Origin of the sequence: Frigoribacterium sp. CFBP 8759 (assembly GCF_014841655.1) — a bacterium.
In the GTDB taxonomy this organism is placed as follows: Bacteria; Actinomycetota; Actinomycetes; order Actinomycetales; family Microbacteriaceae; genus Frigoribacterium.
On record NZ_JACYUH010000002.1, the window covers coordinates 803,354 to 914,762 of the forward strand.

General features: G+C 69.1%; 117 protein-coding genes and 1 pseudogene (2 of these 118 cut by a window edge). 51 read left to right on the forward strand and 67 right to left on the reverse strand.

Annotation, left to right across the window (positions count from 1 at the left end):
* The 3 genes from IFT79_RS09040 to hisD all read right to left on the reverse strand — a co-directional run.
* Positions 1-452, reverse strand: the beginning of a protein-coding gene (locus IFT79_RS09040; protein WP_192123689.1) for a quinone-dependent dihydroorotate dehydrogenase. Its footprint begins 601 nt before the window's first position; 452 of the gene's 1,053 nt are visible here — the first part of the coding sequence; it begins with the start codon at positions 450-452; the stop codon falls past the left edge of the window.
* Positions 449-931 carry a transcriptional regulator NrdR gene (gene nrdR, locus IFT79_RS09045; RefSeq protein ID WP_054146163.1) on the reverse strand — a complete coding sequence of 161 codons (483 nt, stop codon included), beginning with the start codon at positions 929-931 and terminating at the stop codon, positions 449-451. The genes IFT79_RS09040 and nrdR overlap by 4 nt, the downstream gene beginning before the upstream one ends.
* An 83-nt stretch (positions 932-1,014) precedes the next feature.
* On the reverse strand, positions 1,015-2,325 hold the full coding sequence (hisD, locus tag IFT79_RS09050) for a histidinol dehydrogenase (protein ID WP_056045050.1): 1,311 nt from the start codon (positions 2,323-2,325) through the stop codon (positions 1,015-1,017).
* Positions 2,326-2,358: 33 nt separating this feature from the next.
* On the opposite strand from hisD, the gene IFT79_RS09055 reads away from it, so the two are divergent.
* Positions 2,359-2,877 carry a flavin reductase family protein gene (locus IFT79_RS09055; protein ID WP_192123690.1) on the forward strand — a complete coding sequence of 173 codons (519 nt, stop codon included), beginning with the start codon at positions 2,359-2,361 and terminating at the stop codon, positions 2,875-2,877.
* Positions 2,878-2,942: 65 nt separating this feature from the next.
* On the opposite strand, the gene dnaE is transcribed toward IFT79_RS09055, so the two are convergent.
* The 21 genes from dnaE to IFT79_RS09160 form a co-directional block, all read right to left on the reverse strand.
* Positions 2,943-6,407, reverse strand: a complete 3,465-nt coding sequence (gene dnaE, locus IFT79_RS09060) for a DNA polymerase III subunit alpha (protein ID WP_056047386.1) — start codon at positions 6,405-6,407, stop codon at positions 2,943-2,945.
* A 98-nt stretch (positions 6,408-6,505) separates the two neighbouring features.
* Positions 6,506-7,429, reverse strand: coding sequence for an RluA family pseudouridine synthase (locus IFT79_RS09065; RefSeq protein ID WP_123570022.1), 924 nt, complete (start codon positions 7,427-7,429; stop codon positions 6,506-6,508).
* On the reverse strand, positions 7,426-8,097 hold the full coding sequence (gene lspA, locus IFT79_RS09070; protein ID WP_192123691.1) for a signal peptidase II: 672 nt from the start codon (positions 8,095-8,097) through the stop codon (positions 7,426-7,428). The genes IFT79_RS09065 and lspA overlap by 4 nt, the downstream gene beginning before the upstream one ends.
* Before the next feature lie 4 nt (positions 8,098-8,101).
* Positions 8,102-8,878, reverse strand: coding sequence for a DivIVA domain-containing protein (locus IFT79_RS09075; protein WP_056045044.1), 777 nt, complete (start codon positions 8,876-8,878; stop codon positions 8,102-8,104).
* A gap of 145 nt (positions 8,879-9,023) precedes the next feature.
* On the reverse strand, positions 9,024-9,326 hold the full coding sequence (locus IFT79_RS09080; protein ID WP_056045042.1) for a YggT family protein: 303 nt from the start codon (positions 9,324-9,326) through the stop codon (positions 9,024-9,026).
* 93 nt (positions 9,327-9,419) lie between these two features.
* Entirely contained in the window at positions 9,420-9,944 is a 525-nt protein-coding gene (locus tag IFT79_RS09085; RefSeq protein ID WP_123570020.1) for a cell division protein SepF, read from the reverse strand.
* Positions 9,945-9,981: 37 nt separating this feature from the next.
* On the reverse strand, positions 9,982-10,680 hold the full coding sequence (locus IFT79_RS09090; protein ID WP_192123692.1) for a YggS family pyridoxal phosphate-dependent enzyme: 699 nt from the start codon (positions 10,678-10,680) through the stop codon (positions 9,982-9,984).
* Between the two features lie 6 nt (positions 10,681-10,686).
* Positions 10,687-11,847 (reverse strand): cell division protein FtsZ, encoded by a 1,161-nt coding sequence (gene ftsZ / locus IFT79_RS09095; RefSeq protein WP_043594926.1) that lies wholly within the window; start codon positions 11,845-11,847, stop codon positions 10,687-10,689.
* Positions 11,848-11,985: 138 nt separating this feature from the next.
* Positions 11,986-12,807, reverse strand: coding sequence for an FtsQ-type POTRA domain-containing protein (locus IFT79_RS09100; protein WP_236556990.1), 822 nt, complete (start codon positions 12,805-12,807; stop codon positions 11,986-11,988).
* A 367-nt stretch (positions 12,808-13,174) separates the two neighbouring features.
* Entirely contained in the window at positions 13,175-14,605 is a 1,431-nt protein-coding gene (gene murC, locus IFT79_RS09105; RefSeq protein ID WP_056045036.1) for a UDP-N-acetylmuramate--L-alanine ligase, read from the reverse strand.
* A complete protein-coding gene (locus tag IFT79_RS09110) occupies positions 14,602-15,717 on the reverse strand; it encodes a UDP-N-acetylglucosamine--N-acetylmuramyl-(pentapeptide) pyrophosphoryl-undecaprenol N-acetylglucosamine transferase (RefSeq protein ID WP_192123696.1) in 1,116 nt (371 codons plus the stop codon). The genes murC and IFT79_RS09110 overlap by 4 nt, the downstream gene beginning before the upstream one ends.
* The gene (gene ftsW / locus IFT79_RS09115) at positions 15,714-17,021 is read right to left on the reverse strand and encodes a putative lipid II flippase FtsW (protein WP_192123985.1); all 1,308 of its coding nucleotides are present in this window, start codon (positions 17,019-17,021) and stop codon (positions 15,714-15,716) included. The genes IFT79_RS09110 and ftsW overlap by 4 nt, the downstream gene beginning before the upstream one ends.
* Positions 16,978-18,543, reverse strand: a complete 1,566-nt coding sequence (gene murD, locus IFT79_RS09120; RefSeq protein WP_192123698.1) for a UDP-N-acetylmuramoyl-L-alanine--D-glutamate ligase — start codon at positions 18,541-18,543, stop codon at positions 16,978-16,980. Before murD ends, ftsW begins: the two co-directional genes overlap by 44 nt.
* A complete protein-coding gene (mraY, locus tag IFT79_RS09125) occupies positions 18,540-19,643 on the reverse strand; it encodes a phospho-N-acetylmuramoyl-pentapeptide-transferase (RefSeq protein ID WP_043594922.1) in 1,104 nt (367 codons plus the stop codon). The genes murD and mraY overlap by 4 nt, the downstream gene beginning before the upstream one ends.
* Positions 19,640-21,046, reverse strand: a complete 1,407-nt coding sequence (locus IFT79_RS09130; protein WP_192123700.1) for a UDP-N-acetylmuramoyl-tripeptide--D-alanyl-D-alanine ligase — start codon at positions 21,044-21,046, stop codon at positions 19,640-19,642. The genes mraY and IFT79_RS09130 overlap by 4 nt, the downstream gene beginning before the upstream one ends.
* Positions 21,043-22,593 carry a Mur ligase family protein gene (locus tag IFT79_RS09135; RefSeq protein WP_192123702.1) on the reverse strand — a complete coding sequence of 517 codons (1,551 nt, stop codon included), beginning with the start codon at positions 22,591-22,593 and terminating at the stop codon, positions 21,043-21,045. Before IFT79_RS09135 ends, IFT79_RS09130 begins: the two co-directional genes overlap by 4 nt.
* Positions 22,594-22,607: 14 nt before the next feature.
* Positions 22,608-24,374 carry a peptidoglycan D,D-transpeptidase FtsI family protein gene (locus IFT79_RS09140; protein ID WP_342211807.1) on the reverse strand — a complete coding sequence of 589 codons (1,767 nt, stop codon included), beginning with the start codon at positions 24,372-24,374 and terminating at the stop codon, positions 22,608-22,610.
* Positions 24,375-24,448: 74 nt separating this feature from the next.
* Positions 24,449-25,102: a hypothetical protein gene (locus tag IFT79_RS09145; RefSeq protein WP_192123704.1), complete on the reverse strand. Its 654-nt coding sequence runs from the start codon at positions 25,100-25,102 to the stop codon at positions 24,449-24,451.
* Positions 25,099-26,049 carry a 16S rRNA (cytosine(1402)-N(4))-methyltransferase RsmH gene (rsmH, locus tag IFT79_RS09150; protein WP_192123706.1) on the reverse strand — a complete coding sequence of 317 codons (951 nt, stop codon included), beginning with the start codon at positions 26,047-26,049 and terminating at the stop codon, positions 25,099-25,101. Before rsmH ends, IFT79_RS09145 begins: the two co-directional genes overlap by 4 nt.
* Positions 26,050-26,150: 101 nt before the next feature.
* Positions 26,151-26,582, reverse strand: coding sequence for a division/cell wall cluster transcriptional repressor MraZ (gene mraZ, locus IFT79_RS09155; protein ID WP_055973040.1), 432 nt, complete (start codon positions 26,580-26,582; stop codon positions 26,151-26,153).
* A 273-nt stretch (positions 26,583-26,855) separates the two neighbouring features.
* Positions 26,856-27,254, reverse strand: coding sequence for a DUF3040 domain-containing protein (locus IFT79_RS09160; protein ID WP_123570752.1), 399 nt, complete (start codon positions 27,252-27,254; stop codon positions 26,856-26,858).
* 110 nt (positions 27,255-27,364) lie between these two features.
* On the opposite strand from IFT79_RS09160, the gene IFT79_RS09165 reads away from it, so the two are divergent.
* Positions 27,365-28,486 (forward strand): polyprenyl synthetase family protein, encoded by a 1,122-nt coding sequence (locus IFT79_RS09165; protein WP_173150808.1) that lies wholly within the window; start codon positions 27,365-27,367, stop codon positions 28,484-28,486.
* A 56-nt stretch (positions 28,487-28,542) separates the two neighbouring features.
* On the opposite strand, the gene IFT79_RS09170 is transcribed toward IFT79_RS09165, so the two are convergent.
* Positions 28,543-28,899 carry an Rv2175c family DNA-binding protein gene (locus tag IFT79_RS09170; protein WP_192123708.1) on the reverse strand — a complete coding sequence of 119 codons (357 nt, stop codon included), beginning with the start codon at positions 28,897-28,899 and terminating at the stop codon, positions 28,543-28,545.
* Positions 28,900-29,093: 194 nt separating this feature from the next.
* Between IFT79_RS09170 and IFT79_RS09175 the strand changes: the two genes are divergently transcribed.
* A complete protein-coding gene (locus tag IFT79_RS09175) occupies positions 29,094-30,440 on the forward strand; it encodes a muramidase family protein (protein ID WP_249407871.1) in 1,347 nt (448 codons plus the stop codon).
* An 86-nt stretch (positions 30,441-30,526) separates the two neighbouring features.
* Positions 30,527-32,485, forward strand: coding sequence for a Stk1 family PASTA domain-containing Ser/Thr kinase (pknB, locus tag IFT79_RS09180; protein ID WP_123570012.1), 1,959 nt, complete (start codon positions 30,527-30,529; stop codon positions 32,483-32,485).
* A 112-nt stretch (positions 32,486-32,597) separates the two neighbouring features.
* Here the strand turns inward: pknB and IFT79_RS09185 are convergent, their stop codons facing one another.
* The 3 genes from IFT79_RS09185 to IFT79_RS09195 form a co-directional block, all read right to left on the reverse strand.
* The gene (locus tag IFT79_RS09185) at positions 32,598-33,926 is read right to left on the reverse strand and encodes a class II 3-deoxy-7-phosphoheptulonate synthase (protein WP_056047376.1); all 1,329 of its coding nucleotides are present in this window, start codon (positions 33,924-33,926) and stop codon (positions 32,598-32,600) included.
* Between the two features lie 95 nt (positions 33,927-34,021).
* On the reverse strand, positions 34,022-34,711 hold the full coding sequence (locus IFT79_RS09190) for a lysophospholipid acyltransferase family protein (RefSeq protein WP_056045016.1): 690 nt from the start codon (positions 34,709-34,711) through the stop codon (positions 34,022-34,024).
* Positions 34,712-34,741: 30 nt separating this feature from the next.
* Positions 34,742-35,695 (reverse strand): ROK family glucokinase, encoded by a 954-nt coding sequence (locus tag IFT79_RS09195; protein WP_192123710.1) that lies wholly within the window; start codon positions 35,693-35,695, stop codon positions 34,742-34,744.
* A gap of 101 nt (positions 35,696-35,796) precedes the next feature.
* On the opposite strand from IFT79_RS09195, the gene IFT79_RS09200 reads away from it, so the two are divergent.
* A complete protein-coding gene (locus IFT79_RS09200) occupies positions 35,797-37,635 on the forward strand; it encodes an AMP-dependent synthetase/ligase (protein WP_173150805.1) in 1,839 nt (612 codons plus the stop codon).
* Here IFT79_RS09200 and def read toward each other — a convergent pair whose 3' ends face one another.
* Positions 37,636-38,133 (reverse strand): peptide deformylase, encoded by a 498-nt coding sequence (gene def / locus IFT79_RS09205; protein ID WP_192123712.1) that lies wholly within the window; start codon positions 38,131-38,133, stop codon positions 37,636-37,638.
* A gap of 160 nt (positions 38,134-38,293) precedes the next feature.
* Between def and IFT79_RS09210 the strand changes: the two genes are divergently transcribed.
* Positions 38,294-39,106 carry a ParA family protein gene (locus IFT79_RS09210; protein WP_054146774.1) on the forward strand — a complete coding sequence of 271 codons (813 nt, stop codon included), beginning with the start codon at positions 38,294-38,296 and terminating at the stop codon, positions 39,104-39,106.
* 93 nt (positions 39,107-39,199) lie between these two features.
* Here the strand turns inward: IFT79_RS09210 and IFT79_RS09215 are convergent, their stop codons facing one another.
* From IFT79_RS09215 to IFT79_RS09225, 3 genes are all read right to left on the reverse strand, one after another.
* The gene (locus tag IFT79_RS09215; protein ID WP_192123714.1) at positions 39,200-39,748 is read right to left on the reverse strand and encodes a MerR family transcriptional regulator; all 549 of its coding nucleotides are present in this window, start codon (positions 39,746-39,748) and stop codon (positions 39,200-39,202) included.
* 154 nt (positions 39,749-39,902) lie between these two features.
* Complete coding sequence (ftsR, locus tag IFT79_RS09220; RefSeq protein ID WP_056045008.1) at positions 39,903-40,601, reverse strand: transcriptional regulator FtsR; 699 nt, start codon at positions 40,599-40,601, stop codon at positions 39,903-39,905.
* A 2-nt stretch (positions 40,602-40,603) separates the two neighbouring features.
* Positions 40,604-41,092, reverse strand: coding sequence for an FHA domain-containing protein (locus IFT79_RS09225; protein ID WP_056045006.1), 489 nt, complete (start codon positions 41,090-41,092; stop codon positions 40,604-40,606).
* 233 nt (positions 41,093-41,325) lie between these two features.
* Between IFT79_RS09225 and IFT79_RS09230 the strand changes: the two genes are divergently transcribed.
* A complete protein-coding gene (locus IFT79_RS09230; protein WP_192123716.1) occupies positions 41,326-42,816 on the forward strand; it encodes a S1C family serine protease in 1,491 nt (496 codons plus the stop codon).
* 60 nt (positions 42,817-42,876) lie between these two features.
* On the opposite strand, the gene IFT79_RS09235 is transcribed toward IFT79_RS09230, so the two are convergent.
* The 4 genes from IFT79_RS09235 to IFT79_RS09250 form a co-directional block, all read right to left on the reverse strand.
* On the reverse strand, positions 42,877-43,854 hold the full coding sequence (locus IFT79_RS09235; RefSeq protein ID WP_192123718.1) for an NUDIX domain-containing protein: 978 nt from the start codon (positions 43,852-43,854) through the stop codon (positions 42,877-42,879).
* A 209-nt stretch (positions 43,855-44,063) separates the two neighbouring features.
* Complete coding sequence (locus IFT79_RS09240; protein ID WP_056045002.1) at positions 44,064-44,450, reverse strand: VOC family protein; 387 nt, start codon at positions 44,448-44,450, stop codon at positions 44,064-44,066.
* A gap of 89 nt (positions 44,451-44,539) precedes the next feature.
* A complete protein-coding gene (locus IFT79_RS09245; protein WP_192123720.1) occupies positions 44,540-45,487 on the reverse strand; it encodes a DnaJ domain-containing protein in 948 nt (315 codons plus the stop codon).
* A gap of 70 nt (positions 45,488-45,557) precedes the next feature.
* Positions 45,558-45,965, reverse strand: coding sequence for a TIGR02611 family protein (locus tag IFT79_RS09250; RefSeq protein WP_249407872.1), 408 nt, complete (start codon positions 45,963-45,965; stop codon positions 45,558-45,560).
* Positions 45,966-46,027: 62 nt separating this feature from the next.
* Here IFT79_RS09250 and IFT79_RS09255 point away from each other — a divergent pair, with 62 nt between their 5' ends.
* The 3 genes from IFT79_RS09255 to IFT79_RS09265 all read left to right on the forward strand — a co-directional run bounded on the left by IFT79_RS09255 (position 46,028) and on the right by IFT79_RS09265 (position 48,498).
* On the forward strand, positions 46,028-46,999 hold the full coding sequence (locus tag IFT79_RS09255) for an aldo/keto reductase (RefSeq protein ID WP_192123722.1): 972 nt from the start codon (positions 46,028-46,030) through the stop codon (positions 46,997-46,999).
* A gap of 13 nt (positions 47,000-47,012) precedes the next feature.
* The gene (locus IFT79_RS09260; RefSeq protein WP_056044995.1) at positions 47,013-47,876 is read left to right on the forward strand and encodes an aldo/keto reductase; all 864 of its coding nucleotides are present in this window, start codon (positions 47,013-47,015) and stop codon (positions 47,874-47,876) included.
* A 73-nt stretch (positions 47,877-47,949) separates the two neighbouring features.
* Positions 47,950-48,498 (forward strand): YbhB/YbcL family Raf kinase inhibitor-like protein, encoded by a 549-nt coding sequence (locus IFT79_RS09265; protein WP_192123723.1) that lies wholly within the window; start codon positions 47,950-47,952, stop codon positions 48,496-48,498.
* 94 nt (positions 48,499-48,592) lie between these two features.
* Here IFT79_RS09265 and IFT79_RS09270 read toward each other — a convergent pair whose 3' ends face one another.
* Positions 48,593-49,597 carry an aldo/keto reductase family protein gene (locus IFT79_RS09270; RefSeq protein WP_056044991.1) on the reverse strand — a complete coding sequence of 335 codons (1,005 nt, stop codon included), beginning with the start codon at positions 49,595-49,597 and terminating at the stop codon, positions 48,593-48,595.
* 121 nt (positions 49,598-49,718) lie between these two features.
* Here IFT79_RS09270 and IFT79_RS09275 point away from each other — a divergent pair, with 121 nt between their 5' ends.
* The 3 genes from IFT79_RS09275 to manD all read left to right on the forward strand — a co-directional run bounded on the left by IFT79_RS09275 (position 49,719) and on the right by manD (position 52,829).
* Positions 49,719-50,597 (forward strand): EI24 domain-containing protein, encoded by an 879-nt coding sequence (locus IFT79_RS09275; protein ID WP_199859525.1) that lies wholly within the window; start codon positions 49,719-49,721, stop codon positions 50,595-50,597.
* Positions 50,594-51,454 (forward strand): aldo/keto reductase, encoded by an 861-nt coding sequence (locus tag IFT79_RS09280; RefSeq protein WP_192123726.1) that lies wholly within the window; start codon positions 50,594-50,596, stop codon positions 51,452-51,454. The genes IFT79_RS09275 and IFT79_RS09280 overlap by 4 nt, the downstream gene beginning before the upstream one ends.
* 136 nt (positions 51,455-51,590) lie before the next feature.
* Positions 51,591-52,829 (forward strand): D-mannonate dehydratase ManD, encoded by a 1,239-nt coding sequence (manD, locus tag IFT79_RS09285; RefSeq protein ID WP_192123727.1) that lies wholly within the window; start codon positions 51,591-51,593, stop codon positions 52,827-52,829.
* 31 nt (positions 52,830-52,860) lie between these two features.
* Here manD and IFT79_RS09290 read toward each other — a convergent pair whose 3' ends face one another.
* The 4 genes from IFT79_RS09290 to IFT79_RS09305 form a co-directional block, all read right to left on the reverse strand.
* The gene (locus IFT79_RS09290; protein WP_056044983.1) at positions 52,861-53,343 is read right to left on the reverse strand and encodes a VOC family protein; all 483 of its coding nucleotides are present in this window, start codon (positions 53,341-53,343) and stop codon (positions 52,861-52,863) included.
* A 144-nt stretch (positions 53,344-53,487) separates the two neighbouring features.
* Positions 53,488-54,957: an NCS2 family permease gene (locus IFT79_RS09295; RefSeq protein WP_192123728.1), complete on the reverse strand. Its 1,470-nt coding sequence runs from the start codon at positions 54,955-54,957 to the stop codon at positions 53,488-53,490.
* 112 nt (positions 54,958-55,069) lie between these two features.
* Positions 55,070-55,474: a DoxX family protein gene (locus IFT79_RS09300; protein WP_192123729.1), complete on the reverse strand. Its 405-nt coding sequence runs from the start codon at positions 55,472-55,474 to the stop codon at positions 55,070-55,072.
* 82 nt (positions 55,475-55,556) lie between these two features.
* Positions 55,557-56,414: a LysR substrate-binding domain-containing protein gene (locus IFT79_RS09305; protein ID WP_192123730.1), complete on the reverse strand. Its 858-nt coding sequence runs from the start codon at positions 56,412-56,414 to the stop codon at positions 55,557-55,559.
* 141 nt (positions 56,415-56,555) lie between these two features.
* Between IFT79_RS09305 and IFT79_RS09310 the strand changes: the two genes are divergently transcribed.
* Entirely contained in the window at positions 56,556-57,878 is a 1,323-nt protein-coding gene (locus tag IFT79_RS09310; protein ID WP_123569994.1) for an MFS transporter, read from the forward strand.
* A gap of 12 nt (positions 57,879-57,890) precedes the next feature.
* On the opposite strand, the gene IFT79_RS09315 is transcribed toward IFT79_RS09310, so the two are convergent.
* Both IFT79_RS09315 and IFT79_RS09320 read right to left on the reverse strand, forming a co-directional pair.
* Positions 57,891-58,508: a TetR/AcrR family transcriptional regulator gene (locus IFT79_RS09315; protein WP_192123731.1), complete on the reverse strand. Its 618-nt coding sequence runs from the start codon at positions 58,506-58,508 to the stop codon at positions 57,891-57,893.
* Between the two features lie 256 nt (positions 58,509-58,764).
* Positions 58,765-59,166, reverse strand: coding sequence for a hypothetical protein (locus tag IFT79_RS09320; RefSeq protein WP_056044973.1), 402 nt, complete (start codon positions 59,164-59,166; stop codon positions 58,765-58,767).
* Between the two features lie 66 nt (positions 59,167-59,232).
* Here IFT79_RS09320 and IFT79_RS09325 point away from each other — a divergent pair, with 66 nt between their 5' ends.
* From IFT79_RS09325 to IFT79_RS09360, 8 genes are all read left to right on the forward strand, one after another.
* Positions 59,233-60,276, forward strand: coding sequence for an LLM class flavin-dependent oxidoreductase (locus IFT79_RS09325; protein WP_192123733.1), 1,044 nt, complete (start codon positions 59,233-59,235; stop codon positions 60,274-60,276).
* Between the two features lie 61 nt (positions 60,277-60,337).
* On the forward strand, positions 60,338-61,300 hold the full coding sequence (locus IFT79_RS09330) for an acetylxylan esterase (protein ID WP_192123735.1): 963 nt from the start codon (positions 60,338-60,340) through the stop codon (positions 61,298-61,300).
* Positions 61,301-61,424: 124 nt separating this feature from the next.
* Positions 61,425-62,456 (forward strand): NADPH:quinone reductase, encoded by a 1,032-nt coding sequence (locus IFT79_RS09335; RefSeq protein ID WP_192123737.1) that lies wholly within the window; start codon positions 61,425-61,427, stop codon positions 62,454-62,456.
* Positions 62,457-62,568: 112 nt separating this feature from the next.
* Positions 62,569-63,618, forward strand: coding sequence for an MBL fold metallo-hydrolase (locus IFT79_RS09340; RefSeq protein WP_192123739.1), 1,050 nt, complete (start codon positions 62,569-62,571; stop codon positions 63,616-63,618).
* 104 nt (positions 63,619-63,722) lie between these two features.
* The gene (locus IFT79_RS09345; protein WP_159828863.1) at positions 63,723-64,598 is read left to right on the forward strand and encodes a patatin-like phospholipase family protein; all 876 of its coding nucleotides are present in this window, start codon (positions 63,723-63,725) and stop codon (positions 64,596-64,598) included.
* A 47-nt stretch (positions 64,599-64,645) separates the two neighbouring features.
* Positions 64,646-65,869 (forward strand): glycosyltransferase, encoded by a 1,224-nt coding sequence (locus IFT79_RS09350; RefSeq protein WP_192123741.1) that lies wholly within the window; start codon positions 64,646-64,648, stop codon positions 65,867-65,869.
* A 124-nt stretch (positions 65,870-65,993) separates the two neighbouring features.
* Positions 65,994-66,473 carry a heme-degrading domain-containing protein gene (locus IFT79_RS09355; protein ID WP_123569985.1) on the forward strand — a complete coding sequence of 160 codons (480 nt, stop codon included), beginning with the start codon at positions 65,994-65,996 and terminating at the stop codon, positions 66,471-66,473.
* Between the two features lie 20 nt (positions 66,474-66,493).
* Positions 66,494-67,036, forward strand: coding sequence for a hypothetical protein (locus IFT79_RS09360; protein WP_192123742.1), 543 nt, complete (start codon positions 66,494-66,496; stop codon positions 67,034-67,036).
* Here IFT79_RS09360 and IFT79_RS09365 read toward each other — a convergent pair.
* Entirely contained in the window at positions 67,033-68,631 is a 1,599-nt protein-coding gene (locus IFT79_RS09365) for an MFS transporter (RefSeq protein ID WP_192123744.1), read from the reverse strand. The genes IFT79_RS09360 and IFT79_RS09365 overlap by 4 nt on opposite strands.
* Before the next feature lie 287 nt (positions 68,632-68,918).
* On the opposite strand from IFT79_RS09365, the gene IFT79_RS09370 reads away from it, so the two are divergent.
* Positions 68,919-69,509 (forward strand): hypothetical protein, encoded by a 591-nt coding sequence (locus tag IFT79_RS09370; protein ID WP_056044955.1) that lies wholly within the window; start codon positions 68,919-68,921, stop codon positions 69,507-69,509.
* A 47-nt stretch (positions 69,510-69,556) separates the two neighbouring features.
* Here IFT79_RS09370 and IFT79_RS09375 read toward each other — a convergent pair whose 3' ends face one another.
* The 4 genes and pseudogenes from IFT79_RS09375 to IFT79_RS09390 all read right to left on the reverse strand — a co-directional run bounded on the left by IFT79_RS09375 (position 69,557) and on the right by IFT79_RS09390 (position 71,627).
* On the reverse strand, positions 69,557-69,997 hold the full coding sequence (locus IFT79_RS09375; protein ID WP_043594883.1) for a DoxX family protein: 441 nt from the start codon (positions 69,995-69,997) through the stop codon (positions 69,557-69,559).
* 33 nt (positions 69,998-70,030) lie between these two features.
* Positions 70,031-70,555 (reverse strand): DUF427 domain-containing protein, encoded by a 525-nt coding sequence (locus IFT79_RS09380; RefSeq protein WP_192123746.1) that lies wholly within the window; start codon positions 70,553-70,555, stop codon positions 70,031-70,033.
* A gap of 131 nt (positions 70,556-70,686) precedes the next feature.
* A pseudogene (locus tag IFT79_RS09385) lies at positions 70,687-71,097 on the reverse strand (GNAT family N-acetyltransferase); the annotation flags it as partial.
* 32 nt (positions 71,098-71,129) lie between these two features.
* On the reverse strand, positions 71,130-71,627 hold the full coding sequence (locus IFT79_RS09390; RefSeq protein WP_056044948.1) for a helix-turn-helix transcriptional regulator: 498 nt from the start codon (positions 71,625-71,627) through the stop codon (positions 71,130-71,132).
* Between the two features lie 99 nt (positions 71,628-71,726).
* On the opposite strand from IFT79_RS09390, the gene IFT79_RS09395 reads away from it, so the two are divergent.
* Positions 71,727-72,194: a hypothetical protein gene (locus tag IFT79_RS09395; protein ID WP_199736176.1), complete on the forward strand. Its 468-nt coding sequence runs from the start codon at positions 71,727-71,729 to the stop codon at positions 72,192-72,194.
* 999 nt (positions 72,195-73,193) lie between these two features.
* On the opposite strand, the gene IFT79_RS09400 is transcribed toward IFT79_RS09395, so the two are convergent.
* The gene (locus IFT79_RS09400; protein ID WP_158612826.1) at positions 73,194-73,343 is read right to left on the reverse strand and encodes a hypothetical protein; all 150 of its coding nucleotides are present in this window, start codon (positions 73,341-73,343) and stop codon (positions 73,194-73,196) included.
* A gap of 234 nt (positions 73,344-73,577) precedes the next feature.
* Here IFT79_RS09400 and IFT79_RS09405 point away from each other — a divergent pair, with 234 nt between their 5' ends.
* On the forward strand, positions 73,578-74,276 hold the full coding sequence (locus IFT79_RS09405; RefSeq protein WP_192123748.1) for a hypothetical protein: 699 nt from the start codon (positions 73,578-73,580) through the stop codon (positions 74,274-74,276).
* A 43-nt stretch (positions 74,277-74,319) separates the two neighbouring features.
* Here IFT79_RS09405 and IFT79_RS09410 read toward each other — a convergent pair whose 3' ends face one another.
* Positions 74,320-75,381 carry a hypothetical protein gene (locus IFT79_RS09410; RefSeq protein WP_192123750.1) on the reverse strand — a complete coding sequence of 354 codons (1,062 nt, stop codon included), beginning with the start codon at positions 75,379-75,381 and terminating at the stop codon, positions 74,320-74,322.
* 188 nt (positions 75,382-75,569) lie between these two features.
* Between IFT79_RS09410 and IFT79_RS09415 the strand changes: the two genes are divergently transcribed.
* The gene (locus IFT79_RS09415; protein WP_192123752.1) at positions 75,570-75,968 is read left to right on the forward strand and encodes a hypothetical protein; all 399 of its coding nucleotides are present in this window, start codon (positions 75,570-75,572) and stop codon (positions 75,966-75,968) included.
* A gap of 63 nt (positions 75,969-76,031) precedes the next feature.
* Here IFT79_RS09415 and IFT79_RS09420 read toward each other — a convergent pair whose 3' ends face one another.
* The 3 genes from IFT79_RS09420 to IFT79_RS09430 all read right to left on the reverse strand — a co-directional run bounded on the left by IFT79_RS09420 (position 76,032) and on the right by IFT79_RS09430 (position 77,870).
* Complete coding sequence (locus tag IFT79_RS09420; protein ID WP_192123754.1) at positions 76,032-76,364, reverse strand: transcriptional regulator; 333 nt, start codon at positions 76,362-76,364, stop codon at positions 76,032-76,034.
* The gene (locus tag IFT79_RS09425) at positions 76,354-76,812 is read right to left on the reverse strand and encodes a hypothetical protein (protein WP_082460660.1); all 459 of its coding nucleotides are present in this window, start codon (positions 76,810-76,812) and stop codon (positions 76,354-76,356) included. Before IFT79_RS09425 ends, IFT79_RS09420 begins: the two co-directional genes overlap by 11 nt.
* Before the next feature lie 185 nt (positions 76,813-76,997).
* The gene (locus IFT79_RS09430; protein ID WP_249407873.1) at positions 76,998-77,870 is read right to left on the reverse strand and encodes an SDR family NAD(P)-dependent oxidoreductase; all 873 of its coding nucleotides are present in this window, start codon (positions 77,868-77,870) and stop codon (positions 76,998-77,000) included.
* Here IFT79_RS09430 and IFT79_RS09435 point away from each other — a divergent pair.
* Positions 77,869-78,726: a helix-turn-helix transcriptional regulator gene (locus IFT79_RS09435; protein WP_192123756.1), complete on the forward strand. Its 858-nt coding sequence runs from the start codon at positions 77,869-77,871 to the stop codon at positions 78,724-78,726. The two genes, IFT79_RS09430 and IFT79_RS09435, sit on opposite strands and share 2 nt — an antisense overlap.
* A gap of 245 nt (positions 78,727-78,971) precedes the next feature.
* Positions 78,972-79,547, forward strand: a complete 576-nt coding sequence (locus IFT79_RS09440; protein ID WP_192123758.1) for a VanZ family protein — start codon at positions 78,972-78,974, stop codon at positions 79,545-79,547.
* Positions 79,548-79,747: 200 nt separating this feature from the next.
* Here IFT79_RS09440 and IFT79_RS09445 read toward each other — a convergent pair whose 3' ends face one another.
* The gene (locus tag IFT79_RS09445; protein WP_192123760.1) at positions 79,748-80,161 is read right to left on the reverse strand and encodes a hypothetical protein; all 414 of its coding nucleotides are present in this window, start codon (positions 80,159-80,161) and stop codon (positions 79,748-79,750) included.
* Between the two features lie 179 nt (positions 80,162-80,340).
* Between IFT79_RS09445 and IFT79_RS09450 the strand changes: the two genes are divergently transcribed.
* The 5 genes from IFT79_RS09450 to IFT79_RS09470 all read left to right on the forward strand — a co-directional run bounded on the left by IFT79_RS09450 (position 80,341) and on the right by IFT79_RS09470 (position 83,151).
* Positions 80,341-80,529 carry a hypothetical protein gene (locus tag IFT79_RS09450; RefSeq protein ID WP_192123762.1) on the forward strand — a complete coding sequence of 63 codons (189 nt, stop codon included), beginning with the start codon at positions 80,341-80,343 and terminating at the stop codon, positions 80,527-80,529.
* Positions 80,530-80,611: 82 nt separating this feature from the next.
* On the forward strand, positions 80,612-80,875 hold the full coding sequence (locus IFT79_RS09455; RefSeq protein ID WP_192123764.1) for a hypothetical protein: 264 nt from the start codon (positions 80,612-80,614) through the stop codon (positions 80,873-80,875).
* Between the two features lie 104 nt (positions 80,876-80,979).
* A complete protein-coding gene (locus IFT79_RS09460) occupies positions 80,980-81,177 on the forward strand; it encodes a hypothetical protein (RefSeq protein ID WP_192123765.1) in 198 nt (65 codons plus the stop codon).
* Between the two features lie 328 nt (positions 81,178-81,505).
* Complete coding sequence (locus tag IFT79_RS09465; protein ID WP_192123767.1) at positions 81,506-82,543, forward strand: hypothetical protein; 1,038 nt, start codon at positions 81,506-81,508, stop codon at positions 82,541-82,543.
* A 182-nt stretch (positions 82,544-82,725) separates the two neighbouring features.
* Positions 82,726-83,151, forward strand: coding sequence for an ADP-ribosylation/crystallin J1 (locus IFT79_RS09470; protein WP_192123769.1), 426 nt, complete (start codon positions 82,726-82,728; stop codon positions 83,149-83,151).
* A 1,676-nt stretch (positions 83,152-84,827) separates the two neighbouring features.
* Here IFT79_RS09470 and IFT79_RS09475 read toward each other — a convergent pair.
* The 4 genes from IFT79_RS09475 to IFT79_RS09490 form a co-directional block, all read right to left on the reverse strand.
* Entirely contained in the window at positions 84,828-85,505 is a 678-nt protein-coding gene (locus IFT79_RS09475) for a hypothetical protein (protein WP_192123771.1), read from the reverse strand.
* A 500-nt stretch (positions 85,506-86,005) separates the two neighbouring features.
* Positions 86,006-86,338, reverse strand: coding sequence for a transcriptional regulator (locus IFT79_RS09480; protein WP_056049920.1), 333 nt, complete (start codon positions 86,336-86,338; stop codon positions 86,006-86,008).
* Positions 86,328-86,786 (reverse strand): hypothetical protein, encoded by a 459-nt coding sequence (locus tag IFT79_RS09485; protein ID WP_082460660.1) that lies wholly within the window; start codon positions 86,784-86,786, stop codon positions 86,328-86,330. Before IFT79_RS09485 ends, IFT79_RS09480 begins: the two co-directional genes overlap by 11 nt.
* Before the next feature lie 341 nt (positions 86,787-87,127).
* Positions 87,128-87,976, reverse strand: coding sequence for an SDR family oxidoreductase (locus IFT79_RS09490; RefSeq protein ID WP_043595604.1), 849 nt, complete (start codon positions 87,974-87,976; stop codon positions 87,128-87,130).
* A 65-nt stretch (positions 87,977-88,041) separates the two neighbouring features.
* Here IFT79_RS09490 and IFT79_RS09495 point away from each other — a divergent pair, with 65 nt between their 5' ends.
* From IFT79_RS09495 to IFT79_RS09510, 4 genes are all read left to right on the forward strand, one after another.
* A complete protein-coding gene (locus tag IFT79_RS09495; protein WP_043595645.1) occupies positions 88,042-88,395 on the forward strand; it encodes a winged helix-turn-helix transcriptional regulator in 354 nt (117 codons plus the stop codon).
* A gap of 84 nt (positions 88,396-88,479) precedes the next feature.
* A complete protein-coding gene (locus IFT79_RS09500) occupies positions 88,480-89,010 on the forward strand; it encodes a TetR/AcrR family transcriptional regulator (RefSeq protein ID WP_157485535.1) in 531 nt (176 codons plus the stop codon).
* The gene (locus IFT79_RS09505; protein WP_043595608.1) at positions 89,007-89,675 is read left to right on the forward strand and encodes a GAP family protein; all 669 of its coding nucleotides are present in this window, start codon (positions 89,007-89,009) and stop codon (positions 89,673-89,675) included. Before IFT79_RS09500 ends, IFT79_RS09505 begins: the two co-directional genes overlap by 4 nt.
* Before the next feature lie 34 nt (positions 89,676-89,709).
* The gene (locus tag IFT79_RS09510; RefSeq protein ID WP_255349709.1) at positions 89,710-90,351 is read left to right on the forward strand and encodes an MFS transporter; all 642 of its coding nucleotides are present in this window, start codon (positions 89,710-89,712) and stop codon (positions 90,349-90,351) included.
* Here IFT79_RS09510 and IFT79_RS16375 read toward each other — a convergent pair.
* Positions 90,338-90,937, reverse strand: coding sequence for an acyl-CoA-like ligand-binding transcription factor (locus IFT79_RS16375; protein ID WP_157485537.1), 600 nt, complete (start codon positions 90,935-90,937; stop codon positions 90,338-90,340). The two genes, IFT79_RS09510 and IFT79_RS16375, sit on opposite strands and share 14 nt — an antisense overlap.
* 103 nt (positions 90,938-91,040) lie before the next feature.
* Here IFT79_RS16375 and IFT79_RS09520 point away from each other — a divergent pair, with 103 nt between their 5' ends.
* Positions 91,041-91,955, forward strand: a complete 915-nt coding sequence (locus tag IFT79_RS09520) for an SDR family NAD(P)-dependent oxidoreductase (RefSeq protein ID WP_043595611.1) — start codon at positions 91,041-91,043, stop codon at positions 91,953-91,955.
* A gap of 982 nt (positions 91,956-92,937) precedes the next feature.
* The gene (lepB, locus tag IFT79_RS09525; RefSeq protein ID WP_043595612.1) at positions 92,938-93,657 is read left to right on the forward strand and encodes a signal peptidase I; all 720 of its coding nucleotides are present in this window, start codon (positions 92,938-92,940) and stop codon (positions 93,655-93,657) included.
* A 79-nt stretch (positions 93,658-93,736) separates the two neighbouring features.
* Here the strand turns inward: lepB and IFT79_RS09530 are convergent, their stop codons facing one another.
* Entirely contained in the window at positions 93,737-94,492 is a 756-nt protein-coding gene (locus IFT79_RS09530; RefSeq protein WP_157485572.1) for a hypothetical protein, read from the reverse strand.
* 268 nt (positions 94,493-94,760) lie between these two features.
* Positions 94,761-95,663: a hypothetical protein gene (locus IFT79_RS09535; RefSeq protein WP_157485576.1), complete on the reverse strand. Its 903-nt coding sequence runs from the start codon at positions 95,661-95,663 to the stop codon at positions 94,761-94,763.
* Between the two features lie 536 nt (positions 95,664-96,199).
* Between IFT79_RS09535 and IFT79_RS09540 the strand changes: the two genes are divergently transcribed.
* Positions 96,200-96,643: a hypothetical protein gene (locus IFT79_RS09540; protein WP_054145818.1), complete on the forward strand. Its 444-nt coding sequence runs from the start codon at positions 96,200-96,202 to the stop codon at positions 96,641-96,643.
* Positions 96,644-96,675: 32 nt separating this feature from the next.
* Here the strand turns inward: IFT79_RS09540 and IFT79_RS09545 are convergent, their stop codons facing one another.
* Positions 96,676-97,824: a TDT family transporter gene (locus IFT79_RS09545; RefSeq protein ID WP_043594582.1), complete on the reverse strand. Its 1,149-nt coding sequence runs from the start codon at positions 97,822-97,824 to the stop codon at positions 96,676-96,678.
* Here IFT79_RS09545 and IFT79_RS09550 point away from each other — a divergent pair.
* Complete coding sequence (locus IFT79_RS09550) at positions 97,756-98,802, forward strand: LysR substrate-binding domain-containing protein (RefSeq protein WP_192043261.1); 1,047 nt, start codon at positions 97,756-97,758, stop codon at positions 98,800-98,802. The two genes, IFT79_RS09545 and IFT79_RS09550, sit on opposite strands and share 69 nt — an antisense overlap.
* On the opposite strand, the gene IFT79_RS09555 is transcribed toward IFT79_RS09550, so the two are convergent.
* Complete coding sequence (locus IFT79_RS09555; RefSeq protein ID WP_043594580.1) at positions 98,803-99,348, reverse strand: uracil-DNA glycosylase; 546 nt, start codon at positions 99,346-99,348, stop codon at positions 98,803-98,805.
* A gap of 510 nt (positions 99,349-99,858) precedes the next feature.
* Positions 99,859-100,080: a hypothetical protein gene (locus IFT79_RS09560; protein WP_192123773.1), complete on the reverse strand. Its 222-nt coding sequence runs from the start codon at positions 100,078-100,080 to the stop codon at positions 99,859-99,861.
* Between the two features lie 158 nt (positions 100,081-100,238).
* Here IFT79_RS09560 and IFT79_RS09565 point away from each other — a divergent pair, with 158 nt between their 5' ends.
* The 7 genes from IFT79_RS09565 to IFT79_RS09595 all read left to right on the forward strand — a co-directional run bounded on the left by IFT79_RS09565 (position 100,239) and on the right by IFT79_RS09595 (position 105,258).
* A complete protein-coding gene (locus IFT79_RS09565; RefSeq protein ID WP_148053727.1) occupies positions 100,239-100,877 on the forward strand; it encodes a hypothetical protein in 639 nt (212 codons plus the stop codon).
* On the forward strand, positions 100,874-101,416 hold the full coding sequence (locus IFT79_RS09570) for a hypothetical protein (RefSeq protein WP_192123775.1): 543 nt from the start codon (positions 100,874-100,876) through the stop codon (positions 101,414-101,416). Before IFT79_RS09565 ends, IFT79_RS09570 begins: the two co-directional genes overlap by 4 nt.
* Positions 101,417-101,652: 236 nt before the next feature.
* Entirely contained in the window at positions 101,653-102,198 is a 546-nt protein-coding gene (locus IFT79_RS09575) for a sigma-70 family RNA polymerase sigma factor (RefSeq protein WP_192123777.1), read from the forward strand.
* Positions 102,195-102,767 carry a hypothetical protein gene (locus IFT79_RS09580; protein WP_192123779.1) on the forward strand — a complete coding sequence of 191 codons (573 nt, stop codon included), beginning with the start codon at positions 102,195-102,197 and terminating at the stop codon, positions 102,765-102,767. The genes IFT79_RS09575 and IFT79_RS09580 overlap by 4 nt, the downstream gene beginning before the upstream one ends.
* Positions 102,764-103,774 carry an ImmA/IrrE family metallo-endopeptidase gene (locus IFT79_RS09585; RefSeq protein WP_192123782.1) on the forward strand — a complete coding sequence of 337 codons (1,011 nt, stop codon included), beginning with the start codon at positions 102,764-102,766 and terminating at the stop codon, positions 103,772-103,774. The genes IFT79_RS09580 and IFT79_RS09585 overlap by 4 nt, the downstream gene beginning before the upstream one ends.
* 86 nt (positions 103,775-103,860) lie before the next feature.
* Positions 103,861-104,016, forward strand: coding sequence for a hypothetical protein (locus IFT79_RS09590; RefSeq protein WP_192123784.1), 156 nt, complete (start codon positions 103,861-103,863; stop codon positions 104,014-104,016).
* A gap of 597 nt (positions 104,017-104,613) precedes the next feature.
* Entirely contained in the window at positions 104,614-105,258 is a 645-nt protein-coding gene (locus IFT79_RS09595) for a DUF4145 domain-containing protein (RefSeq protein ID WP_192123786.1), read from the forward strand.
* A 36-nt stretch (positions 105,259-105,294) separates the two neighbouring features.
* Here the strand turns inward: IFT79_RS09595 and IFT79_RS09600 are convergent, their stop codons facing one another.
* Entirely contained in the window at positions 105,295-105,864 is a 570-nt protein-coding gene (locus IFT79_RS09600; RefSeq protein ID WP_192123788.1) for a recombinase family protein, read from the reverse strand.
* 196 nt (positions 105,865-106,060) lie between these two features.
* On the opposite strand from IFT79_RS09600, the gene IFT79_RS09605 reads away from it, so the two are divergent.
* The gene (locus tag IFT79_RS09605) at positions 106,061-106,525 is read left to right on the forward strand and encodes a DIP1984 family protein (RefSeq protein WP_192123790.1); all 465 of its coding nucleotides are present in this window, start codon (positions 106,061-106,063) and stop codon (positions 106,523-106,525) included.
* A 316-nt stretch (positions 106,526-106,841) separates the two neighbouring features.
* Entirely contained in the window at positions 106,842-107,498 is a 657-nt protein-coding gene (gene tmk / locus IFT79_RS09610) for a dTMP kinase (RefSeq protein ID WP_192123792.1), read from the forward strand.
* Positions 107,499-107,573: 75 nt separating this feature from the next.
* Here the strand turns inward: tmk and IFT79_RS09615 are convergent, their stop codons facing one another.
* Positions 107,574-107,873: a helix-turn-helix transcriptional regulator gene (locus IFT79_RS09615; protein WP_192123795.1), complete on the reverse strand. Its 300-nt coding sequence runs from the start codon at positions 107,871-107,873 to the stop codon at positions 107,574-107,576.
* 80 nt (positions 107,874-107,953) lie between these two features.
* Here IFT79_RS09615 and map point away from each other — a divergent pair, with 80 nt between their 5' ends.
* Entirely contained in the window at positions 107,954-108,730 is a 777-nt protein-coding gene (gene map, locus IFT79_RS09620) for a type I methionyl aminopeptidase (RefSeq protein ID WP_043594844.1), read from the forward strand.
* A gap of 19 nt (positions 108,731-108,749) precedes the next feature.
* Here the strand turns inward: map and IFT79_RS09625 are convergent, their stop codons facing one another.
* Positions 108,750-111,409: the 3' portion of a TM0106 family RecB-like putative nuclease gene (locus IFT79_RS09625; protein ID WP_192123796.1), read on the reverse strand. The gene runs 856 nt beyond the window's last position; only the last 2,660 of its 3,516 coding nucleotides appear in the window; the start codon falls outside the window, past its right edge; its stop codon occupies positions 108,750-108,752.

Genomic DNA, 111,409 nt, shown 5'->3' on the forward strand with positions numbered 1-111,409 from the left:
TTCCCGATGTTGACGCCGATCACCGGCCGCGACGGAGCCGACCGAGCCCGGCTGAGTTCGAGGGCCGCCGCGTGGGCCCCGGAGTTGTTGAACCCCATGCGGTTCACGACCGCGAGGTCGGGAACGAGTCGGAAGAGACGAGGTCGTTCGTTGCCGGGCTGCGGTCGAGCGGTCACCGTCCCCACCTCGACGTGCCCGAACCCGAGAGCGCCGAGGCCGCCGATGCCCTTGGCGTCCTTGTCGAAACCGGCTGCGACACCGAACGGCGAGGGGAAGTGGAGTCCGAGCGCGTCGACCGCCAGGGACGGGGCCGGGGCCGTGAAGCGCCCGACGAGGCCGGCGAGGCCCAGCTTGGGGATCGCCTTGATGACCCGGAAGGCGAGGTGGTGGGCGTCCTCGGGGTCCAACTTCGCGAAGACGACGTCGAAGAGGACGCGGTACGGGGTCCTCACTCGTCGACCGATCGGGTGGAGAGCGGCCGGGACGCGTGCTCTTCGCGCAGTTGTCCGATCGAGGCCTCGAAGTCCTCGAGCGAGTCGAAGGCCTGGTAGACGCTCGCGAACCGGAGGTAGGCCACCTCGTCGAGGTCGCGGAGCGGAGGGAGGATGGCCAGACCGATGTCGTTCGCCTCGATCTGCGACGCACCGCTCGCCCGGACGGCCTCTTCGACCTTCTGTGCCAGCACGGCGAGATCGCCATCCGTCACCGGACGCCCTTGGCAGGCCTTGCGGACACCCGAGATGATCTTGTCGCGACTGAACGGTTCGAGGACGCCGTTGCGCTTCACGACGTTGAGGCTCGCGGTCTCGGTCGTGCTGAACCGACGACCGCAGTTGGGGCATTGCCTCCGCCGTCGGATCGACGTGCCGTCGTCGCTGGTCCGGGAGTCGACGACTCGTGAGTCGGGGTGGCGGCAGAAGGGGCAGAACATGGTGCGGCCAGATTATCGGACGGCGGGCGCGCCGTCGGACGCCAGGGCCACCCGAGCACCGGATCACGGAGGCCCCGCCCGGCTCAGGGGCGCGACAACCGGGCCGCGACGGCCTCGCCGTGGGCGGGCAACAGCTCGGCGTTCGACAACGCCACGAGCCGCTCGGCCACGGCACCCAGGGCCTCGGCGTCGTATCGGACGATCTGCTGGGGTCGGAGGAACGTGAACGCCCCGAGCCCCGACGAGAAGCGCGACTGACCACTGGTGGGCAGGACGTGGTTCGACCCGGCGAGGTAGTCACCCAGGCTGACGGGCGTGTCGGGCCCCACGAAGATCGCTCCGGCGTCGGTGATGTCGGCCAGGACCGCGTCGTCGTCACGGGTCTGGACCTCGAGGTGCTCGGGGCCGTAGGCGTTGCTGAAGGCAGCAGCCTGCCGGAGGTCGTCGACGAGGACCACCGCCGACTGCCGACCGGAGAGGGCCGTCCGGACCCGGGCGGCGCTGAGGGTGCGGGGCACGAGCCTGGTCAGTTCGGCGACGACGGCCTCGGCGAAGGGGGCGGAGTCCGTCACGAGGACGGCCGAGGCCTCCTCGTCGTGCTCGGCCTGACTGATGAGGTCGACGGCGACCAACGTGGCGTCGGCCGAGTCGTCCGCGATGACGAGGATCTCGGTCGCACCGGCCACCGAATCGATGCCGACACGACCGCGCACGAGTTGCTTCGCCGCGGCGACGAAGTTGTTGCCGGGACCGGTGATGACCTGGACCGGCTCGAGCTCGAGCTCGGGAACGCCGTAGGCGAGCGCGCCGATCGCTCCGGCACCTCCGATCGCGTAGACCTCGTCGATGCCGAGCAGGCCGGCGGCACCGAGGATGACGGGGTGGACTCCCCCGCCGTGTTCGCGCTGCGCCGGAGAGACGAGGGCGATCGACGACACCCCCGCGACCTGCGCCGGGACGACGTTCATCACCACGCTGGAGGGGTACACGGCCTTGCCGCCGGGGACGTACACGCCGGCCCGCGTGACGGGCTGCCACCGCTGCTCGATGGTCGCCCCCGCCGCCGGGCGGGTCGTGGTCGGTGCCGGGACCTGGGCGCGGCTGGCCTGGGTGACGCGCGCGATCGACTCGACCAGCGCCTCCTTGACCAGCGGGTCGAGGGCCGCGACGGCCTCGTCGATGGTCTGCGTCGTGACGCGCAGGGCATCGGGACGGACACCGTCGAAGCGCGCGGCCTGGTCCCGCAGTGCGGCCGCGCCCCGCTCGCGGACGTCGTCGACGAGTCGCCGGGCGGCGTCCGTCGCGGCGCCCACGTCGGCGTGGGACCGGGGGACGAGGTCGAGCAGCTGGGCGTGGGTCGGCGCGAGACCGCGCAGATCTGTGGTCTGGATCATGGCTCGTCCAGCCTAGTCAGTAGGGTCGGGAGCATGACGGACGACAACGCGGCTGCTCCGCGGCCCGACGACTCTCTCGAGGTGTTCAAGGAGGCCTTCCGACGACACGCCGCGGGCGTGGCCATCGTCACGGCGCGTGACGGCGAGGGCACACCGGTCGGGTTCACGGCGACGTCGCTGGCGTCGCTGGCCGCCGTGCCGCCCCTCGCGACGTTCAACATGGCCAGGACGGCGAGCTCGTGGCCCGCCGTCTCGGAGACGGACCAGGTCATCGTGCACCTGCTCGGCCTGCGCAACCGCGACCTCGCCCGCCGCATGGCGGGACCCGCCGCCGCACGCTTCGCGGGCGACCACTGGACCGACGGTCCGAACGGGATACCGCTGCTCACGGGCGTGACCGCGTGGATGACCGGGACGATCGTCGAGCGGGTGCCCGTCCACGGCAACGCCGTCGTGGTCGTGCGCATCGGAACCGGCGGGGTGGGCGAGGACGACGACGCCCTGCTGTACCACGACCGTCGGTACCTGAGACCGGTCCACCTCGAGGACTGACGCCGAACGGGTGCCGGGCGCCGGAACCGGTCGGGGCACCAGGACGCGACGGAGCACCGGCCACCTCAGACGAGGCAGCCGGGGCCCAGCAGGCTCTTCAGTTCGCCGAACAGGTCGGCCGTGACGTCGACCGGCATGGGGATCTCGAAGACCCGTGCGGCTTCGCCCTTGACGAGTCGGAGACGGACCTCTGTGCCGCCGGCGTGACGCCCGAGCACCGCTGCCAACTCGGTGACCGTGTCGTGCGTCGCCCGGTGCTCGGGCATCTGCAGGAGCAGCGGCCCGTGGTTCACGCCGACACCGAGATCGGGCATGAACATGCTCGCGGCGTGCATGTTCATGCCGTCGTCGCGGACGCTGACCCGACCCTTCAGGACGATGATCGAGTCCCCGACGAGCGACGGCCCGAATTCTTGGTAGGTCTTGCCGAGGAACATGGCGGAGATCTCGCCCCCGAAGTCCTCGACGGTGATGATCCCGTAGGGGTTGCCCGAGTTGCGTGCGACCCGGTGCTGCACGCTGGTGATGAGCCCCGCGATCGTGACCGTCTCGCCGTCGATGGTCGCGGGGTCGCTCGCCAGGATGTCGGTGACCGTCGTCTGGGCATGCTTGGCCAAGGGGAGCTCGAGGCCCGCGAGCGGGTGGTCCGAGACGTAGAGGCCCAGCATGTCGCGCTCGAAGGCCAGCTTGTCGCGCTTGGACCACTCAGGACGTTCGGGCACGTGCTGGACGTCCTGCGGCTCGTCCCACAGGGAGTCGAAGTCGAAGCCGACCTGACCGTTCGCCTCGGCCCTCTTCTCGCTGACCGCCGCCTCGACGGCGGACTCGTGGATCTCGACGAGGGCACGCCGCGTCGACCCCAGGGAGTCGAATGCGCCGGCCTTGACGAGCGACTCGACGGTGCGCTTGTTCGCCACGGGGAGCGGCACCTTGCGCAGGAAGTCGTGGAACGAGGTGAACGCCCCCTCTTTCTTGCGCGCGGCGATGACATGGTCGACGACGTTGAAGCCGACGTTGCGCACGGCACCCATGCCGAAGCGGATGTCGTCGCCGACGGCCGCGAAGAAGCCGATGGATTCGTTGACGTCGGGCGGCAGCACCTTGATGCCCATGCGGCGACACTCGTTCAGGTAGAGACCCAGCTTGTCGCGGGAGTCCCCCGTGCTGGTGAGCAGGGCGGCCATGTACTCGGCCGGGTAGTGGGCCTTGAGGTAGGCCGTCCAGTACGAGACGACGCCGTACGCCGCGGAATGCGCCTTGTTGAAGGCGTAGTCCGAGAAGGGAAGCAGGATGTCCCAGAGCATCTTGACGGCATCCGGCGAGAAGCCGTTGTCGAACATGCCCTGCTCGAACCCGGCGTACTGCTTGTCGAGCTCGGACTTCTTCTTCTTGCCCATGGCCCGCCGGAGGATGTCGGCCTGACCGAGCGAGAAGCCGGCGACCTTCTGCGCGATGGCCATGACCTGCTCTTGGTAGATGATCAGGCCGTAGCTGGTCGACAGGATCTCTTTGAGCGGCTCTTCGAGCTCGGGGTGGATCGGGGTGATGTCTTGCGCGCCGTTCTTGCGGAGCGCGTAGTTCGTGTGCGAGTTCGCGCCCATGGGCCCCGGGCGGTACAGCGCGATGACGGCCGAGATGTCTTCGAAGTTATCGGGCTTCATCAGCCGGAGGAGCCCGCGCATGGGCCCGCCGTCGAGTTGGAACACCCCGAGCGTGTCGCCGCGACCCAGCAACTCGTAGGCCCCCCGGTCGTCGAGCTCGAGGTCTTCGAGCACGAGGTCGAAACCGCGGTTCGTCTTGATGTTGTCGAGGGCGTCGTTGATGATCGTGAGGTTGCGCAGCCCCAGGAAGTCCATCTTGATCAGGCCCAGCGACTCGCAGGCCGGATAGTCGAACTGCGTGACGATCTGCCCGTCCTGCTCGCGCTTCATGATCGGGATGATGTCGATGAGCGGATCGCTGGACATGATGACGCCTGCGGCGTGCACGCCCCACTGACGTTTCAGGCCCTCGAGCCCCAACGCCGTGTCGAAGACGGTCTTGGCCTCGGGGTCGGACTCGACGACCGTCCTGATGTCGCCGGCCTCTTTGTAGCGCTCGTGCTGCTTGTCGAAGATGCCGGTGAGCGGGATGTCCTTGCCCATCACGGCGGGGGGCATGGCCTTCGTGAGCTTCTCACCCATGCCGAAGGGGAACCCGAGCACCCGTGAACTGTCTTTCAGGGCCTGCTTGGCCTTGATGGTGCCGTACGTGACGATCTGGGCGACGCGTTCGTCTCCGTACTTCTCGGTGACGTACTGGATCACCTCGCCGCGACGACGGTCGTCGAAGTCGACGTCGAAGTCGGGCATGGACACGCGATCGGGGTTGAGGAACCGCTCGAAGATCAGACCGTGGCGCAGAGGATCGAGATCGGTGATGCGCATGGCGTAGGCGGCCATCGAGCCGGCCCCCGAACCACGGCCCGGACCGACCCGGATGCCGTTCTCCTTGGACCAGTTGATGAAGTCGGCGACCACGAGGAAGTAGCCGGGGAAGCCCATGCCGGTGATGACGCCGATCTCGTATTCGGCCTGCTTGCGCACGTCGTCCGGGATGCCCGCGGGATAGCGGTACACGAGCCCCTTCTCGACCTCTTTGATGAACCAGGTCTCTTCGGTCTCGCCCTCGGGCACCGGGTAACGCGGCATGTAGTTGGCCGAGGTGTTGAACTGCACGTCGCAGCGCTCGGCGATGAGGAGCGTGTTGTCGCAGGCCTCGGGGTGGTCGCGGAAGAGATGCCGCATCTGCTGGGCGGACTTGAGGTAGAACTCGTCGGCGTCGAACTTGAACCGGTTGGGGTCGTTCAGCGTCGAGCCGGACTGGACGCAGAGGAGAGCCGCGTGGCTGGTCGCGTCGTGCTCGTGCGTGTAGTGGAGGTCGTTCGTCGCGACGAGGGGCAGGTCGAGGTCTTTCGCTAGGCGCAACAGGTCGCCCATGATCTGCCGCTCGATGCCGAGCCCGTGGTCCATGATCTCGGCGAAGTAGTTCTCACGGCCGAAGATGTCGCGGAAGTCGGAGGCCGCCTTGAGTGCTTCGTCGTACTGGCCGAGCCGCAGGCGGGTCTGGACCTCGCCGCTCGGGCAGCCGGTCGTCGCGATGAGGCCCTCGGAGTACTGCGAGAGCAGCTCGCGGTCCATGCGCGGCTTGAAGTAGTAGCCCTCGAGGGAGGCCCGGGACGAGAGCCGGAACAGGTTGTGCATGCCCGTGGTGTTCTCGGACAACAGCGTCATGTGGGTGTAGGCACCGGAGCCCGACACGTCGTCGCGTCCACCGTCACCCCAGCGCACGCGAGTCTTGTCGCCCCGGTGCGTGCCCGGCGTGATGTAGGCCTCGGTGCCGATGATGGGTTTGACGCCCGCCTCGGTCGCCGTCTTCCAGAAGTCGTACGCACCGAACACGTTGCCGTGGTCGGTGACCGCCACCGCAGGCATGCCCTGTGCCGCGGCCTCGGTGACCAACGGTTTGACCCGGGCGGCGCCGTCGAGCATCGAGTACTCGCTGTGCACGTGCAGATGGACGAATGAGTCTTTGCTCGAGGCCACGGGGCTCCTCGTCTGGTGGTGGATCTGGCGACTAGGGGAACAGCCTAACCGTGACGGAGGACGTCGAGGGCGTGCTGCAGGTCGGTGGGGTAGGTCGAGCGGTAGACCACCGGCTCACCCGTGCCGGGGTGCCGGAAACCGAGCTGCACGGCGTGCAGCCACTGCCGCGTGAGACCGAGGGTCGCCGACAGCGTCGGGTCGGCGCCGTAGGTCGCGTCACCGACGCACGGGTGTCGCTGGGCGGCCATGTGGACGCGGATCTGGTGGGTCCGACCCGTCTCGAGGTGGATCTCGAGCAGCGACGCCGACGGGAACGCCTCGACGGTCTCGTAGTGGGTGACCGACGGCTTGCCGTCGACGACCACGGCGAACTTCCAGTCGGACGACGGATGCCGCCCGATGGGTGCGTCGATCGTCCCGGTCAACGGGTCGGGGTGGCCCTGGACGACCGCGTTGTAGATCTTCTCGACGGTGCGTTCGCGGAAGGCCTGTTTGAGCAGGGTGTAGGCCCGCTCGGTCTTGGCGACGACCATGAGGCCGCTCGTTCCGACGTCGAGGCGGTGCACGATGCCGGCACGCTCGGACGCCCCCGAGGTCGACACGGTGAAGCCCGCGGCGGCGAGTCCGCCGAGCACCGTCGGTCCCGTCCAGCCCACCGACGGGTGTGCTGCGACTCCGACCGGCTTGTCGACGACAACGATCTCGTCGTCGTCGTGGACGACCGCCATGCCGGGCACCTCGACGGCGACCACGGCCGGTGCCTCACGCGGTGACCATGTGACGTCGAGCCACGCACCGGCCTCGAGCCGGTCCGATTTGCCGACCGTGCGCCCGTCGACCGTCACCCCGCCCGAGGCGGCGACCTCGGCCGCGAAGGTCCGGCTGAAGCCGAGAAGCTTGGCCAGGGCGGCGTCGACACGTTCGCCGGCGAGCCCGTCGGGGACCGGGAGGGCGCGGGTCTCGCTCACGAGGCGCTCCGGTGATCGGCAGGAGGCGTCGTGTCGACGGGACCGCTGGGCTCGTCACCGGACGTGCCCGGGTCGCCGACGGCCGTGGAGCCGGCCACCTGAGGGTCGCCGTCGCGACCGTCGCCCGCCGGTCGAGCCGCCTTGCCGGCGCTCGGCGTGCGCGTGCCGTCGAGCCCGATGCCCAGCAGCGTGAGCAGGAGGAGCAATCCCATGCTGGACACGATGAAGACGTCGGCGACGTTGAAGATGGCCGGCAGCAGGGAGGGGAAGTAGATGAAGTCGACCACGTGCCCCTGGCCGAACGACGGCTCTCGGAGCAGGCGGTCCGTCAGGTTGCCGAGGGTGCCGCCGAGCAGCATGCCCAGCATGATCGACCAGGCCAGCGATCGGATGCGTCGGGCCACGACCAGGATCGCGACGGCGACGCCGGCGGCGGCGATCGAGAAGATCCACGTCGACCCGCTCGCGAACGAGAAGGCGGCACCGGGGTTCTTGACGAAGTGCAACTGGAAGAACTCGCCGACGACGTCGACGGAACCTCCTTCGACGAGAGTCCGGGTGACCAGCAGTTTGGTGCCCTGGTCGAGGCCGTAGGCCACGACAGCGACGAAGGCCAGCGTCGCGAGAACGCGGACGCTGGCCTTCGTGGCGGGCTTGTCGCTCGACAAGTCCTTAGTTCGAGCCGAAGCCCTGGGCGCTGGCCGGAGTGGGCCGACCGGCCTCGCCCGTGCCCTCGCCGTCGAGCTCGTGCAGCTGACCCTCGATGTAGCTCTTGAGCTTGGAGCGGTAGTCACGCTCGAACGAGCGCAGGTCGTCGATGCGACGCTCGACGCTCGACCGCTCGGTGTTGAGGCGGTCGAGGATCTCGCGCTGCTGGGTCTCGGCGGCACCGATGATGTCGCGGGACTTCGTCTCGGCCTCGGCGACGACCTCACGCTGGCGGGCCTCGCCCTCGGACACCAGACGAGCCGCGGTCGCGTGGCCTTCGGCGATGAGCTGGTCGCGCTTCTCGACGCCCTCGCGGACGTGTTCTTCGTGCAGACGGCGAGCGAGCTGCAGCAGGCTGTTGGTGCTGCTGGTCTCGTCGGCCTCGGACACCGCGGGGGCGGAGTAGGCCGGAGCGGACGCGACGGCGGCGGGGGCCGCGACGACGGGCTCGGACTCGACCACCGGCTCGGGCTCGACGGCCTCGGGGGCCGACGCGGGAGCCGGTGCCGACGCAGGAGCCGGCGCGCTGGCCACCGGAGCCGAGACGGGAGCGGCCTGCGCCACGGGAGCGGAGTCGCCGGACGAGAGGCGCTGACGCAGCTCGTCGTTCTCCTGGTTGAGACGTCGCAGCTCGGCGACGACCTCGTCGAGGAAGTCGTCGACCTCGTCTTGGTCGTATCCCTCGCGGAACTTCGTCGGCTGGAACCGCTTGTTGACTACGTCTTCCGGCGTCAAAGCCATTGCCGTCACCTCGTGCATCTGTTGGATCGTGTGATCGTGGTCTGGGTCGTTCTTCTACACCGTAGAGGAGCGGGGCCCGGTCGGGCCGGGATCGTGCCGTTCGGGCGCTGCAGTGAGCCTACCCTGTCGTCCACGGACGACGTGGTCAGCCGAAGGTGCGGAGCCCGGAGGCGACGCTCATCAGGATGATGACGGCCAGCATGATGATGCTCCAGCCGAAGTCGAGCGCGACCGATCCGAGGCGCACGGGGGGCAGGATCTTCCGCACGCGGCGGATGGGCGGGTCGGTCACCGTGTAGGCCACTTCGGCGATGACGAGCACCGGCCCCTTGGGGCGCCACCCGCGGCTGAACGACTGCGCGAGGTCGAGCACGAAGCGGGCCCACATGAGCAGGAAGAAGATCAGCAACGCGTAGTACGCGATCGTGGCGATCAGGTAAGTGATCATCGGGGGGTCATCAGCTCACACGAGTCGGCGCGAGGAGACTCGCGGACGGGCAGGTCGTCACGTCGACGCAGAGGAGCCGCGACGACGGACTCGTCACGACTGGGCGAAGAACGACGCTTCGATGTCGGATTCTACCTCAGCCTGATCACCGCTCACCGCGATGTGCGCCGGCGACAACAGGAAGACCTTGTTGGTCACGCGCTCGATCTTGCCGTACAACCCCTGCGAGAGACCGCTGGCGAAGTCGACCAGACGACGGGCGTCCGCCTCGGTCATCTGCGACAGGTTGATGATCACCGGGATGCCGTCACGGAAGCTCTCGGCGATCGCCTGGGCGTCCTTGTACTCGCGGGGGTGGACCGTCAGGATCTCGTTCATGTCGTGGGGCACCGTGTTCTTCGGGGTCGAGGAGCGACGCAGCGGCGTCACGGGGGCGCGGGTGGGCGCGGGGGCGGCGGGAGCCGAGTGGACCGGGGCGACGGGAGCCGGAGCCTGGGCGGCCGCCTGCGGTCGCGGCGACTGCTGGGGCTGCGCTCGTTCGTGAGGCTGCTCGTCGTACTCGAGCTCTTCGTCGGCGAGGCCCAGATAGACCATCGTCTTGCGCAGCGGGTTGGCCATGGTGTTCCTCCGAGTCAGTGGATCGTCAGGACCGACATTAACGAGCATCGGGGCGAGAACCCGTGATTGCCGTGCCGATCCGTAGGTGTGTCGCGCCCTCGGCGACAGCCTCGACGAAGTCGGGAGACATGCCGGCCGAGATGGCGACGGCCGTGGTCTCGAGGGACCGCACCCTCTCGGAGACCGCACGGAGGCGCGCGAAGGCCGGACGCGCCTCCTCACCCAGGGGGGCCACGGCCATGACGCCGCGCAGTCGCAGCCCCGGGGTCGAGAGCACCCGCTCGGCGAGCCGCTCGACCTCGTGCTCGGCCACTCCCCCGCGGCCGGGTTCGTCGGTCAGGTTGACCTGGACGAATCCGTCGACGAGGGACCCGGAGTCGTCCGAGAGCGCATCGACGACCGAGTCACGGTCGAGCGAGTGGACGGCGTTCGCGTAGCGCCGGGCCTGGCGCGCCTTCTTCGACTGCAACTGGCCCACGAAGTGCCACCGGAGTCCGTCGAGGTCGTCCAATTCGACGGCCTTGGTCTGCGCCTCTTGGTGACGGTTCTCGCCGACGTCGCGGACCCCGAGGGCGTACAACGCCCTGATGAGGCCGGGCGGATGGAATTTCGTGACGACGATCGTCGTGAGCTCGCCCGGAGAGCGTCCCACAGCGGTGCAGGCGTCGTCGACGGCCGCGGCGACCCGGGCGAGACGCTCGCCCAGGTCGCCGTCGACACTCGTCGGATCGGTCACTCGTCGTTACTTGAGGAAGTCCGGGACGTCGAGGTCGTCATCACCGTCGTCGAAGGCCGGGTCGACGGCCTGGGTCGCGGGCTCTTCGGGCCGCTTCCACGCCGCGGGCTCGTGCGTCGCACCGCTGTCGGCGATGGCCGAGACGCCGGCGACCGAGGTCGCCGTGGGGCCGTCGGAGTCGACGAAGCTCGACCGGCGATCCTTCACCTTCGTCGAGGGCTCACCACCGTCGAACCCCGCCGCGATGACCGTCACGCGGACCTCGTCACCGAGGGTGTCGTCGATCACGGCACCGAAGATGATGTTGGCCTCGGCGTGGACGGCCTCCTGCACCAGGCGCGCCGCGTCGTTGATCTCGAAGATGCCCAGGTTGGAACCGCCCTGGATGGACAGCAACACCCCGTGTGCGCCGTCGATGCTCGCCTCGAGGAGCGGGGACGCCACGGCCAGCTCGGCCGCCTTGATGGCGCGGTCCGCGCCCCGCGACGATCCGATGCCCATGAGGGCCGAACCGGCGCCCTGCATGACCGACTTGACGTCGGCGAAGTCGAGGTTGATGAGACCGGGCGTGGTGATCAGGTCGGTGATGCCCTGGACACCGGCGAGGAGCACCTGGTCGGCCGTGCCGAAGGCCTCCACCATGCTGATGCCGCGTTCGCTGATCTCGAGCAGGCGGTCGTTGGGGACGACGATGAGGGTGTCGACCTCGTCCTTCAGGGCGGCCACGCCGGCCTCGGCCTGGGCCTGACGGCGCTTGCCCTCGAAGCCGAAGGGCTTGGTGACCACACCGATGGTCAGTGCGCCGATCGACTTCGCGATGCGGGCGACGACCGGGGCCCCGCCCGTGCCGGTGCCGCCGCCCTCGCCTGCCGTGACGAAGACCATGTCGGCACCCGCGAGGGCTTCCTCGATCTCTTCGGCGTGGTCCTCCGCCGCGCGGCGTCCGACCTCGGGGTCGGCACCGGCGCCGAGGCCCCGGGTGAGTTCGCGACCGACGTCGAGCTTGACGTCGGCATCGCTCAACAGCAGCGCCTGGGCGTCCGTGTTGATGGCGATGAACTCCACGCCGCGGAGCCCGAGTTCGATCATGCGGTTGACGGCGTTGACGCCACCGCCGCCGACACCGACGACCTTGATCACGGCTAGGTAGTTATGGTTCGTTGTCACGTCCGGGCCTCCGCTTGAACCTTAACTCTGCAGTTGAAGGTTAAAGTTGTACATGGTATGCAAGTTCTGCAGTCACAAGGTATGGGTGTGCCGCAGGCGCTGTCGCCAGGGTGGCCAGCGTGTCGCGAACACACCCTCTCATCTCGTCCTGATGATCCCGTTGTCGGGCGCGGACACGTCGTACTCGACGCTCGCGCCCGGGTCGCGCCGGGCCTGGTCGGCGATGAGTCCGGTGAGCACCTGGGCCTTCTTCGCCGACTCGTCGGCGCTGCCCCACACGACCCGCTCACCCGAGGTGAGTTGCAGGGTCACGTCGTCGGCCGTCGACGCCGTCACGGTGTCGACGGTCGAACGCAACGTGACCGGCAAGGCCAGCAGCACCTCGGCCACCGAACGGTACGCGGGGCCGTCGAGGGCTGCTCCCCCGACGTCGACCAGGGGTACTCCCTCTTGCCGGGCGTCGAGCGTCTGGACCACGACGCCGGCCGGATCGACGAGGTCGAACCCCTCCCCCGCGGCGACCGTGGCGACGGGCTGCCGCTCCTGGATGCGCACGACGAGCGTGTGGGGCGGAGCGGTCTCGGTCACGTAGCTGGCGATCAGGGGGAACGCCCCGAGCTCGCGGGTGACCTCGTCGAAATCGATGAGGGCGAGGGGCGTGCCGAGCTGCCCGTCGAGGGCGGTCTGCACGGCCGCGGCGTCGACGCGGTCCGTCCCCTCGACACGGATGGTCTGCAACGACAGGAGCGGCGTGAACACGGCGACCGCGACGGACGCGACGAGGAGGAGCACGACGGCCCCGAGCGACACCAGGGTCGCCCGACGGTGTCGGCTGCGACGCGTGAAGCGACGGACCTCGACGCGCTCGACGCGCCTCCGTTCGCTCGATGCCCGACGCGCCTGCCGGCGTGCCGCGACGGCTCGTGCCTTGGCCTCGGCGGCCGTGCCGTCGGGTGCCACGATGCGCGGAGGCTCGGAGCCCCGAGGTGCGACCCGCCCGGGGTGATCGCTCGCGTCGGAGGTCGAGGGCTTCGTCAGGCGGTCACGCCAGGCCGCGGGGGCTCCGGTGATCGACTCGAGGCGGCCCTTGAGCGACGACGGGGACGACGGATCGGATGCGTCGGCGTCGGCCGCCCGCGAGTCACCGGCAGCACCTCGGGGAGGCCGCGAGGCACCGACGACGGGGACGGGCCCGGTGGCCTCCGGGTCCCGTCCCCGACGGCGTCGGTTGGGCGCCGCCGGAGGAGTCGGGGTGGGTTCTGGTTCGTCGAATCCGTCGGGCCGCTTCATCGGAGGGCCCCCGACACCACGGACCTGTCGTGACGAGTCACTCCGCGGAGTCCTCCGCGACGGCGACGACGGGTTCGTGGGCCGCGTCGAGTGAGCCGAGCAGTTGCGGCACGATGCGGTAGACGTCGCCACAGCCGAGCGTGATGACGAAGTCGCCCTCTCGAGCGACCTCGGCCGTCCGGTCCGCCGCGGCCTGCCAGTCGGACACGAAGTCGACGCGGTCGGGGTCGGCGAAGCGTTCGGACACCAGCGCGCCGGTGACGCCGGGCTCGGGGTCCTCGCGCGCGCCGTACACGTCGAGCACGATGGTGTGGTCCGCGAGTCGCTCGTAGGTCTCGGCGAACTCGCCGGCCATCATCCGCGTGCGGCTGTAGAGGTGGGGTTGGTGCACGGCGATGAGGCGCCCGTCGCCGACCACGGAACGCGCCGCCTGCAGCGCGGCGGCGACCTCGGTGGGGTGATGGGCGTAGTCGTCGTACACGCTGACGCCCCGCACGACGCCGTGCAGTTCGAACCGCCGCTCGGTGCCGCCGAAGGTCTCGAGACCCGCGATGGCGGCCTCCGCGTCGACGCCCAGGCCGACGAGGACCGCGAAGGCACCGGCGGCGTTGACGGCGTTGTGCCGCCCGGGCACGCGCAACTGCACGGGCCACGAACGACCCTCGGCGTGCAGGGTGAACGAGACCGGACCGGTCGTGGCGACGTCGCTCAGGCGGACGTCGGCGTCGGCGGCCTCGCCGAAGGTCACGACGCGCGGGTGGTCGAGGCGTTCGGTGACACGGACGGCACCGTCGTCGTCGCTCGAGACGACGACGAACTCCCGCGCTGCCGACGCGAACCGGACGAAGGCGTCGTCGAACGCCTCGTGCGAGCCGTAGTGGTCGAGGTGGTCGGCGTCGACGTTCGTGATCAGGGCGACCGAGGTGTCGTAGAGCAGGAACGAGCCGTCGGACTCGTCGGCCTCGACGACGAACAGGTCGTCGTCACCCCCACGGGCGCTGACGCCCAACGACTGGATGACCCCGCCGTTCACGAAGCTCGGGTCGTGCCCCGCGGCGAGCAGGGCGGTGACGATCATGCCGGTGGACGTGGTCTTCCCGTGCGCCCCGGCGACCGAGACGAGCCGCTGCTGCCCGACGAGCCAGGCGAGCGCCTGCGATCGGTGCAGGACGGGCAGTCCCTTCGACAGCGCGAGCTGGTACTCGGGGTTGTCCTGCCAGAGGGCGCCGGTCACCACGAGCGTGTCGGCGTCGCCGACGTTGGCCGCGTCGTGGCCGATCGCGATCTCGGCGCCTGCCGCCCGGAGCGACTCGACGGCCGCGCTGTCGCGGGCGTCCGACCCGGTGACACGGTGGCCGGCGGCGAGGAAGACCCGGGCGATGCCGCTCATCCCCGAACCGCCGATGCCGACGAAGTGGACGGCACCGAGTTCGGCGGGGATCGGCTGGTCGAGGTCGGGTTTGATCATGATGTCTCGCTGAGGTCGGGGTTCGGGGAGGACGAGGAGGCACGGCCCACGGCGTCGAGGACGAGGTCGACCGTGCGGTCGGTGCCGTCGCGCACCCCGACCGAGGCGGCGCGGACGGCCATGTCCGCCACGACGGCCCGGTCGAGCAGCAGGGGGACGAGCGTGCGCTCGACCCAGGCGGGCGTGAAGTCGGCGTCGGCGACGAGCAGTGCTCCCCCGGCACCGACGACGTCGGTGGCGTTGTGCCGCTGTTCGCCGTTGCCCACCGGGTACGGGACGAGCACCGAGGGCAACCCGAGCGCGGTGAGCTCGCTCACCGTGGCCGAGCCGGCCCGGGAGACGACGAAGTCCGCCGCCGAGAGCGCGAGGTCCATGCGGTCGCAGTACCGGAGGAGGTGGTGGCCGTCGAGGTCGGTCGAGGTGAGATCGGACTTCTCACCCGTGATGTGCAGGATCTGCCAGCCGGCGCCGAGCACGCCGACGGCCGCCCTCGACATCGTCTCGTTCAGCCGCCGCGCACCGGTCGAACCACCCGTGACGAGCAGGGTCGGCCGCGCCGGGTCGAGGCCGAAGGCCGCGACGGCCTCGTCGCGATGGGCCCGTCGGTCGAGGGACTCGATCTCGTCGCGCAACGGCATGCCGACCTGCCGTCCGCCCCGGAGTCGGGTGGAGCGGAAGACGACGCCGACGTGGGACGAGAGGAACGAGCCGAGGACGTTCGCCATGCCGGGTTTCGCGTTGGCCTCGTGGACGACCACGGGCACCTTCGACCGCCAGGCCGCGACGTAGGCCGGGGCGGCTGCGTAGCCGCCGAATCCGACGACGACGTCGACGTCGTGCTGTGCGAGCAAGGACCGGATGCCGTCGATCGCGCCGGCGAGTCGGCCGGGGAATCGCAGCGCCGCCGCGGAGGGCTTGCGGGGGAAGGGCAGCCGCGGCACGGTGAGCAGTTCGTACCCGCGTTGCGGGACGAGCCGTGCCTCGAGTCCCTCGGCGGTGCCGAGCACGAGGACGGTCGCGTCGGGTTCGCGCCGGCGGAGCCGATCGGCCACGGCGAGGAGGGGGTTCACGTGCCCGGCGGTGCCACCGCCGGCGAGGAGATACGTCGTCACCGCAGAGACCCTACCCGCTGACGCGGGAGCCCTTGCGGCGTCGCGGGCTCTTCGGGCACCCGGGCGAACGAGAGCACGACGCCGATGGCCACGAGCGTGACGATCAACGCCGATCCGCCGGCCGAGATGAGCGGCAAGGGGACGCCCAACACGGGCAGCAGCCCCAGGACGACCGCGATGTTGACGAGCGCCTGACCGATGATCCACGCCGTGATGGCCCCGGTCGTCACACGGACGAAGGGGTCGTTCGTCCGGCGGATGATCTTGACGAATCCGACGGCGAGGACGATGAAGAGGGCCAACACGACCATCGCTCCGATCAAGCCGAGCTCTTCGCCGATGATGGCGAAGATGAAGTCGTTGTCGGCCTCGGGCAGCCAGGACCACTTCGACTTCGAGTTGCCGAGACCGACGCCGAAGAGTCCCCCCGAGGCCAGCGCCCACGTTCCGTGCAGGGTCTGCCAGCACTCGGCCTGGTATTGGCTCGAGTCCGAGCAGCCCGACAGCCACGCGGCGATGCGTGAGTTGCGCGAACTCGACCCCTGGGCGATCAGGGGCACGACGACCGCGAGGAACGCGAGGGGCGCCAGCAGGTAGCGCAGCCGGACGCCGGCGAACCAGACGGCCGCGAAGACGAGCAGGAGCATGATCATGGTCGTCCCGAGGTCGCCACCGAGCACGACGAGGCCGATCGCGACGCCGGCCACGGGCACGAGCGGGATCGCCAGGTGCTTCCAGTCGTCGAGCAGGTCGCGCTTGACCGAGAGGATCATGCCGAGCCAGATCGCCAACGCGAGCTTGACGGCCTCGGAGGGCTGCGCCGTGAACGAGCCGAGGTCGATCCAGTTGCGGTTGCCGCCGATCTCGTAGCCGAGGGGCGAGAAGACGAGCAGTTGCAGGACGATGGTCGCCCCCAGGACGTGCCACGCCCAGCGCTTGAGGAACGACACCGGCAGCCGGGACACGATGAGCATGAGCGGGATGCCCACGGCCGCGTACGTGCCCTGTCGGATGAACGCGCCGAAGAACGACGTGTGTCGTGACGAGATGTACTGCTCGACCGAGGACGACGAGAGCACCATGACGAGCCCGAGCACGACCATGAACAACGTCGTGCCGAGGATGACGAAGTACGAGCCCGTCTCGGCGGCGAAGAGCTTCTTGACGCGGACGACGGCGCCGGCGGTGCGCTTCGAGGACCCCAGGCCGCTCGAGGCGTCCTCGGTCGGTCGGACGGGCCCGCGGCGCGTGCGGCTCGACTCAGTCGGCCGACGGCGCGGGAGGCTGGACGGCGGGTTGGCCATCGACGTCACCCCTCAAGTGTTCGTGTACGGCCTGGGCGAAGGATCGCCCTCGGGCCGTGTAGTCGGTGAACTGGTCCATGGACGCCGCCGCCGGGGCGAGGAGCACGGTGTCCCCGGGACGGGCCACGCTCGCGGCGAGGCGCACGGCCGTCGGCATCACCTGCCCAGTGTCGGTGGCGTCGACCTCGAAGACGGGGATGCCGGGCGCGTGTCGGGAGAAGGCCCGGCGGAGCGGCTCACGGTCGACGCCGACGAACACGGCCGCCCGGACGGCGTCCGTGGACTCGAGCACGAGCGGCTCGACGTCGACGCCCTTGAACAGGCCTCCGACGATCCAGACGACCGACGGGAAGGACGTCAGGGAGGCGCGCGCGGCGTGCGGGTTCGTCGCCTTGGAGTCGTCGACCCAGGTCACGCCGCCGGACTCGGCCACGACCTCGGTGCGGTGGTGGTCCACCGCGAAACCGGCGAGGGCGTCGCGGATCGAGACGGGAGCGACGCCCACCGCACGCACGAGCGCGGCGGCCGCGAGCACGTCCTCGACGAGGTGGTCGGCGCCGAGGCCGACGCCCTCGAGGGCCTCCCGGGTGGTCAGTTCGAGCGCTCGCGTGTGGCGCTCGGCGAGGAAGGCGCGGTCGGCCAGGACGGAGACCCCGTCGCCGGTCACGATGCCGACCTCGCTGGGCCCCGGGGCGTCGAGGCCGAAGCCCACGGCGCGGCAGCCCTCCTCGACGTCGGCTTCCTCGACCATGCGCAGGGTCGCCTCGTCCGCCTTGTTGTAGACGCACGCCACGACCGTGTTCTCGTACACCTTGGCCTTCGCGGCACGGTAGGCGTCCGCCCCGCCGTGCCACTCGAGGTGGTCCGCCTCGAGGTTGAGACACACGGAGGCCCGGGGCCTGAGGGCACCGGCTCCCCCGGTCGGCAGGTAGTGCAGTTGGTGGCTCGAGAGCTCGACGACGAACAGGTCGAAGCCGTCGGGGTCGCGCACCGCGTCGAGGACGGGGACGCCGATGTTGCCGCAGGCCGCCACGCGGCGACCGTCGGCGCCGGCCATCGCCGACGCCAGCTGCGTCGTCGTGGTCTTGCCGTTCGTCCCGGTGACGAGCACCCACTCGGCCACGCGCTCGACCTTGTCGCGTACGCGCCAGGCCAGCTCGACGTCACCCCACACTGCCCTCCCCGAGTCGACGGCCCAGCGGACCAGGGGGTGGTGCGGGGCGAAGCCCGGGCTGGCCACGACGAGGTGCGCGTCGAAGGCCGTGAGCGTGGCCGACGGTGTGTCGGTGGACTCGACCTCGTCGAGACGTGCCCCGATCAGCTGCAGCAGCTCGGCTTTGTCGGCGTCGACCGCGGGGGCCACGACGAGGACGTCGGCGCCCAGTTCGGCCAGGGTGTCGGCCACCGAGAAACCGGTCGCGCCGAGCCCGAGGACGGCCACGCGCAGGCCCGACCAGTCGGCGTGCCAGCTGTCGAGCCCGGCGAGCCGCTCGGCGAGGGGGGCGGTGCTGCCGTCGCTCATGAGGTGCGGAGGATCCATTCGAGGTAGAAGGTGCCGACGCCGGCGGCGACGAAGAGCCCGGCGATGATCCAGAAACGGACCACGACGGTCACCTCGGCCCAGCCCTTGAGTTCGAAGTGGTGGTGCAGGGGGCTCATCAGGAAGATCCGCTTGCCCTTCGTGATCTTGAAGTACGCCCGCTGCAGGATCACCGAGCCGGTGACCACGATGAAGAGACCACCGATCAGCACGAGCAGGAGTTCGGTGCGGCTGAGGATGGCCAGGGCGGCCAGCGCCCCGCCGAGGCCCAACGAACCGGTGTCGCCCAGGAAGATCTGTGCAGGCGAGGTGTTCCACCAGAGGAACCCGATGAGGCCTCCGCAGATGCAGGCGGCGACCACGGCCAGGTCGAGCGGGTCGGCCACCTGGTAGCAGGCCGCCCGCGTGGCCTCGTCGAGGCGCACGCTCGTGCAGAGCTGGTTGTTCTGCCAGAAGCCGATGAAGATGTACGACGCGATCGCGAGGATGGAGGCCCCCGTGGCGAGACCGTCCAGGCCGTCCGCGACGTTCACGCCGTTCGAGGTGCTGACGGTGATCAGGACGACCCAGATCAGGAACAGCCCGCCCCCGACGATGGTGCCGAAGAACATGAAGTCGAGCCAGGGGATGTCGCGCAGGCCCGAGATCATCGTCGACGCGGGGGCGAGCCCGCGATCGTTCGTGAACGAGAGTGCCAGGACGGCGAACACCGCCCCCACGACGACCTGCCCGGCGATCTTCGCCCACCCGCCGAGCCCGAGGCTGCGTTGGTTGCGCACCTTGAGGAAGTCGTCGAGGAACCCGACCACGCCGAGGCCGACCATCATGAACAGCACGAGCATGCCGCTGAGGGTGAGCTCGTCCCCGCCGACCAGGTGACCGATGAAGTAGCCGAGCACGGTGCCGATGATCAGGACGATGCCGCCCATGGTCGCCGTGCCGCGCTTGGTGTGGTGCGACTGCGGGCCGTCGTCACGGATGAACTGGCCCCACCCGAGACGGTGGAAGAGCTTGATGAACGCCGGCGTCATCAGCAGCGTGAAGGCGAGGGAGAACCCACCGCCGATCAGCAGCGCGATCATGCGGTCACCCCGGCCAGGCGGTCACCCAGGAGGCGCAGGCCGGCCGATTTGGACGACTTCACGAGGACGACGTCCCCGGCTCGCAGGGTGCCCTGCAAGAAGTCGTACGCCTCGTCGATCGTGTCGACCAGCACGCTTTCTCCGTCCCACGAGCCTTCGAGGCCCGCCGCCATGTGGATGTGTCGTGCCTCGTGGCCGACGACCACGAGTTGGCCCACGTTGAGCCGGACGACCAGGCGGCCGACGCGGTCGTGCTCGTCACGCGCGTACTCGCCGAGCTCGGCCATCTCGCCGAGCACGGCCACCGATCGGTGGTCGGGGCCGGTGATCTGGGCGAGGGTCTTCAACGCCGCGGCGACCGAGTCGGGACTCGCGTTGTAGGCGTCGTTCACGACCGTCACGCCGCCGGGGGCGTCCAGGACCTCCATGCGCCAGCGCTCGGCCCGTGTCACGCCCTCGAGGACCGTCACGGCCCGATCGAGGTCGACGCCCCATTCGCCGACGACGCTGAGGGCCGCCAAGGCGTTCATCACGTGGTGCTCGCCCAGGATGCGCAGCGACACCCGGCGGCTCGCGTCGCCGTGCTCGAAGGTGAAGGAGGTGCCCGACGACGAGACGTCGATGTCGGACGCCCGGTAGTCGGCCGAGGCACCCTGACCGAAGGTGACGATCCGTGCGGCCGTCACGGACGCCATGCCGGCGACGCGGTCGTCGTCGGCGTTGAGGACGGCCGTCCCCGTGGCGGGCAGGTCGGTCACCATCTCGGCCTTCGCCGCACGGGTGCCCTCGATGCCGCCGAAGCCGCCCGCGTGGGCGAGGCCGACCTTGAGCACGACCCCGGTGTCGGGACGGGCGATGTCGACGAGCCGGGCGATCTCGCCCGGGCCGCTCGCACCCATCTCGACGACGAGGTACTCGGTGGTCTCGTCGATGCGCAGCATCGAGATCGGGGCACCGACGTGGTTGTTGAACGACCCCTGGGGGGCGACGGTCGGCGCGACGTCGCCCAGTACCGCGCGGAGCATGTTCTTGGTGCTCGTCTTGCCGTTGGAACCCGTGACGCCGACGACCTTCAGGCGTCCGAGGCGCCGGACGAGCTCGACGACGGCGGCGGCGAGTCGGGACAGCGCGACGACCCCGTCGTCGACGACGACGAGCGGCGCGGTCGTCTCGAGTTCGCGCTCGGCGACCACGAGGGCGGCGCCGTTCGACGTGGCGGCCTCGACGAAGAGGTGCCCGTCGGTGACCTCGCCGCGCAGGGCGAAGAAGATCGACCCCGGGGTGACCAGACGCGAGTCGGTCTCGACCGTGCCGTCGACCGGGGTCGCGACCCGCGCCTCCTCGGGGTGGACCAGGCGCCCCCCGGTGATGTCGGCGATCTGGCGAGGCGTGAGCGCGATCACTCGGACCACCCGGCCTCGCGCAGGGCGGCACGGGCCTCGTCGCGAGCGGAGTACGGGGTGCGCTCACCACGGATGTCGCGGTAGTCCTGGTGGCCTGGACCGGCCCAGAGGATCGAGTCGCCTTCTCGGGCCAGGGCCACGGCCGCCCGGATGGCCGCCTCGGGCGGGCTCACCTCGTGGATCTCGTGCTCGGGGTACGCCTCGCGGGCGGCGTCGACGAGCGTCTTGCGGATGGAGGCCGGGTCTTCGAAACGGGGGTGGTGGTCGGTCACGACGAGGATGTCGGAACCGGCCGCGGCCACCCGGGCCATCTCGCCGCGTTTCGTCGTGTCGCGGTCGCCGTCCGCGCCGAACAGCATGATGACCTTGCCGGGTGTGAAGGTGCGCACCGCGGCCAGGGTGGTCAGGAACGCGTCGGGGCTGTGGCCGAAATCGACGTAGACGCTCGGGCCGGTGTCGCTGGACACCCGCTCGGTACGCCCGGGCAGGTACGCGACGATGCCGCCGTCGGCGTCGAGCGCCTGGCCGATGGCCTCGAGCTCGAAGCCCGCCTCGACCAGCATGACGATCGCCAGGGCCGCGTTCGCGACCATGTGCCACCCGATCAGCGGGACGCGCGTCACGAGCGAACGCTGCTCGGGGCCCGACAGACGGAACTCGGTGTAGGCGGCCTGCTCGTCCAGGATCTGGACCGTCCAGTCGGCCTCGACGTCGGGGAGGATCGTGATCGTCGTCAGGGGGATGCGCGCGTTGTCCACCACGCGCTGTCCGTAGGGAGAGTCGAGCGAGACCACGGCACGACGGGCACGGTCGGGCTGGAAGAGCGGCAACTTCGCCTGGAAGTACTCCTCCATGTCGGCGTAGTCGTCGAGGTGGTCGTGGCTCAGGTTCGTGAAGGCGGCGACGTCGAAGACGAGGCCGTCGACGCGGTTGCGGCTGAGTGCTTGGGCACTGACCTCGACGGCCACCGCGCGCACCTCGCTCTCGCGCATGCGGGCCAGCAGGGCGTGCATCTCGCTGGCCTCGGGGGTGGTGAGGCGGCTGACGACGGTGAGGTCGCCGATGTGGCGCTCGGCGGTGCTGCTGAGGCCGGTGACGAGGCCCAGCTGTCGCAGGACGCCTTCGAGCAGGTACGAGGTGCTGGTCTTGCCGTTGGTGCCGGTGACCGCGAGGAGGAGGGGTGCGTCGTCGCTGTCCGTGCGGTAGATCCATGCCGAGAGCTCGCCGAGGGCCGCCCGGGGCGAGTCGACGAGGACGACGGGGAGACCGCTGGACCGGGCCAGCTCGGCCCCCGCGGCGTCGGTCAGCAGCGCGACCGCGCCACCGTCACGTGCCTGGTCGGCGAACTCGGCTCCGTGCCGGTGCGCACCGGGCACGCCCACGTACAGGTCGCCGGGGTGGAGGTCCGCCGTGCTCAGCGTGATGCCGGTGATCTCGATGGCGTCGAGGGAACCCTCGTGCTCGAGTCCGAACTCGCTGACCAGTTGGGCGAGTGACCTCGCCGACGGATGTTCCGGTCGAAGGACCGGGGGGATCCGGGCGCTCAAAGAATCCTCTTCTCTCACCAGGTCTCGGGCAGGCTGGGTGCCGGCTCCGTCGACGGAGGGACCCGATACATCTCGAGGACCTGGGACATGATCTTGTTGAAGGTCGGCGCCGCAGCGGCCGACGTCTTGATGGTACTGGGCTTGGTGAAGGTCACGACGACGACGTACTGCGGGTTCTCGGCCGGAGCGATGCCCGCCACCGAGACGATGCGGTCAGAACCGTAGCCGGTTCCGTCGGACCGCGCGACCTCGGCGGTGCCGGTCTTGGCCGCGACGCGGTAGCCGGGGATCGACAGGACGTCCTTGAGGTCGCCGTCGCTGACGACCTTCTCGAGCATGTTGACGGTCGTGTCGGCGGCCCACGGCGAGACGACGCTCGTGCCCTCGGCGGAGGGCGCGTCGGTGACGGCGCCGTCGGGGGCGGTGCACCCGGCGACGAGGTTGACCGGCAACCGGGTGCCGTGGTTGGCCAGCGTCTGGTAGATGCTCGCGATGTGGATGGCGGTCGTCGAGACGCCCTGTCCGAACATCGTGTTGATGCTCGTCTGCTGGTCCCACTGGGAGGCCGGCCGGATGCCCGTCGTGGGTTCACCGAGGAAGGCCACGCCGGTCGGGTCGTTCAGACCGAACTTCACCATGTAGTCGTGACGTTGCTGGGCCGAGAGCGACTGGCCGAGCAGGGAGATGCCGACGTTCGACGAGTCGCGCAGGATGCCCGTCAGCGTGAGGTTCTCGGTCGGGTGGAAGGTGGCGTCGTGGATCTCGCCGCCCCAGGGGAACGTGCGGGAGTACGGCACCGTCGCCCGCGTCGCGGGATCGGCCTTGCCCGAGTCGAGCAGCATGGCGGCGGTCATCGCCTTGAAGGTCGAACCCGGCTCGTACGAGTAGGTGAAGGCCTTGCTGCCGAGGTCGTCGACGGCGGTGCCGTTGACGTCGTTGGGGTCGACGGCCGGGTAGTCGGCCACCGCGAGCAGCGAGGCGTCGCTCGCCTTCATGACGACGGCCGTCGCCGACTCGGCTCCGATGGCCTCGGCCTGTTCGCCCAGCGCCTGCTGGGTCATGTACTGGAGGTCGCTGTCGACCGTGAGACGGAGCGTGCCCCCGGCGACCGCCTTCTTGGTCGTGACGGTGCTGCCGGGCAACTGGACGCCGTCGGCTCCGCGCTCGTAGGTCTCCGAGCCGTCGGTGCCCGCCAGGCACGCGTCCTGGCTGAGTTCGAGTCCGGCCTGCGGCCCGTCGGTGCCGATGAAGCCCGTGAGGTTGCCCGCCACCGCGCCGTTGGGGTAGGTGCGCGCGGCCTGGCGCTGGAAGTACACCCACGACACGTCCATCTCGCGGACCTCGCGGAAGGCGTCGACGTCGACGCCCTTGACCAGGTACGCGAAGTTCGCCTCGGGGTCGGTGGTCAACGCCTTCGTCATGGTCGCGGCGTCACCCCCGGTGATCTCGGCGATGCGCTCGACCACCTGGTCGACCGTCAGCTCGGTGGTCGTGCCGTCGGCGCCCTTGACCTTGGCCGTCGTGGCGAAGGCCGGAGCGGCCGTGATGTTGTACCGGGTGACGCTGCCGGCGAGCACGGTGCCGTCGACGTCGGTGATGTCGCCACGATCGCCGTAGGTCGTCTGCACGATCTCGCGCTTGTTCTGGGACTGCTCGTTGAGCTCGGCCGCCTGCACGAGCTGGATGTCCGCCAGGCGCACCACGAACACGCCGACGAGCGCGATGATCAGCGCCATCGCCAGCGTCGCGCGGAGACGGCGGCTTCGGGGAGCTGCTTTCACGAGAGGTTCCTCACCGCGGCCGGGCGCCTGCCCGACCCGCTGTCGTCGTTCGATGTACCGGTGACGGCACGCCGCTAGCGGGTCTGCGGAGCCGCCAGCTCGTTCGCGCCCGACGCTACCGACTCGCCGGCCGATCCCCCGACCGCCGCGCCTGCGTCGGTCGGAACGGCCACCGCGCCCGCCGTGGTCGGAGCACCGACCGACGAGGCGGAGGGGTCGGTGGCCCCCGTGCCGTCGGCGGCGGTCGCGGGGGCCTTGGTCGTGAGCGGGACGCCCTCGAGCAGGGTGTTGGGGATCAGGTTGCCGGACGTCGCCTCGTCCGCCCCCGCCGCGGGGGCGGGCGAGCCGTGGACCGCGCCCGTGGCCAGATCGAGGTAGACGGGGTTCGAGTTGCGGACCATGCCGAGTTCGTCGGCGTTGGCGGCGAGGTTCTGCGGCGAGGACAGCACGTCGCGCTGCTCGCTGAACTTCTGCTGGTCGCGGACGAGCTCGGTCTTCGCGGCCTGCAGGTCGGAGATCTTGTAGGCGCCGTCGCTCAAGGCGATGCTGATCGCGAGCTGGGCCAGCAGGAGGACGAACAGCGCCGCCGTCGCGATGAGCGCGTAGGCGATCTTCGGACGGGCCCGTCGCTGCGACCGACTCGTGACGATCTCGACCGGGCGCGCCGTCGGGGTCGACGACGGCTGCGGACGGCTCGACGGCGTCGCGATGGCCAGGTTGCTGCTCATGCTTTTCTCCGGATTCGTTCGGCGGCGCGCAGTCTCACGGGCTTGGCTCGGGGGTTGAGGTCGCGTTCGGCGTCGGAAGCCAGCTCGGCCCCTCGGACGAGGAGGCGGAAGTCGGGACGGTGCTCCGGCAACTCCACCGGGAGGCCCTGCGGCGCCGTTGAGGTCGTCCGAGCGGCGAGTTCCCGCTTGACGAAACGGTCTTCGAGGGACTGATAGGCGAGGACGACGATCCGCCCGTCGACGGCGAGACGGTCGAGGGCGACCGGGACGGCCGCCTCGAGCGAGGTCAGCTCGCCGTTCACCTCGATGCGGAGCGCTTGGAACACGCGCTTGGCGGGGTGACCGGCACGTTGCAGGGCCATGGGCGTCGCCGCGATCAGGAGGTCGACCAACTCACCGCTGCGGGTGAGCGGCGAGTCGGCCCGGTGCTCGACGATCCGCCGGGCGTAGCGCGGAGCCAGCTTCTCTTCGCCGTACTGGTAGAAGATGCGCCGGAGCTCGCTCTCGGGGTACTCGGCGAGGACGCGCTCCGCCGTGACGGGCGAGGTGGGGTCCATGCGCATGTCGAGGGGCGCGTCCTTGGAGTACGAGAAACCGCGCTCGACCCGGTCCAGCTGCAGGGACGACACGCCGAGGTCGAAGAGCACCCCGTCGACGGTGTCGAGATCGAGGTCGTCGAGCGCGTCGGCGATGCCGTCGTACGTCGTGTGCACGAGGCGAGCCCGGTCGCCGAAGGGTGCGAGCCGCTCGCCGGCGAGGGCGAGTGCCTCCGTGTCGCGGTCGAGGCCGACGACGGTGAGCTCGGGAAAGGCCTGCAGCATCGCTTCGCTGTGGCCACCCATGCCGAGGGTGCAGTCGACGACGACGGCGCCGGGACGCGAGACGGTCGGGGCGAGGAGTTCGAGGGTCCGCTCGAGGAGGACGGGGGTGTGGATCTGATCGGCCATGACGACACGGGCTGTGCTCGTCGGCCCTGATCCCCATCCGTCGGGACCTGGCACCGGGGAAGGTGCGCCAGGGCTGACGGCTGAGGGTCGGGGCCCACGGGCTAGAAGAGCCCGGGGATCACCTCCTCGGTGGTGTTGGCGAACTCGGCCTCCTGGGCCTCGTAGTAGGTGTTCCAGGCGTCGGTGGCCCAGATCTCGGCACGGTTTCCCGCGCCGATGACGGTGAGGTCACGGCCGAGGCCGGCGTACTCGCGCAGTGTCGCCGGGATGGTGACCCGGTGCTGCTTGTCGGGGATCTCGTCGCTCGCGCCCGAGAGGAAGAGGCGCATGTAGTCGCGGGCCTGCTTGCTCGTGACGGGCGCCTGACGGATGCGCGAGTGCATGTCTTCGAACTCGCGCTGGCTGAAGACGTAGACGCACCGCTCTTGCCCACGGGTCATGACGAGGCCGGAAGCCAGTTCGTCACGGAATTTCGCGGGGAGGATGATGCGCCCTTTCTCGTCGAGCTTGGGCGAATAGGTGCCGAGGAACATGCGCCCGTCTCCCCTCGCCCCGCACCCCGTCTGTGGCACGTACCTCCACTTTACTCCACAACCCACCACCAGACAATGAAAAGGCGGGTCCTCCGCCGCGTGTCCGGCCTGCGATCCGCTCCAGTTCGGGGGCCACACGGGTGGAGGACGGTGGAGGGAAAGGACCACGAGGAGGCGCGTCCTGCGTGTCGCGCGCCTCCTGCAGGATGGATGGGCGCACGAAAAAGGGGCCGGCCCGAAGGCCGACCCCTGTGGTCGTGGTGCTGGTGGCGCCTAGGAGCGCTCGTCGCCGTCCTGGCGGCGGTCCCACCGGTCGTTGAGCCGATCCATCAGGCCCCCCTTGGCGGGATGCGCGGGGCGGGAGGTGGAGGAACGGGGAGCCGACGGCATCGAGGCCGTCGAGGACCCCTTCCGCTTGGGAGGCGCGATGGCGAACAGCACGCCGGCGAGCATGACCACGAACCCCGCCACGCCGATCAAGGGCTGGCGGAAGATGACGCCCGCGACGATCACGGCGATGCCGACGAGCGCCCCGAGGACCCCGACCACGACCAGCGTGTAGTTGGGTCTGGCGCCGCGGGTCCCGACCGTCGCCACGAAGTCGGAGTCGTTGTTGTAGAGACTCCGCTCCATCTCTTCGAGGAGCCGCTGCTCCTGTTCGGAAAGTGGCATCTTGGTGTTCCCTTCGAGCACGGGCTCTCAAGCGCGAGGCGGGAGCCTCGGGATCGACGCGATGAGTAGCTGCGAGTGTATGCCCGACAGCTATCGCTAGGCTAGGCAGCGTGGCTGAGAGTACGCGGTTAGTGGACGTCGTTCAAGAGCGCATCGATCGGTTCCTCGAGCGTCAGCGACCGGCCCTCATGGGCATCGCTCCCGACCTCGATTCCTTCTCCCTCTACTCGGGCGATCTGCTTCGCGGCGGGAAACGCTTCCGGGCTCTGTTCTGCTACTGGGGCTGGCAGTCCGTCGCCGGTCTCGACACCGGATTCGATCCCCTCGGGGAGCCCCGCGACGAACGCGAGATCGACGCCGTCATGACCGCTTCGGCGGGGCTCGAGTTCTTCCACGCCGCCGCGCTCGTGCACGACGACATCATGGACAACTCGGACACGCGCCGCGGACTCCCGGCAGCGCATCGGCGCTTCGAGTCCCTGCATCGCGAGGGGGCCTGGCTCGGGTCCCCCGAGGCGTTCGGTCGCTCGGGAGCCCTCCTCATGGGAGACCTCCTCCTGGCGTGGAGCGACGAACTCCTCAGCGAGGCCCTGGACTCCCTCCCGTCCCGTGACGCCGCCCGCGCGGCCCGCCTCGAGCTCAACCGGATGCGGACCGAGGTCACGGTGGGCCAGTACCTCGACATCCTCGAGGAGAACGCCTGGCGGACGGTCGACGAGGTGCAGCTGTTGCCGCGTGCCCAGCGCGTCATCGTCTACAAGTCGGCGAAGTACAGCGTCGAAGCCCCGCTGACCGTCGGCGCGGCCATGGCCGGGGCCGACCGGCCAGCCCTCGAGTCCCTGCGGCACTTCGGGCTGCCCCTCGGCATCGCCTACCAGCTGCGTGACGACCTCCTCGGTGTCTTCGGCGATCCCTCGGTCACGGGAAAGCCTGCGGGCGACGACCTCCGAGAGGGCAAGCGCACCGTCCTCGTGGCGACGGCCCGCCGAGCCCTGCCCCCCGGGGCCGTCCGCCTGCTGGACGAACTCCTCGGTGACCCCGAACTCGACGACGACCAGATCAGCATGCTCCAGGCGACGCTCCGCGACAGCGGTGCCGTCGACGCCGTCGAGCAGACGATCACCGATCAGGTGGAGCGTGCCGTCCACGCACTCGAGAGGTCGGGACTCGCGCCGTCGGCCCGGACGCAGTTGACGCGACTCGCCGAGACCGTCACGCGCCGCGCCTCCTGACGCCCTCTGCGCCAGGGCGGCCGAGGACCGGCAGCCGCCAGAGGCGCGGATCGGGACTAGAGGAGGCTCTGCGCGATGCGCCGGACCTCGGCTTTGCGTCCGGCCTGGAGGGCGGCGACGGGGCTCGCGCCGAGGGCCTCGTCGTGGGACAGCATCCAGTCGAGGGCCTCGTCGTCGTCGAACCCGTTGTCCGACAGGACCGTCAGGGTGCCCCGGAGGTCGTGCCTCGGCTCGGAGCCGTCGAGGAAGACGGCCGGCACCTTCGTGACGCCGTCCACGCGGGTCCCGACGAGGACGTGCTCCTCGAGGAGGCGCCGGACGCGGCTGACGCCGAGGCCGAGCCGCTCGACGAGGTCGGGCACGGTGAGCCATTCGGTGTCGGCGAACCAGGGGCGTTGAGAGAGATCGGTCACGCCACAACCTTGCCACGGGTTCGTGGCCCTCGCTGCGCCTCCTCGTCTCCCTCTCGGGGGGTCGAGTCACATGCGCAACATCCGTCACGCTGATTGACTTGGATATTCACGTGTGCCAACTTTGGACGACGTGGCACCGCGGCTCACCGATCACCCAGCGACCGTGTCCCCGCCCCCGAACCGAGGATCAGCCCATGAACGACGTCAGTTCCGCCCGCCCCGACTCCGAGTCCGTGACCACCCAGGACGCCCGGTCGACCAGCGCCTTCGGCCCCCTCGGTGGCGGAGACGAGCGCAAGCCCCTCTCCCGCATGGCCCGGTCGATGCTCAACACCGTCCCGATCGTCCTGGCGGGCTCGATGGCCCTCAGCATGGGCGTCACGGGCCCCGTGTTCGCCCTCGACCAGAACCCGACGAAGAAGCCCGACGCGTCACCGCGTCCCGTGCTGCCTCCTCGACTGTCCGCGCCCGAGCAGAAGACCGCGGCCACGGTCGAGACGGCCGCGACCTCTGCCACGGTCTTCGGCGCGGCCCCCGCCACGTACACCGTCAAGTCGGGCGACACGGTCGCGAGCATCGCCGGCTCGTTCGGTCTGAGCACCGCGTCGGTGCTCGCCCTCAACGGCCTCAGCTGGAAGTCCACCATCTTCCCGGGCCAGACCCTGAGCCTGAGCGCCGCCACGAGCGCCTCAGCCAAGCCGTCCACCGCGCCCGCCCCGGCCAAGGCGACGGGCGGCCGGTACGTCATCGTCCGTGGGGACACGCTGAGTTCCATCGCGCGTGCGCACGGCGTCACGACCAGCGCGCTCATCCAGGCGAACGGGCTGGGACTGTCGAGCATCATCTACCCGGGCCAGACCCTGACCGTCCCGACGGGCGCCTCCGCCGCCGCCCCGACACCGGCCCCCGCCGGGGGGCCCGCGGTGGGCAGCTACGTCATCCAGCGGGGTGACACCATCGCCTCGATCGCCTCGAAGTCGGGGACGAGCGTCAAGGCCCTCCTCGCCGCGAACGGCCTCTCGTTCACCAGCACCATCTACGCCGGCAAGACGCTCACCCTCCCCGGCGCCTCCGCGCCGACCGCCACGACCGTCGTCGCGTCGACGTCGGCCGCACCGCTGGGCGTCAGCGCGACGTTGACCGCCGAGCAGGCCGCCAACGCCCGGATCATCATCTCGGTCGGACGCCAGCTCGGGGTCGGAGACCGTGCGATCGTGATCGCCCTGGCCGCGGCCGCCCAGGAGAGCAGCCTGCGCAACCTCGACCACGGCGACCGTGACTCCCTCGGCCTCTTCCAACAGCGTCCGAGCACGGGGTGGGGCACCCCGGCCCAGCTGCGCGACCCGGTGCACGCGACCAAGCTCTTCTTCGGTGGCGCGAGCAACCCCAACACCGGCAAGACGCGCGGCCTCCTGGACGTCAAGGGGTGGCAGTCGATGTCCCTGACGAAGGCGGCCCAGGCCGTCCAGTACTCGGCGTTCCCGGATGCCTACGCCAAGTGGGAAGCTCCGGCCACCACCTGGCTCGCGACCCTGCGCTGAACCCCGGACGACCACCTGCCGGGCGGTTTCCCGCCGTGCGGTGAGTTGGGACACCCGCACGGCTCTCGGTCCGTAAAATCACGAAGGTGAGCGTGAACCAGACTGACCCGATGATCGGCCGTCTCATCGAGGGCCGGTACGAGGTCCGTTCGCGCATCGCCCGAGGTGGCATGGCCACCGTGTACCTGGCCACCGACCTGCGACTCGAACGTCGCGTCGCGATCAAGATCATGCACGGCCACCTGGCCGACGACGCGTCGTTCAAGGAGCGCTTCATCCAGGAGGCGCGCTCGGCCGCCCGCCTGGCCCACCCCAACGTCGTCAACGTCTTCGACCAGGGCCAGGACGACGAGTCGGCCTACCTGGTGATGGAGTACCTGCCCGGCATCACGTTGCGCGAACTCCTGCAGGACCACAAGGTGCTGACGCCCGAGCAGGCGATGGACATCCTCGAAGCCGTCCTCGCCGGTCTCGCCGCCGCCCACCGCGCCGGCATCGTGCACCGCGACCTCAAGCCCGAGAACGTCCTCCTCGCCGACGACGGACGCATCAAGATCGGCGACTTCGGCCTGGCGCGGGCCGCGACGGCCAACACCGCCACGGGCGCCGCCCTTCTGGGGACGATCGCGTACCTCTCCCCCGAGCTCGTGACCCGCGGCATCGCCGACACCCGCAGCGACATCTACGCGCTCGGCATCATGATGTACGAGATGCTCACGGGCGAGCAGCCCTACAAGGGCGACCAGCCCATGCAGATCGCCTACCAGCACGCCAACGACACGGTCCCCACCCCCAGCTCCGCCAACCCCCGCGTGCCGGTCGAGCTGGACGAGCTCGTCCTCTGGGCGACCGCTCGCGACCCCGAACAGCGACCGAGGGACGCCCGGGCCCTGCTCGACCAACTCCTCGACGTGCAACGGGTCCTGGCCGATCCCTCGGGACCACCCGCGAACCGGACGATGGTGCTCCCTGCCGCGGGCGCGACCTCCGTCCTGCCGTCCGGCGGCACGGGCGAGACGCAGATCCTGCCCAAGGCGCGACACCGGACCGGGCCGGTCCAGGCCGCACCCGACGACGCCGCCACGACGCTCGCGGCCGTCGCCGACCGTCGTCGGCGGCGGGGACGGGTGCTCATGGCCGTCGTCGTCGCGGTCGCGCTGCTCGCCGGAGGGACCGGCTGGTGGTTCGGCTCGGGTCCCGGGGCGCAGGCGTCCGTCCCCGACGTGTCAGGACGGGCACCGGACGCGGCGACGGCCGCCCTCACGTCGGCCGGCTTCGTGGTCGCCCCCGATCCCCAGACGGACTTCTCCCCGGTGGTGCCCTCGGGCCAGGTCGCGCGCACGGACCCCGACGCCACGACCCGTGTGCAGAAGGGGTCCACGATCACCCTGGTCGTCTCCCAGGGGCCCCGGCAACTCCCGGTCCCGACCGTCGTCGGCGACACCGAGACCGCGGCCACCGAAGCGCTCTCGGACTTCACGCTGCAGCCGACGTCGAGCCAGTTCGACGAGTCGGCCGCCGGCACCGTCCTCGGGATCAGTGGCGTGGACGACGCGGACACGCCGGTCGATCTCGCCGGAGCAGCCCAGTACGGAGAACGACGACCCGTGACGCTCACCGTCTCGCTCGGCCCCGTCCCGGACGTGGCGGGCCTCTCGGTGGCGGACGCGCAGGGCGCTCTCGCGGGGGCACAGTTGACGGGTGTGGAGAGCGGAACGGAATTCAGCGATGCGGTCGCCTCCGGGGAGGTCATCCGGTACGAACAGCAGGCCGAGGGGCCGCTCCGACACGGCGACACGGTCAACCTCGTCGTGTCGAAGGGTCCGCCGCCCATCACCATCCCGGACGTCCGAGGCAAGACCATCGACGCGGCCACGTCCCAGTTGCAGGGTCTCGGCTTCCGGGTGAGCTACCCGACCTGCACGGCCTTCACGTGTGCGTTCTACGACTGGGAGGCCCGCCTGCCGGTCACCGAGACGAACCCCGTCGCCGGCCTGACCGCGACCAAGGGTGCGACGATCACGCTCACGTACCGGGTGGAATGAGTCCCGGCCTCCCCTGAGGCCGAGGGCACCGACGGGCTCCGAGGTCGAGGGCACCGACAGGGCGACGGCCCCGGGACCGAGGGTCTCGGGGCCGTCGCCGTGTCGACCGGGCTCAGTCGGCCGCGAGTTCCTCGGCCACCAGGAAGGCCAGTTCGAGCGACTGCATGTGGTTGAGGCGGGGGTCGCAGAGCGACTCGTAGCGGGTGGCGAGCGTCGCCTCGTCGATGTGCTCGGAACCACCCAGGCACTCGGTGACGTCGTCGCCGGTCAGCTCGATGTGGATTCCGCCCGGGTGGGTGCCCGCGGCACGGTGTGCCTCGAAGAACCCCTTGACCTCGTCCATGATCTCTTCGAAGCGCCGGGTCTTGTAGCCCGTAGGCGTCGTCAGACCGTTGCCGTGCATCGGATCGCTGACCCACAGGGGCGTCGCGTCGGCCTTCTTGATGGCCTCGAGGAGGGGAGGCAGGGCATCCCGGATGGTGCCCGCCCCCATGCGGGTGATGAAGGTCAGGCGCCCGGGCTCACGCTCGGGATCGAGCTTGTCGATGAGGCGCAACATGTCGTCGGCCGTCGTCGTCGGGCCGAGCTTGACGCCGATCGGGTTGCGCACCCGGGAAAGGAAGTCGACGTGGGCACCGTCGAGGTCGCGGGTCCGCTCGCCGATCCACACGAAATGCGACGACAGCACGTACGGCGTACCCGTGCGCGAGTCGATGCGGGTCAGGGGGCGCTCGTAGTCCATGAGCAGGCCCTCGTGGCTGGTGTAGAACTCGACGCGCTTCAGTTCGTCGAAGTCGGCCCCCGCCGCCTCCATGAACCGGATCGCCTTGTCGATCTCGCGGGCGAGGTGCTCGTACTCGGCGTTGGCCGGGTTGCGGGCGAAGCCTTGGTTCCAGCTGTGCACCTGGCGGAGGTCGGCGAACCCGCCTTGCGTGAAGGCCCGGATCAGATTGATGGTCGAGGCGGAGGTGTGGTAGCCCTTCACGAGCCGCGAGGCATCCGCACGTCGGGACTCGGGGGTGAAGTCGTATCCGTTCACGATGTCACCGCGGTAGGCCGGCAGGGTGACGCCGTCCCGGGTCTCGGTGTCGCTCGAGCGCGGCTTGGCGAACTGGCCGGCCATGCGGCCCATCTTGATCACGGGGACGGACGCGCCGTACGTGAGGACGACGGCCATCTGCAGGATGGTCTTGACGCGGTCGCGGATCTGGTCCGCGGTCGCTCCCGCGAAGGTCTCGGCGCAGTCACCACCCTGCAGCAGGAACGCCTCGCCCCGGGCCGCCGACGCCAGCCTGGTGCGCAACGTGTCGACCTCGCCGGCGAAGACGAGCGGAGGCAGGGTGGACAGCTCGGCCGAGGCGGCCTCGACGGCTGCACCGTCGTGCCAGGTGGGCTGCTGCTTGATGGGGAGCGTGCGCCAATGGTCGAGACCGTCGATCACGTCGGGATCGGTGACGACGAACGGTTCGGTGAGCTGGGCCACGGTCTTCCTTGCCACTTGACGGTCTCGAGGCCGAACGACCTCGACAGGCGAGCCTACCGTGAAAGGGTCGGGCGCTTCTCTTTGACGCTGGTCGCGTAGACGTCGCTGTACTGCTGGCCACTGAGGGCGTTGAGCTCGTACATGATCTCGTCGGTGATGGACCGCAGGATGAAGCGGTCGCCTTCCATGCCCTCGAAGCGGCTGAAGTCGAGGGGTTCACCGAACACGATCCCGACCCGGTGCAGGCGAGGGATCTTGGTACCGGTCTTCATCACCTTCTCGGTTCCGATCATGGCGACGGGGATCACGGGCACGTGACCCTCGAGGATCATGCGCGCCACGCCCGTCCGACCGCGGTACAGCTTGCCGTCGGGGCTGCGGGTGCCCTCGGGGTAGATGCCGAGTTGCTCGCCGCGACGGAGGACGGACAGGCCCGTCGCCAGCGACGCCTCGGAGGCCTTGCCCCCGGACCGGTCGATGGAGAGCTGACCCGTGGCCGTGAAGAACAGTCGGATGGCCCACCCCTTGATGCCCTTGCCGGTGAAGTAGTCGCTCTTGGCGAGGAAGGAGATGCGCCGATCGAGGGCGAGCGGCAGGAAGATCGAGTCGACGAACGAGAGGTGGTTGCTCGCGAAGATGACGGCACCCGAGGCCGGGACGTGCTCGCGACCGCTGACCCACGGTCGGAAGATCGACAGGACGAGCGGACTCGCGACCATCGTCTTCAGGAACCAGTAGAGCATCGGTGCTCCTCTCGTCGGGGCGTCGGGAGTCTAGCGGTCGCTGGCGTGGAGGCGGGCGAGGTCGGCGGCGCCCACGACCCCCGCGTCGTTCACCAGCTCGGCGATCACGAACTCGGGCTCGGGGTGGTAACCGCGAGCGGGCAGGTGCTCGAGGTAGGCAGCGCGGACGGGTGCCAGCAGCAGTTCGCCCGATTGCGCGACCCCGCCGCCGAAGACGAACACCTGCGGATCGAGGATCGCGCTCAGCGACGCGGCGGCTTGTCCGAGCCAGGTCCCGAGGCGGCGCAGGGCCTCGACGGCACCGTCGTCACCGGACTGCAGCAACAAGCTGACGTCGTGACCGGAGAGCTCGCCGCCGTTCGCCGTGCGGACGTCCGCAAGACCGCGGCCGAGGCCGCCCTCGTCGGCCACCTCACCGGCGATGCGCAGCAGTGCGCGCCCCGAGCCGTACTGCTCGATGCACCCACGGGCCCCGCAGCCGCAGGGCAGACCGTCGGGCACGATGCGCATGTGGCCGAGTTCGCCACCCGTGCCGAATCCTCCGCGCAGGAGGCGGTCCTGCGCCACGATGGCACCGCCCACCCCCGTGCCGATGGTGAGCATGGTCATGTCGCTGGCGAGACGACCGGCCCCGAACCGGAACTCGGCCCAGCCGGCGGCGTTGGCGTCGTTGTCGATGGTGATGTGCAGGTCGAGCCGTTCGGACAGCCGGGCCCGGAGGGGCTCGTTGCGCCACGCGATGTTGGGCGTGTAGTACACGGTCGACTGTGCGGCGTCGATGAAGCCGGGCGCCGCGACACCGGCGGCGGCGACGTCGGGGTGGCGTGCCTGCAAGGAGGTGACCATCTCGACGACCGCGTCGACGATCGCACCCGCGTCGCCCGCGGGCGTCGCCACGCGCTCTTCGTCGACGATCTCGCCGAACTCGGTGACCACCCCGCCCGCGATCTTCGTCCCACCGATGTCGATTCCGATTGCCTGCACGAGGATCGAGTCTATCCTCGACGACCCTCCACCTCGGGCACCCGCTCCTGCGAGGCCGCGTTAGGGTGGTCGGACCATCGTTCGGTACCGAAGGAGCTGCCGTGAACGAACACATCGTCCCCCCCGCCGTCCCCGCCGACCCGTCCGCGAACGCCACCGACCTGTTGCTCGCGCGGGCGGCGGCCACGCCCGACGAACCACTCTTCTCCGTGCCGGACGGACGAGGTGGCTGGCGCGACATCACGGCGGCTCGGTTCCTCGAGCAGGTGCGCGCACTCGCGAAGGGCCTGATCGCCGCGGGCGTCGAACCGGGCGACAAGATCGGCCTGATGTGCCGCACGCGCTACGAGTGGACGCTCATCGACTTCGCGACCTGGTTCGCAGGCGCCCTGCTCGTCCCCGTCTACGAGACGTCGTCGCCGGCACAGGTCCACTGGAACCTCAGCGACTCCGAGGCCGTGGCCGTCATCGTCGAGACCGCGGACCACTTCTCGCGGTTCGACGAGGTGCACCCCGAGTTGCCTGCCGTGACACGGGTCTGGCAGGTCGACCTCGGAGACCTCGACAAGCTGGCCGCGTCCGGTGTCGACGTGTCCGACGACGAACTCGAACGCCGCCGGAGCGCGGCCGTCGCCGCGGACGTCGCGACGATCATCTACACGTCGGGCACCACCGGCCGGCCCAAGGGCTGCGTGCTCACCCACGCCAACTTCGTCGAGACGAGCCGGAACGCCGCCGTCGCCATGAGCGACGTCGTGGCGCCCGGCTCCTCCACCCTCTTGTTCGTGACGACCGCGCACGTCTTCGCGCGCTTCATCGCCGTGATGTCGGTCCACGCCGGCGTGAAGGTCGGGCACCAGGCGGACACCAAGCAGTTGCTGCCGTCGCTGGCCTCGTTCAAGCCGAGCTTCCTGCTCGCGGTCCCCCGCGTCTTCGAGAAGGTCTACAACTCGGCGGAGCAGAAAGCCGAGGCCGGGGGCAAGGGCGGCATCTTCCGGCAGGCCGTGGCCGTCGCGATCGCCCACAGTCGCGCGCTCGACGAGGGCACCGTGCCCCTGGGACTCAAGCTCCGCTTCGCACTGTTCGACCGCCTGGTCTACAGCAAGCTCAAGAAGGCCATGGGCGGCAACATCCGCTACGCCGTCTCGGGTTCGGCTCCGCTCGGGACACGACTGGGTCATTTCTTCCGGAGTCTCGACATCCGCATCCTCGAGGGGTACGGACTGACCGAGACCACGGCGCCTGCGGCCGTCAACCTCGTCTCCAAGTTCAAGATCGGAACGGTGGGCCCGGCACTCCCAGGCGTCGGCATCACGATCGCCGCCGACGGAGAAGTGCTCGTCAAGGGCGTCAACGTCTTCGCGGGGTACTGGAAGGCCGACGAGGCCACGGCCGAGGTCCTCGACGACGGCTGGTTCCGCACCGGCGATCTCGGCTCGCTCGACGCCGACGGTTACCTGACGATCACCGGTCGCAAGAAGGAGATCATCGTCACCGCGGGAGGCAAGAACGTCTCCCCTGCCGCCCTCGAGGACCCGATCAGGGCCAATCCCCTGGTCGGCCAGGTCGTCGTCGTGGGCGACCAGCGGCCGTTCGTCGCGGCCCTCGTCACCCTCGACACGGAGATGCTGCCGGTGTGGCTGAACAACGCCGGTGAAGCAGCCGACATGCCGTTGGCCGAGGCCGCCCGGCACCCCAAGGTCCGCGCCGAGGTCCAACGAGCCGTCGATGGTGCGAACGCCGCCGTGTCGCGCGCCGAGTCGATCCGCAAGTTCGAGATCCTGCCGGTCGAGTTCACCGAGGCCGGCGGGCATCTCACGCCCAAGATGAGCGTCAAGCGTGCCGTCGTGCTGAACGACTTCGCCCAGCAGATCGCCGACATCTACACCGCCCACCCCGACACCGAGTCGGTGCGCACGGTCACCGCACGGGGACGGTGATCAGGCGCGCCACCAGTCGGCGGCGCGGATCTCTCGCATGGCCTCGCGCTTCGTCTCGGGTTCGAGGGTGAGCACGTAGAGCGTGCCGTCGAGGTGGTCCGTCTCGTGCTGGAGGGCCTGAGCCATGAGTCCCGTGCCCTCGAGCACGACCTTCTGGCCGTCGAGGTCGACCCCCTCGACACGGGCGTACTCGTAGCGGGGGGTGGGAAACCAGAACCCCGGCACCGAGAGGCACCCCTCGTCGACGAGGGTCTTCTCTCCGGACACCTCGACGACGACGGGGTTGAGGACGTATCCGACCTCACCGTCGACGTTGTAGCTGAAGGCTCGGAGCGACACGCCGATCTGGGCGGCCGCGACCCCGGCTCGTCCCGGCTCGCGAACGGTGTCGAGGAGGTCCTCGACCAGGGACGCGAGCCGAGGATCTCCGACCGTCACGGGGTCGGACGCCGATCGTAGGACGGGATCGCCGAACAGGCGGATGGGTCTCACGCTCACGGCGCGCCTCCTGGGGTGGGTCGGGGTGTGGTGCGGACGACGGGTCGCGACACCGTGACGACGACGGGTGGGCTGGTGCTGTCGCTTCGCAGAAGCCGACGCACGCCGCATCGACGTGGCTGTTGGGTGATTCAACAGTAGTGAAGGTATCGTCTGTGTCGTGCATGTACTCAGCGTCAGCTCTCTCAAAGGGGGCGTCGGCAAGACGACGGTGACGCTCGGACTCACGTCGGCCGCCTTCGCCAAAGGTCTCAGGACCCTCGTCGTCGACCTCGATCCCCAGTCCGACGTCTCGACCGGCCTCGACATCACGGTCTCGGGCCACCTCAACGTGGCGGACGTCCTCGCGTCGCCCAAAGAGAAGACGGTCCGGGCGGCGATCGCCCCCAGCGGGTGGACCAAGGGCCGCCAGGGCAAGGTCGACGTCATGATCGGCAGCCCCTCGGCCATCAACTTCGACGGTCCGCACCCGTCGATCCGCGACATCTGGAAGCTCGAAGAGGCCCTCGCCAACGTCGAGGCCGACTACGACCTCGTCCTGATCGACTGCGCCCCATCGCTCAACGCCCTCACGCGCACGGCCTGGGCCGCATCCGACCGCGTGACGGTCGTCACCGAACCAGGCCTGTTCAGCGTGGCCGCCGCCGACCGGGCGCTCCGGGCGATCGAGGAGATCCGTCGAGGCCTGTCACCGCGCCTCCAGCCCCTCGGCATCATCGTCAACCGGGCCCGGGTTCAGTCCCTCGAGCACCAGTTCCGCATCAAGGAGCTGCGCGACATGTTCGGCCCCCTCGTCCTGTCACCCCAGCTGCCCGAGCGTACGTCGCTGCAACAGGCACAGGGTGCCGCCAAGCCGCTGCACGCCTGGCCCGGTGAGAGCGCCCAGGAGATGGCCCGCAACTTCGACCAGCTCCTCGAACGCATCATGCGGACGGCCAAGATCGGCGACTACGCCGAGCCTGCTGCCCGCTGACCTCCGCGGTCCTAGCTGCACACGACGAAGGCCCCGCACGATCTCGTGCGGGGCCTTCATCGTCCTCGACCGCCACTCGCGGTCGAGGTGTGGTCAGCTGGCTCGGGTGCCGCGTCGCGCCGCGAGCTCGTCGGAGGGATCGGCGGCGGGGGTGCTGTCGATCTCGACGAGACTCGACTCGACCTCGCGGAGGACCTTGCCCACGGCGATGCCGAACACGCCCTGACCGCGGCTGACGAGGTCGATGACCTCGTCGTCCGACGTGCACAGGTAGACGCTCGCACCGTCGCTCATCAGGGTCGTCTGGGCGAGATCGTTCACCCCGGCCTCACGGAGCTGGTTGACGGCCGTGCGGATCTGCTGGAGCGAGATGCCCGTGTCGAGGAGGCGCTTGACGAGTTTGAGGACGAGGATGTCGCGGAACCCGTAGAGGCGTTGTGAACCGGAGCCGGCCGCGCCGCGGATGGTCGGCTGGACGAGTTCGGTGCGGGCCCAGTAGTCGAGCTGGCGGTAGCTGATGCCGGCGGCCTTGGCCGCGACCGTACCGCGGTAGCCGCTGTCGGCGTCGTGTTCGGGCAGGCCGTCGGTGAAGAGCAGACCCAGCTCGTAGCGGGATTCCTCGGAGGAACCTGACTCACTCATGCTGTTGCCTTCCACGTTCTACTTCCGGAGCTCAACGTTCAACATCGGGTTGATGGTTGTACAGGACTCACGGTACCCACAACGGGGAGCTGCCTGGGCGACATTCGCATCGACGGGTCGGCGTGTCGAGGATATTCGCCCGGAGGGCAGACGTCTAGGCGTCGAGTCGCCCCAGAGCCGACCGGACGAGCCCCGACCGGACGACGTCGACCTGCGCCGCGAGCTCACGGGACAGCTCGGCGACCCGCGCCCGGGAGGCCGCGTCGTGCTTCCGGGCGAGTGGCGCGAGGGCCGTCTCGATGAGGCCGAGTTCGCGGTCGACCGAGGCCCGGACCGTCCGGAGGTGACGAGGCTCGATGCCCGACCTGCCCAGCTCGACCAGGGCCGACAACACCGAGATCGACTCGTCGCCGTAGTGCCCCGCCGACGGGAGGAGAGACGCCGAGACGGCCTCGTCGAGCAGGGCGGGCGTGGCGCCGGTCTCGCGGAGCAACTCGTCGCGACCGAGTCGCCGACCGTGGGTCAGGATCGAGACGGGCGCCGCCCCTGACGGGAGGGACGCCGGTCGGCCCGCGTCGAGGTCGGCGAGGTGTTGCCTGATGACCTTGAGCGGCAGGTAGTGGTCGCGCTGCAGACCGAGGATGAAGCGGAGCCGCTCGACGTCCGCCGGTGAGAACTTGCGGTAGCCGGACGGGGTACGCACCGGGGTGACCAACTCGCGCTCTTCGAGGAAGCGCAGCTTGCTGTTCGACAGGTCGGGGAACTCGGGCTTGAGCCGTGAGAGGACCTGCCCGATCGTCAGCAGGTCGGACGGCCCGGTCTGCGACGACCGGGCGGTGGCGGTGCGGGGCACGACTACTTGATCGCCAGGTTCGCGAGGTCGACCCGCGATGCGTAGAACGTGAGGCGGAACTTGCCGACCTGGACCTCGGCTCCGTCGGAGAGCCGGGCCTCGTCGATGCGGACGCCGTCGAAGTAGGTGCCGTTCAGCGACCCGAGATCGCGCACGCTGAAGGTGCTGCCCTCGCGACGGAACTCGGCGTGCTTGCGGCTGACCGTGACGTCGTCGAGGAAGATGCCGGCCTCGGGGTGACGTCCGGCGACCGTGACGTCCGAGTCGAGGAGGAACCGGGCGCCGATGTTGGGGCCACGACGGACCACGAGCAGCGCGGAGCCCGAAGGCAGTGCGGCGACGGCGTCACGCTCGTCGGTGGACACGCCGCTCTCGAGAGCGGCCAGTTGCGCCTGGAACTCTTCGTTGAAGCTGAGGGTCGTGTCGACCTCGCGAGGGGCGCCGGGAGCGCGGTCCTGCTCGCCGGGTGCCGGGTTGGCGGGCTCTGCCATCGTGGACCTCCTTTGGCGTCCCAGCGTATCGGAACTCCGACCCTCGTCGGGAACCGATTTCGGGGACCGACCCCTGCAGATCGCGGTGCGAGTGATGGTGAGGCGATCTCGGCTCCGTTCACCGCGCCTCCTCATGGGACTCCCCACCGCCTCACGGTCCGGTCATAGGGATCTCTTGGGGTCGCGCCGTTGCATGGACCCCACGTCACCACCACCGCCACAGGAGGCACACCATGAACGACCGAGACGGCGACAACACGACCGGCACCCCGGACGACGCCACGCCCGTGACGCCCTCCCCGTCGACCGCCCCGCCTGCCGGCGAGGGCGTCGAGCAGCCCGCCGAGGCTCGCACGCTCCCCCACGTCACCGGCGCGTCGGACGCACGCTACGTGTCGGCGGCTCCCACCTGGATGGCCCGCGACGACGCCCACCAGGCCTACGACGCGGCGGCCGGCGCATCGACGGTGCGGGGTGGCGACGGCGCGGACGGCACGGTGCCCCCGGCCTTCGGCGGCGCCACGAGGCCGCGCCGCTCGAAGAAGTGGCTCGCCCTCACCGGTGCGGCCGCCGCCGTCGTCATCGTCGCGGGTGCGGCGGGCGGCGGCGCCTACGCCGCCGGTCGCTCCGCCGGCACCGCGGCGGCCCAGGCCGCGAGCGAACGCCAGGCGCTCGAGCTGCTCCCCCAGCTCACGCGGCCGGGAGGTGGATCGAGCGACCCGGCATCGCCCTTCGGGGGTTCGAGCCCCCAGGACGGGTCGTCGCAGGACGGTTCGTCGCAGGGCACCTCGACCCAGACCAGCGCCACCGCGGCCACCGCCGAGGAGACGGCCGGCGTCGTGACCATCGTGTCGACGCTGAACTACGACGCCTCGTACAAATCCGCCGGCACGGGCATGATCCTGACCTCCGGAGGGCTCATCCTGACGAACAACCACGTCGTGCAGGGCGCGACCAGCATCCAGGTGACCGTCGAGTCCACCGGCACGACCTACACGGCCGACGTCGTCGGCACGGATGCCACGAACGACGTGGCCGTGCTGAAGCTGCAGGACGCGACGGGCCTCACCCCGGTGAGCTTCGACGCGTCCGGCGACGTCGCCACGGGGGACGTCGTCCACTCGACGGGCAACGCCGAGGGCACGGGCGACCTGGTCACCGCCGAGGGGACCGTCCTCGCCACGGACCAGTCGATCACGGTGCAGAGCGAGTCCGGATCGGGCACCGAGTCGCTGTCCGGTCTCATCGAGGTCGACGCGGACGTGGTGTCGGGCGACTCCGGCGGTCCCCTCCGTGACGGTGACGGCGACGTCGTCGGCATCGTGACGGCCGCCTCGCAGGGATCGTCGACGGTGACCGGCTACGCCATCCCGATCGACCACGCCCTGGCCATCGCCAAGCAGATCCAGTCGGGCACGGGGAGCTCGACCGTGCAGATCGGCCTGCCCGCCTTCCTCGGCGCGCAGATCTCGAGCACGGCGACCGGCACCGCGGGCGGCGTCACGATCGCCGGCACGGTCGAGGGCAGCGCGGCGGCGTCGGCCGGCCTGGTCGCCGGGGACGTGATCACCGCGATCGACGGCACGGCCGTGGCGGACGCGTCCGCACTCACCGCCGCGATCCAGGCGCACGACTCGGGTGACCAGGTCTCGGTCACCTGGACCGACACGACGGGTGCGTCCCACACCGCGACCGTCACGCTGGGCGACGGCCCCGCCGCCTGACCCGGGACCGGACGTGAACGGTCCGCTCCACCGACCGGTGGAGCGGGCCGTTCGTCCGTGTCAGTCGAGGCCCACCGCGCGGCGGAGGGCGCCCGGACGCACGAGCGTGGCCCCGAGGGCTCCGACCCGGTCGGCGAGGCCGCGGTCGGCGGTGACGACGACGACGCGCGGCGCCACGCCGGACACGTCCCGCAGGTCGTGCACGCGGGCCACGATCGCCGAGTCGCCGTCGGCCTCGGCCCGGACGACGGTCAGGCCGGGGAACGACCCACCGACGGCACGGGCCTCGCCCTCGACGACGGCGGTCACGTCCGGCCACCGCCAGGTGGGTGCCCCGGGAGGCTCGCCGGTGGAGCCGTCCGCGAACGCCGCGGCGTCCGTCGAGGAGCCGTCGGCGTCCGGCCGACCCGTCGCCGCGGGGGTCCCGCCGCCACCGGGTGCGACGAGCGCCTCGGCCACTCCGTCCCGGGCACCCCGCGAGAGGGACTCCAGGAACCGAGTCGTGGCACCGACCCGATCGCGCCACCACCCGTCGGGACGTGAGCCGAGGACGTTCGCGACGTCGACGACGACGTGCACCCGGCCCCCGAGTTCGGATCGGAGCCTCGGCCACGACGCGGCGAATCCGGGATGGAGCGGGAGGTCGGCCACCTCGTCGACGGGCACCCAGCCCAGGGCGATGCTCTCGGCGTCCGAGACGACGGGCTCGAACGGGCGCACGGCCCGGGCCACGACGGTCGTGTACGACCAGAAGCCGAGGTCGAGCTCGGCGGCGAACAGCAGGCGCAGCGCGTCGGCCGGCACCGCCGCCTCTTCGCCGCTCTCGCGCAGAGCGCCCTGTACCGCGCTCTCGTCGTGGTGGCGGGCTCCGCCGGGGAGCCCCCAGGTGCCGCCGAAGTGGCTCCAGTCGGCCCGGTGCTGCAACAGCACCCGGTCGTCCGGGTCGACGACGAGCAGGCCCGCGGCACCGGCACGGCCCCAGAACCGACGCCCGTCGGGGGCCTCGACCCAGCCGTCCGCGGGCTCGTGCGTGTTCACACCGTCGAGCTTGCCACAGGGACGAGGAGGCGGTGGCCGCGTCGTGCGCAGGACGTCAGGTCGACGGGTCGACGCGGTGGCGGGCGACCAAACCGATGGGTGCGGCAGTTCCGAAGGCACACCTGGGGCTGGCCCGGAACCCGATGTCGGGCCAGCCCTCCCCCGGGTCCGGCACCGCGCCTCCCCGGCTCGCGCGTCGGACCGGGCGATCAGGGCTGCTGGACGGAGAAGACGTTGCCCGCCGGGTCGGTGAACCAGGCGATGTCGGGGCCCAGGTCGACGCTGCGCCCCCGCATGACGCCCCGCTCGTCGGAGTACCCGCCGAGGTGGAGCGGTTCGAGGCCCCGCTCGGCCAGCGCGTCGAGGGCGGCGTCGACGTCGTCGACGACGAGGTTGAGGACGGTGTACGACGCGGGGGCGTGGTCGGGCTTGCCGTACACGAACACCCACGCCGCGCCTCCCGGGAGGCGGAGGCGGAACATCTGACCGTCGACGAGGACCTCGATCTCGAGGCCGAGGACGTCGCGGTAGAAGGACGTGGCGGCCGCCACGTCGTCGACGCTGAACCCGGAGTAGCCGGACCGAGGACGGAACACGGGTGGCCCCTCTCTGACGCGGGACGGCCGACGGACGCCGGCGTCTCGCCCCCAGCGTGGACCCTGCCGGGCCCGGGCGCCAACCCCGGTCAGACGAACCGGATGGCCTGCTGCAGCCGGGCCCGGACCTCGAAGACGTCCGAGATGCTCGTGCGGTCGCCGAGCTCGGGACCGTGACGCAGGACCTGCGGCAGCAGCGAGCGGCGCACGACCCAGGTGCCCCCGGCACGACGCGCGACCTTCTCGAGGGCGGGCCCGAAGTCGTCGTCGGGCACCACGATCAACTGGGCCGTGAACGACACGCGGGTCTCCCGTCGCACGGCGCGGGCCTGACGCGTGAGGTCGCGGACGGGCTCCTCGTCGGCGGGGATGCCCCGGCCGACGAGCTCGCCGCGCGACACCTGCACCTCGCTGCCCCAGTCGGAGGACTGGATGGCGAAGAGGCCCGACGGCCCCAACACGACGTGGTCGAGCTTGCCCTCGACCCCCGCGTCGACGTCGCTCCAGATGGTGAAACCGATGCCGAGGTCGGTGACGGCCGCGACGGTGGCCTCTTCGGCCATCGCGTCGGCGAGCACGTGACGGATCTCGGGAGGCGCGCTCCGGACGAGGCGCTCGTCGTACGGATCGTCGAGCGGGACTCCCCGACCGACCCACTCGCGCATCAGGCCGAGGTACCGCTCGCGGTTCGCACCACCGGGGTGGCCGTGCACCCGGGCCTTGGGCTTCGAATCGGTACGAGCCGGCTCCCGGGGCGGGGGTGACCAGCCGGGGGCACTCGAGCCCGCGGACCGCGCGCTGCCCGAGGGGGCGGTGCTCCGGGACGCCGACCCCTGGTCGTAGGAGGCGCGGGCCTCGGGCGTGCCCACCTGCTGCCACGCGTGCTGCACGTCGCGGAATGCCTGCGCGGTGCCGCCGAGGTCGGGGTGGGTCTGGCGGGCCAGGCGTCGATAGGCGCGACGGAGGTCGTCGGTCGACGCCGTCGACGGCACGCCGAGCACCTCGTAGGGCGTGGCGGAGGCGGGGCTGGGCGTCACGACGGCGACTTTACCGAACGTGCGCTGGACGTCCGGTCGACGGCCGCCGGGACCGTGTGGGCCCTGTGCTTCACCGCGACGGGGCGGCCGAGGGCTTGACGCTCGACGCCCGCCGCGCCGACCGGGCGACCCGCCACGCCCGCCACCGGAGACGGGCGCGGCCGACGAGTCGACGCACCCACAGGGTGATGCGATGGGCGGCCGGGAACTCCGTGCCCAGCACGGCGACCCCGAGGAAGACGACGAGCCAACCGGGTCCGGGCAGCGGGACCAGGATGAGGCCGACGACGACGATCAGGGCTCCGAGCACCCCGACGCCGATCTTGTAGAGCAACCGGAGCCGAGGGTGCGCGTCGAGCCTCAGGCGCATCTTCGCGGGACCGTCGCGCAGTGCACGGCGCCGAGCACCTCGATGCGGACCGGCCCCGCGACGCTCGTCGAGGGGCACGCCGTCCGGGCTCTCGGGCTGCTCGTCCATGACGGCGACGTTAGGGGGCGTTCCTGTGAGCAGCACGGCCCGGGAGGGGGTAGCCAGGGAACATGGATTACACACACCTCGGACGCACAGGGTTGTCCGTCTCACGGGCCGTCCTCGGCACGATGAACTTCGGGCCCCAGACCACGGAAGACGACTCCCACGCGATCATGGACCGGGCCCACGAGCTCGGCGTCAACTTCTTCGACACGGCCAACGTCTACGGCTGGGAGAAGGGCGAAGGCATCACCGAGCAGATCATCGGTCGGTGGTTCGCCCGTGGGGGCGGGCGACGGGAGAAGACCGTCCTCGCCACGAAGCTGTACGGCGACATGGGCGACTGGCCCAACGACGGCAAGCTCAGCGCCCTGAACATCCGTCGAGCGCTCGACGCGAGCCTGTCGCGTCTGCAGACCGACCACATCGACCTCTACCAGTTCCACCACGTCGATCGCGAGACGCCGTGGGACGAGATCTGGCAGGCGATGGAGGTCGCGGTCCAGCAGGGTAAGGTCCTCTACGCCGGCAGCAGCAACTTCGCCGGCTGGCACATCGCGCAGGCCCAGGAAGCCGCCAAGGCGCGTCACTTCAGCGGCCTCGTGAGCGAACAGTCGATCTACAACCTGATCGTGCGGGACGTCGAGCGCGAGACCCTGCCCGCCGCCCGTCACTACGGTCTCGGGATGATCCCGTGGTCGCCGCTCAACGGCGGTCTGCTCGGCGGCGTCATCGAGAAGACCGAAGAGGGCTCACGACGACTCGAGGGGCGGAGCGCGGAGTACGTCGCCGAACACCGCGACCAGCTCGAGGCCTACGAGGCGTTCGCCCGCGAGTTGGGCCACGCGCCCGGCGAGGTCGCCCTCGCCTGGCTGCTGCACCAGCCGGGCGTCACCGGGCCGATCACGGGCCCGCGGACCATGGCACAACTGGAGTCGGCGGTCGCCGCCGTCGACGTCGAGCTGGACGAGGCCGCGCTGGCGCGGCTGGACGAGATCTTCCCCGGGCACGAGACGTCGCCCGAGGACTACGCGTGGTGAACCGGAGGACGACATGAAGACCAGGACAATCGGAGACGTGACGGTCAGTGCGATCGGCCTGGGCGGCATGCCCCTGTCGATCGAGGGCCGACCCGACGAGAAGCAGGGCATCGCGACCATCCACGCCGCACTCGAGCAGGGCATCACCCTGATCGACACGGCCGACGCCTACCACCAGGCGGGCAAGGACGAGGTCGGGCACAACGAGTTGCTCATCGCCAAGGCGCTGAAGAGCTACCACGCCGACACCGACCAGGTGCTCGTCGCCACGAAGGGTGGACACCTCCGCCCCGAGGCGGGGGCGTGGGCGCAGAACGGCGACCCGGCCTACCTCAAGGAGGCCGCCAAGGCCTCGGCGAAACGGCTGGGCGTCGAGACGATCGGGCTGTACCAGTTCCACCGACCGGACCCGGCGGTGCCCTACGCCGACTCGATCGGCGCCCTGGTGGAGCTGCTCGACGAGGGCGTCATCCGCATGGCGGGCATCTCGAACGCCACGCCCGACCAGATCCGCGAAGCGAACGAGGTGCTGGACGACCGACTCGTGTCGGTGCAGAACCAGTACTCGCCCGCGTTCCGGTCGAGTGAGGTGGAGCTCGCGCTGTGCGACGAGATGGGCATCGCGTTCCTGCCGTGGAGCCCCCTCGGCGGCATCACGAACGCCGGTGAGCTCGGAGCGAAGCACGCCGTGTTCGCCGAGATCGCCAACGCCCGACGGGTCACGCCGCAGGTGCTGACGCTCGCCTGGGAGCTCGCCAAGTCCGAACTCGTCATCCCGATCCCGGGGTCGACCCGACCGCAGACGATCATGAACTCGGCGACGGCGACGTCGATCAAGCTCTCGACCGACGAGATCCAGCGGCTCGACGCCGCCTGATCGCACACCCGGTGCGCCCGCCCCTCGGGGCGGGCGCACCGTCACGACCATCCCCGACGAACAGGAGACAGCCATGGCCGACGCCAACCTCACCCGCCCCTACGACATCATCGGCATCGTGCCCGGGTTCGAGCTCTCGAGCACGGACCTCACCGACGGGGGTGAGCTGCAGCGCGCGCAGGTGAGCGGCATCATGGGCCCGGGCGGAGACGACGCCAGCCCCCAGCTGAGCTGGTCCGGCGCCCCCGAGGGCACCAAGAGCTATGCCGTCACGGTCTACGACCCCTATGCCCCGACGGGCTCGGGCTTCTGGCACTGGGCCGTGGCCGACGTCCCCGCCGACACGACGTCGTTGCCCTCCGGTGCGGGTGACGACCAGGGCTCGGGCCTGCCCGAGGGGGCCCTCCAGCTGAAGAACGACGGTGGGCTCGCCCGCTACGTCGGTGCGGCACCGCCCGAGGGCCACGGACCGCACACGTACTTCGTCGCGGTGCACGCCCTCGACGTCGAGAAGATCGGGGTGGACGAGACCGCCAGCCCGGCGTACCTCGGCTTCAACCTGCACTTCCACACGCTGGCCCGCGCGGTGATCTCCGCGACGTTCGAGGTCCCCGGGGCCTGAGCCCGGGGCCTGAGCGGTCGCACGCCGAGCCGACGCACGACGACGCCCCGCCACGATCTCGTGGCGGGGCGTCGTCGCGTCGGGCGACGGCCGATCAGGCTTCGCGGCCGGCCGGCATCTGCGTCTTGCGCGGGTCCGTCTCGGCGAGGCCGTCGAAGATCGACTCGATGCGCGACAGGACGTCCGCCTCGAGGGTGACGCCCGACGCCTTCGCGTTCGACTCGACCTGTTCGGGACGCGACGCCCCGATGATCGCCGAGGCGACGTTCTCGTTCGACAGCACCCACGCCAGCGACAGCTGCGCCTGGGTCAGCCCCAGGTCGGACGCGATCGGCTCGAGCTGGGCCACGGCGTCGAGGACGTCGTCGCGCATCCAGCGTTCGATCATGCCCGCTCCGCCCTTCTGGTCGGTGGCCCGGCTGCCCGCGGGCAGCTCGGCACCGACGGTGTACTTGCCGGTCAGGACGCCCTGGGCGACGGGAGACCAGACGATCTGCGAGATGCCGAGTTCGGCCGAGGCCGGGACGACCTCGTCCTCGATGACGCGCCAGAGCAGGGAGTACTCGGGCTGGTTCGAGACGAGCTGGATCTTCAGCTCGCGAGCCAGGGCGTGCGCCTCGCGCAGCTGCTCGGCGTTCCACTCCGAGACCCCGATGTAGAGCACCTTGCCCTGGCGGACCAGGTCGGCGAAGGTCTCCATCGTCTCCTCGAGGGGCGTCTCGACGTCGTACCGGTGGGCCTGGTAGAGGTCGACGTAGTCGGTCTGCAAGCGCTTCAGCGACCCGTTGATCGACTCGGTGACGTGCTTGCGGCTGAGGCCCGTGTCGTTGTGGCCCTTGGGCCCGGTGGGACCGTAGACCTTGGTGAAGATCTCGAGCGACTCGCGCCGCTCGCCCTTCAGCGCCTCACCGAGCACCGTCTCGGCCTGCGTGTTCGCGTAGACGTCGGCCGTGTCGAACGAGCTGATGCCGACGTCGAGAGCCGCTCGGACGCAGCGCGTCGCTGTGTCGTTCTCCACCTGGGACCCGTGGGTGAGCCAGTTGCCGTAGGTGAGCTCGCTGACCTTGAGCCCGCTGTTGCCGAGGTACCTGAACTTCATGGACGACCTTTCTCGGTGGTGCCGCCTCGATGCGGCACGCCGTCGACGCTACGCGCCACCCCCGCGCCGTGACGCGTCGTCCGACCGCACCCGCGCCTCCGGCACTCGGTACGCTCGCCCCGTGTCGGTGATCGGGGAGTTCTTCGGCGGGGTGGGCCTGCTCGGCCGGGGCCTGCGCCTCTGGGCGACGTCCCCGCGGCTCATGCTGCTGGGCGCGGTGCCCGCCCTCGTCGTGGGTGCGGTCTTCGCCGCGGCCCTCGTGGGCATGGGCCTCGCCGCCGACGACCTGGCCCGCGCCCTGACGCCGTTCGCCGACGGGTGGCCCGAGTGGTCCCGCACCCTCGTGCGTCTCGGCGGAGCTCTGGCCGTCGCGGCCCTGGCCGTGCTGCTCGCGGTCGTCGCGTTCACCGCCGTCACGCTCCTCGTCGGCGATCCCTTCTACGAGCGCATCTGGCGTCGCGTCGAGGAGCGAGAGGGCGACCCGCCGGCCGACGTCGACCGGGGCTTCTGGCGCGGGCTCGCCCGGAGTGCCGGCGACTCGCTCCGACTGCTGCTGGCCACGGCCGGCGTGGGCGTCCTCCTGTTCGTCGGCGGGTTCGTCCCGGTGCTGGGCCAGACGGTCGTCCCCGTGCTCGGCGCCCTGACCGGCGGATGGTTCCTGGCGGTCGAGCTCACCGGGTACGCCTTCGACGCCCGGAGCCGCTCGCTCGCCGAGCGCCGCCGTGGCCTCGCCGTCAACCGGGCGCGCACCCTGGGGCTGGGCACCGCCACCTACCTCCTGTTCTTCGTCCCCCTCGGGGCCGTGCTCGTGATGCCGGCCGCCGTCGCCGCGGCCACCCTGCTGGCCCGCGAGGTCACGACGGGCCCGACCACGGCAGGCCCGACCACGGCAGGCCCGACCACGGCAGGCCCGCCCACGACGGGGCCGAGCACGGCGGGCCCGAGCGCGGCGGGGCCGGCCACACCCTCCCCGCGCGACGACTACCATCCCCCGGCATGACCACCCCCGCGACTCCGACCAATCCCGCCGTCGCCCTGCCCGACGGGCGCGTCGTCCCGGCCCTCGGCCAGGGCACCTGGAACATCGGCGACGACCCGCGGCGCCGCGCCGACGAGGTCGCCGCCCTGCGAGCCGGCCTCGACGCCGGCCTGACCATGATCGACACCGCCGAGATGTACGGCGGCGGGCGGTCCGAACGGCTGGTCGGCGAGGCGATCGCGGGCCGTCGCGACGAGGTGTTCCTGGTGAGCAAGGTGCTGCCGGGCAACGCCTCACGCCGGGGCACGGTCGAGGCCTGCCACGCCAGCCTCGGGCGCCTGGGCACCGACCGCCTCGACCTCTACCTGCTGCACTGGCGTGGTCGCCACCCGCTCGCCGAGACCGTCGAGGCCCTGGAGGCGCTGGTCGCCGAGGGCGCGATCGGCGGCTGGGGCGTCAGCAACTTCGACGTCGACGACCTGCACGAGCTGCTCTCGGTGCCCGGTGGCCAGAACGTCCAGACGAACCAGGTCCTCTACAACCTGGCCCGTCGCGGACCCGAGTTCGACCTGCTGCCCTGGGCGCGGGAGCACGGCGTGCCGCTCACCTCGTACTCCCCCGTCGACGGCGGCGAGCTGCTCGGTCACCCCGTGCTCGAGCAGGTCGCGACCGATCTCGGCGTCTCGTCGGCGCAACTCGCCCTCGCCTGGGTGCTGCGCCTCGTGCCCGACCTCATGGTCGCCGTCAAGGCGGGCACGGCCGGGCACACCCTCGAGAACGCGGCCGCACTGTCCGTCGACCTCGACGACCAGGCGTTCGTGCAGCTCGAGCGCGTGTTCCCCGCGCCGACGACCAGGGTGCCGCTCGAGATGCGCTGACCCGCGCCTCCCGGGCTCGCCTCGCGCCCGCGCATGCGCCCGACGGGCTCGCCTCGCGCTCGCGCATGCGCCAGAGTGGAGGGACCAGCCCGGGTGACATCGACGTCACCCGGACGCGAGCTCCAGAGGACACCGCATGATCATCGACAGAGCCGACGTGATCGTCACCAGCCCCGACCGCAACTTCGTGACGCTGAAGATCACGACCTCCGACGGCGTCACCGGCCTCGGCGACGCCACCCTGAACGGGCGCGAACTCGCCGTCGTCGCCTATCTGACCGAACACGTCGTGCCCCTGCTGATCGGGCGCGACCCGGCCCGCATCGAGGACACCTGGCAGTTCCTCTACCGCAGCGCGTACTGGCGGCGAGGGCCGGTCACGATGGCCGCCATCGCCGCGGTCGACGTCGCCCTCTGGGACATCAAGGCCAAGGTCGCCGGCCTGCCCCTCTACCAGCTGCTCGGCGGAGCCTCGCGCACGGGGTTGCTGACCTACGGCCATGCCTCGGGGAAGGACCTCGAGGAGCTCTTCGACAGCGTCCGCGACCACCAGGAACAGGGCTACAGGGCCATCCGCGTGCAGACCGGGGTGCCCGGCCTGAAGTCGATCTACGGCATCGCCTCGAACGCCACCTTCGACGCCAACAGCGGCGTGCGCTACGACCACGAGCCCGCCCAACGCGGGGCCCTGCCGAACGAGGAGGACTGGGACACCCGCTCGTACCTGCGGCACGTGCCCACCGTGTTCGAGGCGGTGCGGAACGAGTTCGGCCCCGAGATCCCCCTGCTGCACGACGGTCACCACCGCATGACGCCGATCCAGGCGGCGAGGCTCGGCAAGAGCCTGGAGCCCTTCGACCTCTTCTGGCTCGAGGACGTCACCCCGGCCGAGAACCCCGAGGCCCTGCGACTCGTCCGGCAGCACACGACTGCCCCTCTGGCCATCGGCGAGATCTTCAACACCGTGTGGGACTACCAGCAGATCATCCGCGAGCAGCTGATCGACTACGTCCGCAGCGCCGTCACGCACACGGGCGGCATCACCCACCTCAAGAAGGTGCTCGAGTACGCCTCGCAGTACCAGATCAAGTCGGGCATGCACGGTCCGACCGACATCTCACCGGTCGGCATGGCGGCCGCGATGCACCTCGGACTCGCGATCCACAACTTCGGCATCCAGGAGTACATGAAGCACGGTGCGAGAACGGACGAGGTCTTCGAGCAGAGCTTCACGTTCGAGGACGGCATGCTGCACCCGGGTGAGCAGCCCGGCATCGGGGTCGAGCTGGACGAGCGGGCCGCCGCGGCGTTCCCGTACGCGCAGGCCTACCTGCCCTACAACCGCCTGGCGGACGGGACCGTCCACGACTGGTGACGAGGAGGCGCGGCGCGGGCGAGCGCGCCGGTCACCCCTCGTAGGCCGCAGCCAGCTCGGCGATGACCAACCGCGTCATGCCCATCATCGCGGTCATGGCCCGGGCGGCGCCCTCGGGGTCGGGCCCGCCGAGGTAGCGGTCCATCACCGACGGGACGACCTGCCAGGAGAAGCCCCAGCGGTCCGTCACCCAGCCGCACCGCCCCTCCTGGCCGCCGTCGGCCGCGAAGGCGTCCCAGTAGTGGTCGAGCTCGTCCTGGGACTCGACCGAGATCGAGAACGACGTGGCCTCGGTCGGCCTCGGCCCTCCGTCGCCGCCGTTCAGCAGGCGGTAGGGCTGGCCGTCGAGTTCGAGGTCGACGACGAGGGCCTGACCGGCCATCGCTTCGTCGGGGAAGTCGTCGGGATAGCGCGACACGTCGGTGACGCGCGACGACGGGAACAGGGTGACGTAGAAGTCCGCTGCGGTCTCGACGTCACGACCGAACCAGAGCGTGGGGGTGATGCGGGGCATGACGCGCCTCCTCGGGGTGGGCAGGCGGCGCCGTCGCCGCCTGCTGCCGGTCAGCGTACTGCGGAGCGGATCGCCGCACGAGACCTCATGACGTGCCGCGCGCCCGGAACGCCGAGCGGCCCGTCGTGACGTCCCGGTGGACGCCTAGCCGATCAGCGCCTCGATCGGGCCGCGCACGAAGTAGACCAGGAACCCCGCCGCGACGATCCAGAGCAGCGGGCTGATCGTGCGCGCCCTGCCCGCGAACGCCCGCACGACAACCCAGCTGACGAAGCCGACGCCGATGCCGTTCGCGATCGAGTAGGTCAGCGGCATGGTGATGATCGTCAGGAACACCGGCAGGGCGACCGAGAAGTCGGTCCAGTCGATCTGGCTGATCTGCGACACCATGAGCGCGCCGACGATCACGAGCGCCGAGGCGGCGACCTCGAGCGGGACGACCTGGGTCAGCGGCGTGAAGAACATGGCGAGCAGGAACAGCGCACCGGTGACGACCGAGGCGAAGCCCGTCCGGGCGCCTTCGCCGATGCCCGAGGCGGACTCGACGAACACGGTGTTGGACGACGAACTCGTCGCACCGCCCGCGACCGCGCCGACGCCCTCGACGATCAGGGCCGAGCGGAGGCGGGGGAAGGTGCCGTCGGCGTCCGCGACGTCGCCGGCCTTGGCCAGGCCGGTCATCGTGCCCATGGCGTCGAAGAAGTTGGTGAAGACGAGCGTGAAGACCAGCATGACCGCCGACAGCACGCCGATGCGGGCGAAGGCCCCGAAGCTGAACTGGCCGACCAGCGAGAGGTCGGGCAGGGCCACGATCTGGGTGGGCAGCACGGGGGCGTTGAGGTTCCAGTCGTCGAGGTTCTGGCCGTTCGACGGCGGCACCTGGAAGATCGCCTGCAGGGCGATGGCGATGACGGTGGACGCGACGATGCCGATGAAGATCGCCCCCCGCACCTTGCGGGCCATCAGCACGCCGATGACGAGCAGGCCGATGACGAAGGTGATGGTCGGGAGGGTCGCCACCGAGCCGGAGTCACCGAGCTGCAGCGGCGGCGACGACGTCCCGCTGGTGCGCACGAAGCCCGAGTCGACCAGGCCGATGAACGCGATGAACAGGCCGATGCCGACCGTGATCGCTGTCTTGAGCGCGGCGGGCACCGCGGTGAAGATCATGCTGCGCAGACCGGTCACGGCGAGGATCGTGATGACGAGCCCGTTGATCACCACGAGACCCATGGCCTCGGGCCAGGTGACGTCCTGCACGACGTTGACGGCCAGGAACGAGTTGATGCCGAGTCCGGCGGCGAACGCGAACGGGAGGCGCGCGACGGTTCCGAAGAGGATCGTCATGACGCCCGCGGTGAGGGCCGTGACCGCGCCCACCTGGCCGTTCTCCAGCCAGTTGCCGGCGACGTCCTTGGCGGCCTGGTCTGCGCTGAAGCCGCCGAGGATCAACGGGTTCAGGATGACGATGTACGCCATCGTGACGAAGGTGACGACGCCGCCCCGGATCTCGCGGGCCCAGGTCGAGCCGCGATGGGTGATCTCGAAGAACCGGTCGAGGGTGCCCCCGACTCCGGGTCTCGGCGGGGTGGTGACGGGGGCGTTCGTGGCCATGGCGATGCGTCTCCGGTGAGATCGGATGTCGAGGGGGAAGAGAACAGGATAGGGCGTGCCCAGGGTGCACCCAGCAACGACCCCGCCCCGCGACCGCGACGCGCCCGGACGCCTAGGAGGCGCGGTGCACGCCGAGCGCGCGCGTCACCAGCGGCACCTGCAACGGCAGCCGCGCGAGGGTGACGACCCGGCGAGCCGTCGTGGCCCGCTCGCTCGTCAGGGCGCGGAGGGCCATCGAGACGTTGGCCGGGAAGACGGCCACGAAGAGCGCGGCGGCGGCGAGGCCACCGGCCGGACGCGTGCGCGGGGCGAGGAGGGCGGCGGCGATGCCGACCTCGGCGAGACCGGAGCCGATCGTCCAGAAGCGGGCCGGCCCCGGGACGCTCCTCGGGACGACCGCGTCGTAGACCGCGGGTGTGGCGAGGTGCAGGAGGCCGGAACCGCCCAGGATCGCGGCGAGGACGCGGGCGTCCCGACGGGCGGCGGACTTCTGACGGCGTGTGGGGCGGTGACTCATGCGACCATCTTGCGCGCGCCTCCCGGGGTCGGGCGGGGGCGGCGCGCCGGAGTGGCTGACCGGTGCGTCCCGTCGGACCGGGTCAGACGGCGCGGCTGACGCCCCGGCTGGTGATGGCCGACATGAGGGCGTCGACGGGTTCACGGGCGGCACCCGGGTTGGCGACGAGCACGTAGTCGACGTCGCCGAGGGTGGGCAGCGAGAACCGGTCGCTGACCTTGACGAGGTCGGTGGGGATCAGCGAGAACGGGAACACGGCGACCCCCATGCCGGCCCGCACGGCGGCGAGGACGCCGTTGACGTCACGGGTGTTGCAGGTGATCCGCCAGGTGCGGCCGGCGCGCTCGAGGGCGTCGATGGCCATCTGGCGGCTCAGGCTGGGCGCCTGGTAGGCGATGAGCGGCACGGGCTGGCCGGGTTCGACGACCAGCTTCTCCTGGCCGATCCAGACCATGGCGTCGCCCGCGACCCGCGTGCCCTCGTCGGACTCGCCCACGGTCTGCTTCACGAAGATCAGGTCGAGGTGCCCCGCGGCCAGTCGACGGCGCAGCGGCGCGGACTGGTTGACGGTCAGCTCGAGGTTGATCTGCGGGTAGAGCTGGCGGAAGTGGCGCAGGATGCGCGGCAGCTGGGTGATGGCGAGGTCGTCGGCGGCGCCGAAGCGCAGGCGGCCCCGCATGGCCGAGCCGCTGAAGTAGCTCTCGGCCGCGGCGTGCGCGGCGAGGATCGTCCGCGCGAAGCCGGCCATGGCGTCGCCGTTGTCGGTCAGTCGGACGTCCCGGGTGTCGCGGGCGACGAGCGTGCGGCCCGCGGCCTTCTCGAGCCGGCCGACCTGCTGGCTGACCGTCGGCTGGCTGATGCCGAGACGCTGCGCGGCCCGGGTGAAGCTGCGCGTCTCGGCCACGACGAGGAACGTCGCGAGCAGCGTGGGGTCGTACACCGCGCCTCCTCCGTCGAAGGGTCTCGGGCCTCGTCATTCACGAAGCCAATGTGATTGATCATCCCCCACCGGGGTCCGAATGACCAGGCCGGCCCTACCGTTGGTGCAGACAATGAACCGAACCACCAGCGCAGGAACGTGATGTCCGCCCCGCCCCGCACCGACTTCCCCCCGACCGCCCCGCTCCCGATCAGCACGACCCGCCCGCCGTGGCGGCACACCTTCATCGCCCTCAGCGTGCCGAACTTCCGTCTCTGGACGGCCGGCAACGTCGTGGCGATGACCGCCGGGTGGATGCAGCGCATCGCCCAGGACTGGCTCGTGCTCGAACTGACCGGCAGCGCGACCGCCGTGGGCATCACCGTGGCCATGCAGTTCGCCCCGATGCTGTTCTTCGGCCTGCTCGGCGGGGTGATCGTCGACCGCTTCTCGAAGCGCGCCCTCATGCTCGTCACGCAGAGCGTGTTCGCCGTGCTCAGCCTGGGGCTCGCCGCCCTGACCCTGGCGGGCGTCGTCGAGGCCTGGCACGTCTTCGCCATCGCCTTCGCCACGGGCCTCGTCACCGTCGTCGACAACCCGGCCCGACAGGTCATCGTCACCGAGCTCGTCGGTCACACCCACCTCCGCAACGCCATCAGCGTCAACTCGAGCGTGTTCCAGCTGGGCGGCATGGTGGGCCCCGCGATCGCCGGCGTGCTGCTGCTGGCGGTCGGCGCGGGGTGGGCGTTCGTCGTCAACGGCGTCGCCTGCCTCGTGGTCGTCGTGATGCTGACGATGCTGCGGACCGCGCAGATGACCCGGGTCGCCTCGTCGGCACGAGGCCGCGGCCAGCTGCGGCAGGGCCTCGCCTACGCCCGCTCGAAGCCGACGATCGTCGTGCCCGTGCTGCTCGTCGGCGTCTACGCCGTGTTCGGCCTCACGATGCCCGTGCTGCTCGCGTCGTTCGCGGCGGACGTCTACGACGTGGGGCCCGGCGGGTACGGCCTGTTCAACTCGATGATCGCCGTCGGCGCCCTGACCGGCGCCCTGCTGTCGACGCGACGCGCCACGATCCGGCTGCGCACCATCGTGCTGGGCGTGCTCGTCACCGGCGTGCTGCAGGCCGTCGCCGGCTCCATGCCCTCGCTCGTGCCGTTCGCCGTCGTCCTCGTCGGCGTCGGGCTCGCGTCGTTGCTGTTCTTGACGGCCGCGAACCAGCTGGTGCAGATGTCGAGCAACATCGCGATCCGGGGGCGCGTGATGTCGCTGTACATCCTCGTGCTGCTCGGCGGCCAGGCGATCGGCGGACCGCTGATGGGCGTCATCGTCGAGACCTTCGGCACGCACGTCGGCATGATCGTCTCGGGCGGCGTGCCGGCCGTCGCCGCCGCCGTGACGGCCTTGGTGCTCGCCCGGCGAGGTCAGCTGACCCTGCAGGTCCGGACCCGCTGGCACGTGCCCGTCGTCACGATCGAGCAGCGCTAGGCCGGGCGGGCGTCAAGGGGTCACGCCGCGGGTGAGGGCGGCGACGACGTCGCCCATGACGTCGCCGGCCGCCTGCTCACCCGTGGCGGGCCAGTCGAAGGCGACGCCCAACGTGATGCAGATGAGGACGCGGGCGAGCGTCCGCGGTTCGAGCCCGGTCACGAGGACGGTCTGCCCCTGGAAGACCTCCTCTACGAGGCCGTGCAGGGCGTCGAGCACCTCGCGGCGCTGACGGACGAAGTCCGCCATCACCTCGGGGTGCGAGAGGGCGTGCGCGCGGAACTCGCTCATCAGCGCGAAGTCCTCGACCTGCCCGGGGCCGTAGGGCGCGAACGCCGTGCCGATCTTCTCGGGCAGCTGGTCGAGCGAGGTGCCCGGGAAGAACATGCCCTCGAGGGCGCCGAGCGCGCCGTCGGTCTCGCGACGCATGAGGCTGCGGACCAGGTCGTCCTTCGACGAGAAGTTCGAATAGACCGCACCCTTGCTGAACCCGGCGGCCCGCGCGACGTCGTCCAGGGTGGTCGCGTGCACCCCGCGTCGGGAGAACAGCTCGGCCGCCGCGTCGAGCAGCCGCTGCTTGACCTCGGCTCGTGGGATGCGGGGAATCGGAGCCCCGGAGGTGGTGGCCATGCTGCGACCCTAACGGGTGCGGGTGATCCTCAGAAGTCACCCGCGCCGCCCCCGGAGAAGGCGCATACCGACGGGTATCCAGGCGCTACCATCGTGATCGCCTGGTGAACCCGAAGCATCAGGAGACCGCGCGGTGCGCGACCGTCCGACCCTCACCACGTCCCCAGGCCGGTCGCGCACCCCGCACCCCACTCGCCGCCCGTCGTCAGGGGCCGTCCCCGGGGCACAACCCGTGCCTCCCGGTGTCGACCGCGCGTCAGATCGCGGTGCGCCGCGCCGATCCGCCGAAGCCGATCGAGACGTCGAGGCGCCAGGCCTTCGGCTCGCCCGAGACGTGCGTGGTGCCCACGAAGCGCAGCCGGTCGCCGGCACCGAGGCTGAGCACCCCGTGCACGTCGAGGTTCTCGCCGAGCCGGAAGACGATCTCGTGCTCGTCGAGCAGGTCGTCGTCGACCGTGGCGCCGAAGGTGGCGCCGTCGAACTTCACGGGCACGTCACGGAACACCAGCGACGGCGGCTCGTCGGACCAGTCCGCGACCTCGGGCACCCGACCCGCGACGATGCGGGCGTCCACGACGCCGTCGTCTCCGAGCGTGACCGAGGAGGCGCGCAGGTCGATGCCGAGGTCGTCACCGTCGATGCGAAAGCGGTTCTCCACGGCACCACGCTACCCAGCACGGCCGCCCGACGGAATGGCCGGGCGACGTCGGGGGTTCGCCCGGTCATGAAGAAGCGCATCGGGTTCCTGTCGTTCGGCCATTACCAGGACGTGCGGGGCTCGGCGACGCCGACCGCCCGGGAGGCGCTGGTCCAGTCGATCGAGCTGGCCGAGGCCGCGGAGGAGATCGGCGTCGACGTGGCCGCCTTGCGCGTGCACCACTACGTGCGCCAGGCCGCCAACCCGTTCCCGCTGCTCGCGGCGATGGCCGCGCGGACGACCCGCATCGAGCTCGGCACCGGCGTGATCGACATGCGCTACGAGAACCCGCTCTCGATGGCCGAGCAGGCGGCGGCCGCCGACCTGATCAGCGCGGGGCGCCTGCAGCTCGGCGTCAGCCGCGGATCACCCGAGCCCGCCCTGCGGGGCTGGGAGGCCTTCGGCCACGTCCCCCTCGACGGCGAGAGCGACGCCGACCTCGCCCGCCGACACACCGAGGCGTTCCGGGCGGCGATCGACGGCGCCGACGTCGCCGAGTCGGACCCCAGGATGACCGGCTGGTCGCACGGGCTCTCGGTCGAGCCGCACTCCCCCGGCCTCGGCGAGCGCATCTGGTGGGGTTCCGGCAGCCGGTCGACGGCGGTCTGGACCGGCGAGCAGGGCATGAACCTGATGAGCAGCACCCTCTTGACGGAGGACACGGGGGTGCCGTTCGACGAGCTGCAGGCCGAGCAGATCGCGCTGTACCGGGAGGCCTACCGCGCCGCCGGGCACGCCCGTGAGCCGAGGGTGTCCGTCAGCCGCAGCGTGATCCCGATCACCACCGACGAGGACCGTCGCTACTTCGGCGTCCGCGCCCAGGCCGACTCGCAGGACCAGGTCGGTCTGCTCGACGGCGTGCGGTCACGCTTCGGCAAGAGCTACGTGGGCGAACCCGACGTCATCGCCGAGCAGTTGGCCGCCGACGCCGCGGTCCGGGACGCCGACACGATCCTGCTGACGGTGCCCAACCAATTGGGGGTCGCCTACAACGCCCGTCTGCTGCAGACGGTGGCGGACCACGTCGCCCCGGCGTTCGGCTGGGTGCCGAACCTGGCCCGCGCGAGCTGAGCCGCGCCTCCTGCACCGCGCCTCCTCGGCTGTCGTCGCGGGCTGCGGTAGACAAGGGGGCATGTTCACCGACCTGCCCGAACCCGCCCTGCGGGAGTACCGCAGCACCCAGACCGACCCCGACGACTTCGACGAGTTCTGGGCGACGACGCTCGCCGAGACGCGGGCGCACCCGCTCGACCTGCGGGTCGACCGGGTCGACACGGGGCTGACGACGGTCGACGTCTACGACGTGACGTTCTCCGGGTGGGCGGGTCAGCCCGTGCGGGCCTGGTTGCGCGTGCCCGCCGAGGCGGAGGGACCGTTGCCGGCGGTCGTCCAGTTCGTCGGCTACGGCGGCGGACGCGGGGCCGCCGTCGAGAACCTCTTCTGGTCGTCGGCCGGCTTCGCGCACCTGCAGATGGACACCCGTGGCCAGGGCTCGGGGTGGAGCCTCGGCGCCACCCCTGACCCCGACGGTTCGGGCCCGGCCCACCCCGGCGTCATGACGCGGGGCATCGACTCGCGCGAGACCTACTACTACCGCCGGGTGTTCGCCGACGCCGTCCGCGCCGTCGAGGCCGCGCGCGGGCTCGACGTCGTCGACGCCTCCCGGGTGTCCGTCGTCGGCGGCAGCCAGGGCGGCGGCATCGCCCTCGCCGTCGCGGGACTCGTCCCCGACCTCGCCGCCGTCGCGGCGTACGTGCCGTTCCTCTGCGACTTCCGGCGCGCGACCGTCATCACCGACGCCGACCCGTACAAGGAGATCGGACGCTACCTGGCGGTCCACCGGCACCGTGCCTCCTCGGTGCACGACGTCCTCGCGTACTTCGACGGCGTCAACTTCGCGAGGCGGGCCACGGCCCCGGCCCTGTTCACGACGGCGCTGATGGACCCGACCTGCCCGCCGTCGACGGTGTTCGGCGCGTTCCACGCGTACGCCGGGGCGGCCGACGTCACGGTGTGGCCGTACAACGGGCACGAGGGCGGCGGGTTCGAGGACGACCTGCTGGCGCTCGCCCTGTTCCGCGGCGCCGGGTCCTGAGCCGGCCCGCGCACCACACGACGCCGTCGAGTGGGCACGACACCGTGACGTGCAGCGGTGCCGTGTCCACTCGGTGGCGTCCCGGGCGGGAACACGGCGGGGCCGGGTCTGGTTGGCTCCGGGCATGAAGTCGATCGTGTACTCCGAGACCGGACCCGCCCCCACCGTGCTGCAGCTCGTCGACCGCGACCTGCCCGAACCCGCCGCCGGCGAGGTGCGGGTGCGCGTCGTGTTCTCGGGCGTCAACCCCACCGACTGGAAGTCCCGCGCAGGCGGTGGGCCCGGCGAGTCGCTGCCGTTCCCCGAGGTCACGCCCAACCAGGACGGCTCGGGCGTCGTCGACGCCGTCGGCGAGGGCGTCACCGGCCTCTCGGTCGGCGACCGCGTCTGGACCTACCTCTCGGCCCACCAGCGCCCCACCGGCACCGCGCAGGAGTTCACCGTCCTGCCCGCGTCCCGCGTCGTCCCGCTGCCCGACGGCGTCGGCCTGGACGTCGGTGCGAGCCTCGGCGTCCCCGCCATGACCGCCCACCGCGCGCTCACCGTGTGGGAGGACGGCCCGAGCCGCCTGACCCCCGGCAGCCTCGACGGCGCCATCGTCCTCGTCGCCGGAGGCGCGGGTGCGGTCGGTCACGCCGCCATCCAGCTCGCCCGCTGGGCCGGCGCCACCGTCGTCACGACCATCAGCAGCGACGAGAAGGCCGCCCTGGCCACGGCCGCCGGTGCCCACCACGTCGTCAACTACCGCACGGACGACGCCGCCGCCCGCATCCGCGAGATCGCCCCCGCCGGCGTCGACGTCGTCGTCGAGGTCGCCATCTCGCAGAACGCCGACCTGCTGGCCGACGTCGTCGCCCACCGCGCCTCCGTGGCGATCTACGCCGACAACGGCGGCGACACGACGACCATCCCGATCCGGGCGAACATGATCACGAACACCCGGTTCCAGTTCGTCCTGCTCTACACCGTGGGCGAGGAGGCGCTGCAGGCCGCCGTCGAGGACGTCACCGCGGCCCTGCGCGACGGCGTGCTGCCGGTCGGCGAGGCCGCCGGCCTGCCGCTGCACACCTTCCCGCTCGCCGACACGGCCGCCGCCCACGAGGCCGTCGAGGGCGACGTGGTCGGCAAGGTGCTGATCGAGGTCTCCGCCGAGTAGACGACGGGCGCCGAGCAGACGACGGGCACCGCGTCGACGACGGGCTGCGCATGGCCCGGCGCCGCCTCGACGGACGCGGGGCGGCGCGGGCGGCGCTGGCTAGGCTCGCGGGGTGACCGACGCCACCAGACGACCCGCGCCTCCTGCCCCTCCCGTCCCGCTCAGCCCCGTGCAGGCCGACGTCGTCCGTCGCGGCGCGCTGCCGCCCGTGGAGGAGGTCCGGCACGGCGTCTGGTCGGTCGCGTTCGAGTTCGGCGACGGCATCGACGACCACTCGTTGGGCTACGTCGTCGAGGGCTCCGACGGCGCCCTGACGGTCATCGATCCCGGGTGGGGAGTCGAGGCCAACCTCGACCGCCTCGAGAGCGCCCTCGCCGACGTCGACCACTCGCTGGCCGACGTCGACCTGATCGCCGTGACCCACCTGCACGCCGACCACCTGGGCGGAGCCGAGGCGCTGCGTCGGGCCTCCGGCGCCCGGATCGCCCTGCACGCCGCCGAGCAGCGCGCGCTGGGCGAACGGCCGTCCGACGCCGCGGCCGCCGACGCCGACATCGCCCGGTGGGGCGCCCCCCGGGACGACCAGGAGGCGCTGGTCGCGTCGTGGGGGTCGGGTCGCCACCTGCCCGTGCTCACCGCCGACCTGCTGCTCGGCGACGGCGACGTGCTGCCCGTCGCGGGACGGCTGCTGCGGGCGGTGCACACCCCGGGTCACACGGCGGGCCACCTCTGCTTCGTCGAGCCCGAGCAGCGACTCGTCTTCACGGGCGACCACGTGCTGCCGCGGATCAACCCCGGCATCGGCCTCGGCGGGCGCACGGGAGAGAACCCACTGACCGACTACCTCGCCTCGCTCGACCGCATGGTGGCGCTCGACGTCGCCGGCCCCGACGCCCTCGAGGTGTGCCCCGGCCACGAGTACCGCTTCGTCGGCCTCCGCGCACGGGCCGAGGCCCTGATCGCGCACCGCGCCGACCGCAGCCGTGACGCGGCCGCCGCCCTGGACGCGCTCGACCGGCCGACGGTGTGGCAGGTCGCCGAGCGGATGTCGTGGAGCGGCGGCATCGCCTCGTTGCACGGCTACCGGCTCGGCTCGGCCCTCGCACAGACCGAGTGGCACGTGCAGGACCTCGGCCGCGCCGACGAGCTGCGCTCCGCCTGACACCCGCCCGAGGACGTGGCGAGGTGACCGGCCTAGTGTCGAGCGCGGCCCCGGGTGACGCACCGCGCCTCCTGCCCGGACCGCCACCACGACCGAGGAGAGACATGAGCACGACCACGACCCCCACCCGCACCGCCCTCGTCCTGGGCGGTGGCGGCATCACCGGCATCGCCTGGGAGCTCGGCGTGCTGTCGAGGTTGCTCGAGGCGGGCGTGCCCGTGGACGAGGCCGACCTCGTCGTCGGCACCTCGGCCGGATCCGTCGTCGGGACGATGGTGCGGCTCGGCCGCGTCGACGAGGGCCTGCGGGAGCAGTTCGAGGCCGTGACCGAGCTGCCGTCGGGCTCGATCGACCCCGAGGTGTTCCAGCAGACCCTCGGGCAGGCCCTCGCCGGGGCGACCGACCAGCAGGAGGCGCGGGCCCGCATCGGCGCCCTGGCGCGCGAGACGCCCGTGGTCGCGGACGAACCCGAACTCGTCACGGCCATGCGGGAGCGCTTCGGAGGCGCGGCCTGGCCCGACGCCGCCCTGACCGTCTGCACCGTGGACGCCACCGACGGCTCGTTCCGTCCGCTGGACGCCGGCTCGGGCGTCGACCTGTACCGGGCCGTGGCCGCGAGCTGCTCGGTGCCCGTCGTCTGGCCCACCGTCGACGTCGACGGCCGCCCGACCATGGACGGCGGCGTGCGCTCGGGCACCAACGCCGACCTCGCCGAGGACTACGACCGGGTGCTTGTGCTGTCGTGCGGACCCGAGCTCGACGTCTCGCCGCTCGGCCCGACGCTGCCGCAGGTCGTCGAGGCGCGCCGCACCGCCGGCCGGGACGTCCTGGTCGTCCAGGCGGACGCCGAGTCCCTGCAGGCGTTCGGCACCGACGTCCTCGCGACGACCACCCGTCGCCCCGCGGCGGAGGCCGGTCGCCGACAGGCCGAGGCCGTGCTCGACGACGTCCGGGCCTTCTGGGCGGGCGGGGTCGCCTGACCGGCGACGCGCAGACCGCGGGGGCGGTGGGCCGGTACCCTCGGGAAGTGACCACCGCCTCCTCCCCGCTCCGCATCGCCCTCGTGTCGTTGCACACGTCCCCCGGTGCCGAGCCCGGGTCGGGCGACGTCGGCGGCATGAACGTCGTCGTCCGCAACCAGGCCGAGGCGCTCGGCGCCGCGGGCCACGAGGTCGAGATCCTGACCCGCCGGTCCTCGCCCGACGAGCCCGCGAGCCTGGCCCTCGCCCCCGGCGTCACGCTGCGGTTCCTCGAGGCCGGCCCGGCCGAACCGGTCACGAAGGGGCGCAACGAGCTCTACGTCGACGAGTTCCGCGACCGGCTCGCCGAGCTCGGCCCGTGGGACGTCGTCCACTCGCACCACTGGTTCTCGGGCATGGCCGCGCTTCCCGTGGCCCGTGCCCTCGGCGTGCCCCACCTGCAGAGCTTCCACTCGATCGCCGCCCACGACTCCACCCCCCTCTCGCACGGCGAACGCGCCGAGTCCCCCGGCAGGATCGCCGGCGAAGAACGGCTCGCCCGCGAGTCCGACGCCGTGGTCGCGATCAGCCACGCCGAGGCCGGGACCGTCACCTCCCGTCTCGGCGGCTCGCCCGACCGCGTCCACGTCGTCCTGCCGGGCGTCGACGGCGAGCTCTTCCACCCGGCCGAGGCGGGCCGGACCGCCCCGGGCCGCCCGTACGTCGTCGTGGCGGGGCGACTCGAACCGCTCAAGGCACCCGACCTCGCCCTGCGCGCGGTGGCGGCGGTCCCCGCCGAGGTGCGCCCCGACCTCGTCATCGCCGGCGGCGCCTCGACCGAGTTCGCCGGGTACGAGTCCGAGTTGAGCGCCCTGAGCGACGACCTCGACCTCACCGTGCACTTCCTGGGCCCGCGATCGCGGCCCGGCCTCGCCGCACTGCTGCGCGACGCGGCCCTCGTGCTCGTGCCCTCCCACTCCGAGACCTACGGGCTCATCGCGCTCGAGGCCGCGGCCAGCGGGGTCCCGGTGATCGCCGCGGCGTCGGGCGGCCTCCGCGAGTCGGTGGTCGACGGCGTCACGGGCCTCGTGCTGCCGCAGCGCGACCCGCAGGCCTGGGCCCGGGCGATGACGCAGGTGCTCGCGGACGCCGGGCTGCGCGACCGGCTCTCGCGCGCCTCCCGGTCCCACGCCCTCGACCACCCGTGGTCACGTTCGGCCGACGACCTCGTGGGGGTCTACTGCGGGTCGCTCGCCCGCCAGGGGTCGCCCTGCGCCGCGGCCTCGGCCTGACCCCTCCCGACGCCACCAGCCCGTTGACGGGGGCCGGGCCTAGGCTCGGGTCGTCCCGCGACGGCGCGCCGCCGCACGCCCGTGCCGACCCACCAGCTCGCCCGACCACCCCAGGAGGCCACCGATGACCGACGACACCCTGCTCCAGACCCTCATCGAACAAGAAGAGCGCCTCGTCTTCCGGCGGTTCACCCTCGACGTCGCCCTCGACCTGGGCGCGCACCTCCTGGCCGAGGCCCGACGCCGCGACCTCGCCGTCGCGGTCACCGTGCGGCACGGTCGGCAGCGGGCGTTCCACGCGGCCCTGCCCGGCAGCAGCCTCGACAACGACGAGTGGCTCGACCGCAAGGCCCGCGTGGTCGAGCGCTACGGGCAGAGTTCGTACCGGGTGGGCGAGTCGTTCCGCGTGCAGGGCGGCACGTTCGACGAGAAGTCGCGCCTCGACACCGGCCTCTACGCCGCGCACGGCGGGCTGTTCCCCGTGCGGGTCACGGGCGTCGGCGTCGTCGGCTCGGCCGGCGTCTCCGGCCTGCCGCAGGCCGACGACCACGCGTTCGTCGTCGACGTGATCGAGGACTTCCTCGACCACGGCTACGACGCCTGAGCCCACCGCCCGAGCATCACGTGGACGACCCGACCGCAGGAGGCGCGGTGCCGGCCCCCGAGTCCCCGTCCGACGACGAGGCGGCCGCCTCGCTCCGTGCCCTCGTCGAGCAGGCGACCGACGACCTGGCCGCGCGCGGGGCGCGCACCGAGGCCCTCGCCCGCCACAAGCCCGCCCGGCGCATCGTCGTGGTGAAGACCGCCGAGTCGCTCGAGCCCGCCGGGCGCGCCTGGCGACTCGGCGTGCTGCTGCTCGGCACCGACGGCCGCGTCTTCGAGACCGGACGCATCACCCGGGCGGTCACGCCGACCCGTTCCCAGCACCTGTCCGCCCAGGTCGAGCAGCGCAAGGCCGAACGGCGGGCGGCCGTGCGCGGCCACTTCGCCGAGGGCGAGGTCGTCAACTACGGGTACGAGCCGGTGGACCTGTCGACCGCGGCGTTGCAGGGCGGCGAGCAGCGCCTCCTCGTCCGCGACGGGCACGCCCTCGTGCGGTGGGGCACGACGATCAGCGAGGTCCGCGACCTCGCCGCGTACCTCGCCGATCGGGCCGAACTGCTCTAGCGCACGGTCCCCCGCGAGGGCGACGCAGCGGACGCGGTCGTCGTCGCGGGCTCGTCAGGCTCGGTGGGGTCGACGTTCTGGGCGGGCTCGGCGTCGAGGAAGGGCAGGTCGCCGAGGTCGATGTTCGGGTTGGCGTCCTGCGTCTCGACGAGCTCGTGCGCCTCGGCCTCCGTGGCCACGCTCGGCATCGAGCCGGGCAGCGGGCGCTGCGACGACTCCTTCATGAACCACACCGCGACGGCTCCGACCAGCGAGGTCGCCATCAGGAAGAACGCCGGCACGAGCTCGTTGCCGGTCGCCTGCAGCAGCGCCTGGATGATCAGGGGCGTCGTCCCGCCGAACACGGCGATCGCGACGTTGTACGACACGCCCATCGCGCCGTAGCGGCTCGCGGTCGGGAAGAGCGCGGGCAGCGACGACGCCTGGCTCGACACCCAGAGCGCGACGCTCACGGCGAGCAGCGACAGCCCGGCGAGGGTCGTCGCGATGCTGCCGACGCCGATCAGGAGGAACGCGGGCAGGGCGAGCAGCAGCACCGATGCGGCACCGAGCCACATGACGGGACGTCGACCGATGCGGTCGCTGAGGCGCCCGGCGACGGGCAGCAGCAGGGCGAGCAGCACGAGCACCGGGATGGTCAGCAGCGTGCCGTGCAGCGGGTCGTAGCCGAGCGAGTCGGTCAGGTAGGTCGGCATGTAGCTGGTCAGCGCGTAGCCGACGGTGTTGGAGGCGGCGACGAGGCCGATCGCGATGACGATCGGACGCCAGTGCTGCCGGACGAGGGCGAGGGTGTTGCGCGGACGGCCCTGCGCGTCGGCGATCTCGCCGACCTTGTTCTCTTGAGCGTCCTGCGTCGCCTGGAACGCGGGCGATTCCTCGATCTTCAGGCGGAAGTAGATGGCGACGACGCCGAGCACGCCGGCCAGCAGGAAGGGCAGCCGCCAGGCCCAGTCGAGCATCTGCTGCTCGGTGGTCAGCAGCTGCAGCACCGACACGACCGCGGCGCCGAGCGCGAAGCCCAGGTAGCTGCCGAGGTCGAGGATGCTCGCGAAGAACCCTCGCCGCTTGTCGGGTGCGTACTCGCTGACGAAGGTCGTCGCCCCGGCGTACTCACCACCGGTCGAGAAGCCCTGCAGCAGCTTGAGCACGACGAGGGCGATCGGGGCGAGGGCGCCGATCGCGGCGAAGTCGGGCAGCACGCCGATCAGGAAGGTCGCGCCCGCCATCAGGATGAGCGTGGTCGCGAGCACCTTCTGACGTCCGACCCGGTCGCCGAGGCGGCCGAAGACGACCCCGCCGAGCGGACGCGCGACGTAGGTCGAGGCGAAGACGCCGAGGCTGAAGAGGATCTGCAGCGACGGGTCGGCCTCGGGCAGGAAGACCCGGCCCATCGTGACGGCGAGGTAGCCGTAGACGCCGACGTCGTACCACTCCATGGTGTTGCCGACGACGGTGCCGCCGATGGCGCGCTTCATCATCGCCGGGTCGACGACGGTGACGTCGTCGACGCGCAGACGCCGCGGGCGCCTCCGTCCGGAGGCGCGGGTCGGGCGGTCGGGACGGGTCTCGCGGGCAGGGGTGGGTGGGGTTCCCATGAACGACGTTCCTCTGGATCTCGGGCGCCGGTCGCAGGGACGGGCGCCGCGGCGATCGAGCTGCGGAGGGGCGGTGCCCGGCTGCCGCGGCCCGAGTGGTCGGGTCGACGGCGGGCAACGTTACCGGCATGTCGGCGGTGGATTGCCAGGGCATTCGGAGGGAGGCACACCCACCGCCCAGCCGACGCGGGACGAACTGCCGAGCGGATCGCCTATCCTCGACGACGACTTCCGTGCCGGTCGCCGCCCGTTGATCGCCACCCCACCCGACCCTCAGGAGGCCCGCCGTGCGCCGCGTGCTGATCGCCGTCTCCGTCGTGTTCGGCGTGGGGCTCGTCGCCTTCGTCGTCGCCGTCGCGATGGTCGTCTCGGCGCTCACGGCGCCCCGCGACGAGGACGTCACGGCGATCACGTCGACGCCCGTGCCGGCCTGCCCCGAGGTCGACCCGGTGATGGTCGGCGACATCGAGGTGCCGGCCGGGCCGGTCGCCGGGTACTGCCAGGACCGGCTGGTGAACGCCGCGTACATCATGCTGGCCGCCCGGGCGCAGGGCATCGGGGAGCACACCCAGGCCATCGGGGTGATGACCGCCATGGGTGAGTCGAGCCTCCGCAACATCGACTACGGCGACGCCGTCGGGCCCGACAGCCGCGGGCTCTTCCAGCAACGGGACAACGGCCAGTGGGGCACCTACGAGCAGCGGATGGACCCCTACACGGCGGCCACCAGCTTCTTCACGAAGCTCGTGGCCATCCCGGGCTGGAAGGACCTGACTCCGACCCAGGCGGCGCACGCCGTCCAGGTCAACGCCGACCCCGACCACTACACGAAGTGGTTCCCCGACGCCGAGGTGGTCGTGGCGGCGCTGTCGAGCTGAGCCGCGCCTCCTCGGGTCGGGGCCGGTCGTGTCGGGCCCGACCGTGACTACTTGGCGCGACGGCCGATGCTGCGACGGTCGCGCCAGGCGCCCGTCGACCAGAGCGACAGCAGGACGAGCAGCGGCTGGAAGATCAGGCGGAAGGCGCGCTTGCCGTCGGTGTCGAGGCCGAACGCGTCGGTGTGCGTGACGAGCTGCGAGATGTTGCCGGGGAAGATCGCGGTGAAGAACGCCGCGGCGACCCATCCGACGGTCACGCGGTGCTTGGGGGCGACGACGAGGGCCGCGCCGATGCCGATCTCGACGACGCCGGAGGCGAGCACGACGAAGTCGTCGTCGAGCGGCAACCACTCGGGCACCTGGGCCTGGAACGGCTCGCGGGCGAACGTGAGGTGGCTCGTGCCGGCGAAGACCAGGGCGCCACCGAGGGCGATGCGGCCCAGGGTGCGGGCGAGGGACGTGGGGCGGGGGCGGGGGCGTCTGGACATCCGTCCAGTCTCCTCCTGTCGGGGCCCTCGTCCCTACCAGCCCATCGTGCCGGGTGCGCCCTTGAACGGGCCGACCAGGTTCGCGGTGATCCAGCCGCCGTAGAAGTCGCCCTCCTGCGCCTGGACCACCTCGCCGTCGATCTCGCAGGAGTCCATGGCGCCCGGGTACAGCGCGACGTGGTCGACGAGGGACTCGAAGCCCGGCCAGGGCTCGGCGTAGGACCAGCCGGCGCGGCGCGCCACGACTCCCCCGCCGGTCACGTCGAGGTAGCCGGCCTGGCCCTTGAACTCGCAGAGGCTTCGCCCTTCGGCGCGCGACAGGGCACCTGCGGCGAAGTCCGAGCGGGGCAGGTAGTAGACGGGCGGGTGGCTCGTCTCGAGCACGCGGATCGAGGCCGTCGTGTCGGCCACCACGACGCCGCCGAGACGGACGACGACGCGCTCGGTGCGGGGCTCGACGCGCGGCGGGCGGGGGTAGTCCCACACGGACTCCTGCCCGGGGCCGGGCTCGACGCGGACGGAGTGGGACGGACGGGAGGGGCGGCGGAAGAAGGGCATGGCCTCATGATGCGCCGCGGGGCTGGGACGCCGCACCGGGTCGCCCGCAGCCGTCGCCCCCGTGGCCGGTTGGGGTGGCCGGACGAGCGCCGACTCCACCACGAGGCTGATGCCCGACGGCCGATCCGCACCTACCCCCGCTGGACGATCGACTGACGGACGCCCTCGTGCCGCTGTGCCATGGGAGCGACGACGGCTTCCCAGAGGATCTCGTCGTCGACGACCGTCGACGTGGGTACGAGCCCGAGCCGACGGGCCACCCGAGCTGACGCCTCGTGGTCGGGGTGGATGTAGGCCTGAAGGCGCCCGACACCCAGCGAGGTCAGCCACGTCACGACGGCTGTCGCCGCCTCCCCGGCGAGACCGCGACCCTGTTCCGAGGCCGTGACCAGCCACGCGAGATCAGCGACGAGGTCAGCGCCCTCGCGGGTGAGCGTCGCCTGGACGAATCCGACGGCCGGCCCACCGCCAGCAGATCGGATGATCCAGTTCAGCCACCCGGCACGTCCCTCTTCGGACTGACCCGTCGACTGACGGCGGTAACGCGCTTCGAGTTCCCATCGACACGCGGTGGCTACCCGCTCGTCGCCTCATCCGTGGCGGCACGGGAGAGGGGATAGGCGCGGTCCAGGCGGGGGCTGAGGACGACGAGGAACAAGAACATCGACAGCAACCACCCGGCGATCCAGTAGGCGGGAATCGAGAAGATCACGACGTTCGGCGCGACGTCGGTGGCGACTGCGACGACCACGGTGATCGTGAAGAGCACGCCCACGCCGTAGTACAGGGCTCGGAAGCCCTCCTCGACCCGGCCTCGCCGATCCTGCTGGCGAGTCGTCCGCTCGTCGAGAGCGGTGACCGAGCGGCCGTAGTCGTCCTCGGTGACGGTGACGAAGAGGTCACGGACTGGTACGCCGAAGGCCTTCGCCACCCGCGACAGCGTGTCGAGGCTCCCGTCATTGCCCGCCTCGAGCCTCTGGACGGTGCGGACGGTCACGCCGCTCGCGTCTGCGAGGCGTTCCTGGGTCCAACCCATCTGGGTCCGGAGATCGACGATCCGTGTCTCGTTCATGCACCTCACACTAAGAACGACCAGCCCCGAGGTCCACGACACGGACCCGACAGACACCCGACACCTTCACGACAGAGCACCTCCGGGCACCCCGTCCCGATGATCACCTCCACCGCAGCAGTCCTCGGCGGTCTCCGATCGGGTCCGGTCAGCGATCGACTAACGGGCACCAGCTTTGGCTCCGCTAACGTGCAGACACGAGCCACGGAAGGAGCACCCTTGAAAGTCACAGTCGAAGTGGGCGATTGGGAGCACGAATGTTGCGGCCCGGCGATCGAACGCAACGATGTAGTCGACCTGGGCTGTCTTCGTTGGCGGGACGCGGACGGACAAGTGCGGTTGATCGAGACCCACCACGACTCCCCCATCGAAACTCGTATCCGCGGTCGGGTCGTGGACATCCTCGTGCTTGCTGAGGATGGCTCCGCGACACCAATTCTTCGCGTTCCCAGCGGCGCGGCCCTGCGCGGATTTGACGACGAGGACGACGGGCACCTCGAGACACCGTGGTCGGGCGAACTCGTCAACGAGCGCAACAGGCGCTTCCTCGTGACAGTGAAGTCGTAGAGGCGAGAAATCACTCTCACTCCACGCCGCACCGCAGGAACGAATCGATCCAATGAACGATCCCTTGCCGGGCAGCACGCCTTAACCGCGAACAAACCACCTGAATGGCCACCGAGCTGAGCGAGCCCTCCGCCGCGCGCGTCGAGCCGCGTCCTGCTGTGCCGTTGCATGAGCTCGTCGAGCTCGAGCCATGATTTCATCGCCACCAGTCAGCCGTGTTGCTGCCCGCGTCGGGTGGGTGAAAAGACCGATACCTAACCACGCGAACAGCCCACCAGTCGTGACGACCAAGAGTGGGTGACCTCGGCCGGTGGATACGAGATCACCTGAGAGCCAAGTATCCGTAAGCCATAGGCCGACCACCAGCGTGGCGATGCCCAGAACGACGACGCAGCCACCCGACACACGCCACTTCCACATGCCCCCAACACCTCTCTCCGCACCCGTTCAACGGGCAGGTCTCAAGCATCCAAGCGGAGCTGACCCTGCGCCCATAACGCCACGCGTAATCATGTACCGAAGCCGCGCCGCGGAAGTGCCTCGTCGACGGGATGGTCGTGACTATCGAACTAGCCGGCCCGCTTCAGCCGTCACTACACCCCCGAGGCGAGCCGCGCCCCGTGGCCCATCGTCTATCGGGCACCTACCAGCGGAGACGGGCTGAGGTGAGGTGGCGATCTGCCATCCTGAGCGTGTGTGGAACGACAAGCTGCCCGATGGTCGCGATCCGCGACCGGTTTACTGGATCGTGATGGGCCTTGCGGCGATTCTGGGTGGAATTGCCTGGTGGGCCATCATCCTCAGTGGCCGCGTCAGCTTCTTAACGAAGGGACTCGAGTTCTTCCTGATACCAATCGGCCTCGGCGCGGTGATCTACGGGGCTGTCCTTCTTGCTCGGTCCCGACGCCCACGCTAAGCAGCCTTCTACGTTCCGCTCGACGATCGGCTATCGGGACGCAGAGCGTTCCCCTCTAGGTCGGTTTCGTGAAGGAACGGTTTCTAGCGTCGCATCTCAGCCATGGCTCGAACATTGAAGTAGATGCCGATCACGATCAGTCCCACGCCTAGGAGCATGAGCAGATTTGGCAGGTCACTGAAGACCTTGGCGATGAACAGGGCGGCAGCCAGAACATAGAAGATCGTGGCCACGCCCATGAGCTTTCTCAAGCGAGGAACGTTGGAGGGCACCTGTGGCTCCGTATCGATCAAGAGAAATAACCTCGCGGGCCGAAAGGTCGGCTGTGGACGACACTCTCCGGAAGGTACTGCCTAATGCGGCCTAATGCGGCCCGCCGTCCCGAGGGTGTATCTGCTGACGCGGCGCAGCCCCTGAACAACTACTCGTCCTTGGCACGGCTTTGCACGCGTGGCAGGGTCGCGAGCATGAAGATCATCGATGATGTCGAACGCGCTGCTTGGCTAGGGCCGCGGATGCACCGCGTCAGAGGGTGGGCGAAGGTCGGCTCCGTCGCTGGGTACGGCTTCGAGGCCTACGCGCGCATCCTCCACCCCCGACCCACGGGAGACGGCCGCTGGGAACACCGCCGATGGTCTGATGTCGCCACCGCGGCGGGCAAAGTGATGCACCCTCTCGTCCAGTGGGAGCGGCTACTTGACCTTGATGAGCCACGGGGTGGAACCAGCGATATCGGGCACCTCGACCCGCAAGTTCTGGCAGCCCTCGCGCCGTTGTTGAGGGTCCAGACCGCGACACCAGACGACGCCCTCGCGGCGTACTGGGTCGGCGGCACCGGCCAGAGCCTTGTCGGCCGATCGGTGACCATCGATCGGTACGACTACGTTCTGGCGCACACCGGTACTGCGGAGCTGGCAACGCCTGGCTGGGGTCCACGCATCGGCTTCCGAAGCGACGAACCACCGCAATTGCTCTGGCCGGAGGATCACGCCTGGGTACTCGCCACCGAAATCGACTGGGACTCCACCATCGTCGCCGGCTCCCAACCACTCATTGAATCGATCCTCACCGACGACCGCTTCGAGGTCTACCAGGTCACGGAGGACTCCGACCTCTCCTGGAACGGCGACACCATCAACCGACGCCCGACATCGAGCCCCGCATGACGATCCCCTTTTAAGACGCCGGGCCCTCGGACTTTTGCGTGTTTCAGGTAGACGCGAGATCCGATCCGTCGATGCCGTCGTAACTGTGCCGTGGGCTCCAGAAACGCTTCGGAAGATGGCCGTCTTTGGCCTCGGCGGGATGACGGTAGGCCACTTCGTCGATGAACTCGTCGAGACCCGCCAGGGGGTCCTGTCCTTCTTCGATCTCCTCCCGCACCATGGCCGGGGTCATCTCGCGCCCTTCGCCCGTGAAGTCGTCCACGACGAGGCCCGGCGCATCAGTAGCGAGCACTCGGAGGCGCTGCCCCTGCTCTCGAGAGAGGGCCAGCTTGTGATCGTCTCGAGGATCAACGAGGCGTCCACCTGCTGGCCATTCCAGAAGCCCCTGGGTCTCTGCCATGTCCAGGATGCGCGAAGCAGTCCGCTCGTCAAGATACGAGAAATCGATCTGCCAGTCGCGTTGATCTTCCAACCGGGCATTCGATGGCCTCACGTGGGTTGCCCGCCCGACCCATTCAGGGAACTGAGCCACCAATTCGGCAGCTCTGTCCCCGTCAGTCCGGACAAAGGCCCCGTCCTCCTTTTGGGTGAACACCCACGAGGCATCTGACGGGTAGATCGCCAACGATTCCCCATCCATCCCTGAGGACAGCGCCAACGCGGCAGCAAAGCCAGGATCGTCTAGTCCGAGCTGGGTGACGTACGTGTGCTCGTAGATGGGGAGCTCTTCGGCAAAGTTTGGATCGGCCATCCACGTCACGCTGATGTCCGACTGCCATAGGCGTGCCGGGAGGAAACGCTTGAGCCACGAGTCACGATCCTCAGGCTCCGGTCCACGAGACCACGCAAAAGTCGAGACGAAGACGCTGGCGTCGGATGCGCCTTGCCTCAGGGCTCGAAGAAGCGTCAGGTCGCGGAAGATGATCTCGGCGTATTGCATGGCCTGCTCGGCATGCTGATGCAAGGTCGGGAGCCTGTCGAACTCCAAGAGGACCCCACTGCCGAAGCGGTAGTCCTCCACCGAACCAGGCGGCGCCGGCGACCAACGCTGACCCCAATGCGTGGATATCTCCGCGAGTGTTTCCATCGAAGGGAGGTCAGCCATGCCGCAACACTAGAGAATCCAAGCAATTCCCTGGGCCACCGAACCTGACTCCTTCGCGTCCATCACGCGTCGAAACGGCCGCTGCACCATCCCCTATCGGACACGCTCTGGAGTCGAGTCATCGAGGATGCGAGGCAAATTCGAGGGTGCTACGCGGCCGGTGGCCACGCCGGCGCTAGGGTCAGGGCATGAACGAGGCCGACCGCGAATTGCTCCGCCGGGCTGAGGCGGAGGTGGCAGCGCTCCCCCACCGTGACTCCCTCGCTGACTCGTCTGCCTGGCTGGAAGGCGGCCCCGCCGCCGAGACCGAGCCGTCCGGTCGGGCTCGATTGCTCGCCCCGCTGACCCTCATCGTCTGCTTCGTCACGGCCTGCGCCGAGGGTTCGTGGCTCTGGTTCTCCGCCGCAGAGTGGACCTCAATGGTCTGGTTCGCCGTGCCATTCCTGCTGGTCGCCTCGATTGTTCTCGCGCTCATCGCCGGCGCGCTAGGCGGCCGCACTGGCCGATGGGCCGGCGTCTGTGGTGGCATCGCGATCGTACCGCCCGTGTGTTTCGTGGTGTCGCTTCCCCTGGCGCTTTTCACGTAGGCCGCTGCGGCTTGCGCCGCGGCAGCTCGGCGGCCTCCCGGTAGCCGATCGGCTATCGGGCAGTCAACGGTCGGTTGCCGTAGCGCTCAGGTCCTTGGCTGATGCGAGGTCCTGAAGGGCGGCGAGGTGCCCGTCGATTGCGACCCGGCCCGCGGGCGTGAGTGCGATGCGGGTGGTTCGACGCGCGTCACGCCTGGTCGTGGAGGCTTCTTTTGTCGTGCTCATGTATCCGAGTTCCGTGAGCGCGCGGACGGTCTTGGACAGGTTCGCGTCGCTCAGCCCGAGAGTCATGGCGAGGACCGAGAAATCGATGTGGTCGACGGGGCGGAGAAGAGCGCACAGGCGGAGCCTCGTTGGAGCATGGATCGATTCGTCAAATTGTGCGCTAGACGCCACGCCGTAGCTCCTGGCCGTAGAAGTGGTCGTAGACGTATCCGCCCGGGAACATGGTGAGGAAGCTCACCGCGCCGGCCGTCAACGCCCAGGCAGTCGAGTCCGCATGCACGGCGAGGCCGGACACGAAAACCATCGTGAGCACCACGATGCCCATCACGACGAGGACGATCAACGATCTGGGGCCAGGAACCCTATTGGTGGAGATTCCCGTCGTGAGCACGAAGGCCCGCTCGAGGCCGACGAGCCCGAGGCAAGCGAAAGCTATGACAACGAAGACCCACACGCCTCCAGCAAGGGGAGCCAGGGCTATCGCTGCCGTGAACAGCGCCAGCCCCGGGTAATACCAGCGTGGTGAACGCGTCCTTCGCGCCAGTTCGAGCCTGTCACCCTCGAGACCACGCAGGGCATCGCGAGCAGAGGCAGGACTCTGACCATGGTTGCTTTCCATGTGGACAAGCTATTCACTTAACCACGTGGAAAGCAAGGGTCTGCTTGCGGCCCCGCTTGACGCTCTGCCACTTGCCCCCTGACCGATCGGCTATCGGGCAGCGCTCCCGTCGAGAGCTACTGCGGAGGAGGCGGCGGAAACAGGTCCACTCAGGTGCGGCCGCAGGACGGGTGCGCGTCCCCGTCTCAGGCGCTGGCGCCGCCGTCGACGGGCACGATGGCACCTGTCACTGCCGAGGCGCGATCACTGAGGAAGAACCCCGCGACCTCGGCGACTTCGAGAGCGGTTGCCATGCGGCCGATGGGGCTGGCTGCGTTGTTCGCCTCGATGATCCCTGGGGTTTTCCTCTCCCATTCGTCCATCATCTCGGTCGCGGTTCCACCGGGCATCAGGCCGTTCACCCGAATTCCTTCGGCAGCCCAGGTGACCGCCGCAGTCTCCGTGATGCTGTTCAGTGCCCGCTTCATGGCCCCGTACGCCGGCAGCGGTGGCACGGCGCGTCGACTGCCGATGCTCGAGGTGTTCACGATCGCGCCCCCGCCGGACTTCCGCATGAGGGCCGCCTCGGCGACCATCGCGACCCAGTGTGCCCGGAAGTTGACGGCGAACTGCTCGTCGATGTCGTCATCGGACGTGGTGTCGAGTGGGCCCATCTCTCGCTGGTTGATGCCTGCGTTGTTGAATGCCCCGTCGAGGCGCCCGTGGCGTTCCTCGACGCGATCGATGGCCGCGCGGATGCTGGCTCGGTCGGCGAGGTCCATCGCGACGGCGTCAGCAGTGCCGCCCTGGGTGCGGATCTCGTCGACGAGGGCGTCCAGCGCCCCCGTGCTGCGGGCTGCCAGCACGACGGATGCCCCCTCACGAGCGAAGAGACGGCCCGCTGCGGCGCCGATGCCGCGGCTGGCTCCGGTGATGAAGATGACCTTCCCGGTCAGAAGGCCGACCGGCGTGGACTCGTTGTTTTTCGTCATGTAGAAAGCGTCGGCGCCCCGAGAATACGCATCCAGGCACAAACTGTACGAGGATCTGCGGCTCCTCAGGGCGGAGACTCGTGGCATGGACAAGGGTGAGCTCGCAGCGTTTCTCCGGAGTCGCCGCGAGCGTCTCCGCCCCGAAGACGTCGGCCTGCCGTCTGGGCCTCGGCGAAGGACACCGGGTCTTCGGCGCGAGGAGGTCGCCGTCCTCGCCCATGTCTCGACCGAGTACTACGCCCGACTTGAGCAGGGCCGTGCTCCTCGGCCCTCAGACGTCGTCCTCGCAGGCATCGCGGGCGCACTGCGTCTCACCCCCGAGGAGTCCGACCACCTGCACCGGCTGGCCGGCACCGCCCCCACCCTGACGGGGCTGCATCGCCGCGACGTCAGACCGAGCATCCTGACCCTGCTCGAACGGCTCCCCCTTACCGCCGGCATCGTCCTGTCGGCCACCTTCGAGGTGCTCGCCTGGAACGACCTGGCGGCAGCTCTCATGGAGGACTTCTCTCTGCTCGTTCCCCGCGATCGCAACCTCGCGAGGAAGACCTTCCTCGACGGTGGGCAGCCGTCAGAGGTGATCTACGGGATCTCTGACGAGGCCGCATTCCGGCAAGGTGTCGTGACCCAACTCCGTAGCGCCCAGGCTGTCTACCCATCAGACCCGAGCGTCCGCGAACTCATCGACGACCTCAACGCCGGCAGCGCCGAGTTCGCACAACTCTGGGAGCGACACGACGTCCAGACACCACCGCCCCTACAGAAGACGTTCCGCCACACACCAGCCGGGCCGATCACCGTTAACTGCGATTCCCTCGCCATTACCGAGCGGGACCAGCACCTCGTGCTCTACACCGCACCAGCGGGCTCTCGAGACGCTGAGAAACTCGCACTGCTGGAAGTCATCGGCTCCGAACCCCTCGTCGAGCCGCGGGGTACCTGAATGGCCCCTCCAGGCCGAGGCGCTACGAGATCGACAGCAAGCGCGGCGGAGTCTCGATGGCCGATCCCCAAGCGGAACGGGTCTCAGCTGGCCGCGCTTTCCGTTCCGGACCGCCACCAGTGCCGGAACGTGGCTCGGTCGAGCCACGTTCGTGTGCCCGAATACTCGATCCCCGGGATCGGTTACCGAGACCGTCCACGGTCATCAGATCCTTGCAGCAGCTCAGCGTCACTAGGCTTCCCCGGATGTCTACTAACCCGTTCGGCGAAGTCCCCGTCCTACCGGTCGCTGTCCCCGTCGGCGCCGTCGTGTTCCTCATCCAGCTTGCGCTCCTGCTCAGGGGGCAACGTTTCACCCGGCCGCGCGCGGCTGTCGCGGCCGCCATCGCCGTCTACGCCGCGGGAATCTTCGCGAACACGGTCTTCCCGATCTTTCTCAACCCGACGCCAAGGTCTGAGCCATGGGAGCCGGCGCTGGCACTGATCCCGTTCCAGGACTACGAGCTCGCGGACGCGCTCACCAACCTGGCGGTGTTCATACCGCTCGGCATCCTCATACCGCTCCTGATGCGCCGGCCGTCCTGGTGGAAGGTGCTGCTGACCTCGGCGGTGGTCAGCCTGACAATCGAGCTACTGCAACTCGCCGCGCAGAAGCTGTTCTCCGGTGGTCACGTCGCTGACGTCAACGACTTCATCTGGAACACCTTCGGGGGAATCCTCGGCTACGTAATCTTCGTTCTGCTCACACGTGTACCGATCTTGTCCGCACTCGCGGACCGGTTCCGCTGGCACACGAACCCCGGGGCAGCACCCACCGCCTAAACCGCGGAGCAGCGCCCGCTTGGGGATCGATCACCGACTAATCGCGGCGGCTGGCCACTCCCCCGCAGCTATGGAGCGTCGGCCGTCTCGATAGGTCAGTCCGAAACGGATCTCGGTGAACGATCGGCTATCGGGACGCTTGCGATCACTTAATTTGCATGCATGCTTGTCGGCACTAACGCGCTGTCCTGCCACCCATCTCACTCAAGCAGGGAACCCCAGGTGACGTCACCGTGGAGAAAGACGACGCGCGTTCCTTCCATGGCCCAGACGTCTGCCCATGTCGGAATCCCTTGCCTCCTCATGAAGACGGGCTCAGCTGCGGCGGCCGCCGCACGGACGTCGATCGCACTCGGCCAGGCGGGCGTGCATCCACCGCCACCGCATCCACACCCCTCGAACGCCACGGTGGCACCACGCCGAACTAGGGCCCGAACCTCCGCCGCATCGACATCGGCGGTCTCTTTCTCGAGTCGACCACCGTCCGGGGTGAAGAACTGTCCAGCGAGGTTGAACGTCCCGGGCCGCACCGCAAAACGACCCTTCGTCACAGCTCTCCTCATGACGCCAGACGTCGGATCGTCCGGGGACGGTCGGCTTGCTCGCTTCGACATGGGCCCATCATCCCTTTTGTCGACGAGGGTCAGCGTCGGCGACGAGGACCGCGACAGACCTGGCACGGTTCGGAGTCGTTACTCGCGCGCGCATGGCTCTTCGTCAAGCCATCCCCTATCGAGCGGCGAACGCGAACGCGCGGCCAATCCGTCCACAGCCCTGCACTACGGTTCAAATCATGGAGACTGTTCCGCTCGTCATCACCATCATCGGCGCTCTCGTCGTCGTGGCGGGTTTCGCCTACGCCTTCAACCTCAGGAAACGAGGAAGGGTCCAAGTAGGGAGCCGCCCCTTCCTCACCATGACGATCATGATCGGATTGGGGACCGGAATTCTCGTAGCTGGCGTCGGCGCCGCCCTGAGCTGACTCGCAAGCGCCCAAGCCGATGGTCGATGCCTTATCGGGACGATATTCGATGCCGGATCACGTCGTGGGGCATGCTCGTCCCATGAGCAACGAAGAAGGACTGCCGCAGGCTCGCCCCGTCGACGCAACTGCAGTGACTGAGCGCCCGACGCCGTGGCTGCCGGCGAGAACCGTCCTCCTCGACCTCGTCTTGATCTTCGTCGGCGGTGGGCTTTTCTGGTTCCTCATCGACCGCGTCCAAGCGCCCATGTGGAGTGCCTTCGTCGCCTACGCCGTCCTCTTCACAGCCGGATCACTCGCCATGCGCCTCATTCGAAACGCCCGGGCCGATCGCATTCATGAGTGACGTTGGTGGCCGAGCGACGCGATCCGGTGAGCGATCGTCTAATGAGACGGGGCAGAGACGCTTCCCGTGGCCGACCCTTTTACTAATGCAGGTCGGATGACCCCGTGAAGCGCAGCGAGGCCCCCATCATGATCGTCCTGGGCCTCGGAGCTCTCGCCGTCGCCGCCACGCTCTTTTTCACGTCAGCCGATCTCTCTGTCGCAAGCAGGGGCTACGCCGGATGGCTTGTCGTCGGAGCATGTTCCCTGGGTGGGCTCGGCTGCCTCATCTACGGCATCATCGCATCCCGCCGCGGCCGGTGACCGATGGGTTACCGGACTGGCTTCGAAGCGGATCGTTGAGCCTTCGGCGAGCTCTACAGGCATGGGCAACCCAAACAGGAGGCGCGTGACGGCCGATCGGATCGACATCGCGCTCGACCTGCGTGCAAAGGACCCCAGGCCAGCAGCCACTCGCTAAAACCCAGGCCCGCACTCTGCCGCGGGGGCTCCTGCCCTGGGGGTGGTCTCGCTACTCTCGGTTGGGCATGCTCGACGAAGCGACGAGACCAGGGGAACAGTGCACTTACGCGACGCGATGATCGGTACTGAGGGGCAGGTGTACGGACGCGGACGGTTGTCATTCCCGGGGATGGATCGGATCACCACTGAAGCGACGACGATCGAAGTCTCCGGGGACGAGTCTGCCGCCCAGTTCTTCACGGCCGCCTCGGCCGACAGAGACCAGCAATCGGGGTACCTCACCTCCGACGGTGAAGGCGCCACCTTGCGTCTGCCGGTCGGCGTCGGGAGCCTGATCGGTAACGTGTTGCACTCCGCCCGCTCGGCCCCCTTGTCCCTTTCCGTCGATGCGCCTGGGGGTGTCCGGCTACCGGGGGGTGGCTCGGAGTACGGGGTGTCTGACTGGCGCATCGAAGTCACCGCTTTGGCAGATGACGCCGCCGTTGATCCAGGCGTCGTCCGGATCGACCTCTCGGCGGCACTACGACCTCACCCCGCCGACTCCGGCCCCCGCAGCGAGTGGCCTTCCGATGTAGCTGATTCGCGGCTGTTCTTGGAGTGCTCCCTTGACCCAGCCACCCGCGCTCTTGCCTACGACTCGTTCTCCTCGACGCTCTACAGCGATGCACCACGAGAGGCACCTTCGCGGTCGAACCAGTCGACAGCAGCGTCGATACGGCTCGCCGCGACGCCCGTCGGCCCCAACGGCGATCTCTTCGCATGGACCGATGACGGGCGACTCGCGAAAGTCAGCTACTTCCTCTCGTTCTTCGGGTTCTGTGCGCCGTTCCGAGAGACCCGCTCGAGCATGGGATTCGTCGAAGGACACGACGATCCGGTGAGGGTGAGCTTGCGTGGCGTCAACCTCGAGATGGTGCGCGATCTGCTCACCAGGAGTCGCCAGACAGTCGTCGAGCTCATCTCCGACGACGTGGGGCACGTCCAGTACGCGCGCGACAACGCAGATTGGTTTGGCGAAAGCGACCGCGTGGTGCAGGCACATCTGGCGTTCGAGCTTCGAGATGAAGGACTCCGACTTGAATACACGATCTACCCTCGCGAACACGGCCCGTTGAGCGGAGCGATCACCCTCCCCTGGGAGATCCTGATACTTCGACGGTGGACCGGCTCGTATGCGCGAAGCAGGGTGCTAGCTGAAGGCAACTGATGCACACGCCTCTCACCATGGGCACCGGCAAGAGGTCTCTAAGTGGTCAGACTCAGCACAGCCCGAACGTGGTCTCGATGGTGGATCGTCTATCGGGCGCCGCGGAGAAGCCTCGTCGACGCTCGCCCACGTCGACGGGTAAACAGATAGGAAATGAGCGTTCCATCCAGCATTCTGTTCCCATGACCACACGATCGGACGCTGACAGCAGCGTTGTACTCTGGCGGCCCACGGGCCCGGAGGAACTCGAACTCGTCAAGGCGAGTGGCTGGTCGCTGTGGCCCCCGAGACTGCCGGATCAGCCAATCTTTTACCCGGTACTGAACGAGGACTATGCCGTGCGCATCGCCCGAGACTGGAATGTGAAGGCCTCGGGCGTTGGCCATGTCACTCGGTTCTCGGTGCGTCGGAGCTTCCTCGAGGGCTTCGACGTCCAGCAGGTCGGTGGGCGAAGCATCCTTGAGTACTGGATTCCGGCGGAACGCCTCGATGAACTGAACGCGAATCTCACGGGGCCAATCACGCTCGTCAGCACGTTCCGTCGCGATGACGCCGACGGCGAGATCAAAGAGTTCCGCGAGGAGTGGCCCGCGCGTAGCGCGCCGTGAGGCAGTGCCCGGGGAGCGATCCCCTATCGGCGCTCCATGGGCTGCTTCCCCGGAGTCGCCCTTGCGGTGGATGTGTCTGACGGCCATGAGCCCTTAGCTAGGTCAATGCGCCGCTTGTTCATGTCCTATCCCTTCCAGGGCCTGGCCGGCGCCGCACTCATCGCCGCGTCGGGAGCACTCTTCCTCGCTGTCCGACTGCTCTACGTCTACAAAGGCACGACCTATAAGTGCGCCGTCGAGGGCCCGTATCTCGAAGATTCACAGTTCCAAACGCACCTGGTTTCGGGGTCCTTCTCTGCCTGGCCACTCGCTCGCGAGTGCACTTACGTCACTGGCTCGGTCATCGAGACCACCCGAGGAACAACTGACACCTGGCTCCTCACCGGGTCCACCTACGCCCCGGCACTCCTTGGCCTGGTACTCCTCGTCATCGCGATAGTCAGAACTGTCCGCAGCTCGCGCCCTGGCCGCCTGAACCACTGAACGCGGACGGAGGACGATGGTCTATTGAGACACCCTTGATCTCCTGCGCCCGCCTCACTCCATCGCTCCAAAACGAGATAAGACACCAAAACCGCTCGAACTCACGCCCGGAGAATAGATTGCGGTTATGCCCACCCGTCGCGCTTCAATCGGTTTCGGGGGAGTAGCTCATCTCTTTCTCGGTGCCCTGGCGGCGGTGTGCCTGTGGCTGCTCTTTCGTGCAGCGCACTTCTCCGAACTCGGGTTGACACCCACTCTGACGGTCGCGGTCCTAGCTGCGGCCGTCGCCATCGGCCTGGGCTTTTGGTTCTGGGAGCGAGAAGGCGGCAGGCCAAACTACGTTGCTGTCCGGCGATGGGTCGCCGGTGAATCCATGCCGGTACACATGTCACCAGCGCAGCTCCGGACATCGCTTCAACGGATCGAGGATGCGCTCCGTGCCCGGTGGCTTTACCTCGGTCTGTTCTTCATCTGGAGCGTGTGGGCCGTAGACCGCGCCAGAGCGGCTGAAGGCGTAGCCGAAATCATCTTGGCCGTGTTGCCCGGTGTGCTCTGGGGTGTACTGACCGTCAGTGTCATGCTCCGTGCCCGTCGAGGACTGAGCCGGATCGCCTCGCTCAGGGCGCAGACCACCAGCACCTCGCCTTTAGGGGAACTTTCTAGGCCCCGGGAGTCCAAAACCTTCGGCCGATAGGCGATCGGTCACCGACCACCGGCGGACGCTAGCCACTCCCCCGCAGCTGCGGGGCGACGACTGTCTCGATAGGTCAGTCCGAAACTGATCTCGGTCAACGATCGCCTAACGAGGCACGGGGCAGGGCTCATAATCAGTGCATGAGTAGACGCTGGTCGGTCGTCGTGGTGGTGAGCGCCCTAGTCGCCCTCTTCGCAGGATTGGGGGCCGTGGTCACTGGCCAGGCCTATGGTTGGCTTCTCGCTGCTACAGGCCTGGTCAATACGGTGTTGGGCGTCGCTAGCCACAGGAAAGCTGTCCGGCAAGAACCTGAACTGCAGTAGCCGATTAACCACCGGACGCTGCCGCGCGTCGAGGGTTTCTTCGAGCTGCGCTGACCTGACCGTCTTGATGGGTCAGTCCGGAACGCATCTCGGTGAAAAATCCCCTGTCGGGCGGCGGTCGAAAATGCAGAACATATGTATTGAACGTAATTGCGTTCTGTGCGGGCAGAATGAGGCTAGCTGTAGGCGCGGAAGTGGAGACGTTGGGGCCGGAATGGCAGCCTCGGCCCCGGAATCGGCCCTGAGAAGTAGTCACCGTGTTCGTCGAGCAAGGTGACGCCTCGCCACGTGCGTCTGATGCTGCCGCCGTAGAGCACGACCTGTTCCATCAGGTCCTTCGCTGCCGCCATGCCGTCATCGTCAGTGCGTCCGGCGCCGAAGGTCCACCAGTGAAGCTGCGAGCCCTCGACCACAACATTGCCGTCATGCCGCACGTGAACGTAGAAGGGCAAAGCGGAACCCCGGTCAGGAACCACCCGCACCTCCAGGTCGAACTCAGCGACGGGAGCGTGGACCGTCACCCGGCCGTGAGTGCCGACGAGTGCCTCGATCCAGCCTGGCAGGCCCTCTGAGGCGGTCTTGTCGATGGTCATCCTCAGCTGCCGTCGTTCGAGCAGACTGAATGCCCGGCCGACACCGGCTACGTTCCACTCGAGCTCTAGTCTTCGGCCGCCGGCGAATTCGACGACGATCCATTGCTCACCGATGAATGACAGTCCGGGGACTTCCAGAAACGGCAGGCGATCCGTGTCGGGATCGAGCAGGGTCGCGGAGACGTGGTCCGTCCCGAACGTCCTCCTGGCTGCGTCGGTCAGCCGCCCGAATGTGGCTTCGTGATGGGGCGGGATCGGCACGACCTCAGTATGCCGATTCCCGATAGAGACGGCGAGGGCGCTTGACCGAAACTCCAAGTAGAGAGCAAGACTCTACGTCTACTCAGCTCCCGGTGAACGATCGTCTATAGGGCACCCTTGGTCAGGGCCAACGCACTACTAGATGCAACATAGCCAGCATCAACTGCCCGAATCGCAGAAGAACTTTTCTGTGGAGTGGCGCTGCGCGCTCTAGCTCTCGGGCCGTCGGCCGCACGAACAACGCAGGAGGCACGCTGTTCCAGCACGTCTCTCGACCAGGGACCTGCTGCGCGTGGTCCTCCTCGTACTGGCACTCCCCAAAGGCCACCGGCGCCTCGAGGGTCGAACCCCCGTGCTCTTCCCAGGGGTGCTCGCAGTCCGGGCATGACGTCTCTCGCAGCCGCCGCCGCACGGCACGGCCGGAAACGCCTGCGGGATTGCTCATGGAGCGAGTATGCCCGTCTCGCGATGCGCCCTGGAGCCGATCGGCTATCGGGCAGTCAACGGTCGGTTGCCGTAGCGCTCAGGTCCTTGGCTGATGCGAGGTCCTGCAGGGCAGCGAGGTGCCCGTCGATTGCGACCCGGCCCGCGGGTGTGAGCGAGATGCGGGTGGTTCGACGCGCGTCGCGCCTGGTCGTGGAAGCTTCTTTTGTCGTGCTCATGTATCCGAGTTCCGTGAGCGCGCGGACGGTCTTGGACAGGTTCGCGTCGCTCAGCCCGAGAGTCATGGCGAGGACCGAGAAATCGATGTGGTCGACGGGGCGGAGAAGAGCGCACAGGCGGAGCCTCGTTGGAGCATGGATCGATTCGTCAAATTGTGCGCTAGACGCCACGCCGTAGCTCCTGGCCGTAGAAGTGGTCGTAGACGTATCCGCCCGGGAACATGGTGAGGAAGCTCACCGCGCCGGCCGTCAACGCCCAGGCAGTCGAGTCCGCATGCACGGCGAGGCCGGAAACGAAAACCATCGTGAGCACCACGATGCCCATCACGACGAGGACGATCAACGATCTGGGGCCAGGAACCCTATTGGTGGAGATTCCCGTCGTGAGCACGAAGGCCCGCTCGAGGCCGACGAGCCCGAGGCAAGCGAAAGCTATGACAACGAAGACCCACACGCCTCCAGCAAGGGGAGCCAGGGCTATCGCTGCCGTGAACAGCGCCAGCCCCGGGTAATACCAGCGTGGTGAACGCGTCCTTCGCGCCAGTTCGAGCCTGTCACCCTCGAGACCACGCAGGGCATCGCGAGCAGAGGCAGGACTCTGACCATGGTTGCTTTCCATGTGGACAAGCTATTCACTTAACCACGTGGAAAGCAAGGGTCTGCTTGCGGACCCCCTTGACGCTCTGCCACTTGCCCCCTGACCGATCCTTCACCGGGCACTAGATGCTCGGCCGACATACGGCTACGTTGCGAGGGCAGCCCAGACCCCCGCTGTGAATGGCGGGGTTCCTGGGTTCGCCCGGGTTCCCCGTCATGGATCCCCTATCGGGCATGCAGAAACGATCGTTTGTGACTAGCGCCGACGAACACCACGAGCGGGCCCTGGCCAGATCAGAACCGCTCCCCAACTGAAGATCGCCTTGGTCGGGGAGCAGCCCTTGCTGTCGTACAGCGAACGGGTCAGGCCCGGAGGTCCTTGAGCCACTGCTCGACCGTGCGCGGGCTCAGCCCGAGCTGCTGCTGTGCGCTCGTGGCAGGGTCGATGAGCTCGGAGGGCAGGGTGGCCCGCCACCGGTACGAGGCCACGACAGGGTCCGCTCCGGCTGAGCCGAAGAGGGGCTCGATGACGCGGCCGAAGTCGTCGACGTCCTGCGCCTCGAACCGCACGCTCGTGCCCGAGGCTGCGGCGAAGCCAGCCGCGAGGTCGGAGCCCACGAGGCCGGGCAGCGCACCGACCCCGACGACACCGGTCACGGAGCCGTCCTGCAGCAGTCGCGCGACGACGTCGGCCACGTCGAGGTGCGAGCTCCACGACACGGCGTAGTCGTCACGGATCGGGTAGCGGAGGACGCCCTCCTGCTCCACGCCCGCGGCGACCGGCGGCAGCAGCAGGTTCTCGAGGAAGAGGCGCGGGGCCGCGACGGCGACGGAGACCCCGGTCGCCCGCAGACCGGCAGTGAGGAAGCCGACGGGACTCTCAGCCGCACCGTCGCCCTCCGTCGGGTACCCGCTGGTCGAGACGACCACCCGGGCCGGCCGTGCCTGCTCGACGGCTGCGACGACCGTCCGGGCATGCGCGAGCTGCTGGGCGGCGTCGCCGACCGGAAGGTGCACGAAGACGCCGTCGACGCCCGCGTAGGCCGCCGCGAGGGACGCGACCGACATCAGGTCGACGGCGACGGGCGCGCCGCCTCCCTCATAGGCGGACGGGTCGCGGACCGCCGCGGTGACGGCGGCGCCGGAAGCGAGAAGGGATGCGACGACGGGGGAGCCCTGGGCGCCAGTAGCGCCGTGGATGAGATAGGTCATGAAGCTATCAATGCATCTGGTGCACCAGTTACGTCAACTGCACCAATGGCGTACTGTCCATGTTCATGGCTTTCTGTGGGGAGATCTGGCCCGAGTGCGGCATCGCGAAGTTCCTGACACTGCTCGACGGCCCCTGGGCAACGCTCATCGTGCGAGAGCTCCTCGAGGGCCCGGCTCGTTTCACCGAGCTAAAGGAGGCGCTGCCCGGCATCAGTGCGCACACCCTCACCAACCGCCTCCGGAAGTTCGAGACGTCGGGCCTCGTCACCAGGACGGCGTACTCCGAGATCCCGCCGCGCGTCGTCTACGAGCTCACCCCGACGGGGCAGGGGCTCCGGCCCGTGCTTGAGTCGATGAACGCCTGGGCGCTGTCCGTCCCGCCGACACCCGACGCAGAGATCGAGGTGGTTCCTCGGTAGAGGATCGGCTATCGAGACGCTTCTGCCGCGTTCTGTCTGTTCACAAACCGACCGGCCGGTCGGTTTGCCTGTTATGGTGTGGTCATGGATCGCCGCGCACTCGTCCTTGCCGCCGCCCGCGAGCTCGCGCTCGCACGCGGGGTCATTCCGTCGTTAAACGAGACCGCCGCCGCGGCGGGCGTATCCAAGGGCGGGTTGGTGCACCACTTCCCGACGCGTGCGGCGCTGGTGCAGGGGCTGGCGATGGCAGCGCTCGAGGAGGTCGACACGGCCATGACCGCAGCGGCGGGCGAAGGGAGTGCGGCGGAGACCTGGTTGCGCATGTCGGTCCCCACGGGGGAGGACGTCGCGGTCTTCCGAGCGATGGCCATTGCGCACCGGGCGGTCGAGGCGCCGGGTGATGCGGTGGCGACTGCATCCCAGGAGGCCATAGCCCGATGGGAGGCGATGATCCGCGACGAGGTGGGTGACGCCGGCCGCGCACGGGTGATCCGGCTTGTCGGCGACGGCTTGTTCGCCAACGTCATCGCCGGCATCGAGCCGGCACCCACGGCCGCGGAGCTCGACGCTCTCCTCGGTTCTCTCTTGCCCGCGGGTGGGAGGGGCGGGCGGTGACCGCGCAGCTGCTGCTGGCGATCGCGGGCCTCGCTGCGCTTGACTCGCTGAACCCGGCCACGATCGTCGCGGTGACCTTGATCCTTCTCGCCGCCCCGCGGCGTCCCGCGCTGATGGCACTCGTCACGGTGCTTGGGGCGGCACTCACCGTGTTCGCGGTCGGCGCCGCGCTCTTCCTCGGCGCGGGCGCGGCAGCTGGTGCCGTCGACGGGATTGTGCAGGGTATCCGCTACGTCGCCTTCGCCGCCGCGGGCGTCGTCCTGGTCCGCTCCGGGATACGACGCTTCCACACGCGACCCAGGAAGCCGATCGGGTTGCCATCGTGGTTCACACCCTGGACTGCGCTCCCGTTCGGGGCGCTGCTAACCGGGGCCGACCTACCGAATGCGTTCCCGTACTTCATTGCGATCGAGCGCCTCCTAGACGCGCAGGTCACGCCAGCGGAGGGCCTGCTCGTCCTCGCCGGGTACGCGGTGGTCTACTGCGTCCCGTGCCTCGTATTGCTCTTGGTGGGAAGCCTCGCGCGCCGTCGGACGCGCGCGCTGCTCATGCGTGTCACCGCCCGATTCGGTACCGGCGAGGTGAAGGCGTCCCCCTTCGTCGCGGTCGTGTTGATCCTGCTCGGCGCATTGGTCGCGTCGCTGCCGTTCTGGCTCCTGCGCTGACCGACGTCGAGAAGTGGTCCGGCGGAATCTCCTCGTGTGCGCGCTTGGCTCGTTCACGACGATCATTGGCATGACCCTGATTCTGCCGATCCTTCCTCTCTACGTCCGAGACCTTGGCGTTGGGGATCCGGCCGCGGTAACTCTCTGGTCCGGCATCGCCTACGCCGCGACGTTTCTGACCGCGGCCTTGACAGCACCGCTGTGGGGTTATCTCGGGGACCACTTCGGCCGGAAACCGATGCTGATCCGCGCGAGCCTCGTCATGGCGATCGCGATGTCGCTCATCGGGGTCGCCCAAGACGTCACTCAACTCGTACTGCTGCGGCTGCTGGTCGGCCTCCTCGGCGGCTACGCCTCCGGACCAACCATCCTCGTCGCCGCTCAGACCCCTAAAGGCCGCTCCGCTTGGGCGCTGGGCACCCTCTCCTCCGCCATCATGGCCGGCACCATCGCAGGGCCTCTGATCGGTGGAACCCTCGCGCAGACAATTGGCATTCAAGGGCGTTCCTCGCAACCGGCAAACCAACACGCTCGGCTCGCAGTCGAGTGGGCGGGACAGGGTTTTGGTGTGGCGCTTGATTGCGTGGGTACGGCGAATCTCGGCCCTCATCGCGAGAGCCAGCTCGCTGGGAACTCACTAGTCCTGCCCCGTATGGGTGAGATCAGACGGGTTTAATTGCGCCCATGGCCTCGTCGAGCAGCCTTCCAAAGGATCGGCCACGGTCCGTGGTGATCCATACATCCTTCGCGGCGATCACGCAGGTCAGGGCCGCGCCGGCGATCACCGTCGGGCGCGGGTCGGTGACCGCTAAACGGCCCAGGCGCATCCGTACGATTTCGGCGAGATCGCCCTGGACCCGCGAGATACGCTCGAGCTCGCCCGCACTCAGAGCCGGGTTGTCATGGATGATCTTTTCGATCGCGAGGGCGCGTTCAGCGAGTGTCTCGTCCTCGAAGTGCTCGACGACGACGTCGAATGCCCGCCGTAGCGATTCCCACACCGGCTCGTCGACGGGCCGTGCACCGAGTGCCTGGGCGAGCATCTGCGACCACGCGTCGTACTTGCCCAGCATGACGTCCTCTTTCGAGGTGAAGTAGCGAAAGAACGTTCGCCTGGAGATGCCGGCAGCCGAGACCAGGTCATCGATTGTTGTCTGCTCGTATCCCCTAACCGCGAACAGATCCTGGGCCAGCATCGCCAACTCGGTTTGCATGGCTCGTCGAGCTCTTTCACGCACCGGGATAGGAGTGGACTCGCTCACATGTGCCAGCTTACAAGGCAACGGGCATAGGTGGCACTCAGTGGCACATGTGCCCTACAGTGGCATTTGCCAGACGTTGACCACGAAACATTGGAGCTGCCACATGACCACGCCATGGACTTTGAACGACATCCCACGCCAGGACGGGCGCGTCGCTGTGATCACCGGAGGCAGTAGTGGACTCGGCTTTGAGACCGCCCTCGCCCTCGCGGATCATGGCGCGGCCGTGGTGCTCGCTGTCCGCGACACCACCAAGGGCAAGGAGGCCGCGTCGAGAATCGCCTCCCATGTGCCCAATGCCAAAGTCTCCGTGCAGAACCTGGACCTGGGTTCACTGGAATCCGTGCGCGCAGCGGCCACAGATCTCAGGTCGGCGCACCCGCGGATTGACCTGCTGATCAACAACGCCGGCGTGATGTACACGCCTCAGCAGAAGACAGCCGACGGTTTCGACCTGCAGTTCGGCGTGAACCACCTCGGTCACTTCGCGCTGACCGGGCTGCTGCTCGATCACCTCCTGCCTGTGCCGGGCTCTCGAGTCGTGACGGTGAGCAGCTACGGTCACCGCATTCGCGCGGCTATCTACTTCGACGACCTGCAGTGGGACCGCAGCTACGACCGGGTTGCCGCCTATGGCCAGGCCAAGCTGGCCAACTTGATGTTCACCTACGAGCTGCAGCGCCGCCTCACGGCGTACGGCAGCACTATGGCCGTCGCCGCGCACCCAGGCAACGCTTCCACCGAGTTGACCCAGAACTTGCCTGCTCTCGCGCGGATCGCGTCAGCCGCCGTCAAGCCTTTGCTTGCCCAAAGCGCTGCTGGAGGCGCACTCCCCACACTGCGTGCCGCAACTGATCCAAGCGTGCTCGGCGGCCAGTACTACGGCCCCGACCGCATACGCGAGACCCGAGGACACCCGCAGTTGGTTACATCCAGCGCCGCCTCATACGACCTGACGACACAGCGCCACCTGTGGTCCGTGTCCGAGGAACTCACCGGCGTTACCTTTCCCGCATAACGACTCAACCCCGGAAAAGAGACGCCCTCTATCCAACGACCATAGGCATTCGTTCCTGCAGAACTCCACCTGGCACACAGCCAGGTGGACGATCGACCACCGCCGCCCGATAGCTAACCGCCTATAGGGCGATTAGCCCGCTCTCCCGAGACCGACACCACTACTCACTGACCCCCCGTCTCAGTGCGCGATCCCCTCTCGGGACACGCGCCTGACACACTCGAGGTTGGAAGTCGTCTCGCAATTTCTGGCATTGGAGCGAACCATCGACGCACACGACCTACCCGCGTCACCCGACTGGTCCTTCACCTTTGGAGGCGAGGGCACTGCTCCTGCTGTAAATATCGCTGCCGACGACGCCTTGGCATGACTGGCCTCAGCAACAGAGGATTTACGCCGCAGGAAGAATCCGGCGGCGAGCTTCCGCCGAGCTGGGTCGCCCTGATCCGCGAGGCGGCAAACGCGGGAGTCTCGGAAGGAGCCATCGCGATTGCGAGCGGACAAAGCCTGGCGTCTGTTCGGAACATCCTCTCTTAGCTTCTGGGTGAGGCCCCCTGGGCCCGCCAGACGATCAGCTATCGGGCGCGCCGGGCTTTTCGACGAACGAACGTAACGACAGCCACGCCAAGAGCCGAGACGACCGCTGCAACCGCGGCTACCCGTCCCACACGCTGCGCATTGAGCGCCGACTCGAACTGCTGCTTCGTCTGGACGATCTCCGTCCCCTCAGGCACTGGCCAGGGAAAGACCGGTGTGAACCACCCGGCCCTGACGGTTGCGATAGCGCAGACGACGAGTGCTGCGACGGTCAGGCCACTGAGAACTAACGCCCACCGAGTGGGGCGAGATGGACGTGCCATGGGGTCACGGTAGCGCGCCTACGACTTACAGCCGTGCGGCCTGCGGTGCCGCCACATCGAGACAAGTTGGCGATCGCCTATCGGGCACCGAATGAGGGGGCTCCGCCCAGTACCTTGTCTCCATGCCAACGGCCCTCAACACTGCCGGCCGACGCCCGCGATCAATCTGGCGGTTCCTGCGTGACGTGCTCGTCATCTTCCTCGCAGCCCTCGTCCTCTCTTTCCTGGTCAAGACCTACCTCGTGCGCTCCTTCTACATCCCCTCGGGGTCGATGGAGCACACCCTCGAAATTAACGACCGCGTGATTGTCAACGAACTCGTTCCAGGACTTGTGCCCCTGCACCGCGGAGACGTCGTCGTCTTCGCAGACCCCGGCGGCTGGCTCAGCCCTCTCGAAGCCGCAACCCCTGCCACGGGACCAGTTGACAAAGTGCTCTCCACCATCGGGTTGGCACCCCATGACGGCACCGGATATCTCATCAAGCGCGTCATTGGCCTGCCCGGAGACACCGTGACCTGTTGCGACGATTTCGGGCACATGAGCGTCAACGGCGTCCCCCTCGATGAGCCATACATCACCGTTCTCCCCGACGAAACCCGCGCTTCCCGTGATGACTTCACCGTCACGGTCCCCGATGGCTCCCTCTGGGTCATGGGCGACAACAGGTACAACTCGAGAGATTCCCGCTACAACCGTGACAAACCCGGGGAAGGCTTCGTTCCCCTGAGCGACGTCGCTGGGCGAGCAGCCGTCATCAGCTGGCCCTCGAGCCGCTGGACCTGGCTCGACAATTACCCCACCGTCTTCGCCGGCACCGATCCCCGCTCCATAACCAACTGAAGGATTGCGACGACGCACGTTCTACGGAAGCGCACAAAGAGGGTGCGGCCAGGGATCCCCTATCGGGACAGGCGGAAATTCACGGTTGCCGGAGTGTCGTTCGAGCCGCCACCTGCAGGTCCTCACACCGTGCGAAGACCTGTGAGATGGGCTTCCAAGCCAGGTAATCCTGATCAGTGCAACGAAGATTAAGGCGCACGAGCGACCCCGCACCGAGATCCGCCACGGACCATGAGACCTTAATTGGATCACCACCTCGTTCCCGCGGGCGACGCCTCGACCATCTCCACGGCAGACCGCGGGTACGGCCTCTTGAGGCCTCTGTCGGCAGCAGATCTCGGTCCGGCTGCGGGAAAAGTTTTCCCAACCGACGTTCTGCTTGCCAGGCCGCATGCCCCGTCGAGATCTCGAGCGACGCCTCGACGCTGACGCCACGGGCAGGTGTGCTTCGGTACGACATCTGCGCGGCATGGCTCTCGATGTCCGTCATGGCTCGATCCAGTGCCTCCCTCACTGCAAGATCGGCCACGTGCGGGGCGACCCAGGAGGACATGAGCGCAGGGTCCCGACGCGTCGCGTTGTGAACGGCAGCAGAAAGCCATCGGCATTCGCGAACGGTCACCCGGAACCAAGACTCCTCATGCCCCGGTTCCTCGTCAGCCGCGGCGACGACAGCAGACCAGTCGAGATGGCGAGCTCGAACCAGATCCAGACGCCACAGTGGAGAAGTATCCCGAGGCGAACCTTGCTCGGCCAGAGCCTCCATGTCATTAGCGGCCGCCTCGGCCTCAAGGACTTCGAGCGGCATGACCGATGCGAACTCCCAGTCGTCCATTGCTTCGACTGTGTCCCGCAAGCATGCTGCGCACGCTGCTAGGTCCTGCCGAGAAAATGCAACCAAAAGGTCATCGGAGCGGTCGCCCACGTTCCGGCCAGGCGCAAAACCGCTCAGCATCTCCAGGGCTTCTTCACGACCGACGCTCCGCACGGCTCGAGCATTGCAGCAGAGCACACTAAGAGCCGCCGGCACGCCGTCACTGGCATGGCGGCGTAGCCGTGCTCGCAACAATGTGGCCGGTCGACGATCGTCTATCGGGACACCTTCATCCTGCCGGTCCGAGCTCGGCGCACCTGACCGAGTGTTCTGCTGCCAACATAAAGCCGCCGACGGGTACCGGCCCTTCGGACCTTCTCCAGTCCCATGCAGAAGCGCCGGCCGCTCGATGGGATGCGACCACAGCCCGGTCACGGTCCGCGAGCAGCTGACGCCCCTCTGGCGAGCGAGGTGGCATCAGTTCCGCGAGGCGGTAAAGAGCACGTTCATGCTCGACCTCTACGCCCGCCCGCGCGGCGGCAACCCGGGCCGTCGCTCCCCCCGATACCGCGAGGCGGCGCCGGTGACCCCGTGACCACATTGCCAATGCCGATCCCGCAAGCACGAGGAGCATCAACGACCACGTGCCGAGCCACGGCGCGATGTGCTCGTTGACTGCCGTGCCTTCATCGAACACACCGATGACCGCAGACGGCATCGACAGCGCCGCCGCCCCTCCGAGCAGGTATGGCGGCCGCGACCGATCTGCCGCCATGACCCCGATGAAAGCGCCGAGCAGCGCCACCCCAGCCCACGCAGCGGCCCAGATGTCGAGAGGATGCGGGATGGGGGCCGTAATGTTCGAGAACGGGACAGCCCGCGGCTGATACCTGCCACCACTCAGGTTTTCGAAGACCAAGAACGTTGCGAGGAGAGAGACGGCACCGGGAATACCTCGCACATTCAGCCAGCGGACCGAGCGAACGTCTCTGACTTTGTCCGCATCCCCTGGTTGGAGCCGCTGCTCAATGATCCTCGACGTCGTGGTCCCGTACTCGTCGATGACTCCAACAACACGCTGGGACAGATCCGGGTGCTCCGAGAGGACGCTCCGTTCGGCAGCCGCCGCCATCTCGTCCCTGCTACGGAATTTCGATCTCCGCAGCGGGGGCGATTCCTCGGGGACCGTCATGCGTCCATCATCCAGCACACACGCTCGCGAGATGGGACCACCGTCAAGCCATCGAGTAGGCCGGCAGGCGATCGCCTATCGGGCCCCGCCCTTCGGCCTCGACCACGCTGTCGAAGTTCGCTAACTTCAGACATCCCTACTTCTCGGAGGCGCTGTGCTCTCGATCGTCATCGCCCCAGTGGCCCTCATCATCGTGCTGGCCCTGCTCGGGATGGCCATCCTCGGGACTGCCAGAACGAGTCCTACCCAGAAGCGCCAGGATGCTGAGGCGAGAGAGCGTCGGCAGGCCCGTGCAGATCGAGGGAGGACAGGTGACGCGACCACGAACACCGCTACGACCTTGGGCTCTCCAGGCGACGAGGCGGTCCGCTAGCCGATCCCCTATCGGGCGCTCCAAGCACGCGCTTCTACAGGGCTGAACGTCGGCGCATGCTCGTGGTTGCATCAGGTTCGCGACCGCTTCGTGCAGCCGCATCAGTCGGCGGCCGCCGACTCCCTTTTCCGTTTCGACGAACGAGTGAGCAGGAGAAAGCATCATGAGCAACACCGTCATCCATGACTTGGTTTCCGAGATGCTGAGTCAGCTTCCGTCCGGTGGAGGCATCGTGGCTGTGGATGGCGATGCTGGCGAGCATCTCTCGGACATGGGCAGTCAGTTAGCTCGGGAGATCAGCGCGAGAGGCCTCACGTCGTCGGTCCGATCATTCACGGGCGCAGACTTCGAGTCTTCACCCGCCGGCACGGACGTGCTGTTGGTCGTCGGCGAAGGCGCGTTGCAGCCTGGCGTCCGGACGCGGTGGAACTGGACTCTGTGGGTCGAAGCCTCCGGGGTGCGTGATCCGGCGAGCAACGACCGCAGTGCGGTGGCGTTCGAGAGCTACCGGTCGCGTGACGAGCCCAAGGGCGCCGCCTCGGCCATCGTCGACGTCAGTGACCCCGAGGCCTATCGCCGTGACTGGAACGACGCCTGTTCGATCTGAGCCACTCCCCCACGCACCCTCATCGTCCGCGGTCAGGGCAGGGGACGGGGAGGCGCGAGGAGCGTTCCGCGTATGACGCTTCCGTGGAAGGTGCGCACGGCGACCGTGACCCAGGCCCCGACGAGCCCGATGTAGAACACGACCGCCAGTACCTGCAGCGCGACGAGTCCCGTGTGCAGGGCCAGACCGTTCAGGCCTGTCACGCAGGTGCCGACGGGGAAGGTGAACGACCACCAGGTGAGTGAGAACGGGAGCCCCTGGCGGATGGTGCGGCGGGTGATGGCCGATGCCAGTGCCGCCCACATCAGGGCGAATCCCAGAGTGGGCACACCGTAGACGAGCCCGAAGACGAACAGGGCGTGCGAGGTTCCCTGGTCGACGGCGAGGTGGGCGTTGCCACCGAGCAGGTTGGCCGCGGTGATCGACTGCCCCAGGGGGCCGAGGACGATCCAGAGGGTCGGGACCATGCCGGCCGGGCCGATCTTGTGCTGGGCCAGGCGTGACCAGATCAGCGTGATGATCACGATCGACGCCAGCAACGACAACCCGAACATCGCGTAGCACCCCCAGAGCATGTTCTGCCTGGCCTGCCCCGCGGGCAGGAAGGGCAGCAGCAGCGCACCGGTCGAGGCAGACACCATCGGGGGAACCACGGGCATGAGCCAGCCGCCGAACGCACTGTCGGGGGCCGTGTCGTGCCGGGTGAACGTCAGGTACGGGACCGCGATCGCGCTGACGAGGCCGAGCACCGTACCGATGGTCCACAACACCCAGTCGATGCCGACCGCCAGGGGCGTACCGAGGACGTCTCTGCCCAAGAGCAGGGTGCCCGCGCCGACGGTCAGCAGCGCCATGGGCGGTGCCCCGTAGAAGTGCGCCATCACCGGATTGAGTCGATGCCCCCGCGCGGTGGCTCGGTAACGCACCCAGTGCATGACGGTCGCCGTGCTGAGAGCGACCAACAACACGCTGGCCAGTGCCCAGACGATGGTCGCGGCAGGGCGCAGCCCCGGGAACTGCAACGGCAGGGTCGCCGCGGCGTTGGCGACGATGCCGGTCCCCATGATCGACGCGAACCAGTTCGGGGTCAGGTTCGACACGATCTGCCCGCGGTGCTCGAGCTGGCGGAACAGACCGTGCGTGCGGGGAGGGGCGACAGTCGGTGTGATCGCGGCAGGCATGCCTCGATCTTCGTACGTGCGTCCGGCTGCCGATACGGGCGGATGCTTGTGGTGTCACAATCGATCCTTGTGACCGGACTCCCTGTTGATCTCGAGACGCTCCGACTGCTGGAGGCGATCTCGAGATCGGGCAGTCTGGGCCGGGCCGCGACATCGGTGGGCATCAGCCAGCAGGCGGCGTCGTCTCGCATCACGGGCGCCGAGCGGCGGCTGGGTCGTACGTTGCTCGTCCGCTCTCGGGCGGGCTCGGCGCTGACCGAGCACGGACTCCTGGTGTGCGAGTGGGGCCGACCCCTGCTCGAGGCGGCGACCACCTTCGAACGATCGCTGCACACCCTGATGACCGGCGCCTCCGACGCTCTCCTCGTCGCGGCGAGTCAGACGGTGTCAGAGGCGCTGATGCCACGCTGGATGACAGCGGCAGCGGATCGTGTCCGGGTACGCCTGGAATCGGGCAACAGCGACTGGGTCGTCGACGAGGTCCGTTCGGGGCGCGCGCACCTCGGGTTCACGGAGACCCCTGATGAGGCCGACGGGCTCGCCACGACCGTCCTGGGTGTCGACGAACTGCTCGTCGTCGTCTCGCCGAGGCACGCATGGGCATCGAAGTCCGAACCCGTGACGGCAGCGGATCTCGCATCCACACCGCTCGTGTCTCGGGAGTCGGGCTCGGGCACCCGCCGGACCCTCGAGCTCGCCCTGGGGATCGACCCTGCCCTGATGGCAGAACCCGCTGCGCAGTTGTCGTCGACGGGCGCCATCCGGGCGGCCATCGCCGGCGGTGTGGGTCCGGGAGTCATCAGCTCGTTGCTGGTCGAGGACGACCTCCGTGCCGGGCGCCTCGTCACCGTCCCGGCAGCCGTCGACCTGAGGCGCCCGTTCCGCGCCGTGTGGTCGGCCGGTCTGAGCGCCGGGGCGCAGGATCTCCTGGCCGTGATCGCCGCGTCGCAGCACAGCCCCGACTCCTCGCCGAGATGATCAGAGAAGCGAAGCGTGCCGTAGGGCCGTGACGGCCCGCAGGTGCTTCTCGCCGGCGCGGGTGGCGTTCGCCGGCGACAGATGGGGTGCCGCGAGCACGGGCACGACCCTCGCACGCGGTTCCAGGGTGAAGTACCTCATCACGCCCGTCAGGGCCGGAGTGCCGAAGGTCACGATCGCCCGCAGCTGCGGCAGAGAAACGAGCAGCTGAGCCAGGGCAGGGCGTGCCTCGTCGAGATCGGTGACGGTCGGCGCCCGACCAAGGGCCCACGGGACGATGTTCCATCGCAGGTAGACGTTCCTGCCCAGACCCGACTCGATCCGTGCTCGCCTGAACGCAGACGCCGTCGGCCCCGGGTTGTCCTCACTGCTGATCGCGTCCTCGCCCTGCTTGATCGTGGCAGGACCGGGTGATTCCATCAGCACGAGAACTGTCGCCGCTGCTCCTCCACCTGATGGGTCGAAGCCCGGCACGAAGCGCGCACGTCCTGGTCCGGAGCTCCGCCATTCCGATACGAGCTGATCGAGGCCCCTGGGCTGCTGCATCCCTAGACGCTACGACGTTAGGGACCGTTTCCGCCCACGCTCACCGACGACACGGAACGACCACGACGGCGTCCTCTCCGAGTGCGCTCGCCCCACAGCAAGTGATCCAGTGGGGGATCCCCTATCGGGCGGCGGGCACTAAGGCCGGGCGCCTCGAATAAGTTTCACAAGTCCCGCCACGATGGCACCGGCACCGCAGATCCACAGAAGTCCGACGATGACCCAGGCCGGGAGGCCGGCACGACCGATTGACTCACCCAGGTCTGGGCTCGTGAGAGCCATGAGGGTCCCAACGCCGATGAAGAAAACACCGAAACAGATAGCGGCTACGGCCTGTTCATAAGGCGTCGTCTGGGGAGCCCTCGACATTCAGTTTCCCTCGTTCACGAATCGGACTGTACTAGCACCCACCTTCCGGGATGAGGAGGCACATCGCACCGGCCAAGGATCGGCTATCGGGCGGCGAGCTGGGTCATTCGACAACGACGCGACTGAAGCCACTCTGGACCGTCAGGATTTTTCTCCCCGGCGGCGCTTGAGGAAAGCCCACAAGGCTTGACCGCCGTAAAGAATGATCAGGACCAAGCCCATCAAGATGCCGACGAAACCGTTTAGGTCCGTCGTCGCGCCAAGGATGGAGCCTCCGACAATCAGGAGTACGCCGGCCCCAACTCCGATGAGACCCATGCGCAGCTGCGTGCGGGTCAAGCTCGGTTCACGGCGGGGACTCATCTCTGAAGTATGCCGGTGCTCGATATGGTGCCCAACACTTGCGATTAAAGCTCGCCCGGTCTGCGATCCCCTAACGGGACGCCAAAGTCGCAGGTGACCCAGTGGTAAATAGCCCGTTAGGCTCCGAGCATCTGTCAACCCGAACGACGGAGTTCTCCTTGACCAACCCTTCCCTAGATAGCGCTGCCCGATGGGCAGCCGCCGAAGACCTAGCCCGCGGCGAGACCGACGAGGGCCTCCCCAGACGTCGCAATCGTGTCATCGCCCAAGTCGCAGTGCTCATCACGGCCTCCTGGCTTGTCGGCGTTGTCCTCACCTTGGTCTTCCTTCCCGGCGGGGGAAACGCCCCCGCCGACGAGGGCCCCCGTACGGCCCGGTTCATCGCACAGCTCGTTTTTCTCGTGCTCGGTCTCATGATCGGAATAGGCGGCTTCATTTGGGCCAAGCGTTCCGGTCACTACGTGACCCGATGGCGCGCTGTCGCGAGTCCCCTCGACCGGGCCGAGAGGAAGTCAGTGCGCCGGCAGATCACGGGAAAAGACGCCCCAAACCGCGACCGTCTACTCGTGTTGGTCGCGGCTGCGAACCAAAGCCGGCGCGCAGTTCTCGGTGTTGCACCTATCTATGCGGCGCTGCTGCTGTTCGCAGTCTCCACCGCGATCGGAGCGAACGTGCTGTTCCTGACAATCCTCGAACTCGGCGTCAGCGTGCTCTTCGTTGTGGTGGCGATCCAGCTGGTCATCCTCTATCGACGCATGGGCATCTTCATCGACCGCTTCCAAGGATCTGCGGCGTGAGCGCGCCCGAGGAATTTCCTGCACCCCTTGCGCGTGTTCCCTCCGCCGTTTTCGGTGCCATCACCGGTCTCGGCATGGGCATCGTCATCTTTGGCTGTGTCCTGTTCGGCGGCGGCTCTCTCTTGCTCGCAACCTTCGTGGGGCTCGGCCTCGGGCTGCTATTTGGGATCGGCTTCGCGATCTTTGCAGCGTGGACCAAACGCGCCCACAGCCGCAACGAAGTCTCTGTAACCCAGCGCATCAATCGAGCCGTTCTTACAGGCCGTCTACCCGCCACGGCGAACCTGAAAGAGTGGCTGCCCGCTCTCGAACGATCCCGGCAATTCTGGAAAGCCATCACTGTGGCGGGCCTGATCATGTTTCCTGCCTTGGCCGTTGTGACGATCATCCTGCTCGTCAAAGATCCGCTGGAATGGCGCTCGTGGGTCCAGCTCGCATTCTTCACCGTGTTCGGCGTTTTCTCGCCTTTGCAGGGCCGACTGCAGCTACGACGCATTCGGAACATCCGAACCGCACTCGAAACCGCACGGAGCTTCTAACGGTTTCCCCCGAGCTGCAGCCAAAGCTTGCCGACACACGATCGTCTATCGGGACACCCGCTCGAACTGATGCGTTGCAAGTGACGTACGTCGGGCACAGTAGTTTCCAGACATTCGGTGGGGGCTAGATGTCTCTGCAAAAGGTGTGTTTGGAAAAGCAATCGCAAAGTCGGATCGCGCTTATACGTCACGGCCGCCATCCGACTACTGGGTGTGGGATGTGAGAGGACAAAGTTGTGGATGAAGCCGGAAGCAATTCTGACGATGGGGTTCGAGCAGAGATTGCAGTCGCCTACCGGGACCATCGAGACGCCTTACGGCGTGTGGCCTTTGCCAGCCTCTTCGACGCGGGGCTCCAAGCTGACGCTGACGACCTTGTCAACACTGCCGTCGCGGAGGTGCTCGAAAAGCTGCCTGTGGGAGTCCAGAACTGGGAGGCCTACTTGGTCCGAATTGTAAAGCGGCGAGCCATCGACCTCATTCGCTCCGCGCGAGTGCGACATGGAAGCGCAGCCTTCGTCGACCAGGAGATGACACCCGACGACCGGGACCTGCTTGGTGATGTCGATGACCAAATCGATGTCATTGACAGCATGGCTCGAGCAACGGATGCGCTGAATGAGTTGGACACCACGCTACGGACCGTCGCGTACGAATGCCTCTGGAACCAAAAGCCGCAGAAAGTCGTCGCCGATCAACTGGGCCTCACACAAGCGCGAGTAAGCCAGCTGCTGGCAGATGCGCGCACAATTATTCAAGACTCACTGGGAGACGCAAAATGACGTTTGACAAGGGCGGTCCGGGACATCAGGGGGTGTCGGTTGATGCCTTTCTCGCTGCTGCGGCACTCGAACCGCTGCCTCTAGAGGACGATCCGACCGCTCGTCTGCTCGGCCTTGTCCCCGATGCCGACATAGTCCTCAACCGCACTGCGATCAAGTCCGCTCGTGCGCGCTCAGGGCTGTCGGTGTCCGATGTTGCCCAACGGCTGACCGAGCTCGGGTGGGATACAAGGACGTCTGAGGTTCTCCAATGGGAATTGCGCGGCAGCGCCGATATTGTCCCCGCGCGAGTCACGGCACTAGCCGTGGTCCTGAATCAACCGGTCGAGGCGATAACCATGCCCGTTCCAGAAGACGCCCGCATGTCTGCGGTCCAGTCGACGGAGCAGTTTGCGGGCCTCGTGCGCCGATGGGCGCAACTTTTCGATACGACCTTGCGCGCCGCCGAAGTGGCACTGACGTCCCGCATGGCCACAGCTGTGCACCGCGGCGAAATTCCTGATCCGGCTCGCACCCTTAAAACGATGGAGGCACTCGTAGACGAACTGGAAAAACGGCAGCCCCAATGAAGCTCGATGGTTGGGCCGACGGTGCGGTGCGGCGACTGAGCACAGAAACCCGAGAGCACTTCGCCCTCGATCCTCTAGCCTCACTTCGCGAAGACCTTGGATTGACGGTTACAGAAGCCCCACACCTGCAATCCGGTCGTTTCGACGGCGGTGCCTGCGACGGGGTGTCCTACCTCGACGACGGAGTAGTTTTTTACGCACCATCCCAGTGGAGCAAGAGACAGAACTTCACTCTCGCGCACGAGTTAGGCCATTGGCTGGTCGAGCGCGATGACGCGCTCATGGACTGGCTCGGCAACCAGGACCGAGCAGAGATAGTTCTTGAAAGTATCTGCGACGCAATCGCGCAAAGACTTCTTCTACCCCCGGACCTGGTGAACAGTGTCGTCGGTCGCCCTGTCCGTGCGCAGGACATTCTCGACCTGTCCGAAGGATCGGCTGCGAGCGTGCCAGCTTCAGCAATAGCCGTGACTGCCCGATTGCCTCACATGGGCGCAACTATCATCATTGACACCGCCACTCGGGAGGTGACGGCCGCAACCGTGCACCCCGATCCAGACCTGAGGTGGCCAGTGGTGCATCCATGGCGCGGCGACGTCGTCCCCGCCGGACACTCACTACTGAACGTCAGACCGGGCGACACCTTCACCCGGAAGTCGTTTTGGCGCTCCCAATGGGGACGTCGTGAAGACTTCTACATCGACGCCGTCGCAACCGCCGGCCGGGTCGTTGCCCTGATGTCTGCTGTCGACATATGGGGCATAGACAGCCTGTATACCCCGGACGACCGCGCATGGGACCGCCGTCCCGTCGCCGAGATCTTCTGCTGCGGGCAGCTGCGCACCATCCGTGGGTTCCCCTGCCCGACGTGCGGTCGGCAGTTCTGCCCAGTCTGCGGCGGCTGCGGGTGCACCGGTCTTCCTGGCACCGAGCGCGAGTGCTCGCAATGCCACACTCTGGTCGGGGCTCACCTGCTTCAGAATGGCCTCTGCGAATGGTGTGCGTGAGCCCGCTTATATAGGCGCGTCTTACCTCGACTACTGAGTAAGGGCCCACAACCGGTGGGACCCGCGTTCAGAAAAGAGAGAACAGCATGGCGAAGAACACGGGACGCGGTCACCGCGTCGGCGCCGTCAAGGGCCGCAGCGAGTTCAAATCCGGAACTACCTGGTTCAAGCGGGACACTGCGACGGGTCGCATCCTCAACGGAAGCGACAAACAGCACAAAGGCGTCCGCAACGAGAAGTAACAGATCGCGCTAGCCCTGTCCCTAGACACAGGGATGGCCGGAACGCGAGCCACACCACCGCACCGTCACAGTTCGATCAAGAGGAGTCATCAAATGCCTTCCATTCCCACACTCACATGCCCGTACTGCCGCCACACCTTCGTTGGAGTCCGCGCGGTCCAGCACGGCCTCATCCGCTGTGGTCACTGCGGGAGAACCATCCGCATCTAGCGGACTCGTCTCAAATGGCGCAAAGGGACGCCCTGGCAGAACCCGCTAGGGCGTCCCGCGGCGCCGGGGCTCCTAGGGGTAGACCCAAGGCAGTACAGGGACCGTCTGCCTCGTAAAGCTACCGATATGAGACGCCTCGTCGGCCGGCCACTCCCCCGCAGCACCTCGAGATCGGCGCGTCTGGCGCCTTGTCTCTCAAGCGACAGCACGGCAGGCATTTTCGAAGGTGGTTGCAGGTGGACCCCGCCTACCCGCAGGCCGATCCCTTAGCGGGCCTTTCCGAGGGAGTTCGTCCGAGCTGATGACGCCCCGTGGCTGGGTCGAATCGACGAGGGATAACCGAGTCCCAATGAGTCTCTGTGCTCCGAGAGTCGGCAGAATAGTTATATGGCCTCGACGTCGACTCTCTGTCCGTACTGCGAGAAGCACACTCATACGACCATTCAGTGGGGGTTGGTCTATGACTCCGCAACGAAAATTCGTATCGCGACCACGTGCGACAACTGCGATCGCCTCATTGTGGGTGAGGCCTGGGGTACTGACCTGACCGGGTACGGAGGGCCCGCGAAGACAGTCGATCTGGGCCATGTGCGTGCCGCTGCGGCGCGGGCCGAGCCTTTCGACTGGTTGCCGCTGAGCGCTGAGGCTCCTGACGTCCCTGACGTGCCCGAATCGATTGCACGAGCAGCCAAAGAGGCGTATTCAAGCGCCACTGTTGGCAACTACATGGCGTCCACACTCATGGCCCGGACGGTGATCGAAGCAACAGCTAAGGCCAGGGGCATCACGAACGGAACTTTGGCAAGCAAGATCAATGCGATGCGCGATGCACAGCTGATCCGGCCGGCAATCGCAGAGCAGGCACACGAAGTGCGATTCGCGGGCAACGACATGGCGCACGGCGACATCGACGTAACACCGGACGCCATCGACTCGGAGGAGATACTAGCGCTCATGGGGTCGGTGCTGACAGAGGTATTCCAGGATCCAGCCCGCCTCGAACGCATCCGAGCAAAACGCGTAGGTGGTTAGCGTCCCAAGCTGACGGGGCAACTAGATGTGAGCGGGCTACGCCTGCTCACCTCTTTGGATGGCTCGATAGACCGTTGACCGGGCGACACCGAAAAGCTCGGCGATCTCGCTCGTCGTGTGGGCGCCGGTGCGGTGCAGCTGAACGAGGTGCTTCTCCTGCGAGGGGGTCAGCTTCGGTTTGCGGCCGCGGAGCTTGCCGGCGGCCTTCGCGATCGCCATGCCCTCCCGGGTCCGGGCCCGGATGAGGTCTGCCTCAAACTCGGCCACCATGCCGAGCACGTTGAACAGGAGCCGGCCGACGGGGTCGGTGGGGTCGTAGACCGCTCCCCCGAGGTTCAGGGCGACACCCTTCTTCGTCAACTCATCCGCGATGTCCGTCGCGTCCCGCAGCGATCGGGCGAGGCGGTCGAGCTTGGTGACGACCAGGACATCGCCGGCACGACATGCGGCAAGAGCTTCTCGGAGGCCGGGTCGTGCTCGAGTCGTGCCCGACAAGCCGTGGTCAACATGGAGGTGTTGCTCGTCAACACCGAGTGCTGCAAGACCGTCACGTTGTGCTGCGAGATCTTGTCCCGAGGTCGAGACGCGGGCGTATCCGATGAACATCCGACGACTGTAGCGTTTAGACCCCCGTCACCGGGCATTTTTGCGGGACAGGCATACGCGAATCCGCAGGCCAGGCCCCACTTGACCTCGCGCGACCGAAACTGGCCTGAGAAAGTGTCCCGGTGAAGGACCGGCGACCGGGCGCCGGCGACACGCACGACGCGCCGCGCACCCGACCTGCGTAGGATTTCTCATCATGAAGCTCGCCGAAGCCCTCCTGCAACGGTCCGACGCCCAGCGCCGGGTCGACCAGCTGCGTGATCGCGTCACCGCGAACGCCCGCTACCAGGAGGGCGAAGAGCCCACCGAGGACGCCGCCGAGCTGCTGCGCCAGGCGGTCGACACCCTCGCCGTCCTCGAGTCGCTCGTCGTGCGCATCAACCTCACCAACGCTCGTACGACCCTCGCCGACGGCAGCACCATGACCGCCGCCCTGGCCCGCCGCGAGACCCTGCGCACCACCCACGCCCTGCTCGTGACCGCCTCCGACGCGGCCCGCGGTGCCTCCGGCGGCTACCGCCAGCTACGTAGCGAGCTACGTATGTTCTCGGCCCTGCCGGTCGCCGAGCTGCGGGACCGTGCCGACGCCGTCGCCAAGGACCTCCGCGAACTCGACGTCGAAATCCAGAAGACCAACTGGGAGGCCGAACTGCAGAACTGAGCTGCGCGGTGAGTCGGTAGACGTCACCGGGGCGAGCACGAACCGAGACCGGCGGTCATCCCGGTCACCCTGCAGGCGCGGAGGGCAGCGCCACGACTCACGTCGTCACCACTCAGCCCCGCACCGATCACCGGTGACCGCGCACCCTGCATCGTTCACCACCGTGTGCTGACCGAAGACGTCGAGGGCGGGATCGGGGACCTCACCGCGCCTCCTGGGGTGTCGCCCGTCGGGCGGACGCACCGAACCGCAGCACGACCTCGTCGTGCGACGCGGCCGTCGCCTCGGCGGGTGCGACGATCGGTAGGCTCGCCGGGTGACGGATCAGGCAGCCCGTGGGGCGTTCATCGTGTTCGAGGGCATCGACGGGTCGGGCAAGTCGACGCAGGCGCGTCTGCTCGCCGCCCGCCTCCAGGACGCGGCGGTGCCGGTGCACCAGACGGCCGAGCCGACGAACGGCCCCGTCGGCACGTTGATCCGCAACGGCTTCAACCGCCGGGTCGACCTGGACGACCGCGTCATCGCGTCGCTCTTCGTCGCCGACCGCCTCGACCACATCACCAACGCCCACGACGGCATGCTCGGCATCGTCGAGCGGGGCACGACCGTCCTCTGCGACCGGTACCACCTGTCGTCACAGGCCTACCAGGCGTCCGACGTGGGCAGCGACTGGATCGCCTCGTCGAACTCCATCAGCACCGACCTGATGCTGCCCGACCTGACGATCTACCTCGACGTCTCGCCCGAGGTCGCCCTCGAGCGCCTCGCCAGCGGACGCACGACCACCGACCGGTTCGAGGTCGACGAGCGACTCCGGGCAGCCCGCGAACGCTACGCCGAGGCCATCGAGCAGGCCGACGAGGTCGTCGTCACGGTCGACGCCGACCGCTCGACCGACGAACTCGCCGACGCCGTCTGGCACGAGGTGTCGACCCGGCTCGACCTCGGGTCGCTGGCGCGTCCGCAGGGCTGACACCGCGCCTCCTCGGGTGACCGAGCCGTCACGACGAGATGCTCGCCCCCGCACACGAGCGACACCACGACGGGGTCAGGAGGCGCGGGCCGCGTCGACGACGGACGGTGCGTCGGCCGCTCCCCCGGCCCCGTCGCGCGTGATCTCGACCCAGATGTCGTCGAGCGACACTTCGACGACGGTGGCGATCGCGGCGATCGTCGAGAAGGCCGGCGTCGCCACGCGACCGGTCTCGATCTTGCGCAGGGTCTCGGGCGACAGCCCGGCGTCCAGGGCGACCTGCAACATCGGCCGGGAGCCACGGGCCCGCCTCAGCAGCACCCCGAGGCGGCGACCGCGTTCGATCTCGGCGGGAGTGAGCGGCAGACGGACCATGCCCCGAGCGTAGTGCGACGGCGGCCCGAGTGGGATACCTTTACCGGGATGATCTTCGGCACGCGAACGGCAGGACACCCATGATCGAGATCTTGAACCCCTCCGAGATCGAACGGGCCCGGGCGACCGGCGCACTCGTCGGCACCATCCTGCAGACGCTGCGCGACCGGGTGACGGTGGGCACGAACCTGCTCGACGTCGACTCGTGGACCAAGACGATGATCGACGAGGCCGGGGCGGTCTCGTGCTACGTCGACTACGCGCCGTCATTCGGCCGCGGCCCCTTCGGCCACTACGTCTGCACGGCCGTGAACGACGCGGTGCTGCACGGGCTGCCGCATGACCGACGACTCGTCGACGGCGACCTGCTGACGCTCGACCTCGCCGTCGTACTCGACGGGGTGGCGGCCGACTCGGCCGTGAGCTTCGTCGTGGGCGACTCGCGTCCGGCCGAGAGCGTCCGTCTGATCGAGACGACCGAGCGGGCGCTCGAGGCCGGCATCGCGGCGGCCGGGCCCGGGGCCCGCATCGGCGACCTGTCGCACGCGATCGGCTCGGTGCTGTCGGACGCGGGGTACCCGATCAACGTCGAGTTCGGCGGCCACGGCATCGGCTCGACCATGCACCAGGACCCGCACGTGTCGAACACCGGGCGCCCGGGGCGGGGCTACCGCCTGCGGCCCGGGTTGTTGCTCGCGCTCGAACCGTGGGTGATGACCGACACCGACGAGCTCGTCACGGACGCCGACGGCTGGACGCTGCGCAGCGCGACGGGCTGCCGGACGGCCCACAGCGAGCACACGATCGCCATCACCGAGGACGGCGCCGAGGTGCTGACGCGGCGCCCCGTCCGCTAGTCCGACCGCACGGACCGGCTCAGCCCTTGACGGCCGGCTGGCCCTGCCCGGTCAGGCGCAGGAACCCGCTCAGCAGCCCGAGCCCCGCGATCGAGGTGGGCAAGCCCGTCGCGAGCAGCGGGGAGTGCACCAGGAACGCCGCCCACTTCGCCCGCGACAAGGCCACGTTCAACCGGTTCGGCATCAGCAGGAAATCCAGCCCGCGCGGGATGTCGGCGGCACTCGACGCCGCCAGCGAGACGACGGCCACGACGGCCTCCTGCCCCTGGAACAGGTCGACCGTGCCGACGGGCGTCTCGTCGAAGCCGGCCGCGTCGAGGTGTTCGCGCAGCACGGCGCCGTGGGCGTTGTACGGCGCGACGACGATGACGTCGGCCGCGGTCAGGGGCCGGGTGCCGTCGGCGTCCGACCAGTCGAGCCCGACGACCGACCGCACGATCTCGACGACCGCCCGGGCCTCCTCGACCGACGAGGTCGTGTTGCCGACGTGCGTCACCGGTTCGACGTGCAGGCCGGGTGCGACGCCCTCGAGCCGGCGGTCGGAGGCATGGGCGGTCAGTGCCCCGCCGTAGGACAGCTCGCTGACCGGGGCGCACAGCGCCGGATGCATGCGCCAGGTGGTCGCGAGGAAGTAGCCGTACTCGGCCGGCAGCACGTCGTGGCCGTCGGCCAACCAGCCGAGGGCCGACTCGTCGACCGGCTCGGGGTGGCTGCCCTGGCTGACCTGCGGCAATTGCTGCGGGTCGCCGAGCAGCAGCAACCGCGTCGCGGCGACCGAGGTCGCCACGGTCGAGGCGAGGGAGAACTGCCCGGCCTCGTCGACGACCAGCAGGTCGAGGGAGGCGCGGGCCACCTTGTCGGCGTTGGCGAACCCCCAGGCGGTGGCCCCGAACACGGCCCCCACGGCCTGCCCGCCGCCGTCGACCCCGGCACCGCCCGCGCCACCGTCGGCCTCGGCGAGGAACGCGGCCTCACCGCCGGACTTCAGGGCACGCCAGGGCTGCTCGTCGGCCTGCTCGGCGGTCGTGCCCGACTTCGGCACCTTGCCCACGCGCTCGGGATCGACCCCGGCCGTGATCGCCGCCCGCAGGACGTTCTCGACCACGGCGTGCGACTGCCCGACGACCCCGACACGCCAGCCGTGCTCACGCACCAGCCGGGCGACGACCCGCGAACCGACGTAGGTCTTGCCCGTGCCGGGAGGGCCCTGGACGGCGAGGTACGAGCGGTCGAGGTCGAGCAGGGTCTCGACGACGGCCGAGACGGTGTCGTTCCCGACCACGGGTGCGGGCCCGCCACCCGACCGCCGACGCGGCGGCTGCCGCCGCAGCAGGTCGAACGCCGGGTCGGGCAGCATCTCGGGCAGGGCGTCGAGCACGCGCCCACCCCATTCGGCGATCGCCTCGGGCTGCGGAGTGGCCCGGGGAGGCGCGGCGGGCGTCAGCGCGACCGGGAACGCGTCGTGCCGGTCGTCGTCGCCGGTGACGCGCTCGAGCAGCACGACCTCGTGCCGGTCGCCGTTCGGGCCGGCCTCGACCACCGTCGACCCGACGGCACCCCGCAGCCCGGGGCCGAGCGAGGCGACCCCGGGCGGGACGGGGGCGTCGTAGACGGCGTAGGGCGCGCCTCCTTCGCTCAAGCGACTGCCGGGTGCAAGGCGGCCGCGCAGCCGCACCTCGCGGCTGAGCTTGCGGGCCCGGGGCAGCTTCTGCCACTCGCGCTCGACCGACGCCGTCTCGACCACGAACACGTCGCGGGTGTCGGCCCAGTCGTCGACCGGGTCGCGGAGGCGGTCGAAGTGCTCTTGCCAGAACGTCTTGGCCTCGCGGCGGTGGTAGTCGATGGCCGACGCCGCGAGGGCGATGGCCGTCTGGTCGGGGGTGCGGTCGAGCGGGTCGACATCGGCCACGTGCGCCGCGAGGCCGACGGCGACCGGGTTCGGCTCGCGGGGCACGCGGGCGAGTTCGAGCGGGTCGGGCGCGGTCGGGCCGTCGGGGTCGTCGCCCCGGGTGCCGTGCCGGTCGGCCAGCTCGAGCAACCAGTCGCGCAGCCGCAGGGTCGACCGGCAGTCGTACTCGTTGTAGTCGCGGACCTCGTCGAGCATCTGGTCACCCCGCGACGCGTCGCCGGTCGTGCGTTCGGCGATGGCGTCGACGTACATCGTGATGCTGGCGGTGGCCGTCTTGACGTCGCTCTGCCGGAGGTCGTCACCCATGTACAGCGGCTCGAGCTTCTTGAGCGAGTAGCTGTGCGACCCGACGAGCAACGCCTGCCGCACGACCGGGTAGAGGTCGACGAGCACGCCGTCGCGGAGCAGGTCGTCGACCGCGTCCTCGCCGACGCCGTGGCGCGCCGCCAGCGAGAGCAGGTGGCTGCGCTCGTACGAGGCGTAGTGGTACACGTGCAGGTCGGGGAATCGCCGGCGGCGCTCGGCGAGGTAGTCGAGGAAGTCGATCAGCGCCTGCCGCTCGCCCGCGAAGTCATGAGCCCAGAAGGCCCGGAAGGTGCCGTCGGCCTCGACCAGCCCGAAGAGGTAGTCGAGGCCCCAAGCCCGCCCGTCGCCCTCGGTGTAGAGCGGGTCGCCCTCGAAGTCGAAGAAGACGTCGCCGGCGTCGGGCCGCGGGATCGTCCGCAGGGCGTCGGCGTCGACGACCTCGACCGCGGGCGCGCCGGTGTGGT

What these genes read in the sequence shown, in the direction of transcription:
- IFT79_RS09315 (WP_192123731.1), bottom strand. Translation starts at nt 58,508, where the DNA reads ATGGCCACCACCTCCGGGGCTCCGATTCCCCGCATCCCACGAGCCGAG.
- IFT79_RS09290 (WP_056044983.1), bottom strand. Translation starts at nt 53,343, where the DNA reads ATGCCCCGCATCACCCCCACGCTCTGGTTCGGTCGTGACGTCGAGACC.
- hisD (WP_056045050.1), bottom strand. Translation starts at nt 2,325, where the DNA reads ATGATCCAGACCACAGATCTGCGCGGTCTCGCGCCGACCCACGCCCAG.
- IFT79_RS09355 (WP_123569985.1), top strand. Translation starts at nt 65,994, where the DNA reads ATGACCGACGACACCCTGCTCCAGACCCTCATCGAACAAGAAGAGCGC.
- nrdR (WP_054146163.1), bottom strand. Translation starts at nt 931, where the DNA reads ATGTTCTGCCCCTTCTGCCGCCACCCCGACTCACGAGTCGTCGACTCC.
- IFT79_RS09055 (WP_192123690.1), top strand. Translation starts at nt 2,359, where the DNA reads ATGACGGACGACAACGCGGCTGCTCCGCGGCCCGACGACTCTCTCGAG.
- IFT79_RS09615 (WP_192123795.1), bottom strand. Translation starts at nt 107,873, where the DNA reads ATGGTCCGTCTGCCGCTCACTCCCGCCGAGATCGAACGCGGTCGCCGC.
- rsmH (WP_192123706.1), bottom strand. Translation starts at nt 26,049, where the DNA reads ATGGCCGATCAGATCCACACCCCCGTCCTCCTCGAGCGGACCCTCGAA.
- IFT79_RS09425 (WP_082460660.1), bottom strand. Translation starts at nt 76,812, where the DNA reads ATGGAAAGCAACCATGGTCAGAGTCCTGCCTCTGCTCGCGATGCCCTG.
- IFT79_RS09560 (WP_192123773.1), bottom strand. Translation starts at nt 100,080, where the DNA reads ATGAGTCCCCGCCGTGAACCGAGCTTGACCCGCACGCAGCTGCGCATG.
- mraZ (WP_055973040.1), bottom strand. Translation starts at nt 26,582, where the DNA reads ATGTTCCTCGGCACCTATTCGCCCAAGCTCGACGAGAAAGGGCGCATC.
- IFT79_RS09300 (WP_192123729.1), bottom strand. Translation starts at nt 55,474, where the DNA reads ATGAGTCACCGCCCCACACGCCGTCAGAAGTCCGCCGCCCGTCGGGAC.
- IFT79_RS09365 (WP_192123744.1), bottom strand. Translation starts at nt 68,631, where the DNA reads ATGGGAACCCCACCCACCCCTGCCCGCGAGACCCGTCCCGACCGCCCG.
- IFT79_RS09250 (WP_249407872.1), bottom strand. Translation starts at nt 45,965, where the DNA reads ATGGACGAGCAGCCCGAGAGCCCGGACGGCGTGCCCCTCGACGAGCGT.
- IFT79_RS09490 (WP_043595604.1), bottom strand. Translation starts at nt 87,976, where the DNA reads ATGACCTATCTCATCCACGGCGCTACTGGCGCCCAGGGCTCCCCCGTC.
- IFT79_RS09085 (WP_123570020.1), bottom strand. Translation starts at nt 9,944, where the DNA reads ATGGCCAACCCGCTGCGCAAGACGATGGTCTATCTGGGCCTCGCCGAC.
- IFT79_RS09375 (WP_043594883.1), bottom strand. Translation starts at nt 69,997, where the DNA reads ATGTCCAGACGCCCCCGCCCCCGCCCCACGTCCCTCGCCCGCACCCTG.
- IFT79_RS09585 (WP_192123782.1), top strand. Translation starts at nt 102,764, where the DNA reads ATGAAGCTCGATGGTTGGGCCGACGGTGCGGTGCGGCGACTGAGCACA.
- IFT79_RS09075 (WP_056045044.1), bottom strand. Translation starts at nt 8,878, where the DNA reads ATGGCTTTGACGCCGGAAGACGTAGTCAACAAGCGGTTCCAGCCGACG.
- IFT79_RS09440 (WP_192123758.1), top strand. Translation starts at nt 78,972, where the DNA reads ATGTCTACTAACCCGTTCGGCGAAGTCCCCGTCCTACCGGTCGCTGTC.
- IFT79_RS09410 (WP_192123750.1), bottom strand. Translation starts at nt 75,381, where the DNA reads ATGGCTGACCTCCCTTCGATGGAAACACTCGCGGAGATATCCACGCAT.
- IFT79_RS09535 (WP_157485576.1), bottom strand. Translation starts at nt 95,663, where the DNA reads ATGACGGTCCCCGAGGAATCGCCCCCGCTGCGGAGATCGAAATTCCGT.
- IFT79_RS09430 (WP_249407873.1), bottom strand. Translation starts at nt 77,870, where the DNA reads ATGCCACGAGTCTCCGCCCTGAGGAGCCGCAGATCCTCGTACAGTTTG.
- mraY (WP_043594922.1), bottom strand. Translation starts at nt 19,643, where the DNA reads ATGATCGCGCTGCTGATCGGCGGTGGGTTCTCCCTCGCCTTCACGCTG.
- IFT79_RS09520 (WP_043595611.1), top strand. Translation starts at nt 91,041, where the DNA reads ATGACCACGCCATGGACTTTGAACGACATCCCACGCCAGGACGGGCGC.
- ftsW (WP_192123985.1), bottom strand. Translation starts at nt 17,021, where the DNA reads ATGGCCAACCCGCCGTCCAGCCTCCCGCGCCGTCGGCCGACTGAGTCG.
- IFT79_RS09595 (WP_192123786.1), top strand. Translation starts at nt 104,614, where the DNA reads ATGGCCTCGACGTCGACTCTCTGTCCGTACTGCGAGAAGCACACTCAT.
- IFT79_RS09335 (WP_192123737.1), top strand. Translation starts at nt 61,425, where the DNA reads ATGAAGTCGATCGTGTACTCCGAGACCGGACCCGCCCCCACCGTGCTG.
- IFT79_RS09450 (WP_192123762.1), top strand. Translation starts at nt 80,341, where the DNA reads ATGGAGACTGTTCCGCTCGTCATCACCATCATCGGCGCTCTCGTCGTC.
- IFT79_RS09495 (WP_043595645.1), top strand. Translation starts at nt 88,042, where the DNA reads ATGGCTTTCTGTGGGGAGATCTGGCCCGAGTGCGGCATCGCGAAGTTC.
- IFT79_RS09080 (WP_056045042.1), bottom strand. Translation starts at nt 9,326, where the DNA reads ATGATCACTTACCTGATCGCCACGATCGCGTACTACGCGTTGCTGATC.
- IFT79_RS09445 (WP_192123760.1), bottom strand. Translation starts at nt 80,161, where the DNA reads ATGTCGAAGCGAGCAAGCCGACCGTCCCCGGACGATCCGACGTCTGGC.
- IFT79_RS09255 (WP_192123722.1), top strand. Translation starts at nt 46,028, where the DNA reads ATGGATTACACACACCTCGGACGCACAGGGTTGTCCGTCTCACGGGCC.
- IFT79_RS09545 (WP_043594582.1), bottom strand. Translation starts at nt 97,824, where the DNA reads ATGCCTGCCGCGATCACACCGACTGTCGCCCCTCCCCGCACGCACGGT.
- IFT79_RS09260 (WP_056044995.1), top strand. Translation starts at nt 47,013, where the DNA reads ATGAAGACCAGGACAATCGGAGACGTGACGGTCAGTGCGATCGGCCTG.
- map (WP_043594844.1), top strand. Translation starts at nt 107,954, where the DNA reads ATGATCGAGATCTTGAACCCCTCCGAGATCGAACGGGCCCGGGCGACC.
- murC (WP_056045036.1), bottom strand. Translation starts at nt 14,605, where the DNA reads ATGATCAAACCCGACCTCGACCAGCCGATCCCCGCCGAACTCGGTGCC.
- IFT79_RS09405 (WP_192123748.1), top strand. Translation starts at nt 73,578, where the DNA reads ATGAAGATCATCGATGATGTCGAACGCGCTGCTTGGCTAGGGCCGCGG.
- IFT79_RS09455 (WP_192123764.1), top strand. Translation starts at nt 80,612, where the DNA reads ATGAGCAACGAAGAAGGACTGCCGCAGGCTCGCCCCGTCGACGCAACT.
- dnaE (WP_056047386.1), bottom strand. Translation starts at nt 6,407, where the DNA reads ATGCTCGACGGCGCCGCCCGGGTCAAACCGTTGGTCACCGAGGCCGCG.
- murD (WP_192123698.1), bottom strand. Translation starts at nt 18,543, where the DNA reads ATGAGCGACGGCAGCACCGCCCCCCTCGCCGAGCGGCTCGCCGGGCTC.
- IFT79_RS09330 (WP_192123735.1), top strand. Translation starts at nt 60,338, where the DNA reads ATGTTCACCGACCTGCCCGAACCCGCCCTGCGGGAGTACCGCAGCACC.
- IFT79_RS09230 (WP_192123716.1), top strand. Translation starts at nt 41,326, where the DNA reads ATGAACGACCGAGACGGCGACAACACGACCGGCACCCCGGACGACGCC.
- IFT79_RS09590 (WP_192123784.1), top strand. Translation starts at nt 103,861, where the DNA reads ATGGCGAAGAACACGGGACGCGGTCACCGCGTCGGCGCCGTCAAGGGC.
- IFT79_RS09395 (WP_199736176.1), top strand. Translation starts at nt 71,727, where the DNA reads ATGATCACCTCCACCGCAGCAGTCCTCGGCGGTCTCCGATCGGGTCCG.
- IFT79_RS09175 (WP_249407871.1), top strand. Translation starts at nt 29,094, where the DNA reads ATGAACGACGTCAGTTCCGCCCGCCCCGACTCCGAGTCCGTGACCACC.
- IFT79_RS09390 (WP_056044948.1), bottom strand. Translation starts at nt 71,627, where the DNA reads ATGAACGAGACACGGATCGTCGATCTCCGGACCCAGATGGGTTGGACC.
- IFT79_RS09225 (WP_056045006.1), bottom strand. Translation starts at nt 41,092, where the DNA reads ATGGCAGAGCCCGCCAACCCGGCACCCGGCGAGCAGGACCGCGCTCCC.
- IFT79_RS09555 (WP_043594580.1), bottom strand. Translation starts at nt 99,348, where the DNA reads ATGCAGCAGCCCAGGGGCCTCGATCAGCTCGTATCGGAATGGCGGAGC.
- lepB (WP_043595612.1), top strand. Translation starts at nt 92,938, where the DNA reads ATGCCAACGGCCCTCAACACTGCCGGCCGACGCCCGCGATCAATCTGG.
- IFT79_RS09435 (WP_192123756.1), top strand. Translation starts at nt 77,869, where the DNA reads ATGGACAAGGGTGAGCTCGCAGCGTTTCTCCGGAGTCGCCGCGAGCGT.
- IFT79_RS09145 (WP_192123704.1), bottom strand. Translation starts at nt 25,102, where the DNA reads ATGAGCAGCAACCTGGCCATCGCGACGCCGTCGAGCCGTCCGCAGCCG.
- IFT79_RS09270 (WP_056044991.1), bottom strand. Translation starts at nt 49,597, where the DNA reads ATGAAGTTCAGGTACCTCGGCAACAGCGGGCTCAAGGTCAGCGAGCTC.
- IFT79_RS09415 (WP_192123752.1), top strand. Translation starts at nt 75,570, where the DNA reads ATGAACGAGGCCGACCGCGAATTGCTCCGCCGGGCTGAGGCGGAGGTG.
- IFT79_RS09295 (WP_192123728.1), bottom strand. Translation starts at nt 54,957, where the DNA reads ATGGCCACGAACGCCCCCGTCACCACCCCGCCGAGACCCGGAGTCGGG.
- manD (WP_192123727.1), top strand. Translation starts at nt 51,591, where the DNA reads ATGATCATCGACAGAGCCGACGTGATCGTCACCAGCCCCGACCGCAAC.
- IFT79_RS09465 (WP_192123767.1), top strand. Translation starts at nt 81,506, where the DNA reads ATGGATCGGATCACCACTGAAGCGACGACGATCGAAGTCTCCGGGGAC.
- IFT79_RS09500 (WP_157485535.1), top strand. Translation starts at nt 88,480, where the DNA reads ATGGATCGCCGCGCACTCGTCCTTGCCGCCGCCCGCGAGCTCGCGCTC.
- IFT79_RS09605 (WP_192123790.1), top strand. Translation starts at nt 106,061, where the DNA reads ATGAAGCTCGCCGAAGCCCTCCTGCAACGGTCCGACGCCCAGCGCCGG.
- IFT79_RS09345 (WP_159828863.1), top strand. Translation starts at nt 63,723, where the DNA reads ATGAGCACGACCACGACCCCCACCCGCACCGCCCTCGTCCTGGGCGGT.
- IFT79_RS09600 (WP_192123788.1), bottom strand. Translation starts at nt 105,864, where the DNA reads ATGTTCATCGGATACGCCCGCGTCTCGACCTCGGGACAAGATCTCGCA.
- IFT79_RS09160 (WP_123570752.1), bottom strand. Translation starts at nt 27,254, where the DNA reads ATGCCACTTTCCGAACAGGAGCAGCGGCTCCTCGAAGAGATGGAGCGG.
- IFT79_RS09580 (WP_192123779.1), top strand. Translation starts at nt 102,195, where the DNA reads ATGACGTTTGACAAGGGCGGTCCGGGACATCAGGGGGTGTCGGTTGAT.
- IFT79_RS09265 (WP_192123723.1), top strand. Translation starts at nt 47,950, where the DNA reads ATGGCCGACGCCAACCTCACCCGCCCCTACGACATCATCGGCATCGTG.
- IFT79_RS09325 (WP_192123733.1), top strand. Translation starts at nt 59,233, where the DNA reads ATGAAGAAGCGCATCGGGTTCCTGTCGTTCGGCCATTACCAGGACGTG.
- IFT79_RS09380 (WP_192123746.1), bottom strand. Translation starts at nt 70,555, where the DNA reads ATGCCCTTCTTCCGCCGCCCCTCCCGTCCGTCCCACTCCGTCCGCGTC.
- IFT79_RS09215 (WP_192123714.1), bottom strand. Translation starts at nt 39,748, where the DNA reads ATGAGTGAGTCAGGTTCCTCCGAGGAATCCCGCTACGAGCTGGGTCTG.
- IFT79_RS09280 (WP_192123726.1), top strand. Translation starts at nt 50,594, where the DNA reads ATGACCACCCCCGCGACTCCGACCAATCCCGCCGTCGCCCTGCCCGAC.
- IFT79_RS09190 (WP_056045016.1), bottom strand. Translation starts at nt 34,711, where the DNA reads ATGCTCTACTGGTTCCTGAAGACGATGGTCGCGAGTCCGCTCGTCCTG.
- IFT79_RS09540 (WP_054145818.1), top strand. Translation starts at nt 96,200, where the DNA reads ATGAGCAACACCGTCATCCATGACTTGGTTTCCGAGATGCTGAGTCAG.
- IFT79_RS09470 (WP_192123769.1), top strand. Translation starts at nt 82,726, where the DNA reads ATGACCACACGATCGGACGCTGACAGCAGCGTTGTACTCTGGCGGCCC.
- IFT79_RS09310 (WP_123569994.1), top strand. Translation starts at nt 56,556, where the DNA reads ATGTCCGCCCCGCCCCGCACCGACTTCCCCCCGACCGCCCCGCTCCCG.
- IFT79_RS09530 (WP_157485572.1), bottom strand. Translation starts at nt 94,492, where the DNA reads ATGGACGACTGGGAGTTCGCATCGGTCATGCCGCTCGAAGTCCTTGAG.
- IFT79_RS09485 (WP_082460660.1), bottom strand. Translation starts at nt 86,786, where the DNA reads ATGGAAAGCAACCATGGTCAGAGTCCTGCCTCTGCTCGCGATGCCCTG.